Annotated in this window: 90 protein-coding genes and 5 pseudogenes (1 of these 95 only partly in view); 50 read left to right on the top strand and 45 right to left on the bottom strand. The window is 70.9% G+C overall.

Going from position 1 to position 100,568, the window contains the following annotated elements; genetic code table 11:
• The 3 genes and pseudogenes from ACZ6ZQ_RS24805 to ACZ6ZQ_RS24795 all read right to left on the bottom strand — a co-directional run.
• Positions 1–84, bottom strand: a pseudogene (locus ACZ6ZQ_RS24805) (electron transfer flavoprotein subunit beta); the annotation flags it as partial.
• A gap of 189 nt (positions 85–273) precedes the next feature.
• Positions 274–780: a flavin reductase family protein gene (locus tag ACZ6ZQ_RS24800; protein ID WP_469770692.1), complete on the bottom strand. Its 507-nt coding sequence runs from the start codon at positions 778–780 to the stop codon at positions 274–276.
• A gap of 209 nt (positions 781–989) precedes the next feature.
• On the bottom strand, positions 990–1,403 hold the full coding sequence (locus tag ACZ6ZQ_RS24795; protein ID WP_469770701.1) for a TlpA family protein disulfide reductase: 414 nt from the start codon (positions 1,401–1,403) through the stop codon (positions 990–992).
• Positions 1,404–1,686: 283 nt separating this feature from the next.
• Here ACZ6ZQ_RS24795 and ACZ6ZQ_RS24790 point away from each other — a divergent pair, with 283 nt between their 5' ends.
• Complete coding sequence (locus tag ACZ6ZQ_RS24790) at positions 1,687–2,409, top strand: lysophospholipid acyltransferase family protein (protein WP_469770691.1); 723 nt, start codon at positions 1,687–1,689, stop codon at positions 2,407–2,409.
• A 4-nt stretch (positions 2,410–2,413) separates the two neighbouring features.
• Here ACZ6ZQ_RS24790 and ACZ6ZQ_RS24785 read toward each other — a convergent pair whose 3' ends face one another.
• From ACZ6ZQ_RS24785 to ACZ6ZQ_RS24755, 7 genes are all read right to left on the bottom strand, one after another.
• On the bottom strand, positions 2,414–3,106 hold the full coding sequence (locus tag ACZ6ZQ_RS24785) for a B3/B4 domain-containing protein (protein WP_469770690.1): 693 nt from the start codon (positions 3,104–3,106) through the stop codon (positions 2,414–2,416).
• A 13-nt stretch (positions 3,107–3,119) separates the two neighbouring features.
• On the bottom strand, positions 3,120–3,698 hold the full coding sequence (locus tag ACZ6ZQ_RS24780) for a transglutaminase domain-containing protein (protein WP_469770689.1): 579 nt from the start codon (positions 3,696–3,698) through the stop codon (positions 3,120–3,122).
• 78 nt (positions 3,699–3,776) lie between these two features.
• Positions 3,777–4,838, bottom strand: a complete 1,062-nt coding sequence (locus ACZ6ZQ_RS24775; protein ID WP_469770700.1) for a threonine aldolase family protein — start codon at positions 4,836–4,838, stop codon at positions 3,777–3,779.
• A gap of 14 nt (positions 4,839–4,852) precedes the next feature.
• The gene (locus tag ACZ6ZQ_RS24770) at positions 4,853–5,608 is read right to left on the bottom strand and encodes an SDR family NAD(P)-dependent oxidoreductase (RefSeq protein ID WP_469770699.1); all 756 of its coding nucleotides are present in this window, start codon (positions 5,606–5,608) and stop codon (positions 4,853–4,855) included.
• A 26-nt stretch (positions 5,609–5,634) separates the two neighbouring features.
• Positions 5,635–7,020: a DUF6421 family protein gene (locus ACZ6ZQ_RS24765; RefSeq protein WP_469770688.1), complete on the bottom strand. Its 1,386-nt coding sequence runs from the start codon at positions 7,018–7,020 to the stop codon at positions 5,635–5,637.
• Positions 7,021–7,101: 81 nt separating this feature from the next.
• Positions 7,102–8,100, bottom strand: coding sequence for an alpha/beta hydrolase (locus ACZ6ZQ_RS24760; RefSeq protein WP_469770687.1), 999 nt, complete (start codon positions 8,098–8,100; stop codon positions 7,102–7,104).
• The gene (locus ACZ6ZQ_RS24755; RefSeq protein WP_469770686.1) at positions 8,097–9,227 is read right to left on the bottom strand and encodes an LLM class flavin-dependent oxidoreductase; all 1,131 of its coding nucleotides are present in this window, start codon (positions 9,225–9,227) and stop codon (positions 8,097–8,099) included. Before ACZ6ZQ_RS24755 ends, ACZ6ZQ_RS24760 begins: the two co-directional genes overlap by 4 nt.
• Before the next feature lie 55 nt (positions 9,228–9,282).
• Between ACZ6ZQ_RS24755 and ACZ6ZQ_RS24750 the strand changes: the two genes are divergently transcribed.
• Both ACZ6ZQ_RS24750 and ACZ6ZQ_RS24745 read left to right on the top strand, forming a co-directional pair.
• A complete protein-coding gene (locus tag ACZ6ZQ_RS24750) occupies positions 9,283–9,912 on the top strand; it encodes a PadR family transcriptional regulator (protein WP_469770685.1) in 630 nt (209 codons plus the stop codon).
• 274 nt (positions 9,913–10,186) lie between these two features.
• The gene (locus ACZ6ZQ_RS24745; protein WP_469770684.1) at positions 10,187–10,870 is read left to right on the top strand and encodes a glycerophosphodiester phosphodiesterase; all 684 of its coding nucleotides are present in this window, start codon (positions 10,187–10,189) and stop codon (positions 10,868–10,870) included.
• A gap of 75 nt (positions 10,871–10,945) precedes the next feature.
• Here the strand turns inward: ACZ6ZQ_RS24745 and ACZ6ZQ_RS24740 are convergent, their stop codons facing one another.
• Positions 10,946–11,497, bottom strand: coding sequence for a GNAT family N-acetyltransferase (locus tag ACZ6ZQ_RS24740; protein ID WP_469770683.1), 552 nt, complete (start codon positions 11,495–11,497; stop codon positions 10,946–10,948).
• A 90-nt stretch (positions 11,498–11,587) separates the two neighbouring features.
• Here ACZ6ZQ_RS24740 and ACZ6ZQ_RS24735 point away from each other — a divergent pair, with 90 nt between their 5' ends.
• From ACZ6ZQ_RS24735 to ACZ6ZQ_RS24705, 7 genes are all read left to right on the top strand, one after another.
• Positions 11,588–11,974, top strand: coding sequence for a VOC family protein (locus ACZ6ZQ_RS24735; protein WP_469770682.1), 387 nt, complete (start codon positions 11,588–11,590; stop codon positions 11,972–11,974).
• A 151-nt stretch (positions 11,975–12,125) separates the two neighbouring features.
• Positions 12,126–12,686: a DUF5134 domain-containing protein gene (locus tag ACZ6ZQ_RS24730; RefSeq protein WP_469770681.1), complete on the top strand. Its 561-nt coding sequence runs from the start codon at positions 12,126–12,128 to the stop codon at positions 12,684–12,686.
• Between the two features lie 86 nt (positions 12,687–12,772).
• Entirely contained in the window at positions 12,773–13,708 is a 936-nt protein-coding gene (locus ACZ6ZQ_RS24725; protein WP_469770680.1) for a M56 family metallopeptidase, read from the top strand.
• A 32-nt stretch (positions 13,709–13,740) separates the two neighbouring features.
• The gene (locus ACZ6ZQ_RS24720; protein ID WP_469770679.1) at positions 13,741–14,418 is read left to right on the top strand and encodes a phosphatase PAP2 family protein; all 678 of its coding nucleotides are present in this window, start codon (positions 13,741–13,743) and stop codon (positions 14,416–14,418) included.
• Between the two features lie 360 nt (positions 14,419–14,778).
• A complete protein-coding gene (locus ACZ6ZQ_RS24715) occupies positions 14,779–15,447 on the top strand; it encodes a hypothetical protein (RefSeq protein ID WP_469770678.1) in 669 nt (222 codons plus the stop codon).
• 430 nt (positions 15,448–15,877) lie between these two features.
• Positions 15,878–16,576: an HAD family hydrolase gene (locus tag ACZ6ZQ_RS24710; RefSeq protein WP_469770677.1), complete on the top strand. Its 699-nt coding sequence runs from the start codon at positions 15,878–15,880 to the stop codon at positions 16,574–16,576.
• A 227-nt stretch (positions 16,577–16,803) separates the two neighbouring features.
• Positions 16,804–17,505, top strand: a complete 702-nt coding sequence (locus ACZ6ZQ_RS24705; protein WP_469770676.1) for a TetR/AcrR family transcriptional regulator — start codon at positions 16,804–16,806, stop codon at positions 17,503–17,505.
• On the opposite strand, the pseudogene ACZ6ZQ_RS24700 reads toward ACZ6ZQ_RS24705, so the two are convergent.
• A pseudogene (locus ACZ6ZQ_RS24700) lies at positions 17,454–17,950 on the bottom strand (hypothetical protein); the annotation flags it as partial. The gene ACZ6ZQ_RS24705 and the pseudogene ACZ6ZQ_RS24700 sit on opposite strands and share 52 nt — an antisense overlap.
• Here ACZ6ZQ_RS24700 and ACZ6ZQ_RS24695 point away from each other — a divergent pair.
• Both ACZ6ZQ_RS24695 and ACZ6ZQ_RS24690 read left to right on the top strand, forming a co-directional pair.
• On the top strand, positions 17,912–18,523 hold the full coding sequence (locus ACZ6ZQ_RS24695; protein WP_469770675.1) for a DUF305 domain-containing protein: 612 nt from the start codon (positions 17,912–17,914) through the stop codon (positions 18,521–18,523). The pseudogene ACZ6ZQ_RS24700 and the gene ACZ6ZQ_RS24695 sit on opposite strands and share 39 nt — an antisense overlap.
• 61 nt (positions 18,524–18,584) lie before the next feature.
• A complete protein-coding gene (locus tag ACZ6ZQ_RS24690; RefSeq protein ID WP_469770674.1) occupies positions 18,585–19,961 on the top strand; it encodes an FAD-dependent oxidoreductase in 1,377 nt (458 codons plus the stop codon).
• A gap of 261 nt (positions 19,962–20,222) precedes the next feature.
• Here ACZ6ZQ_RS24690 and ACZ6ZQ_RS24685 read toward each other — a convergent pair whose 3' ends face one another.
• Positions 20,223–20,573 carry an ArsR/SmtB family transcription factor gene (locus ACZ6ZQ_RS24685; protein ID WP_469770673.1) on the bottom strand — a complete coding sequence of 117 codons (351 nt, stop codon included), beginning with the start codon at positions 20,571–20,573 and terminating at the stop codon, positions 20,223–20,225.
• A 171-nt stretch (positions 20,574–20,744) separates the two neighbouring features.
• Entirely contained in the window at positions 20,745–21,158 is a 414-nt protein-coding gene (locus ACZ6ZQ_RS24680; protein ID WP_453667787.1) for an organic hydroperoxide resistance protein, read from the bottom strand.
• 99 nt (positions 21,159–21,257) lie between these two features.
• Here ACZ6ZQ_RS24680 and ACZ6ZQ_RS24675 point away from each other — a divergent pair, with 99 nt between their 5' ends.
• The 4 genes from ACZ6ZQ_RS24675 to ACZ6ZQ_RS24660 all read left to right on the top strand — a co-directional run bounded on the left by ACZ6ZQ_RS24675 (position 21,258) and on the right by ACZ6ZQ_RS24660 (position 24,551).
• Positions 21,258–21,758, top strand: coding sequence for a MarR family winged helix-turn-helix transcriptional regulator (locus tag ACZ6ZQ_RS24675; RefSeq protein WP_469770672.1), 501 nt, complete (start codon positions 21,258–21,260; stop codon positions 21,756–21,758).
• A 125-nt stretch (positions 21,759–21,883) separates the two neighbouring features.
• Positions 21,884–22,963, top strand: coding sequence for an NADH:flavin oxidoreductase/NADH oxidase (locus ACZ6ZQ_RS24670; RefSeq protein WP_469770671.1), 1,080 nt, complete (start codon positions 21,884–21,886; stop codon positions 22,961–22,963).
• Positions 22,964–23,147: 184 nt separating this feature from the next.
• A complete protein-coding gene (locus ACZ6ZQ_RS24665; RefSeq protein ID WP_469770670.1) occupies positions 23,148–24,233 on the top strand; it encodes a WD40/YVTN/BNR-like repeat-containing protein in 1,086 nt (361 codons plus the stop codon).
• Positions 24,234–24,350: 117 nt separating this feature from the next.
• Positions 24,351–24,551, top strand: coding sequence for a hypothetical protein (locus ACZ6ZQ_RS24660; protein ID WP_469770669.1), 201 nt, complete (start codon positions 24,351–24,353; stop codon positions 24,549–24,551).
• A 199-nt stretch (positions 24,552–24,750) separates the two neighbouring features.
• Here the strand turns inward: ACZ6ZQ_RS24660 and ACZ6ZQ_RS24655 are convergent, their stop codons facing one another.
• Positions 24,751–24,981, bottom strand: a complete 231-nt coding sequence (locus ACZ6ZQ_RS24655) for a hypothetical protein (protein ID WP_469770668.1) — start codon at positions 24,979–24,981, stop codon at positions 24,751–24,753.
• Between the two features lie 888 nt (positions 24,982–25,869).
• On the opposite strand from ACZ6ZQ_RS24655, the gene ACZ6ZQ_RS24650 reads away from it, so the two are divergent.
• From ACZ6ZQ_RS24650 to ACZ6ZQ_RS24635, 4 genes are all read left to right on the top strand, one after another.
• Entirely contained in the window at positions 25,870–27,783 is a 1,914-nt protein-coding gene (locus ACZ6ZQ_RS24650) for a recombinase family protein (RefSeq protein WP_469770667.1), read from the top strand.
• A complete protein-coding gene (locus tag ACZ6ZQ_RS24645) occupies positions 27,765–28,442 on the top strand; it encodes a uracil-DNA glycosylase (protein ID WP_469770666.1) in 678 nt (225 codons plus the stop codon). The genes ACZ6ZQ_RS24650 and ACZ6ZQ_RS24645 overlap by 19 nt, the downstream gene beginning before the upstream one ends.
• Positions 28,427–29,560 carry an N-acetylglucosamine kinase gene (locus ACZ6ZQ_RS24640; RefSeq protein WP_469770698.1) on the top strand — a complete coding sequence of 378 codons (1,134 nt, stop codon included), beginning with the start codon at positions 28,427–28,429 and terminating at the stop codon, positions 29,558–29,560. Before ACZ6ZQ_RS24645 ends, ACZ6ZQ_RS24640 begins: the two co-directional genes overlap by 16 nt.
• Before the next feature lie 88 nt (positions 29,561–29,648).
• Positions 29,649–30,569, top strand: coding sequence for a sirohydrochlorin chelatase (locus tag ACZ6ZQ_RS24635; protein ID WP_469770665.1), 921 nt, complete (start codon positions 29,649–29,651; stop codon positions 30,567–30,569).
• A gap of 186 nt (positions 30,570–30,755) precedes the next feature.
• On the opposite strand, the gene ACZ6ZQ_RS24630 is transcribed toward ACZ6ZQ_RS24635, so the two are convergent.
• The 3 genes from ACZ6ZQ_RS24630 to ACZ6ZQ_RS24620 all read right to left on the bottom strand — a co-directional run bounded on the left by ACZ6ZQ_RS24630 (position 30,756) and on the right by ACZ6ZQ_RS24620 (position 34,931).
• A complete protein-coding gene (locus tag ACZ6ZQ_RS24630) occupies positions 30,756–31,808 on the bottom strand; it encodes a lactonase family protein (RefSeq protein WP_469770664.1) in 1,053 nt (350 codons plus the stop codon).
• Between the two features lie 58 nt (positions 31,809–31,866).
• Entirely contained in the window at positions 31,867–33,150 is a 1,284-nt protein-coding gene (locus ACZ6ZQ_RS24625; protein ID WP_469770663.1) for a nitric oxide synthase oxygenase, read from the bottom strand.
• Positions 33,151–33,425: 275 nt separating this feature from the next.
• The gene (locus tag ACZ6ZQ_RS24620) at positions 33,426–34,931 is read right to left on the bottom strand and encodes an FUSC family protein (RefSeq protein WP_469770697.1); all 1,506 of its coding nucleotides are present in this window, start codon (positions 34,929–34,931) and stop codon (positions 33,426–33,428) included.
• Between the two features lie 235 nt (positions 34,932–35,166).
• Between ACZ6ZQ_RS24620 and ACZ6ZQ_RS24615 the strand changes: the two genes are divergently transcribed.
• Together ACZ6ZQ_RS24615 and ACZ6ZQ_RS24610 are read left to right on the top strand one after the other, a co-directional pair.
• Complete coding sequence (locus ACZ6ZQ_RS24615; RefSeq protein ID WP_469770662.1) at positions 35,167–35,649, top strand: Lrp/AsnC family transcriptional regulator; 483 nt, start codon at positions 35,167–35,169, stop codon at positions 35,647–35,649.
• Between the two features lie 36 nt (positions 35,650–35,685).
• Positions 35,686–36,378 (top strand): HAD family hydrolase, encoded by a 693-nt coding sequence (locus tag ACZ6ZQ_RS24610; protein WP_469770661.1) that lies wholly within the window; start codon positions 35,686–35,688, stop codon positions 36,376–36,378.
• 731 nt (positions 36,379–37,109) lie between these two features.
• On the opposite strand, the gene ACZ6ZQ_RS24605 is transcribed toward ACZ6ZQ_RS24610, so the two are convergent.
• The 5 genes from ACZ6ZQ_RS24605 to ACZ6ZQ_RS24585 are packed head-to-tail and all read right to left on the bottom strand — an operon-like array spanning position 37,110 to position 42,381.
• Positions 37,110–38,273, bottom strand: coding sequence for an MFS transporter (locus ACZ6ZQ_RS24605; protein ID WP_469770660.1), 1,164 nt, complete (start codon positions 38,271–38,273; stop codon positions 37,110–37,112).
• Positions 38,274–38,277: 4 nt separating this feature from the next.
• The gene (locus ACZ6ZQ_RS24600) at positions 38,278–38,760 is read right to left on the bottom strand and encodes a GNAT family N-acetyltransferase (RefSeq protein WP_469770696.1); all 483 of its coding nucleotides are present in this window, start codon (positions 38,758–38,760) and stop codon (positions 38,278–38,280) included.
• 59 nt (positions 38,761–38,819) lie between these two features.
• Positions 38,820–39,998, bottom strand: coding sequence for a type III PLP-dependent enzyme domain-containing protein (locus ACZ6ZQ_RS24595; RefSeq protein WP_469770659.1), 1,179 nt, complete (start codon positions 39,996–39,998; stop codon positions 38,820–38,822).
• Between the two features lie 8 nt (positions 39,999–40,006).
• Entirely contained in the window at positions 40,007–41,326 is a 1,320-nt protein-coding gene (locus ACZ6ZQ_RS24590; protein WP_469770658.1) for a DUF6271 family protein, read from the bottom strand.
• Positions 41,308–42,381 carry a phytanoyl-CoA dioxygenase family protein gene (locus ACZ6ZQ_RS24585; protein WP_469770657.1) on the bottom strand — a complete coding sequence of 358 codons (1,074 nt, stop codon included), beginning with the start codon at positions 42,379–42,381 and terminating at the stop codon, positions 41,308–41,310. The genes ACZ6ZQ_RS24590 and ACZ6ZQ_RS24585 overlap by 19 nt, the downstream gene beginning before the upstream one ends.
• Before the next feature lie 282 nt (positions 42,382–42,663).
• Between ACZ6ZQ_RS24585 and ACZ6ZQ_RS24580 the strand changes: the two genes are divergently transcribed.
• On the top strand, positions 42,664–44,175 hold the full coding sequence (locus tag ACZ6ZQ_RS24580; RefSeq protein ID WP_469770656.1) for a glycoside hydrolase family 3 protein: 1,512 nt from the start codon (positions 42,664–42,666) through the stop codon (positions 44,173–44,175).
• Positions 44,176–44,596: 421 nt separating this feature from the next.
• On the opposite strand, the gene ACZ6ZQ_RS24575 is transcribed toward ACZ6ZQ_RS24580, so the two are convergent.
• From ACZ6ZQ_RS24575 to ACZ6ZQ_RS24560, 4 genes and pseudogenes are all read right to left on the bottom strand, one after another.
• Positions 44,597–45,673, bottom strand: a complete 1,077-nt coding sequence (locus ACZ6ZQ_RS24575; RefSeq protein ID WP_469770655.1) for a medium chain dehydrogenase/reductase family protein — start codon at positions 45,671–45,673, stop codon at positions 44,597–44,599.
• Between the two features lie 4 nt (positions 45,674–45,677).
• Positions 45,678–46,082, bottom strand: coding sequence for an enoyl-CoA hydratase/isomerase family protein (locus ACZ6ZQ_RS24570; protein WP_469770654.1), 405 nt, complete (start codon positions 46,080–46,082; stop codon positions 45,678–45,680).
• Positions 46,083–46,285: 203 nt separating this feature from the next.
• Complete coding sequence (locus tag ACZ6ZQ_RS24565) at positions 46,286–46,906, bottom strand: phosphotransferase family protein (protein ID WP_469770695.1); 621 nt, start codon at positions 46,904–46,906, stop codon at positions 46,286–46,288.
• A gap of 25 nt (positions 46,907–46,931) precedes the next feature.
• Positions 46,932–47,279: pseudogene (locus ACZ6ZQ_RS24560) on the bottom strand (phosphotransferase); the annotation flags it as partial.
• A 145-nt stretch (positions 47,280–47,424) separates the two neighbouring features.
• On the opposite strand from ACZ6ZQ_RS24560, the gene ACZ6ZQ_RS24555 reads away from it, so the two are divergent.
• Together ACZ6ZQ_RS24555 and ACZ6ZQ_RS24550 are read left to right on the top strand one after the other, a co-directional pair.
• On the top strand, positions 47,425–48,306 hold the full coding sequence (locus ACZ6ZQ_RS24555) for an alpha/beta fold hydrolase (RefSeq protein ID WP_469770653.1): 882 nt from the start codon (positions 47,425–47,427) through the stop codon (positions 48,304–48,306).
• A gap of 4 nt (positions 48,307–48,310) precedes the next feature.
• Positions 48,311–49,132 carry an SCO6745 family protein gene (locus ACZ6ZQ_RS24550; RefSeq protein ID WP_469770652.1) on the top strand — a complete coding sequence of 274 codons (822 nt, stop codon included), beginning with the start codon at positions 48,311–48,313 and terminating at the stop codon, positions 49,130–49,132.
• A gap of 187 nt (positions 49,133–49,319) precedes the next feature.
• Here ACZ6ZQ_RS24550 and ACZ6ZQ_RS24545 read toward each other — a convergent pair whose 3' ends face one another.
• Complete coding sequence (locus ACZ6ZQ_RS24545) at positions 49,320–49,742, bottom strand: secondary thiamine-phosphate synthase enzyme YjbQ (RefSeq protein ID WP_469770651.1); 423 nt, start codon at positions 49,740–49,742, stop codon at positions 49,320–49,322.
• A gap of 690 nt (positions 49,743–50,432) precedes the next feature.
• Between ACZ6ZQ_RS24545 and ACZ6ZQ_RS24540 the strand changes: the two genes are divergently transcribed.
• The 4 genes from ACZ6ZQ_RS24540 to ACZ6ZQ_RS24525 are packed head-to-tail and all read left to right on the top strand — an operon-like array spanning position 50,433 to position 55,896.
• Positions 50,433–51,635 carry an NAD(P)/FAD-dependent oxidoreductase gene (locus tag ACZ6ZQ_RS24540; RefSeq protein WP_469770650.1) on the top strand — a complete coding sequence of 401 codons (1,203 nt, stop codon included), beginning with the start codon at positions 50,433–50,435 and terminating at the stop codon, positions 51,633–51,635.
• Between the two features lie 27 nt (positions 51,636–51,662).
• A complete protein-coding gene (gene hglS / locus ACZ6ZQ_RS24535; RefSeq protein ID WP_469770649.1) occupies positions 51,663–53,000 on the top strand; it encodes a 2-oxoadipate dioxygenase/decarboxylase in 1,338 nt (445 codons plus the stop codon).
• A 26-nt stretch (positions 53,001–53,026) separates the two neighbouring features.
• Positions 53,027–54,559, top strand: coding sequence for an L-piperidine-6-carboxylate dehydrogenase (gene amaB, locus ACZ6ZQ_RS24530; RefSeq protein WP_469770648.1), 1,533 nt, complete (start codon positions 53,027–53,029; stop codon positions 54,557–54,559).
• 53 nt (positions 54,560–54,612) lie between these two features.
• Positions 54,613–55,896: an FAD-dependent oxidoreductase gene (locus tag ACZ6ZQ_RS24525; protein WP_469770647.1), complete on the top strand. Its 1,284-nt coding sequence runs from the start codon at positions 54,613–54,615 to the stop codon at positions 55,894–55,896.
• 41 nt (positions 55,897–55,937) lie between these two features.
• On the opposite strand, the gene mltG is transcribed toward ACZ6ZQ_RS24525, so the two are convergent.
• A complete protein-coding gene (mltG, locus tag ACZ6ZQ_RS24520) occupies positions 55,938–56,819 on the bottom strand; it encodes an endolytic transglycosylase MltG (RefSeq protein ID WP_469770646.1) in 882 nt (293 codons plus the stop codon).
• A 79-nt stretch (positions 56,820–56,898) separates the two neighbouring features.
• Positions 56,899–58,719, bottom strand: a complete 1,821-nt coding sequence (locus ACZ6ZQ_RS24515) for an ABC transporter ATP-binding protein (protein WP_469770645.1) — start codon at positions 58,717–58,719, stop codon at positions 56,899–56,901.
• Positions 58,720–58,902: 183 nt separating this feature from the next.
• On the opposite strand from ACZ6ZQ_RS24515, the gene ACZ6ZQ_RS24510 reads away from it, so the two are divergent.
• On the top strand, positions 58,903–59,358 hold the full coding sequence (locus ACZ6ZQ_RS24510; protein WP_469770644.1) for a MarR family winged helix-turn-helix transcriptional regulator: 456 nt from the start codon (positions 58,903–58,905) through the stop codon (positions 59,356–59,358).
• 73 nt (positions 59,359–59,431) lie between these two features.
• Positions 59,432–59,709, top strand: a pseudogene (locus ACZ6ZQ_RS24505) (transposase); the annotation flags it as partial.
• Here the strand turns inward: ACZ6ZQ_RS24505 and ACZ6ZQ_RS24500 are convergent.
• On the bottom strand, positions 59,656–61,926 hold the full coding sequence (locus ACZ6ZQ_RS24500) for an MMPL family transporter (protein WP_469770643.1): 2,271 nt from the start codon (positions 61,924–61,926) through the stop codon (positions 59,656–59,658). The pseudogene ACZ6ZQ_RS24505 and the gene ACZ6ZQ_RS24500 overlap by 54 nt on opposite strands.
• Positions 61,927–62,101: 175 nt before the next feature.
• Here ACZ6ZQ_RS24500 and ACZ6ZQ_RS24495 point away from each other — a divergent pair, with 175 nt between their 5' ends.
• Complete coding sequence (locus ACZ6ZQ_RS24495) at positions 62,102–63,274, top strand: sensor histidine kinase (RefSeq protein ID WP_469770642.1); 1,173 nt, start codon at positions 62,102–62,104, stop codon at positions 63,272–63,274.
• A complete protein-coding gene (locus ACZ6ZQ_RS24490) occupies positions 63,249–63,911 on the top strand; it encodes a response regulator (RefSeq protein ID WP_147977719.1) in 663 nt (220 codons plus the stop codon). The genes ACZ6ZQ_RS24495 and ACZ6ZQ_RS24490 overlap by 26 nt, the downstream gene beginning before the upstream one ends.
• 290 nt (positions 63,912–64,201) lie before the next feature.
• Here ACZ6ZQ_RS24490 and ACZ6ZQ_RS24485 read toward each other — a convergent pair whose 3' ends face one another.
• Complete coding sequence (locus ACZ6ZQ_RS24485) at positions 64,202–65,800, bottom strand: peptide-N4-asparagine amidase (protein WP_469770641.1); 1,599 nt, start codon at positions 65,798–65,800, stop codon at positions 64,202–64,204.
• A 157-nt stretch (positions 65,801–65,957) separates the two neighbouring features.
• Here ACZ6ZQ_RS24485 and ACZ6ZQ_RS24480 point away from each other — a divergent pair, with 157 nt between their 5' ends.
• A complete protein-coding gene (locus ACZ6ZQ_RS24480; RefSeq protein ID WP_469770640.1) occupies positions 65,958–67,790 on the top strand; it encodes an ABC transporter transmembrane domain-containing protein in 1,833 nt (610 codons plus the stop codon).
• Positions 67,787–69,568, top strand: coding sequence for an ABC transporter ATP-binding protein (locus ACZ6ZQ_RS24475; RefSeq protein ID WP_469770639.1), 1,782 nt, complete (start codon positions 67,787–67,789; stop codon positions 69,566–69,568). Before ACZ6ZQ_RS24480 ends, ACZ6ZQ_RS24475 begins: the two co-directional genes overlap by 4 nt.
• 377 nt (positions 69,569–69,945) lie before the next feature.
• Here ACZ6ZQ_RS24475 and ACZ6ZQ_RS24470 read toward each other — a convergent pair whose 3' ends face one another.
• Both ACZ6ZQ_RS24470 and ACZ6ZQ_RS24465 read right to left on the bottom strand, forming a co-directional pair.
• Complete coding sequence (locus ACZ6ZQ_RS24470; protein WP_469770638.1) at positions 69,946–70,593, bottom strand: TMEM175 family protein; 648 nt, start codon at positions 70,591–70,593, stop codon at positions 69,946–69,948.
• 162 nt (positions 70,594–70,755) lie between these two features.
• The gene (locus ACZ6ZQ_RS24465; protein ID WP_469770637.1) at positions 70,756–71,547 is read right to left on the bottom strand and encodes a metal-dependent hydrolase; all 792 of its coding nucleotides are present in this window, start codon (positions 71,545–71,547) and stop codon (positions 70,756–70,758) included.
• Between the two features lie 119 nt (positions 71,548–71,666).
• Between ACZ6ZQ_RS24465 and ACZ6ZQ_RS24460 the strand changes: the two genes are divergently transcribed.
• Together ACZ6ZQ_RS24460 and ACZ6ZQ_RS24455 are read left to right on the top strand one after the other, a co-directional pair.
• Positions 71,667–74,180, top strand: coding sequence for a DEAD/DEAH box helicase (locus tag ACZ6ZQ_RS24460; RefSeq protein WP_469770636.1), 2,514 nt, complete (start codon positions 71,667–71,669; stop codon positions 74,178–74,180).
• A gap of 51 nt (positions 74,181–74,231) precedes the next feature.
• Positions 74,232–75,104: an acyl-CoA thioesterase gene (locus ACZ6ZQ_RS24455; protein WP_469770635.1), complete on the top strand. Its 873-nt coding sequence runs from the start codon at positions 74,232–74,234 to the stop codon at positions 75,102–75,104.
• A gap of 17 nt (positions 75,105–75,121) precedes the next feature.
• Here the strand turns inward: ACZ6ZQ_RS24455 and ACZ6ZQ_RS24450 are convergent, their stop codons facing one another.
• Complete coding sequence (locus tag ACZ6ZQ_RS24450; protein WP_469770634.1) at positions 75,122–75,523, bottom strand: LppU/SCO3897 family protein; 402 nt, start codon at positions 75,521–75,523, stop codon at positions 75,122–75,124.
• 95 nt (positions 75,524–75,618) lie between these two features.
• On the opposite strand from ACZ6ZQ_RS24450, the gene ACZ6ZQ_RS24445 reads away from it, so the two are divergent.
• Positions 75,619–76,107 (top strand): glutathione peroxidase, encoded by a 489-nt coding sequence (locus ACZ6ZQ_RS24445; RefSeq protein ID WP_469770633.1) that lies wholly within the window; start codon positions 75,619–75,621, stop codon positions 76,105–76,107.
• A 122-nt stretch (positions 76,108–76,229) separates the two neighbouring features.
• On the opposite strand, the gene ACZ6ZQ_RS24440 is transcribed toward ACZ6ZQ_RS24445, so the two are convergent.
• On the bottom strand, positions 76,230–77,486 hold the full coding sequence (locus ACZ6ZQ_RS24440; protein ID WP_469770632.1) for an acyl-CoA dehydrogenase family protein: 1,257 nt from the start codon (positions 77,484–77,486) through the stop codon (positions 76,230–76,232).
• Positions 77,487–77,649: 163 nt separating this feature from the next.
• On the opposite strand from ACZ6ZQ_RS24440, the gene ACZ6ZQ_RS24435 reads away from it, so the two are divergent.
• Entirely contained in the window at positions 77,650–78,297 is a 648-nt protein-coding gene (locus ACZ6ZQ_RS24435; protein WP_469770631.1) for a TetR/AcrR family transcriptional regulator, read from the top strand.
• Positions 78,298–78,477: 180 nt separating this feature from the next.
• Here ACZ6ZQ_RS24435 and def read toward each other — a convergent pair whose 3' ends face one another.
• Positions 78,478–79,026 carry a peptide deformylase gene (def, locus tag ACZ6ZQ_RS24430; RefSeq protein WP_469770630.1) on the bottom strand — a complete coding sequence of 183 codons (549 nt, stop codon included), beginning with the start codon at positions 79,024–79,026 and terminating at the stop codon, positions 78,478–78,480.
• Between the two features lie 126 nt (positions 79,027–79,152).
• On the opposite strand from def, the gene ACZ6ZQ_RS24425 reads away from it, so the two are divergent.
• The 10 genes from ACZ6ZQ_RS24425 (at position 79,153) to ACZ6ZQ_RS24380 (ending at position 92,774) form a co-directional block, all read left to right on the top strand.
• A complete protein-coding gene (locus ACZ6ZQ_RS24425) occupies positions 79,153–80,400 on the top strand; it encodes a MurT ligase domain-containing protein (RefSeq protein WP_469770629.1) in 1,248 nt (415 codons plus the stop codon).
• Between the two features lie 17 nt (positions 80,401–80,417).
• Positions 80,418–81,146 carry a type 1 glutamine amidotransferase gene (locus tag ACZ6ZQ_RS24420; RefSeq protein WP_469770628.1) on the top strand — a complete coding sequence of 243 codons (729 nt, stop codon included), beginning with the start codon at positions 80,418–80,420 and terminating at the stop codon, positions 81,144–81,146.
• Between the two features lie 157 nt (positions 81,147–81,303).
• Positions 81,304–82,329, top strand: a complete 1,026-nt coding sequence (locus tag ACZ6ZQ_RS24415; protein ID WP_469770627.1) for a 6-phosphofructokinase — start codon at positions 81,304–81,306, stop codon at positions 82,327–82,329.
• Between the two features lie 107 nt (positions 82,330–82,436).
• The gene (locus ACZ6ZQ_RS24410) at positions 82,437–83,396 is read left to right on the top strand and encodes a cytochrome c oxidase assembly protein (protein ID WP_469770626.1); all 960 of its coding nucleotides are present in this window, start codon (positions 82,437–82,439) and stop codon (positions 83,394–83,396) included.
• A 118-nt stretch (positions 83,397–83,514) separates the two neighbouring features.
• Positions 83,515–83,673 carry a hypothetical protein gene (locus tag ACZ6ZQ_RS24405; RefSeq protein WP_469770625.1) on the top strand — a complete coding sequence of 53 codons (159 nt, stop codon included), beginning with the start codon at positions 83,515–83,517 and terminating at the stop codon, positions 83,671–83,673.
• Between the two features lie 111 nt (positions 83,674–83,784).
• A complete protein-coding gene (locus tag ACZ6ZQ_RS24400; protein WP_469770624.1) occupies positions 83,785–84,186 on the top strand; it encodes a CU044_2847 family protein in 402 nt (133 codons plus the stop codon).
• Between the two features lie 102 nt (positions 84,187–84,288).
• Complete coding sequence (locus tag ACZ6ZQ_RS24395; protein WP_469770623.1) at positions 84,289–86,157, top strand: VMAP-C domain-containing protein; 1,869 nt, start codon at positions 84,289–84,291, stop codon at positions 86,155–86,157.
• Positions 86,157–87,179 carry an AAA family ATPase gene (locus ACZ6ZQ_RS24390; RefSeq protein ID WP_469770622.1) on the top strand — a complete coding sequence of 341 codons (1,023 nt, stop codon included), beginning with the start codon at positions 86,157–86,159 and terminating at the stop codon, positions 87,177–87,179. Before ACZ6ZQ_RS24395 ends, ACZ6ZQ_RS24390 begins: the two co-directional genes overlap by 1 nt.
• On the top strand, positions 87,176–91,903 hold the full coding sequence (locus ACZ6ZQ_RS24385; protein WP_469770621.1) for an SAV_2336 N-terminal domain-related protein: 4,728 nt from the start codon (positions 87,176–87,178) through the stop codon (positions 91,901–91,903). The genes ACZ6ZQ_RS24390 and ACZ6ZQ_RS24385 overlap by 4 nt, the downstream gene beginning before the upstream one ends.
• Before the next feature lie 151 nt (positions 91,904–92,054).
• A complete protein-coding gene (locus ACZ6ZQ_RS24380) occupies positions 92,055–92,774 on the top strand; it encodes a lysophospholipid acyltransferase family protein (protein WP_469770620.1) in 720 nt (239 codons plus the stop codon).
• A gap of 70 nt (positions 92,775–92,844) precedes the next feature.
• Here the strand turns inward: ACZ6ZQ_RS24380 and ACZ6ZQ_RS24375 are convergent, their stop codons facing one another.
• The 8 genes and pseudogenes from ACZ6ZQ_RS24375 to ACZ6ZQ_RS24340 all read right to left on the bottom strand — a co-directional run bounded on the left by ACZ6ZQ_RS24375 (position 92,845) and on the right by ACZ6ZQ_RS24340 (position 100,265).
• Positions 92,845–94,422: an alpha/beta hydrolase gene (locus ACZ6ZQ_RS24375; RefSeq protein WP_469770619.1), complete on the bottom strand. Its 1,578-nt coding sequence runs from the start codon at positions 94,420–94,422 to the stop codon at positions 92,845–92,847.
• 157 nt (positions 94,423–94,579) lie between these two features.
• Positions 94,580–95,323 (bottom strand): urease accessory protein UreD, encoded by a 744-nt coding sequence (locus tag ACZ6ZQ_RS24370; protein WP_469770618.1) that lies wholly within the window; start codon positions 95,321–95,323, stop codon positions 94,580–94,582.
• Between the two features lie 7 nt (positions 95,324–95,330).
• Positions 95,331–96,011 (bottom strand): urease accessory protein UreG, encoded by a 681-nt coding sequence (ureG, locus tag ACZ6ZQ_RS24365; RefSeq protein WP_469770617.1) that lies wholly within the window; start codon positions 96,009–96,011, stop codon positions 95,331–95,333.
• Positions 96,012–96,031: 20 nt separating this feature from the next.
• The gene (locus tag ACZ6ZQ_RS24360; RefSeq protein WP_469770694.1) at positions 96,032–96,691 is read right to left on the bottom strand and encodes an urease accessory protein UreF; all 660 of its coding nucleotides are present in this window, start codon (positions 96,689–96,691) and stop codon (positions 96,032–96,034) included.
• 380 nt (positions 96,692–97,071) lie between these two features.
• A complete protein-coding gene (locus ACZ6ZQ_RS24355; protein WP_469770616.1) occupies positions 97,072–98,793 on the bottom strand; it encodes an urease subunit alpha in 1,722 nt (573 codons plus the stop codon).
• A 91-nt stretch (positions 98,794–98,884) separates the two neighbouring features.
• Positions 98,885–99,190 (bottom strand): annotated as a pseudogene (locus ACZ6ZQ_RS24350) (urease subunit beta); the annotation flags it as partial.
• Positions 99,191–99,205: 15 nt separating this feature from the next.
• The gene (locus ACZ6ZQ_RS24345; RefSeq protein ID WP_469770615.1) at positions 99,206–99,508 is read right to left on the bottom strand and encodes an urease subunit gamma; all 303 of its coding nucleotides are present in this window, start codon (positions 99,506–99,508) and stop codon (positions 99,206–99,208) included.
• A gap of 136 nt (positions 99,509–99,644) precedes the next feature.
• Positions 99,645–100,265 (bottom strand): TetR/AcrR family transcriptional regulator, encoded by a 621-nt coding sequence (locus ACZ6ZQ_RS24340; RefSeq protein ID WP_469770614.1) that lies wholly within the window; start codon positions 100,263–100,265, stop codon positions 99,645–99,647.
• A gap of 116 nt (positions 100,266–100,381) precedes the next feature.
• On the opposite strand from ACZ6ZQ_RS24340, the gene ACZ6ZQ_RS24335 reads away from it, so the two are divergent.
• On the top strand, positions 100,382–100,568 hold the start of the coding sequence (locus ACZ6ZQ_RS24335) for an ABC transporter permease (protein WP_469770613.1). Its footprint extends 815 nt past the window's final position; 187 of the gene's 1,002 nt are visible here — the first part of the coding sequence; it begins with the start codon at positions 100,382–100,384; its stop codon lies beyond the right edge, outside the window.

Raw genomic sequence — 100,568 nt, 5'->3', positions numbered from 1 at the left:
GTCGACCGTCAGGTCATCGGCGAAGTGCCGGTCGCCAGTGGCATCGGGCACATACTTCACACAGACAACGATCCTCAAGCTCACGCCGGCTCTCCTACTGCATCGTCATTTCTGAGCTGCCTTGTGCAGGCAGCATAGGCGCCTGAAGGCGGGGTTTCCGGTCGGGGCGACCGGCGCTCCGAACGAAATATTACTCGCCAGTACACCCAGTATGTTCCCAGTGAGCAAGCGCTTGGAACTGTGACGTTGACAACGCAGCGTAGTCGGGATCTCTCAGTCCCTCAGCCCGTTGAATCGGCCCTGGTGGTAGATGAGCGGGCGTCCGCCGCCCGCCGGGTCCCCGGCGACGGCCTCGGCCACGACGATGCGATGGTCCCCTGCCGGCACCCGGGCGACGACACGGCAGACCAGCCAGGCCAGCACTCCGTCCAGCACCGGAACTCCTTCCGGACCGCTACTCCATCGGGTGGGTGGGGCGAAGCGGTCGGCGCCGCTGCGCGCGAAGGTGGCGGCCAGCTCGCGCTGGTGCTCACCGAGTATGTGGACGCCGATGTGTCCGGCCTCGGCGACGACCGGCCAGCTGGACGAGGCGGTGCCGATGCCGAACGAGACCAACGGGGGTTCGGCGGCGACGGAGTTGAGCGAGGTGGCGGTGAAACCCACGGGGCGGTCACCGTGCGCGGTGATGACCGCGACTCCTGCCGCATGCTGCCGGAAGACGGAGCGCAGCAGGTCGGGAGAGGCGAGCTGGGGTGTGCCGAGGTCGGGCGAAGCCGTCATGGAGTTGTCCTTCTGCATGGGGCGCGAACGGGTCCGTGGCTGCTCAGACACCCGGACAGAGCGCGGTCGCGTTGCGGTCCGGATCCACATGGGGCCGGCCGAGGAGAAGGAATCGTCGTGGCACGCCGTCAGACTGACGATTGGTGGTACGAGCAGTCAAGTCGGTACGGGGATATGGGAGCTGTGTCACGGCACCGGCTCACCGCACCTCAGACCGCCGCGCCCAGGGCCGCGATCACATCGGCCTTGCGGGGCTGCCCGGACGCTTTGCGGACGATCCGCCCGCGCGCATCGAGCACCAGCACGGTGGGGGTGCGCAGAATGTCCAGTTCACGCACCAGCGACAGCTTCTCCTCCGCGTCGATCTCGACATGGGCGACCCCGTCGACCATGTCGGCGACCTCGGCGAGGGTCCTCCGGGTCGCCCGGCACGGCTGGCAGAAGGCGCTCGAGAACTGCACGAGGGTGGCCCTCTCCCCCAGCTCCGCACCCAGCTCCGCCGATCCGAGCCTGCGCTCCTCGTCCCGCCCGCGCACCGTCAGCCTCCCATTGGTCCGCCGGTGCAGCAGACCGGAGTCCCCCGCCGCCGCGAGGACCGCCGCGCACACCACAAGTCCGGCCATCTTCCCTTCAAGCATTCACAGGACCGCAAAGATTCCCGGCGCCTCTGTCCGCGCGTCCTGCGGGACGCCGGGCGGCATGGGGGCGGCGCGCGGCTGACGTCGTGAACACGCGGCGAGCGGGGAAGCGTGACACGACGTGACGAGAATCTCGCCGTGCGACGGCTCCAGGACTGGCTGTTACGCCACACATGGGGCACGATCTGCCCAATGCCGAAAACCTACGGCTGCGTAACTTCCACCGGGCGAACCCTCCCGGGACACTGAAGGAAGGGTCTCCCCCCAGATGGCAGAGCTCGTCTACCGGCCGGTCATCGGCGCCGCTCTCACGATGTTCAAGGCGCTGGACCTGAAGATCGACACCCAGGGCTCGGAGAACATCCCACGGTCCGGTGGTGCGGTGCTGGTGAGCAACCACATCAGCTACCTCGACTTCATCTTCTCCGGCCTGGCGGCGCTGCCGCAGAAGCGCCTGGTGCGCTTCATGGCGAAGGATTCGGTGTTCCGGCACCGGATCTCGGGCCCGCTGATGCGCGGTATGAAGCACATTCCGGTGGACCGCAACCAGGGCGAGGCCGCATACGCGCACGCGCTGGACTCGCTGCGCGCGGGTGAGATCATCGGGGTCTTCCCGGAGGCCACGATCTCCCAGTCGTTCACGCTGAAGAGCTTCAAGTCGGGCGCGGCGCGCCTGGCTCAGGAGGCCGGCGTGCCGCTCATCCCGATGGCACTGTGGGGCACGCAGCGACTGTGGACCAAGGGGCGTGCGCGGAACCTCAGGCGCAACCACATCCCGGTGACGATAAGGGTCGGCGAGCCGATGGAGGCGCCCACCGACCAGTACGCGGGAGCGATCACGCGGCGGCTGCGCGAGCGGGTGCAGGAGCTGCTGGAGGCGGCACAGCGTGCCTATCCCGTACGCCCCAAGGACGCGAGCGACACCTGGTGGGTGCCCGCGCACCTCGGGGGCACGGCTCCGACCGCGGCCCAGGTCCGCGAGGCCGGCTGAAGCGTCACTCCGGGGTGCGGACGGTGATCCGCGCCCCGGGGCTCAGCTTCTCCAGTGACTCGGCGAGCTCGGCGCCCGCGGCCTCGAGTGCGCCGCGCGTCATCGGCGCGAGGCTCTCCAGCAGGAAGAGCGCGTTGACGGACTTCTCGGTGAGCCGGGTGCGGACGCCCTGCCGCCAGTTCCAGCGGCGGCAGGTGACACCTTCCTCGTCGCGCCAGACGATCTCGCCCGGCTCCGGGTGCTCCACAGCCGGCTCGCCGCCGGCGACCGTGGCGAACGGCTCCTCACCCGTGGCCCGTACCAGGCGCATGTGCCCCTTGATGTGATCGGTGTCCTCACCGCCGACCGGGATCAGGTGCGCCACGCTGATCGCGTTGTACGCGTCCACGAGCAGGTTGATCCGGGGCAGCCCGGCCTCGGTCAGCGCGCGCTTGGCGAGCGCCTCGGCGGAGTTGCGGGTACGGGACGGCTTGGCGCCGAACGCGCTGTACGTCTCGCGCCAGGCGGCCATGTGCGGGTCCTCGTGCGGTGCGCGGCCGTCGAGCCGCTCCGCGAGCCGGCGCGCCGCCTCGTCGAGCAGCACCGAACTCGCGTCATTGCTGGGCCCGTTGACCAGGCCATGGGCCTCGACGGCGAGATGGGTGAAGCCGGGGACGAGGGTGCGTACCTCGTCGGACACGGTGAGCGCGAGGGACATCGGCATCCTTGATTCAGAGCGCGACGGGAAGGTTCTCCCAGAGGGAGGGCCGGTCCTGTGCCGATTGCAGGGCATGCAGAACCGCCGGATGAGGTACAGCGTACAGCACCGGATAGTCCATCTCATTGGACTTTGAATCGGGGGCGAAGGCCAGCCGCTCCCCACCCAGCGAGAACTGGGCGTCCACGCCGGCCTTGTTGCCCCTCGGATCCTGGCGGCGCCACACCTGCTCACCCGGCATCCGGACCGCGACCAGACCGTGCACCACTTCGAACTTCTGATAGCAGAGCGCGGTCGGGATCGACTCCGCGCGCAGCAGCGCGGCGAGCGCATGGGCCTTGGCGTAACAGATCCCGGTGCGCTGATCCAGAACGTCGGAGGCGCGCCAGGTGACGCGCAGATCGCCGGAGTCGTACGAGTGCGGAATGGCGTCACGGACGAACTCGAACGCGGCCTTGGCGTATGCATATACGCCGGGCGCATCGGCGCGCAGGCGTGCGGCCGTCTCCCGGACCAGTGGATGATCGTGGTCGATGACCTCGTCGGCCGCAAGATACGCGGACAGTTCGGGGACCTGCTGAATCAGCTCCATGACACCCGAGCATAGGAACGCGGTCGACCGAGAGTCAATGAACTTTCGGTCAACCGCATACCCATGCACGCCTGAGGGTTACCGCGCCATCTCTTCCTTCAGCGCCAGCACAAAGGCGTCCACGTCGTCCTCGGTGGTGTCGAAGGAGCACATCCAGCGGACATCACCGGCCGCCTCGTCCCAGAAGTAGAAGCGGAAACGCTCCTGCAGTCGCCTGCTCACGTCGTGCGGGAGGCGGGCGAACACCGCGTTCGCCTGGACCGGGTAGAGGATCTCCACCCCGTCGACCGCCCGGACACCTTCGGCGAGACGCTGGGCCATGGCATTGGAGTGCCGCGCGTTGCGCAGCCACAGGTCCTTGGCGAGCAGTGCCTCCAGCTGCACCGAGACGAAGCGCATCTTGGAGGCGAGCTGCATGGACAGCTTCCGCAGATGCTTCATGTGGCTGACCGCGTCCGGGTTGAGCACGACGACGGCCTCGCCGAAGAGCATCCCGTTCTTGGTGCCGCCGTACGAGAGGACGTCCACGCCGAGGGCATTGGTGAACGCGCGCATCGGCACGTCCAGCGATGCCGCGGCGTTGGCTATCCGGGCCCCGTCGAGGTGGACCTTCATGCCGTGCCCGTGCGCGTGGTCGACGATCGCGCGGATCTCGTCCACCGTGTAGACGGTCCCGAGCTCGGTGTTCTGGGTGATCGAGACGACCTGCGGCATGGCGCGGTGCTCGTCGTCCCAGCCGAACGCCTGCCGGTCGATCAGCTCGGGCGTGAGCTTGCCGTCCGGCGTCGGCACGGTCAGCAGCTTGAGGCCGCCCATCCGCTCCGGCGCGCCGCCCTCGTCCACGTTGATGTGCGCGGTCTCGGCGCAGATCACCGCGCCCCAGCGGTCGGTGAGGGCCTGGAGCGCGACGACGTTGGCTCCCGTGCCGTTGAAGACCGGGAAGGTCTCGGCGGAGGAGCCGAAGTGGCTGTGCATGACCCGCTGGAGATGGTCCGTGTACGCGTCCTCGCCGTAGGAGACCTGGTGGCCGCCGTTGGCCAGGGCGAGGGCGGCCATCACCTCCGGGTGCGCGCCCGCGTAGTTGTCGCTGGCGAAGCCCCGGACACCGGGATCGTGGTGCCGACGGGCATCCGTGGTCATGGTCTTCGACGGGATCACGGCTTGGGGGTCAGCCACAGACGCTGTCCATTCACTTCCGCGGCGGGCCGGTCCCAGACTCCGGCAATGGCCTCGGCCAGTTCCTTGACGTCCGTGAAGCCCGCGAACTTCGCATTGGGGCGCTCGGCGCGCATCGCGTCGTGCACCAGAGCCTTGATGATCAGGATGGCAGCCGCTGCTCGCGGGCCCTCCTCGCCGCCAGCCTTGCGGAAGGCATCGGCGAGCGCCAGGGTCCAGGCCTCGGCGGCCGCCTTCGAGGCGGCGTACGCGGCGTTGCCCTCGGTGGGCTTGGCCGCACCCGACTGACTGACGAGGACGAAACGGCCCTTGTCGCTGCGCTGCAACGCCTCCTGGAAGGCGAGGGAGGTGTGCTGGACCGTGCGGATCAGCAGCTTCTCCAGCAGATTCCAGTCCGCGAGGTCCGTCTCGGCGAAGGTCGCGCTACCGCGCCAGCCGCCGACGAGATGGACCAGACCGTCGATCCGGCCGAACTCCTTCTCGGTCTGGGTGGCCCAGTCGCGCGTGGCGTTGAGGTCGAGCAGATCGACCGTGTCGCCGGTGACGGTCGCGCCACCGTGCGCGTAACGGGCGTCGTCGACCGCCGCGGCGAGCCGCTCGGTGTCCGCGTCCGAGGCCACGACTATCGCCCCGGCCTCGGCCAGCCGCAGCAGGGTGGCACGGCCCGCGGGACCGGCCGCACCCGCCACCGCGATCACGGCCCCGTCCAGCACTCCGTTGCCGTTCGAGTTCATTTTGGTGGTCTCCTCCGTGCGAGAGCTCACGCGGCGGCTCCCGCGGTGATCCCCTTGGTGGAGGCGATCACATCTTTGAGCTTCTTCGAGAGCGCCTCATAGAACATGCTGAGCGGAAACTCGTCCGGAAGCACGTCGTCCACCAGCTTGCGCGGGGGCTGGGCGAGGTCGAGGGCGTCCGGGCCCTTCGCCCAGCGGGAGCCGGGGTGCGGGGCGAGGTAGGTGGAGACCAGGTCGTACGCCTTGAACCAGTGGACGAGCTTCGGGCGGTCGATGCCCTCCCGGTACAGCGTCTCGATCTCGGCGCAGAGCTCGTTGGTGACCCGCGGGGCCCGCTCCCAGTCGATCTTCAGCTTGTTGTCCGTCCAGCGCAGGACGTCGTGCTTGTGGAGGTACGCGAAGAGCAGCTGGCCGCCGAGGCCGTCGTAGTTGCGCACGCGGTCGCCGCTGACCGGGAAGCGGAACATCCGGTCGAACAGCACCGCGTACTGGACGTCGCGGCCGTGCTGGTTGCCCTCGGTCTCCAGCTTCACGGCCTCCTTGAAGGCAGTGAGGTCGCAGCGCAGCTCCTCCAGGCCGTACATCCAGAACGGCTGGCGCTGCTTGATCATGAACGGGTCGAACGGCAGGTCGCCGTGGCTGTGGGTGCGGTCGTGGATCATGTCCCAGAGGACGAAGGCCTGCTCGCAGCGCTTCTGGTCGTGGACCATCGCGGCGATGTCCTCGGGCAGTTCGACGCCGAGGATGTCCATGGCCGCGTCCGTGACGCGGCGGAAGCGGGCGGCCTCGCGGTCGCAGAAGATGCCGCCCCAGCTGAACCGCTCGGGCGCCTCGCGCACGGCTATGGTCTCGGGGAACAGCACGGCCGAGTTGGTGTCGTACCCGGCGGTGAAGTCCTCGAAGGTGATGCCGCAGAAGAGCGGGTTGTCGTAGCGGGTGGCCTCCAGCTCGGCGAGCCACTCCGGCCAGACCATGCGCAGCACGACCGCCTCGAGGTTGCGGTCGGGGTTGCCGTTCTGCGTGTACATCGGGAAGACGACCAGGTGCTGGAGACCGTCCCTGCGGTCCGCCGCGGGCTGGAAGGCGAGCAGCGAGTCCAGGAAGTCCGGCACCTCGAAGCCGCCGTCGGCCCACTTCTGCAGGTCGGCGACGACCGCGCGGTGGTACGCCTCGTCGTGCGGGAGCAGCGGGGAGAGCTCCTCGATGGCCGCGGTCAGGCGCTTGACCTCGAATTCGGCGGTGGCACGCGCCGGGGCGCCGTCGGCGTCGAAGTCGATCGAGCCGTCCTTGGACTGCCAGGGCCTGATTGCCTCGACGGCATCCTTGAGTGTCCGCCAAGCCGGGTGCTCGACCACCCGCGCGGCAGTAGCCGTAGCGCTGCCGGCAGCGTCCTGCACAAGAATTTCCGTCATGTCACTTCCTCCACGGGAGAACCTCGCGTCAGGACACCGTATCCATGCGTCGTTCTTCCATACAAGTGTGACCTTGGGAAATTATCCTGCCCGACCCCCGTGGTCACCGTAGATTTTACTGTCGGGCACAGACGTCGAGGCGATGGCTTCGGCCAGCCCGTGCAGAGCGCGCCGGGAGGCCCCGAGCACCGCGGTCAGCGCCAGAAAGCCGTGGAACATCTCCGGGAAGTGTCCTTCGGTGACCGCCACCCCCGCATCCCGGAGCCGTGCCGCGTACGCCCGCCCCTCGTCGCAGAGCGGATCGCAGCCGGCCGTGACGATGTGCGCGGGCGGCAGGCCCTCCAGGCGGGCGCGCAGCGGCGAGGCCAGTGGATCGGCGAGGTCGCCGTGCGGCCCCAGGTACTGCGCCCAGAACCACGCCATGTGCGCGGCGGTGAGGTAGTAGCCGTGTGCGTTCGTCCGGTACGACTCGGTGTCCATCGCCGCGTCGGTGGCCGGGTACACCAGCGCCTGGAGGGCGATGGCCGGCCCGCCGCGGTCCCGGGCGAGCAGGGCGCCCGCGGCGGCGAGGGTGCCGCCCGAGCTGTCGCCCGCGACAACGAGCGCCGCCGGGTCGCCGCCGAGCTCCCCGATGTGGTCCGCCGCCCAGACGAGGGCCGCGTACGCGTCCTCCAGCGGCACGGGGAAGCGTGCCTCGGGGGCGAGGCGCTGGTCGACGGAGACGACGACCGCCGAGGCGGCACGGCAGAGGGTGCGGCAGGTCCGTTCGTAGGTGTCCAGGCCGCACAGGGTGAAGCCGCCGCCGTGGAGAAAGACCACGGTCGGCCGGGGCCGCCCGCCGCTTCCCGGCTCGTAGATCCGTACCGCCAGGTCCACGTCCCCCGCCGGCCCCGGGATCGTACGGTCACGGACCCGGTCCACCGGCGGGAGCGGGCCCGGCCGGGCCGGGGCGGCGGCGAGGATCCGCCGGGCCTGGGCCGCGTCGGTGACCGCTCCCCCGACATCGGGGAAGACCGCGCTCATCGCGTCCACGTAGGGGCGGGCCTCGGGCGCGAGGCTGCCGGTCTCCCGGGCGGTCACCGGCTCCCCCTCCCCGCGAAGTGCGGGATGACCTTCTCGCCCCACTGCCGCAGCGTCTCCAGACAGGCCTCCTGCGGCACGGTCCCCATCTGGATCAGGCACATGATCTCGTCGGCGCCCGCGTCACGCAGCCGCTCCACATAGGCGATGGCGTCGTCGGCGGTGCCGTAGGCGTGATCGGCGTTGAAGGTGGCGGTGGCCGTCGGGCGCACGGGAATCCGGTGCTCGTGCAGCCGGGCGACGACCTGCTCCGCCGCGCTGCGCATCTGGGCCGCCTCGTCCGCTCCGTCGACGACCGCCTCGTCCGGTATGCCCGCGCCGCCGTACCAGTGGCCGATGGACTGGGCGAAGAACCGCTGGCCGCGGATGCCGATGCGCCGCGCCTCCGCCCGGTCGTCCAGGACGATCGTCGGACACAGCACCGAGAAGTGGTCGTTGACGACGGTGGAGACGAAGCGGGAGCCGTCGCGGGCGGCGACGGCCCTGTCGTACGCGGCACGCATCTCCGCAATGGCACCGGGCCCGGCGAAACCCATCACCAGGGCCCCGATACCGAGGTCGGCGGCCTGGGTCAGGGTCTCCGTGCGGCTGCAGGCGAGGAAGAGCGGCGGATGCGGGGCCTGGCGCGGACGGGGCAGGATCGGATGCGGATCGATCCTGAGCAGCTCGCCGTGGTACTCGAGTTCGTCCTGCTGCCATGCCTTGCCGATGATCCGCAGCGCCTCCTCCACCTCCTGCGCCGTACGGCCCTTGTCGACGCCGCACAACGAGGTCTCCTGATCGGTGCCGCCGCGTCCGGCACCCAGGTCGAGGCGCCCGCCGGAAAGCAGATCGAGCATCGCGGCGCGCTCGGCCACCCGGACGGGGTGGTTGAAGTTGAAGGGCATGCAGACGACGCCATGACCGATGCGGATGGTCGCGGTCCGCGCCGCCACCCAGGTGAGGAAGACCTCCGGGGCGCTCATGTGCGCGTACCACTTGAGTGAGTGGTGTTCGACGGCCCAGATGCGGTCGAAGCCCATCTCCTCCGCGAGGACCGCCTGTTCGACACAGTCACGGATGACCTGGTGCTCGCGCTCGACGGTCGGATCGGCGAGCTGAGCCTCGAAGATGACGGAGAACTGCACGGCGGTGCCTCCAAGGGGTTGCGTCCTGCGCCCTGCCGTTACTTCAATTCGCCATATGACTAATCGTCAGATACCTAAGAAGCAAGAGATACGACAGCACGGATCCGCAGCAGAACTCCCGGCAACGGCCTGGGCGGTGCTCGGGCTGCTCTCCTTCCCCGGTGAGCGCACCGGCTACGAGCTGAAGAAGTGGGCGGACTCCTCACTGCGCTTCTTCTACTGGTCACCCGCGATCAGCCAGATCTACGCGGAGCTGCGCCGGCTCGAGGGCCTCGGATACGTCACCTCGCGGCGCTCGGGCCCTGAGGAGCCCCGCGCCAAGAGGCGGTACGCGATCAGCGAAGCGGGCCGCACCGCGCTCGCGGCATGGGCCGGGGGCGACGGCGACGCCGGGCCGCCCGTCCTCAAGCACCCCCTGGTGCTGCGGGTCTGGCTGGGCCATCTGGCCGCGCCGGAGCGGCTGCGAGAGCTCGTCGAGGAGCACGTCCGGCGAACGCAGGCCGAGCTGAGCGAGGTACGGGATGCGCTCGGCCGCGCCGAGGGCGTTGCGGAGTGGGCCCATCCGCAGGTGGCCCTGCGCTGGAGCGAGCGGCAGCAGCTCGCCGAACTCGACCTCGCACAGGCGCTGCTGAGCGATCTGGACCGGCTGCGTCAAGACCGGGGTGACACGCCCACGCACGAGTGACCCGAGACGGCACGCCGTCGCCGGAACCTCCCGTTCCCACACGCTCGGCAGCTTGTGCACGACCGGTTACGCCGTCGACGAGGGCCATTAGGCTGCCGCAGTGCCGCGTGGGCATCAGCTCCGGGCGAGCGAACCGAAGGGGCGCGCGGCTGCCGAAAGGAAGAGCGCGCGGAGGTCCCGGGGAACGAGGGACCGAGCACGGTCGACCGTCGGCAGACGCTGAAGCGCCCCGGAGGCGAGCCGAGCCTCAAAAAGCGACGGAAGCGAGAAGATCTTGAGTTTCCTCACCATCGGTCATCGCGGGGTCATGGGTGTCGAACCGGAGAACACCCTCCGTTCCTTCGTCCAAGCCGAACGGGCGGGCATGGACGCCATCGAGCTGGACCTCCATCTGAGCAAGGACGGCTCGCTGGTCGTCATGCACGACGCCGAGGTGGACCGGACGACCGACGGCACCGGAGCGATCGCCGAGAAGACCCTCGCCGAGCTGCGGGAGCTCGATGCCGGTCAGGGCGAGCGCATCCCGGTCTTCGAGGAGGTCCTGGACGCCGTGAGCGCCCCGCTCCAGGCGGAGATCAAGGATGTCGCGGCGGCGCGGGCGCTCGCCGATGTGATGCTCAAGCGGGATCTGGTGGGCCGGGTCGAGGTGTCGTCGTTCCAGGACGAGGCGATCGCGGCGATCGCCTCGCTGGTGCCGGGGGTACGGACGGCGCTGGTCGCCAGCCGCTGGGACAGCGACGTCGTGGAGCGCGCACGGGCGGTGGGCGCCGCCACGCTCGCGCTGAACATCCGCAGACTGACCCTGGAGACCGTGGAGCACGCACACGGCGAGGGCCTCAAGGTCGTCGCCTGGGTCGTCAACACCCAGGATCATCTGCGGCTGGTGCGCGCCCTCGAACTCGACGGCGCGACCACGGACTTCCCCGAGATCCGGCGTACCGGCCGCTTCACGGCCTGACCCCGGGCCCAGGCCCTGTCCGGCCGGACGTGCCGGGCCTGCGAAGACCGCCCGGACAGGCCGCCCGGACAGGTCCTACTGCGGAAGCGGCTTCACCAGCAGCTCGAACTGCAGGTCGTCGCGCTGCGGAATACCGAAGCGCTCGTCGCCGTACGGGAACGGGGTCATCTTTCCCGTACGGCGGTAGCCGCGCCGCTCGTACCAGGCGATGAGCTCGTCGCGCACCGAGATGACGGTCATGTGCATCTCACCTACGCCCCATGCCTCGTGCGCGATGCGCTCGGCCTCGCCGATGATCTGCCGGCCGAGGCCGCCGCCCTGGAGTCCGGGGCGGACGGCGAACATGCCGAAGTACGCCGCATCGCCGCGGTGTTCGAGCTGGCAGCACGCGACGATCTCGCCGTCGCGCAGCACCACGAGGAGCCGGCTGCCGGACCCGGTGATGACCTGGCGGACGCCCTCCGGGTCGGTCCGCTGCCCGTCCAGGATGTCCGCCTCCGTGGTCCAGCCGGTCCGGCTGGAGTCCCCGCGGTAGGCCGACTCGATCAGCTCGACGAGCGCAGGCACATCGGCCTCGGTCGCGTCGCGGAAGGACAGGGCCTGGCCCTGAGGCGGGGCGGTCTCCATGGTGCGGGTCTCCGTTCTCCTCTGTACACGCCACAACGCGCGGTCCGCACGAGCCTAACCCGGGCGCCTCGGCGGTCTACCGTGATGACCATGATGCACGTGCTGAGCAGCCGCATCCTTCTGCGGCCGACCGACCCCGAGCGGTCCCGGCGGTTCTACGAGGACGTCCTCGGCCTCCAGATCTACCGCGAGTTCGGCACCGGGCCGGACCGCGGGACGGTCTACTTCCTGGGCGGCGGATTCCTGGAGCTCTCCGGACGTTCGGACACTCCACCCGCTCCCGGTCTCGCCCTGTGGCTCCAGGTGTCCGACGCGAAGGCGGCGTACGGGCACCTGGTGGCCCGGGGCGCGACGGTGGAGCGGCCACCGCAGCGGGAGCCCTGGGGGCTCGTCGAGATGTGGCTGACCGATCCGGACGGGGTCCGTATCGCGGTGGTCGAGGTGCCCGAGGACCATCCGCTGCGCCGCCGGCCCTGAGGCGAAGGGGCGCGACGTTCACCGAAGCGCCCACGCAGCGAAGCGGGCACCGCGGACCGCCCCGAGCGCCCTGTGTACACCTGTGCGCTCGTATGCGCCGCGACGGATGCGGGCATCACTCTCCCGACACCGATGAGCAGGGAGGTGCTCGGTGCACGGACCGGCGATGCCGGGCTGGCTGCTCGTGGCACTGTGCGCGGCGTCCGGCGCGTACTGCCTCCTGCGGATGCGCAGCTGTGCCGGTGAGCAGCGCAGGACGGCGGGCGGCGAGGCGGTGATGGGGTTCGGGATGGCCGCGATGGCCGTACCCGCCGCCGTTGTCCCGCCGCCGCCGTGGGCCTGGCTCGTGTACGCCGCGGTGTTCGGCGTGGCGGGGCTGCGTGCCCTGCGGAGTGTCCGGCCCTCGCCGGGCGGCGCGCATCATCTGCATCATCTGGTCGGTTCGCTGGCCATGGTGTACATGGCCGTGGCGATGTCTCCGGGCGCGGCCGGGGCGCACGGCGGACACGCGGGTCCGGGCGGAGTGCCGCTCCTGACGGGCGCGTTGCTCGTCTACTTCACGGTGTTCGTGCTGCGTGCGGGTACCCGGCTGGTGCCCGTGGCTATGCCCGCGGGCGGCGGGGCGGTGGCCTGGGGCGCACGGCCCGAGCTGGCACTGGCCTGCCGGGTGTCGATGGGCGTCGCCATGGTCGCCATGCTGCTCACCGTCTGAGACCCGGCGTGGTGAAGCGGTGGCGTACGTCACTTGCCTCGCGTGGCCATACCCGGGAGTAGCCCCGCGCTCATAGGCTGGCCGGCATGATGGTCTCCCTCGCGCTGCTCTCGCTCGGCGCACTGGCCGCCGTCGTGGCCCCGCGGCTGATGTCGCGGACCGACTGGCCGGAGCGCGAGCCTGTGGTGGCGTTGTGGGTGTGGCAGTGCGTGGTGGCGGCGGTGCTGCTGAGCTTCGCGCTTTCCATGATCTTCAGCGCGGCGGTGGCCTGGCAGGCGGTTCGGGGCCACGTGTTCGCGCCCGCACCGCACGCGGTGGTGGAGGCGTACGCGCTGGGCGCGGGCGGGCCGTGGTCGGCGGCGCTGGCCGTGGTGCTGGCGTGCGGCGGGCTGTGGACCGGCGCGATGCTCACCCAGGAGATCCACCGGGCGCACGTACGGCGCAGGCGGCGCCGGGCCGAACTCCTCGTGCGCTCCCCCCTGTTGCCGGGTGAGGACCCTGGCAGCGATCCGCTGGTCGTCCTGGAGGGTGAGCGCCCCGGCGCGTGGTGGCTGCCTGGCGCGGCGCCTCAGCTCGTCATCACCACCGCCGCACTGCGCCGCCTGAAGGGCCGTCAGCTCGATGCGGTGCTCGCCCATGAGCAGGGGCACGCACGGGCACGCCACGACTGGCTGCTGCACTGCTCGGCGGCGCTCGCCACCGGCTTTCCGCAGGTGCCGGTCTTCGCGGCGTTCCGCAACGAGATGCACCGGCTGGTGGAGCTGGCCGCGGACGACGTGGCCTCGCGCCGCTTCGGACGGCTGACCATCGCGCTCGCCCTGGTCGAACTCAACGAGCACCGGGGGGTCTTCGGGCCGTGCCCGGCTCCGGACGCGCAGCTGCCGCAGCGGGTGAACCGGCTGCTGACGCCGGTGCCCCGGCTCCCCGCCGGCCGCAGGCTGCGGCTGACCGCGGCGGCGGCGCTGGTCCCCGTCGTACCTCTGCTGGTGGCATTCGTGCCCGGTCTGCGCGCCCTGGGATAGCCCGCCGCGGCGAACGTCGGCAAGATCTCCCCATGGGTTCCCCCACTCCGGCTTCGCGGCCGCGCACTCCCGTACCCGCCCCCGCCCGCACCGCCGCGGTGACCGCCGTCCTCTCGGTGCTGCTGCTGGTGACGGTCGCCGTCGGCTGGGGACCACTGCTGTCGTTCGACCGTACGGTCGCCGCGGAACTGCACCGTTCCGCGCTGGCGGAGCCGGGGTTCACACGCGTCAACCGGGTGTTCAGCGACTGGGTGTGGGACCCGTGGACGATGCGTGCGCTGGGTGCCGCGGCAGTCGTGGTGCTGCTGTGGCGGGGCAGGTGGCTGCTCGCGCTGTGGGTGGCGGCGGCGGGCGCCCTGGGCTCGGCCCTGCAGCAGGGGCTGAAGTCCCTGGTGGGCCGGGAGCGACCGTACTGGCCCGACCCGGTGGACTCCGCTCAGTACGCCGCGTTCCCGTCCGGGCATGCGATGACGGCGGCGGTCACCTGCGGCCTGCTGCTGTGGCTGCTGGGGCGGGCCGGCGCGGGGGCGTGGGTCTGGCGGGCCGTAGCGGCGCTCGCCGCCGTGTCGGTGCTGGGTGTCGGCTTCACCCGGATCTATCTCGGTGTCCACTGGCTCACGGATGTCGTCGGCGGCTGGCTGCTCGGGATCTGTCTGGTGGCGCTCACCGTCGTGTCGTACGAGCGGGTGGCCTTGAACCGGGAGCGCTGAGCCGGAGAGGTTCGCCGCATGGCAGCGAGCGCTACGTCCGTTCCGGAGATCAAGGAGCACCTCGACATCCGGTGTCAGCGCCCGGCAGCAGGTCCAGCAAGCGCTGTGCCTGCTCAGGTGTCGTCCCTGCCTGCGACACCCGGACCAGCACCGACTGGCCCCATGCGCTCGGGACTGCTCGGGTGATCTTCCGCATCACCACCGACGAGTAATCGTGCGATCACGTAGCGTGAAGAACGGTTCTGTGACACGCAGGTGAATCAAGCGCACTTTGCCGAGTGCGCGCGCTTGCGGTGTGGTCACTCCAAGTTTCGTGAGGAAGGTTCTCTCGTGAGCCGTAGAACGATCCAAAGGTCCCGCGTGAAATCCGCCACGATGGTTTCGGCGGGCGCACTTGCCGTGATGCTCAATGTCGTCCCGAGCACGCAGGCCATCGCCGACGCGATCCACAGGTCCGGCACCGATCACAGCATGGGGCTGCCAGGCCCGAACGGCGCCACGAGTGCCGACCATGACAAGGACCGCGACAAGGACCGCGACAAGGTCCGTGGGCCACAGGGTCCCCAGGGTGAGCAGGGCGAGCAGGGCGAGCAGGGCGACCAAGGCGCGCAGGGCCCCCAGGGCGACCAAGGTGAGCAGGGTCCCCAGGGCGACCAAGGCGCGCAGGGCCCCCAGGGCAACCAAGGTGAGCAGGGTCCCCAGGGCGACCAAGGTTCACAGGGTGCTCAAGGTCCCCAGGGTGCACAGGGCGCCCAGGGCGCCCAGGGCGATGACGGTCTCTCGGGATTCCAGCGCGTTGGGGTGCAGGCCGTCATTGGGCCCCTCGGCGATCAAGTCGTGACCGCGACGTGCCCTCCAGGCAAGATGGCCACCGGCGGCGGTTGGGATAAGCCTGGCCCGGGAAGCGGCGAGGTTCACATTGACCGGCCTACGGCTGATGGCACTGGATGGGAAGTCCGGTTCACGAACGACGACCCTGAGGCCGGCATTCTTGTCCGGGTCTACGCATCGTGCTACGACGCCACGTGACTCGGCTCCCGGCTCACGGACCTCAACCACCACCCGGCGCGATCAAACGCCTACATGATCTGCCGCGACATGCAACAACCCCCCATGTAATGAGGTGGAGCGGTCCGTCGATACGCCACCCCCGCCGCCAAGCCGAGCGCTGGTCCTCCCGGGCCGTCACCGACTACTGGAACCACCGACCCTACGGCTGCCCCGACGCCCGCGCCGAAAGGCGCGGGCTTCGGCCTGTGCTTGGGCATAGTTGTGCCATTCCGTTTCGATGGGCCGCCCTTCCCTGCCGGGAGTCCATTTGGTGGGCTTGAACCTCCGCCGGCGTTGCGCTGATGCGGCAAGCGAGCACAACCGGCGTCGTCGTCCGGGAGAGCTCACCGCCGTCTCGTGCGAGCGCGCGGTCTTGAACCGGGGGCGCTGAGCCCGCGAGGATCGCCGTATGGGGATCAAAGGCGTGCTCTTCGACTTCTCGGGAACGCTCTTCCGGATCGAACCCGTCGCGTCCTGGCTGCGTGCCGCCCTGGAGGAGACGGGCGTCTCGGTCGGCCAGGAGGAGTTCGAGCGGTACGCGCGCGAGCTGGACGCGGCCGGGGCGCTGCCCGGCGGCTCGACCCCGCAGCGGATTCCCGGGGCGCTCGCCGAGCTGTGGTCCACCCGTGACGAGGACGCCGAGCGGCATCGTGATGCCTATGTCGGCCTCGCACGCCGGGTCGAGCTGCCGGATCCGCGGCTGTACGACGCGCTCTACGAGCGGCACAAGACACCGCTCGCGTGGCACCCGTACCCGGACGCGGCCGAGGTGCTCGGCGAGCTGCGGCGCCGCGGGGCGGGCGTCGCGGTGGTCAGCAACATCGGCTGGGATCCGCGGCCGGTCTTCCGGGCGCACGGGCTGGACCCGTTCGTGGAGGCGTACGTCCTGTCGTACCGGCACGGTGTCCAGAAACCGGACACACGACTGTTCCGGGCGGCGTGCGAGGCGCTGGGGCACGATCCGCAGGACGTGCTGATGGTGGGCGACGACCGGCACGCCGACGGTGGCGCGGCGCGGCTGGGCTGTTCCGTGCACTTCGTGGACCATCTGCCGGTCGACGAGCGGCCCGGGGGGCTGCGTCCGGTACTCGGAATGGTCGACCTGTGAATCCGGACCGTCCTATGAATCCGGACCATGGGGACGGACAATGGAGACCAGGGCGAGGAAACACGGACATCCGAAGCCGGACGAACGCACGACAGAGACGGCCGGGCCGGGCGATCCCCCGCGTCGCCCGGTCCGCCCGCACAACGCCGCTGACCAGGCATGCGAGTGCCTCTCAACGGTTCGCGCTGAGTATATTGGCCGAGAGCCAGTCAACGCAGGAGTCAAGCATGTCCCCGCGGAGCGCATCGGTCAATGAAGAGCTCCGTCGGCGTTCCCGGGAGCGCCTGCTGCAGGCGACCGTGGACCTCGTCGGGGAGCGCGGTTACGAGGCGACGACCCTGGCGGACATCGCCGACCGGGCGGGCTCGGCACGCGGCCTGGTCTCGTACTACTTCCCCGGCAAGCGGCAGCTCTTCCAGTCGGCCGTGCACCGGCTGATGCATCTGACGCTGAAGGAGGCACTGGACCGCGAGCCGCGCACGGACGACGGCCGCGAGCTGCTGGCCCGGGCGATCGACGCGATTCTCGGGCTCGCGGTGGACCGACCGGTGCTCATGCGCGCCCATATGGCGGGAATTCTGCAGGCCGAGGGGTTCGTGCAGTGCCCGGAGCAGCAGCGCCTGGCGTCCCTGCTGCGCGACACGGTGGAGCGGTACGGCTCGTCGGACGTGGACGCCGACTATCCGCTGCTGCGCGCACTGCTGATGGGCGCCGTCTTCGCGGTGGCGGTGCCGGGGGCGCCGATGCCACGGACCCGGCTGCGCGCGGAGCTGTTCCAGCGGTACGGGCTGGACTGGACGCTGGGCTTCCCGCCCGGCGAGGGGCCGCCGGGCGGGAAGGGTCACAACGGCTCGGACCAGCACCTCAGCGGAGCTGATCAGTCGTCGATTCCGTCGGACCGGTCGGACTGGTCGGACCAGTTGAAGTAGTCCGGCTGCGTCTGCACGTTCAGCTCGTGCATCCGGACCCGCTTCGCCGGGTCGGTACGGCGGTCGTCGAGCTTCAGGACGTCGAGACCCTTGGCGATGTCGTTCGAGAAGATGCAGCCGTTGTGCGCCGGTCGCCCCTGCCGACGATGTCGTAGATGCCGTCGGCTCCGCGGTTGGGTCCGATCACCGCGTTGCAGGTGGCGCCGCTGCCGCCGCCCAGCTCGTCGGTGAAGACGACCTTGTCGGCGTTCCGGCTGAACGTCGCCGAGTGCCAGAACGCGAAGTTGACGTTGTCCTGGACCTGGTCGATGACCTTCGGGTGCTCGGGGTCCTTGATGTCGAAGAGGATTCCGTCACCCATGCAGGCACCCGCGGCGAGGTCCTTGGAGGGCAGCACCGTGATGTCGTGGCCGCCGTACTCGCCCTCGGCGCCTGCGAGTCGGGGTCCGACGGCCCCGCGCGGGGCAAGAGTGCCGGCGGTCCTTCCGTCGTGGCCCCCGGCGGGCCGGGCGAGCCCGCGAAGACGCTGTCACCCGAAGAGGCCGCGAAGGCGGCGCCGGACGACAGCCCCAACTCGGCGGATGTCGAGTACGTCCGGATGATGATCGCCCATCACGGCCAGGCCCTGGAGATGACCGGCCTGGCGCCGGACCGGGCCGGCAGCGACCCGGTGAAGCGGCTCGCGGAACGGATCGCCGCCGCACAGCAGCCGGAGATCGGTGCCATGCAGGGGTGGCTGAAGGCGAACCCTGCCGCCACGACGAGGGCGCCTCACGGCACGCACGAGCACGCGTCGATGCCCGGGATGGCGACCACGGAGCAGCTGGCACAGCTGCGGGCGGCGAAGGGCAAGGCCTTCGACGAGCTGTTCCTGAAGCTGATGATCACCCACCACCAAGGGGCGGTGACGATGGCGGCGAATGCGCTCTCCGAGGGGAACAACGTTGCGGTGGAGGAGATGGCGAACGACGTGATCGCACAGCAGACGGCCGAGATCAGCCGTATGCGCGCGATGTGAGGCTCCCCGGGCGCCGCGCCGAGTGCAATGCTGGAGGCACCCTGCGGGAAGGAGCGCAACCGTGCTTCGAGTCGCCGTCGTCGGTTCTGGCCCGAGCGGGGTGTACACCGCCCAGGCCCTTGTCCAGCAGTCCCTGGTACCCGATGTCCATGTGGACGTGCTGGACCGGCTCCCGTGCCCCTACGGGCTCGTGCGGTACGGAGTCGCACCTGACCACGAGAAGATCAAGTCCCTGCAGAACAACCTCCGGTCGGTCCTGGAGGACGAGCGGATCGGCTTCATCGGCAATGTCGAGGTGGGCTCCCGGGGGCTGGCGCCCGCGCGGCTGCTGGAGCTGTACCACGCGGTCGTGTACTGCGTCGGGGCCGCGAAGGACCGCCGGCTCGGCGTGCCGGGCGAAGACCTCCCCGGGAGCTACTCGGCCACCGAGTTCGTGTCCTGGTACAGCGCGCACCCGGACGCGGCCGGAAGCGGCTTCGCCCTGGGCGCGCGGTCCGCGGTGGTCATCGGGGTCGGCAATGTGGCCGTCGACGTCACACGGATCCTCGCGCGCGGCGCGGCGGAGCTGCGTCCGACCGATGTGCCGCACGACGCGCTCGGCGCGCTGGCCGGCAGCCGGGTGCGCGAGGTGCACATGGTCGGGCGGCGCGGGCCCTCCCAGGCGAAGTTCACCACGAAGGAGCTGCGCGAACTGGGCGGACTGCCGGACGCCGGGGTGGAGGTGGAGCCGTCCGACCTCGCGCCGGACCCCGGATTCGCCGACCCGTCGGGCCTGCCCGCGGTGAACCGGCGCAACGTCGAAGTCGTACGGGGCTGGGCGGCTGCCGGTCGGGACGCGGCGCGCGAGCGGACACGCCGGATCAGGCTGCGGTTCTTCCTGCGTCCGGTGGAGCTGCTGGAGGCCGACGGGCGGGTGGCCGGGGTGCGCTTCGAGCACACCGTGCCGGACGGCGCGGGCGGCGTGCGCGGCACGGGGACGTACGAGGAGATCGACGCACAGCTGGTGCTGCGGGCCGTCGGCTATCGCGGAGTGCCCCTCGACGGGCTGCCGTTCGACGCGAACCGCGGGACGGTGCCGCACGCGGCGGGGCGGATACTGCGGGACGGGGCCCCGTCGCCCGGTGAGTACGTGGCCGGCTGGATCAAGCGCGGACCCACCGGGGTGATCGGTACGAACAGGCCCTGCGCCAAGGAGACGGTGAACTCGCTGCTCGCGGACGCCGCCGAGCTGTCGGCGCGCCCGCTCATGGGCGAACCCCTCGCCGCGCTGCGGGAGTCGGGCCACCATCCGGTCGAGTGGCCGGGCTGGCTGGCGATCGAGGCGGCCGAGACGGAGCTGGGCCGCTCGCTGGGGCGCCGCTCGGTGAAGATCCCCGACTGGCCGGGGCTGTTGCACGCGGCTCTCGGCGCCGACGCGCCGCAGCTGCCTGCGGCGTAGGACCTGTCGGGCAGTTCTCGAGGGCCAGGGCCGCGGCGAGGGGCACCTGGGGGCGGGAAGACAGGCCTCGGGGCTCGTCGGACGCATCGCGAGGCGGAGGAAGGACGCGCTGCGGTGGTGCCCGTCCCGAAGGGCTGCTGCGGTGAGGCCCGTCCCGAAGGGCTACGGGAGAGTCGGTGAGCGACGGCAACGCGGCAGGATGCGGTGCCGGGGCACGCGACCGGCAGGACCGGGAAGACGGGCCCCGGGCCCGGCCGGGCGTCAGCCGGTGCCGAGGCGGGCCGCCTCGTGGTCGGCAGCGGCGAGGACGCTGTCGAGGAGACCGGGGAACAGGGCGTCCAGGTCGTCGCGGCGCAGACCGTTCATCTTTGCCGTGCCCTGGTAGTTCTGCCGGATCACACCGCTCTCGCGCAGCACCCGGAAGTGGTGCGTGGTCGTCGATTTCGTGACGGGCAGATCGAAGTACGAACAGGACAGTTCGCTCGACGCGGTGGCGAGCTCGCGCACCACCCGCAGCCTCACCGGGTCCGAGAGCGCGTGCAGCACACCCTCCAGACGGATCTCGTCCGGCGTGGGGTGAGCGAGCGCGCGGGGGCTGGTCGCGGTGGTCACGGAGGCTCCACTTCATCCGGGGCCTCCATTGTACGAGAGGCTTCGTAGTTCCCAGTCGCCGTTCGGCTCAGCCGCCGGTCGATTCACATGCGTACGACGGCGTCGCGGTGCCCGGTCGGCCGGGCACCGCGACGCCGTCGTACGGGAGGCCTGCGCCCCGCCGTCGGCCGACTACTCGACGATCAGCTCGACCGGGATGTTGCCACGGGTCGCCTTGGAGTAGGGGCAGACCTGGTGGGCCTGCTTGACCAGCAGCTCACCGGTCTCGCCCTCGAGCGCCGCGGGCAGCTCGACGCGGAGCGTCACCGCGAGGCCGAAGCCACCGTCCTCGTCCTTGCCGATGCCGACCTCGGCGGTCACCGAGATCTCACCGGTGTCGACCTTCGCCTGGCGCCCGACCAGACCGAGCGCGCTCGAGAAGCACGCGGCGTATCCGGCCGCGAACAGCTGCTCCGGGTTGGTGCCGTCGCCGCTGCCGCCCAGGGCGGCAGGGGCTGCCAGCGGAAGGTCCAGGCGGCCGTCGGAGCTGACGGCACGACCCTCTCGGCCGTTCGCGGTGGCTACAGCGGTGTACAGCGCGTTCATCAGAACCATCCCTGTGTCGTTGGGTCGGACAGGAGCAACTACAGCACACAATTCAGTTGTGCACAACTCGATTGCCCAATGGATAGGTACCCTGGACCCATGAAGACCACACCGGACGCCCCGACGAGCGAGGAATTCCTCCGCCTCGACCACCAGATCTGCTTCTCGCTGCACGCGGCCTCACGGGCCTTCAACGGGCTCTACCGGACGGTCCTCAAGGATCTGGGGCTCACCTATCCCCAGTACCTGGTGATGCTGGTGCTCTGGGAGCACGGCGCCCTGCCCGTCAAGACGATCGGCACGCAGCTCCGCCTCGACTCCGGAACCCTCTCGCCCCTGCTCAAGCGACTGGAGGCACTCGGCTGCGTGGAGCGCCGGCGCAGCGCCGAGGACGAGCGCTCCGTCACCGTGCACCCGACGGACAAGGGCATCGCCCTCCGGGAGCAGGCCGCGCTCGTCCCGCGCAGGATCGCCGCAGCCACCGGGCTCACACTGGAGGAGATCGGCGACCTGCAGACCCGACTGACCTCGCTCACGGCCAAGCTGGACGGCGCCGACCTGGACCACGACCCGATGAGGAGCTGCGCCGACACGGACTGACGCCCCCTGGGATCGACACGCACACTCGCGGCTTCGTACGACAGGCATCGTAGTTTGACAGATGTCGTACTACGACGGGTATCGTACGAGTACCTACTTCGGCCCCGCCGTGAATGGAGACCGCCGTGAGCGCACTGTTCGAGCCGTACACCCTCCGGTCACTGACCGTCCCCAACCGCGTTTGGATGGCGCCGATGTGCCAGTACAGCGCGGAGGTGTTCGGACCGGACGCCGGTGTCCCGAACGACTGGCACTTCGCCCACTACGCCGCCCGCGCGGCCGGCGGCACCGGCCTGATCCTCGTCGAGGCCAGCGCGGTCTCCCCCGAGGGCCGCATCAGCACCCACGACCTGGGCATCTGGAACGACACCCAGGTCGCGGCCTTCCGCCGGATCACCCGTTTCCTCAAGGGCCAGGGCACCGTCCCGGGCATCCAGATCGCCCACGCCGGCCGCAAGGCCTCCACCGATCGGCCGTGGAAGGGCGGCGCGCCGGTGGGCCCCGACGCCCACGGCTGGCAGACGCTCGCACCGAGCCCGGTCGCCTTCGACGAAGGGCACCCGGTGCCCGACGAGCTGACCACCACTCAGATCGGCGAGATCGTGGGACAGTTCGCGGACGCCGCGCGGCGCGCACGGGAGGCGGGATTCGAGATCGTCGAGGTGCACGGCGCACACGGGTACCTGATCGGCGAGTTCCTCTCCCCGCACAGCAATCACCGCACCGACGAGTACGGCGGCTCGTTCGAGAACCGCACCCGCTTCGCGCTGGAAGTCGTCGACGCCGTACGGGCGGTGTGGCCCGCGGAGCTGCCGCTCTTCTTCCGCATCTCGGCGACCGACTGGCTCGAGGAGAACGGCTGGACGGCCGACGACACGGTGCGCTTCGCCGCCCTGCTCAAGGAACACGGCGTCGATCTCCTCGACGTCTCCTCCGGCGGCAACGCCGCGCGGGCGCGGATCCCCGTCGGCCCCGGCTACCAGGTGCCCTTCGCCGCCCGCGTCAAGGCCGAGACGGGTCTGCCGGTGGCGGCCGTCGGCCTGATCACCGAGCCCGAGCAAGCCGAGAAGATCCTCTCCAACGGCGAGGCCGACGCGGTACTCCTCGGCCGCGAACTGCTGCGCAACCCGTCGTGGGCACGTCAGGCCGCACGCGAGCTCGGCGGCGCGATCCGGATCCCGGACCAGTACCACCGCTCCGTCTGAGGACAGCAGGTCCACCGGCCGCCGGACCGCGAAGAGCTGCCCGGCGGCCGATGAGTTCCGGCCACCCGTCCGGTCTGCCTTGTCGGGCTGTTCTCCCGTCCCCCGACCCTGCCCACGGGCCGGTGTCGGTGGTCGGGTGCAGACTGGCCCGTATCCGTGACAAGGCGTCCTGGAGGTGTCGGCGATGACCGATGTTCTGCTGGCTGTAGGCACACGTAAAGGGCTCTTCATCGGTCGCAGGCGCGGCGGCCGGTGGGACTTCGACGGCCCGAGCTTCAACGCGCAGGCGGTGTATTCGATCGGGATCGACAAACGCCGCGACACGCCACGGCTGCTCGTCGGCGGCGACAGCTCCCACTGGGGTCCGTCCGTGTTCCACTCCGACGACCTGGGGGCGACCTGGACCGAGCCGGCGAAGCCCGCGGTCAAGTTCCCGAAGGACACCGGGGCGTCCCTGGAGCGGGTCTGGCAGCTGCACCCTGCGGGTCCCGCCGCCCCGGACGTGGTGTACGCGGGGACGGAGCCGGCCGCGCTGTTCCGCTCCGAGGACGCCGGGGAGACCTTCGAGCTGGTGCGGCCCCTGTGGGAGCACCCCACCCGGTCGCAGTGGGTGCCCGGCGGCGGCGGTGAGGCCGTGCACACCGTGGTCACCGACCGCCGGGACGCGGACGCCGTGACGGTCGCCGTGTCCACCGCCGGAGTGTTCCGCAGCCGCGACGGCGGCGCCAGCTGGAATCCCTCCAACCAGGGCGTGTCGGCGGTCTTCCTGCCCGATCCGCACCCCGAGTTCGGCCAGTGCGTCCACAAGATCGCGCAGGACGCGGGCGATCTGGACCGGCTGTACCTCCAGAACCACTGGGGGGTGTACCGGAGCGACGACGCGGGCGCCAAGTGGACCGACATCGGCGAGGGCCTGCCGTCCGACTTCGGCTTCGCCGTCGCCGCGCATCCGCACCGCGCGGATGTGGCCTACGTCTTCCCCATCAACGCCGACGCGGACCGCGTCCCGGCCGGACGCCGCTGCCGCGTCTACCGTACGAGCGATGCGGGCGCGAGCTGGGAGCCTCTCTCGGCCGGACTTCCCGAGGGCGACCACTACGGCACGGTGCTGCGCGACGCGATGTGCACCGACGACGCCGACCCGGCGGGGGTGTACTTCGGCAACAGGAACGGTGAGGTGTACGCGAGCGCGGACGACGGGGACAGCTGGCAGCAGCTCGCCTCCCATCTGCCGGATGTCCTGTGCGTCCGGGCGACGACCCTCGGCTGAGGGCCGGTTGACAGTGGATTGATCGCACCACTCTTCAGATGAGGCTGGCTGCCTGACCAGCACATATACCAACCAGAGCCACCGCCATCCGCGGTGGCTCTTCTCATTGGAGGGCCCATGGCCGACGACGAGGCGCCCTGGAAGGCGACCTCGCGGGACACCGTGGATGTCTGGGTGTCCGTCAACCAACCCGTCAGGGACGGCGCCTTCAGCGCGCCGCTGGAGCACATCGACGCTGCGTATGGCCGCGGCCTGATGGCCGGGCGTAGCCAGGCCGGACACAAGACCCGGCGCAAGCTCCAGGAGAACAGCGAATGAACATCCCCTTGCCATGCGCGCGCATGATCTGCGCGTACTCTTCCTCGGTCTGGCATGCCGCGATAGCGGCGGCCAGTTCCTTGTCCGAGCCCTGAGGCGGGGCGACGCCCTGCGTGCCCGCCTCCTGCATGCGCTGGAGCGCATCCTGACCTTCAGCCGGAACGGTGGAGGCCGGAGGCCCTGTTGGGGTCGGCTCGCCCTACTCCTGCCCGTCGGCAGGGAGCTTGTCCAGCGCGGCACCGTAGGTGCTCAGCCATTCGTCCAGCTTCTCGGGCGCGCCCTTGCACAGCTCCGCTGCATTGGGGGCGTAGCCCTTGGCCTTGAACACGTCCGCTACCTGGTTCTTGACCTGGTCCGCCTTCAGGCACTCGTTCTCCGCCTTCAGCTCCTGTACCTGTCCCGAGAGCTTCGCCAGTCCTTCGCGGACCACTTGGGCTCCTGCTGCTGGCTCTCCATCTCGCCCAGGTCCGACTGATCGTCGGTGGGGTCGTAACCAAAGCTGTACTCGCTCACTGTCACTCCCGTTCGCTTCGCGGCCAGCTACTCCTCGGGGAGAGGATTCGCGCTCCGCTACCGGCCTTGGCCTAGTGGGACGGGGCCGGTCGGTCCGTCGGGCGGGAATGTACGCCTGCTAGCAGAAAAGCGCTATCACTGCTAGCGCTGGGCAGCAGAATGCCCCCGACCGGAGCCGGGGGCGAGTTAGCGGAACCTGGCCCCTGCGGGTCCTTTGCTCCGTGTACACATCAGTGCGCATGCGGACACCGTCAGGTTACGTCTGCCTGTACCCCGCTGCGAGCCCCTGCGCAGAACTGCCGCGGCCTCCGGCGAACACGGCCTGCTCCTGACTCTTGAGCCGCTTGCCCTGGGACGAGAACGGCGTCCGTTGCGGGTACGACGCTGTGAAGCTCGGTTACTGCTCTGTGCACTGGGGCCGGTAGTGGCCAGCCTCCTTGCCGACCCGGCCCAGGCTCCGGGGCTCAAGCCCCGGGGCCGGCGCAGGAACACGCTCTCCTCCAAGGAGAAGAAGCCAGCGCCTGGCTGCGCGAACACTTCGCCGGCCAGGGTGACGCCGAGGTCCGGATCAGCTGGGACGTCAACGAGACGCCCGATCAGGACGCATATGCCCAGCTGCTCAACATCCCCTTTGCGCCACGGGCTGACAGACCGGCAGCTTAGGATGCCCGCTGTACGGGTGACCCCGGCAGCGCGGGCACGCTCCGGGGTCCGGCCAGTCGCGAAGGGACTAGGCATGACCAACACTCTCACGGCCGCCATCGGCGCCGCGAGAAGGGCCACACGACCCGCCATCCTGCGAGCAGTGGACTACCTGCGGGTGTCCACCGAAGAGCAGGCCAAGGGCTACGGCATCGCCTACACAGGCAAGAAGACCGCGAAGTACATCGCGGCCAAGGGCTGGCAGCACGTCGACACCTACGCCGACGAAGGTGTGAGCGGCAGCCTGGAAGCCCACCAGCGCGACAGCCTCAAGCGCCTCATGGAGGCCGCACACCAGACACCTCGCCCCTTCGACATGGTCGTGGTCAACGAAGGCCGCGCCATCGGCCGCACGAGCAAAGCGTTCTGGCGCTGGGTGTGGGACTTGGAAGAGATCGGCGTTTACGTAGCCGTGGTCAAGAACGACTACGACAACTCCACGTCCGCCGGCCGCAGCCACATGCGCAAGGACGCGGATTACGCCGAAGAAGAGCGTGAGTTGATCCGCGAGCGTACGCAGGGCGGCATCCAGCAGAAGGCCGAGGACGGTGGCCACTTCGGCGGTATCGCGCCGTACGGATGGCGCATCGAGGACAAGGGCCAGCGGGGCCTGAGCCGCCTCGTCATCGACGAGACAGCCGCCGCCACGCTGCGCGTGGCGTGGTCACTCATCGTGCAGGAGGGGCTGAACGCCCGGGAGGCGGCAAGCCAGCTCAACACGCTCGGACACCCAGCCCCCCGCGGGGGCATGTGGTCCGCCAACAGCCTGCGCCACATCCTGAAGGGCTCACCCATCCAGGACGGCGTGCGGGTGTACCGCAACCCGAAGAGCACGACTGCAACCCGCGGCACGAAGCTGGATGACGAAGGCAGGCCCGTCTACGGGGAGACGGTCACCGTCGAACTGGACCGCATCTTCAGTGAGGGTGAGATCGTCCGTCTCAACGCGGGCATGGCCCGCACCGGACGGAAGTCGTTCTCCAAGAGCGGCGTTCACCCGCTGAGCAAGCGGATCTTCAACGGGTGCGGCAAGCACTACACCGGTGTCAGCCGGACCGCCACCACGGGCCGGGCGTACCGGTGCTCGGGGAAGATCGAACTGTACCCCGGGCAGCCCAAGTGCGACTGCTCGCAGGTCAACGCCGATGCGATCGAGGGGCGAGTCTGGACCGAGGTCTGCAAGCTCCTGGAGAACCCCGAACGCCTCCAGGCCATGGCCGGTGATTGGGTCGGCATGGCTGAGCAAAGCGGTGTGAACCACCAAGAGCGTGTGGCCGACCTGGAGCAGCAGATTGCCGGGCAGGATGCTGCCATTACGGCGGCTGTCATCACCGCAGCCAGGGAACCCGATGCCGCCGCGGCTATCGGCGCAGCAGTCAAGACCCTCAAGGACGAGCGCGCCAAGCTCGCAGACCTCCTTGAGGAGGCCAAGGCGTGGCGCCAGGACTCCCTAGCCGCCGGCCAGCGGGCTCGGGACCTTCAGGCCTTGGCCGAAATGGCCAGGGAGCGGCTGCACGACATGGACCCATGGCAGCAGGCGGAGGTGCTGGCCCTGCTGGACGTGCGGGTGACCCTTCTCGGCGAGATCCCGACCAAGGTGCGGGACGATGATCGGGTGGCCAAGTGGTTCCGCGCTCACGGGCGCCTCGTTCCTGAGATGAGCGACGCCGCATGGGGGCTTGTGGAACCCGTCTTCATGCACCGCTCCGGGCGGCCGAGTACGAAGCACAGGCGCCTCCTGGAGGCGATGCTGCACAAGGCCCGCACGGGCTGCACATGGCGGGATCTGCCGGAGGAGTACGGCCCCTTCGGGACGGTCGCCAGCGCCTTCCTGCGCTGGCACAGGACCGGCCTGTGGGACCAGGCCATGGAGGCTCTTGCCGGGTGCCCTGGCACCGAACTGCCGTCCCCCGTCCTCCTTCCATCGATCCAGGTGGAAGGGCGCCTTGACCCGCGCTTGCTGGTTCGCACACACACAGCACCTAAGGAAGACGCCTCGTGGCAGCACGACCCTTGAAAGAGATCGTAGAGCCGGGCTGGGCGGATGCCCTCGCGCCGGTGGCCGAACGCATCACCGCGATGGGCGACTTCCTCCGCGCGGAGATCGCCGCGGGGCGCACCTATCTGCCGGCGGGAGCGCATGTACTGCGCGCCTTCCAGCAACCGTTCGACGAGGTGCGCGTCCTGATCGTCGGCCAGGATCCGTATCCGACCCCCGGGCACGCCGTGGGGCTGAGCTTCTCGGTGGCGCCCGAGGTGCGGCCGTTGCCGGGCAGCCTGGAGAACATCTTCCGGGAGATGCACACGGACCTGGGGATGCCCAGACCCTCCAACGGTGACCTGACACCGTGGACCCGGCAGGGGGTGCTTCTGCTCAACAGGGCGCTGACGACGGCTCCCCGTAAGCCTGCCGCGCACCGTGGAAAGGGCTGGGAGGAAGTGACCGAGCAGGCCATCCGGGCCCTGGTCGCCCGCGGCAAGCCGATGGTGTCGGTGCTGTGGGGGCGTGACGCGCGCAATCTGCGGCCGCTGCTCGGCGAGCTGCCCGCGATCGAGTCCGCCCATCCCTCGCCCATGTCGGCGGACCGTGGCTTCTTCGGCTCGCGCCCGTTCAGCAGGGCGAACGACCTGCTGGCCCGCCAGGGGGCGCAGCCGGTCGACTGGCGGCTCCCGTGACCGTCGGCGGGGCGCCGGGCGGGTGGGTGCTCGGCGTCGACTCCGGCGGCTCCGGCCTGCGGGCGGCCCTGGCGCCGGCCGGAGCGCCGGCCGTCGCCACGGCGACCGCCTCGCGGGAGCCCGTGCGCACCGGACCCGGCGGCATCGACGCCGCGCATCTGCTGGAGCAGCTGCTGCCGATGGCGCGAAGGCTGCTCGAGCGGGCCGGCGTGACCGGCACCCCTCCGTCGGCCGTCGCCGCCCCGGCGCCGCCTCTCGACGGCGGTTCTCCCCCTGCCTCGGGCGCCCGCGGCACGGGCGGGGAACCGGGTCCGTCCGGGCTCGTCGCCGTCGCGGTCGGGGCCGCCGGCATGGTGACGCTCGGGGACGAGCTGCGTGCCGTGCTGCCCGGCGCGCTGGAGGCGGCCCTCGGGGTGCGCAGCGTGGCGCTCGCCGCCGATGCCGTGACCGCGTACGCGGGCGCGCTCGGCCAGCGCCCCGGGGTGGTCGTCGCGGCCGGCACGGGCATGATCGCGCTGGGTACGGATCTGACGAGCTGGCGGCGTGCGGACGGCTGGGGTCATCTGCTCGGCGACTGCGGCGGCGGGGCCTGGATCGGCCGCGCGGGCCTGGAAGCGGCGATGCGCGCCCATGACGGGCGCACGGGCGGTTCGGCCGCGCTGCTGGCCCGGCTCGAAGCGGTGTTCGGCCCGGCGGAGGAGCTGCCGGGACTGCTCTACCCCCGCTCCGACCGGCCGGCGCTGCTGGCCTCCTTCGCCCCGGAGGTCTCCCGCTGCGCGGCGGACGATCCGGTCGCCGGAAGCATCCTCGCCGAAGCCGCGGACCACATCGCGGCGGCGGCCGCGGCCGTCTGCCCGCCACCGTCGGCCGGAGAATGCGAAGTCGCCCTGACCGGTGGCCTGTTCGCGATCGGCGACCCCCTCGTCGTACCACTGCGGGACGCCCTCGCGCGGCAACTTCCGCATGCCCGGCCGGTGTCCCCGGCCGGTGATCCGCTCGCCGGATCGCTGACACTCGCCGCCGCCCTCGCGACCGGCTCGCTGACGCTCCCGACGGATCCGCGCATGCTCCGTCTGACGGCTCCACCCTCGGATCAGACCGGGACAGGCAGCAGTTAACGAACTCATCGGATAAATGCGGACAGACAGCGCTCGACCGCCCCCTCCCCGAACAGCGACGACGACAAAACCAGTAGCATGCGGCGCCATGAGCTCCCCCACTGGGCCCGCATCCGGCCTGCCTGTACGAATGCCGCGACCCCGCCAGCCCGGGCGGCACCGCCGCCCGGAGCCCGTGGCGGCCCCCGAGGGCGCGCCCGCGCTCGTTCTCGCTGTGCCCGGCACCCCGACGTCTGCGATACGCGGCCTTGCCGAGGAAGTCGTCAGCATCGCCCGTTCCGAGCTGCCCGGCCTCGAGGCCGCGATCGGCTACGTCGACGGTGACGACGCCGAGTACCCCACGCTGGGGAGCGTGCTCGCACAGGCTGCCGCGCTGCGCACCGAACGGTACGAGCTGGCCAAGTCCGCGGGCCGTGAGGTCGCGGAGCCCGTGGGCCCCGCCTCCGTCGTGGTTCCGCTGCTGGCCGGCCCGGACGCCGCCCTGACCCGGCGGATCCGTCAGGCCGTCATGGACAGCCGCACGACCGCTGAGCTGACCGATGTCCTCGGCCCGCACCCGCTGCTCGCCGAGGCCCTGCACGTACGGCTGTCGGAGGCCGGTCTGGCGCGCGCCGACCGCGCCCGGCTGTTCACCGTCGCCACGGCCGCCGACGGCATCGTGCTGGCCACGGTCGGTGGCGACGAGGCCGTCCAAGCCGCGGGGATCACCGGGATGCTGCTGGCCGCGCGGCTCGCCGTGCCGGTGATGGCCGCCGCGCTGGACCAGGAGGGCGCGATCGCCGCGACCGCCGAGGAACTGCGCGCTTCCGGATCCGGACAGCTCGCGCTGGCTCCGTACCTGGTCGGCCCCGAACTGCCGGAGGGCCTGCTGGAGGCCGCCGCAGCGGAGGCGCGCTGCGCCGCGGCCGAGCCGCTGGGCGCGTACCCGGCGATCGGGAAGCTGGTGCTCGCCAAGTACACGACCGCGCTCGGCATCACGCCGCAGCCGCAGGGCGCTCAGTCCCACTGACCGGCTCCGCGGTCGCGTCCGCACAGACGGAAAGGGCCTGCGCCGAGAGGCGCGGGCCCTTTCGTGCGTGCTGAGCTCGTGCGCGCGCTGAACTCGTACGTTCTGAGCTTGTTCATGCTGAACTCATACGTTCTGAGCTCGTGCGTTCCGAGTTCGTGGGCGCCGCGCGCGACGAGGCGTGCGCGATCAGGCGAAGACGACGCAGGATGCCGCCGGGGCCTCGATCGAGCCCGCCCTGCGCGGCACCCCGGTCTTCTCGTCGATGTCGAACCAGGTGACGTCCCCGGAGCGCTCGTTGGCAGCGTACAGACGCGTTCCCGTGGGGTCGAGGGCGAGGTCGCGTGGCCAGTGGCCGCCGCAGGGCACGGTGGTGACCAGCCCGGCGCTCGCACCGCTCGCCTCCAGCGCGAGCACCGCGAGGGAGTCATGACCTCGGTTGGCGACCCACAGGAACCGGCCGTCGTGGGCCACGGCCACCGCCGAGGCGAAGCTCGGATCCTCGAACCCGCCGGGCAGCACCGCGGTCTCGCCGAGCGGCTCGAGCGTGCCCGTGTCCGGGTACCAGCGGCAGACGGTCAGCGTCGGCTCCAGTTCGCCCAGGACATACGCATGGCCTCCGGCGGGGTGGAAGGCGAGCTGGCGCGGTCCTGTGCCGGGCCGCAGCGCGGTCTCACCACGCAGGGTCAGCTCCCTTGCGCCGGCATCGAGTTCACAGACGCGCACCGAGTCGGTGCCGAGGTCGACGCTGAGGATCCAGCGCCCGGTGGGATCGGGGAGCACCTGGTGGGCGTGGGGGCCGCGCTGCCGCTCCGGGTGCGGGCCCCGGCCCTCGTGCCGCAGGACACCGGTGGCGGCCCCCGGCTCCCCGCCGGGGCCGACGGGGAGCGTGCTGACGCTGCCCGAGGTGTAGTTGGCGGTGAGCAGATGGCCTGCGGCGAGGGCGAGATGGGTGGGTCCCGACCCGCACACCGGCACGGGCGCGCCGATGAGCCGGGGCGACCCCTCACCCGCGATGTCGAACGCCGCGACGGCCCCCTCCGCGGTCTCGGAGACCGCGTAGAGGACCGGACCGCTCTCCGCGACGCCGAGCGCGAGATACGACGGATCGGCGACGGCGTCCGTCACGGCGATCTCCGTCAGGGCCCCGGTGTCACCGTCCACGGCGGCCGTGATGATCCCGCGCCCGCCCGCCGACGTGAACGACCCGATGAATGCCCGTCCGGCGCTCGTACCGCTCACTGCGCTCCTCCTCTGCCGTCGACCTGTTCGCTGCCCGGCCGACGGTAGCAGGCGCGGTCTAGACCAACCCCGTGTCCTCACCACGGGCCCGCGCCAGCGCCTCCGGATGGTGCACGAAGGCCGGCTTCGACTCCGCGGTGTCGTACGTACGGTGGAAGACCGGTGTGGCGGAGCCGGAGATCGGCGGCACGATCCAGGACCAGTCGGCGCCCACCCGGCGTCCCTTGCTCTCCTCCTGGTCGAGATGGGCGAGGAAGCGGCGCGACTCGGTGTGGTGGTCGGTGACGGTCACTCCGGCACGGTCGAAGGAGTGCAGAACGGCCCGGTTGAGTTCGACGAGCGCCCGGTCCTTCCAGAGGGTGCGGTCGGTGGAGGTGTCCAGGCCGAGCCGATCGGCGACGACCGGCAGCAGGTCGTAGCGGTCGGTGTCGGCGAGATTGCGGGCGCCTATCTCGGTGCCCATGTACCAGCCGTTGAAGGGGGCCGCCGGATAGCAGATCCCGCCTATCTCCAGGCACATGTTGGCGATGGCGGGTACGGCGTGCCAGCGCAGGCCGAGCGCGGCGTGCCAGTCGTCCTCGGGGTGGCGCACGGCGACTTCGAGCACAGCGTCGTCGGGCAGCGTGAACCAGCGGGGTTTGTCGTCGCTGCCCTGGATCACCAGCGGCAACAGGTCGAAGTGCGTGCCCGGGCCCCCGGGCCAGCCCAGACGCGCGGCGTACGACGTGAGTCCGATGTTGCGCGGATCGCCGGTGCATCCGCCGCGCCCGTCGGCGTAACCCGCGTACCGCACCAGCTGTTCGTTCCAGATGCGGGGGCCGGGGCGGCCCGGGGCGTCGGGGGCGAAGACCGTGATGACGGGTCTGATCCGCCCGCCGTTGGTCGCTTCGCGCAGATGGGCGGCGGCCTCGACGGCGATGGTGTCGGCGTCGCGGATGTCGCGGCGGTCCCGGACGCGCAGCGAACGCCAGTAGAGCCTGCCGATGCAGCGGTTGCTGTTGCGCCAGGCGACGCGTGCCCCGTGGGCGAGTTCGGCGGCGGTGTGCCGGTACGTACCCGTCGCGTCGATCTCGGCGTGCACGGCGGCTATCCGGGGGCCCGGATCGCCCGCCCCGGCCCCCTCCCGGTGGTACAGCCGCAGGAACTCCTCGGCTTCCAGCCGCAGTCGGGCCGTGTCGCCCGGCGCGGAGCGGAGCGGGGGGTGACCCGGCGGTTCGTGGTGGCCCACCGGGCATTGCGCGGGCGGATCAGGCAGCTCCGCCCGGGCCTGCTGATCGCCGGCAGGCTCGGCACGTGACGGACGGTTCTTGCGTGCGGCGGTTCTTCGACGGTACTTCCGCATGGTGCGCACCCCGGGCGGTGGAGGGGACGGTGGATGCCGAGCGGACTACCCCAAACGGGGACTGATCCACCCTGTAAGTGCCAAGTGCACGTGCCTGGTTGACCGTGACACGACCCACCGTGCCACATCCGTCACACTACGGTCAGTCGCATGCAGGGTGCCTCGCCGGGTTGCTGTACGAGCGGGCGCGGGTCGCTGTACGAGCCGGCCCGGATTGCCGTACAAGCAGGCCCGGATTGCCGTACAAGCAGGCTCGTACGTGCCGACGAGCGTTCTCAGGCGGAGACCAGCGGGGCGCGCGGGGACGTCCGCAGCGGAGTGGCGAGGTCCGAGAGCGCCCTCTCGAGCCCGTTCAGATGAGTGAGCGCGGCCTCGGCGCCCGGATGATGCTTCGGATCCGGCACGGCGGCGTCCGATTGCGCCTGGGCCGGCTCGGCGTCCGGCGACTCCAGCGCGTGCACGGCGGCCTCGACGCGCCAGCAGGCGGCGGCGAGGCGCGCGTCGTGCGAGGCGTACGGGTCGGCGGCGACGGCGGCCAGTCCGCGCACCTCACGGGCGCAGTCGTCGAGCAGCACGAGCACCTGCCGGGCTCGTGCCTTGCGGGCGCGCAGCGGGCTCAGCGGGTGGACGAGCGGCGCGAGCGACATCCGTACCCGGGCGAGGAGCAGTTCCAGCTCGGCGGCGTGCGGCGCCGGGTCGGCGCCGGCGTCCCCGGCCAGGCGGCGCATCGCGACCGTGGTGCACTCGTGCACGCAGCGCACGGCGCGGCGGATCCAGGCGTTGGTCGCGGTGTGAGTGGTGACGGGGAGGACGAGCGCGACGCCGAGCACGGCGCCGAGGGCCCCCACCGCGGTCTCCTCGAAGCGGAGCAGCAGCAGCCCGGGGTGGAGTACGCCGAGCAGTCCGTACAGCAGTCCTGCCATGACGGTGACGAAGAACATCATCCAGCTGTAGGAGAGTGCGGCGGTGTAGAAGATGCCGAAGACGCAGACGGCGACGAGCGCCGCGGTGGGCCCGGGCGCACCGCCGAGCGGGATCGCGACGAGCAGTCCTGCCGCGATGCCCGTGACGGTGCCGACCACCCGCCGGAAGCCGCGGACGAGGGTCTCGCCGCGCGAGGCGGTGTTCACAAAGATCCACCAGGCGGTGCCGACGGCCCAGTACCAGCGTTCCTGGGACAGCAGCTGGCCGACGGCGAGCGCGACACCGCAGGCCAGGGTGGTCTGGAAGGCCTGTCGTGTGGTGAGGCGGGCCAGCCCCCTGCCGGGCAGCGGGGTGGGCGCGGCGGGCGGCGGTGTACGGCGCTCGACGCACCACACCCCGAAGCGGACTCCCGAGCACGTGGCGAGGGCGAGCGCCACCGCGCCGTACAGCTCCGGCAGCTGCGCGGGGACCGCATGCAGGAACTGGGTGGTGAAGAACATCATGAACGCGAAGATCCCCAGCGCGTGTCCGCGCGGGCCCCAGCGCCGCGCGTACACCCCGAGGAAGACCACGGCGAGCCAGGACGCGTCGCGCAGCAGCGGTACGCCGTGCAGCGTCGTCGCGAGCGCGAGGGTGGGGAAGCCGACGGCCGGCAGCAGGGCCGTGGTGACGGCCTGCCGTCGGACGGTCGGGTCAGCGACGGTGAAGAGCGCCAGGAGCGCGGCGAGGCCTCCCGTGATGGAGGCGGTGAGGGAGAGTCCGGCCAGCTCGGCCGCGGCGACCGCCACACCGACGCCGAGCACGGCCCGCGCGGAGATCCGCAGCCGCACCCGCCCGGGGTCGGGAGCCACGAACATCCTCATCACGCACTTCTTCACGACGGTCGTCCCGCCCCCTCGCTCACACACCTCTGCAGACATGGCAAAGGCGCCGCGGGTCCGGTCCGGCTCCGTTGCCGTCCGGCGCTGCGCAGCGCCCTCTCTGAGCACAGGAAAGCATCCGGGCGGACAGTGGCTCAACCGGCCGACCGGTGAGTGGGCCATTGGTATCGTGGAGAGTCCGTTTCATGGGCCGGGAGGAGGCCAACGGACCATGGCCGTGGACGAGCTCGACACCCGAATCCTGCGGCTGCTGATCGAGCAGCCGCGCACGAGCGTGCGGGAGTACGCGCGCATCCTGGGCATCGCGCGCGGCACGCTGCAGGCCAGGATCGACCGGCTCGAGCGGGACGGTGTGATCACCGGTACCGGACCCGTGCTCTCCCCGGCGGCCCTCGGCCACCCGGTGCTGGCGTTTGTCCACATCGAGGTCACGCAGGGTCGTCTGGACGAGGTGGGCGACGCCTTGGCGGCGGTGCCGGAGATCATCGAGGCGTTCTCGATCACCGGCGGCGGGGATCTGCTGACCCGGGTGGTGGCCCGTGACAACGGTCATCTGGAGGACGTGATCCAGCGCCTGATCAACCTGCCGGGCGTGGTCCGTACGCGCACGGAGATGGCGCTGCGCGAGCGTGTGCCGTACCGGCTGCTGCCGCTCGTGGAGTCGGTCGGCAGAGCCACACGCACGGCGCGCTGACGGCCTTCCCCGCGGCCGGTTGGCATGCTGGGGTGCATGAGCACTGCGCGGACTGCCGTCATTTTCGATCTCGACGGGACGCTCGTCGACAGCGAGCCCAACTACTACGAGGCAGGGCGCCGGGTCCTGGCCGGGTACGGCGTCTCCGACTTCAGCTGGGAGCACCACACGCGTTTCATCGGGATCGGCACCCGCGAGACGCTGGAGCGCCTGCGCGAGGAGTACGGGCTCGACGCGCCGATCGAGGATCTGCTGGCCGGCAAGAACCGGAACTACCTGGAGCTGGCCCGCGCCAAGACCGAGGTGTACCCGCAGATGCGGACGTTCGTGGAGCTGTTGCACGCCGTGGGCGTACCGATGGCGGTGGCCTCCGGCTCCTCGCGCGCGGCCATCGAGGCGGTGCTGGCGGGTACCGGTCTCGACGCGTTCATCGACACCCTCGTCTCCGCCGAGGAGGTCGCCCACGGCAAGCCGAGGCCCGATGTCTTCCTGGAGGCGGCGCGCCGGCTCTGCGCGAATCCCGCCGACTGTGTCGTGCTGGAGGACGCGCCGCCCGGGGCGGCAGCGGCGCACGCGGCCGGGATGCGCTGCATCGCCATCCCCTATGTCCCCGAGAGCGCGACCGACGAGGCGTTCCGCACGGCGGGGCTGATCTTCCCCGGCGGGCAGCCGGAGTTCACGGCGCAGGCCGCGTACGACTGGATCGAGCGGTCGGCTCCGTCCTACTGAGTCCGCGCTCGTCAGGAGGGCTCACCGGCGAGCTCCCCCCTCAGCGGGCCGGGAACTCACCGGCCACGGAGAACGGTTCGCGCACCCGTGCCCGGGTTCAGCCGGAACAGCTGGCTCAGCCGGAACAGCCGGAACAGCCGGCTCAGTCGGATCAGCCCAGGAAGCTGAGCCGAACCTGGCGGTTCGGATTGTCCTTGTTGGTGTCCGCCAACCTCCGCTAGGACAACCCCACACTACTGGCGGCGGGCGGTAGCCCATCCTGAAACCGTACGGCCAAAGCTGTGGCCTCGTGCGCCACCGCGACGATCCGCTCCCGCATGAGCTCCGTGTGTGTTTCGTCGATCCGGTCGGCGTCCGTGCGCCCGCTCGCGCAGAAGTCGACGTAGCCGACGACCGGTCGGTCTCGACGGCACGCCCGTCGAGACCGGCCGCGTAGAGCTCGTGGATCTCGGCGGTGTTGTGGTGGATCGAGTACGCGTCCACGTTGCCGTGATCGAACGCCATGTGCATGCTCGCGCAGTCGTCCCGGACGACAGCGGCGAAGAGGAAGTTCGGCCACGTGAGCGCGTGGGCGGCGACGTCGAAGCGGTCCTGCAGGCACCGGGTCGGCGTCACCGTGTCTGCGAACTCCCCGACGTCCTCGCGGTGCAGGACGACGGCGTCGGCGTCCGGCGTGGACCGCCGCATCTCGTCCCCGGTCCACCTCAACCCGCTGCGCGGCAAGGCATGGCTCAGCCGCTCACCGGCGTCCACCGGATCTGTGTACTGCACAGGGAGACCACGACCGCCGCTGCCGCGACCACTGCCAGGCCCCACACCAGGCTGCTCGCGTTCGCCACGAAACCGATGAGGGGTGGCCCGGCCAGCAGACCCGTCGTGCCCATCGCGGCGACCAGTGCCAGCGCCTGCGAGCCCTGTTTCGCCGCGGCCACATAGACGCAAGGGGTCACGGCCGCGCAGCCGAGTCCGACGCAGGCGAACCCGATCAGGGCCGCCGCCACTCCCCCGCTCACCAGGGCGAAGGTCAACCCGGCGGCGGCCAGTGCACTGCCGAGCAGGACGACCCGCCCGTCGCCCCAGCGGCTGCGCCAGCCGTCGGCGAAGAGCCGGGCCACCACCATCATGCCGGACACCACGGCGATGCCCATCGGCGCCAACTCCGCCGAGGCCTCGGCGACTTCCCTCATGTAGAGGGCGGACCAGTCGTTCATGGCCCCCTCGGTCACCGTGCCGAACACCATGGCACAGCACATCCAGAGCGTCATCCGAGACGGAAGGCTCCATCCGGTGCGGCTCTTGCTCTGCCTCTCCTCCGCGGGAGCCTCGTCTTCAAGCAGACCGGGGTGCGCCAGAGCGACCAGCAGGACGAGGACCACGGCAGCCACGCCGAAATGTGCCGTGACGGAGGAGGTCACCGCGGTCATACCGGAGGCGAGCAGCGCCGCGAGCAGGGAGCCGGCGCTGAACGTCGCGTGCAGCCGCGCCATGGCGTTGCGTTCGTGCCGGGTCTCCAGTGCCGTTCCCTGTGCGTTCATGGCCACGTTCAGACACCCCACACACACCCCGTCGGCCACCATGACCAACAGGGCGACCGGATAGTCCGGCGCCGCGGCGAGTGCCAGGAGCAGCAGGGTCAGACCGAGCGCCGACAGCAGCGCCAGCCGTGCGGAGCCCAGCCGCTGCACGAGCACCGGCACCAGGGGAAACGACGCCACCGCGCCGATGCCGGCCGCCATCAGCAGCACCCCCACCTCGGCCGCGGTCAGCGTGAGGTCCGCCTTGATGGCGGGGATGCGCGAGGCCCAGGTGGCGTACTGGAAGCCGAGGGAACAGAACAGTGCGGCGATGGCCAACTGGCCGCGGTGAAAAAGATCACGGACACGCAACACGCACATCAACTCACTTCGTCGAATCGGCCATCGCCTTGGACATGTAGACGGCGTTCGCGCCGTAACCGCCCGGGGAGATCCCCGGGTACGCGCTGAACCCGCGCGCCGACCAGAAAGGCTCGCTGCGGCCGACGGCGACCAGCGAGATCCGCTCGAACCCGCGCGAACCGGCGGTCAGGATCAGGTGGTTCAGGAGCCGCTGCCCCAGCCCCCTGCCGCGCAGGCGCTCCGCGACAACGATGTCGTGCAGGTGCAGATTGCGCGGAGTGCGCGAGGGCATCGTCGGCTCCCCCTTCCGCGAGAGCACCGCCGGCTCCTCCGCCCGTTCGAGGCTCGGGTATCTGAAGGGCGGACACGGCAGTGCCAGCAGGTACCCGGCCGGCCGGGCGCCGACGTCCAGGACGAAACTGGTGTCCGGTGAAGCGTCCGCCCTGGACCGCAGGGCCGCGCGCCCCTCCGAGAGGCCGAGTTCCGCGTAGGTCCGGGATTCCATCGCCGTGATGGCGTCCCAGTCGGCGTCGTTGATGTGGCGTATGTGTACGCCGTCGCCGCTCACGGGCGTCCTCCGCCCGTGCAGGTGTACGGCAGCGGGGCGAAGCCGTTGAAGCCCTGGGTCATGTAACTGATCGCGTAGGCGCCGCTTGCGAGCACCCAGACGGGATCGCCGGATGCCAGATTCCGGGGGACGTGCACGAGGCCGTGTCCCTGGGTGTAGGCGTCGTCGCTGTCGCAGGTGGGACCCGCGACCACGGCGGGGACGTACTCGGCATCAGGGTGAGTGGGGAAGACGAGCGGGTACTGCAGCGCGTCCATCTCGTAGAGGCCGTTGAACTTGCCGCAGCTCAGGTAGAGCCAGTACTGGCGCTCGCCGTCGGGGCGACGTCGCTCGGCCAGCCGGGCAACGTGGGCCCGGATGGCGCCGTGGTCGGCGACGAGGTGGCGCCCCGGCTCCATGACGAACTCGAGATGCTCGCCGTGGACTTTCCTGAGACGGCGCATTCCCTCGCGGATGACGGCGAGGATCTTGTCCAGCGGAGGCTCCAGTGGTGTGCCGTACCGGTCGAGGTAGCCGAGGGCCGGCAGACCGCCGCCGAGGTTGACGTGGTCCAGCACTGTTCCGCGCCGGCCCAGGGCGGTCAGGACGTCCGCCAGGCACTCGACGGCGCTGTGCCAGGCGTCCGCCGTCATCTGCTGGGAGCCGACGTGCACGGACAGACCGGAGGGTGTCAGGCCCTTGTCAGGCGCCGACTGAAGGATGCGCACCGCGTCCGCGGGTGTGCAGCCGAACTTGCCGCTGAGGCCCCACAGCGCCCCTTCACCGCTGGTCGCCAGCCTGCAGAAGACGCGGGCTCCCGGGGCGTGGGCCGCGATGGCCGCCAGGTCCTCGACGCTGTCGGTCGCGAAGTCCCTGACGCCGAGGCGGTGGGCGTCGGCGATGTCCCGGTCCGACTTGACGGTGTTGCCGTAGTGCATGTTGCCGACCGGCACGCCCGCGCGCAGCGCCTGCTCCAGTTCGCGGGGGCTTGCCCCGTCGACTCCGGCGCCCTTCCTGGCCAGACAGGCGAGCACCTCGTCCACCGGGCAGGCCTTCATGGCGAATCGGACGCGGACGCCGGGCAGTTCACGCCGCAGTGTGTCGTAGTGGTCTTCGATTCCGGTCAGATCGAAGACGATCCGGTCCTCGGTCGCGCCCGCCAGGGCGGCGAGCAGTGGTGCGGACTCGTGCGCCATGGCCGCTCTCACCGTTGCTGCCCGGGCGTCGGGGCTACGGAGGTGAGTGCGGCCGCCCGCACCAGCGGCTCCCATGCCTCCACCAGCAGAGCGAAGTCCTCGATGTCGCTGCGGGCCTCGTCGAGGAGGCGTGCGCGGCGCTGCCGGAGAAGGTCGGCGAACTCCGCGTATCTGCCGCCCAGTTTGCGGTACGCGGCGTCGAGGACGTCCAGTCGGTGGACGTTCTCACTCCGGTCGAGCCCTGCGCTCTCCCTGGCCAGCAGGGCTACGGCCGACGCACGCACCTGTCCCCGTTCGTCGAGCAACGACGGGCCGATCCGGGCCATTTGGTCGTAGACGAAGTTGAAGTAGAGCATCGACAGCAGGAACTTGACGAAGCGCAGCTGGTACGCCATGAACCCGGAGTCGGTGCGGCGTTCGCCGGTGTAGAAGTTGACGATGTTCCGGTTGTGCAGGACGCCCGGCAGTGCGGCGTCGTGGACCAGGTGGATCAGGAAGTAGTCGCTGCCGATCGTGTCGGTCGCGGGCGGCAGGGGCACGTGTTCGTGCACGTCGTGGAAGGCGATGTTGCACATGTCCACGCGCATGGGATCGACCACGGTCAGCGTGGAATGGTCCGCGGTGAAGGCGTCCGTGCCCGCGCCCCGGAAGGACTCGTCGACGAGTTGCCTCTTCTGCTCGCCGGACCAGTGGACGGGCGCCCACAGACCGACCATGTCGTGGTAGACGTCGGGGTCGATGCGGAGTATCTCGCCGATGTCCACGGACAGTTCGCCGACGAAGGAGCTGCCGACCATCGCGACCTTTCGGTCCATGTGCTCCGCGGCCAGTGCGATCTCGGTGACGTGGCGTGCGGCGTCGGCCGCCTGCCGGCCGAGCGACATCAGCTCGTGATGGACGGGGAAGGCGGTCCGGCCGTTCACGACCTGGTACCGGCTGTCGGAGTCCCTGCGGTGGACGGACTCGCAGCCGAGCGCGGCGGCGACGAGGAAGGCGCGGTTGGTGCAGGCGCCGTAGGACACGCCGGCCGGGAGCATCAGATCCAGCAGGAGGTCGGGCTTCACCGCCCCGGCCCGGTCGATCACCCGCCGCAGGAAGTCCCGCTGCCGCGCCTCGTCGAGATGGTGTGCGACGATCCGCGGATCGCCGGGTATGCGGCGCACGGCCTCGGCGTGCGCCGTGTACGCAGGCACGGCGCAGGAGTCCAGGATCAGGAGGTGCACTTCGGTGTCGAAGTGCTCGGCGGCGTAAGCCGCTTCCTCGGCCACGGCCGCGATGGTCGCCGTGCAGGGCCGGTTGGTCGGCAGGGTCAGACAAATTCGGCGCATGTCTCTTCTCCGGCCGGCTCTTCCACCTCGTCGAGGTCTGCTCCGCTCCAGGACGTGAGGCCCAGCAGCCTGGCGCCGAGTTCGTCGAGAGTGGCCCTCCCGTACCTCAGGGACTCGTGTCGTGTGGCGTCGCCGAGCAGCGTCGCGTTCCAGTCCGGCGTGCCGAGCGTGCGCCATGACTCGGCCCGGGAGCGTCGCATGGTCCGGTGGGACTCCAGCGCCGGCATCATCGACAGGTACTGGACCGCGCGCACTTCGCCGTCGGAGGTGTTCGGTGCCACGCCGTGCGCGAGCAGGCCGTTGAAGATCAGCAGGTCACCGGCCTCGAGTTCCGGTCGCACCACGGGGAACTCCGCGCGGTCGATCCTGGGCCGGATCGGGTCGCGGTCCTCCGGCTGGAGCGCCTTCCACCGGTCGAACTGCCTGAACAGCTCTGGGCAGCACTGGAAGCCGCCGAGTTCCGGCCCGGTGTCGTTCAGGGCGATGATCCCCTGGACCCGCTGCGGCAGTACGCCGAGGGTGGTGTCGACGTCCCAGTGGAGTTCGATGTCGAAGCCCTGCTCCGTGCGCGGGATCAGGGCCCGGTCACGGTTCTTGATGTTGGGCGGGTTCAGGTTGAGCCGGTCGAGCGTCACCCACAGTTCTTCGCAGTCCCAGACGTCGACGAACGCGTCGTAGACCCGCTGCGTCTGGCGGCTGTCCCAGATGAGCTGGTGGTGATAGGCCTCGACGAAGCCGTAGATGTGCAGTTCCCGGTCCAGGTCGGAGCGGTACTCGCGGTCCTCGTACCAGGTCTCCGGCCGCTCGGGGTCGAGTCCCTGGAACTCCCAGGCGAAGTCGAGCAGTTGCCGGGCCAGAGCGGTGGGGATCGCCTGCTTCACCACGACGTAGCCGTAGGTCTGCCATGAGGCGAAGTCCTCCTCGGAGAGGACTCGCAGCGGGCGGGTCTTCTTCAGGTCCCGCAGGGGTGTCTGGGCGAGATAGGTCTCGCCGTCCGAGCTGAAGTAGGGGATGTTCGAAGCGGCTCGATGGAGATAACGGTCAGTCGTGGGCATACGGTGCTCCACACCTCGATCTCAAGTACCGGCGACCCCAACGGGCCACCAACTGCACGGAGTGAGGGGCGCCGGCCTTCCCGGCAGGGTCACTGCACCACTGGTCACACCAGCCCCTCTTCGAACTCGCGCATCACTAAGTTGGACTAGACCAACTCGACCTGTCAAACATCGCAGTTGAGGGCGCGTTTTCGCCAAGTCGACGTGTTTCGGACCCACTTGACAGGAGCGGCTAGCCTGAGCGGGAACGCATTGGTCTGTACCAACGAAAGGGCGCATGCGATGGTCTCCAGCAAGCACAGCGAGGAGTTGCGGCGGCTGGCGCGCTGCGTCCTGCAGCCGGGGTTCGTGGGCACCGAGGCGCCCGACTGGGTGCTGCGCGAGATCGCCGACGGGCTGGCATCGGTGGTGCTCTTCTCCCGCAACATCGTCACGCCCGAACAGGTCGCCCGGCTGACCGGCCGACTACGCGCGGAGAACCCCGAGTTGATCATCGCGATCGACGAAGAGGCCGGGGACGTCACCCGGATCGAGTCCGCGACCGGCTCCACCCGGCCGGGCAACTTCGCCCTCGGAACGGTCGACGACACCGAGCTGACCGACGCCGTCGCCGCAGACCTGGGCCGCCAGCTGCACGCCGCCGGGGTGAGCCTCGACTACGCGCCCAGCGCGGACGTCAACTCCAACCCGGACAACCCGATCATCGGGGTCAGGTCCTTCGGCGTCGACGCCGAGGTGGTGTCGCGGCACACCGGCGCCTGGGTCCGGGGCCTCCAGTCGGGCGGTGTCGCGGCCTGCGCCAAGCACTTCCCCGGCCACGGCGACGTGGCCGTCGACTCCCACCACGGCCTGCCCGTCTACGGCGCCGGCCGCGCGCAGATCGCCGCCGAGGCCCTGCCACCGTTCCGCGCCGCCCTCGACGCGGGCGTCCGTGCGGTGATGAGCGGCCACCTGCTGGTCCCCGCCTACGACCCCGATCTGCCCGCCACCCTGAGCCGACGCGTCCTGGACGAACTCCTGCGTCAGGAGCTCGGTTTCGACGGCATCATCGTCACCGACGCCATCGAGATGGGCGCCGTGGCGGACCTCTACGGGATCGGCGGGGCCACGGTCAGAGCCGTCGCCGCCGGTGCCGACGCCGTCTGCGTCGGTGGCGAGAACGCGGAGGCGGCCACCGCCCGGCAGCTCGTGGACGCCCTCGCGGACGCCGTCGTATCGGGGGATCTTCCTGAGGAACGGCTCGAGGAAGCGGGCCACCGGATCCGGGAGTTCGCAGCCTGGTCGACCGGCTTGCGCCCGGCCCATGCCGCCGACTGGGACACCGGCGGCATCGGCTTTGCGGCCGCCCGTCGGGCCATCCGCCTGCACGGAGCCGTACAGCACCTCCTGCCCCTGGTCAACGCACCGCACGTCGTGGAGCTCGTGCCCACCACCAACCTGGCCATCGGCAAGGAGACCCCATGGGGCGTGGCCACCCCGCTGTGCGAACGGCTGCCCGGAACAACCTCTGCCCGGGTGCGCCGCGAGGAGCTGCGGTCACCGACCACCGCCCTGGAGACGCACGCACTGGCGCCCGCCGCGGGGCGGCCTCTGGTCGTGGTCGTCCGCGACGCCTCCCGGCACGCGTGGATGGCGCGGGCCCTCGCCGACCTCGTCGCGGCACGTCCCGACGCGATCGTCGTGGAGATGGGCCTGCCGGGCGCCACTGTCCCCGGAGCGGCTCAGATCTTCACACACGGCGCCACCGCCGCGTCCGGGGTGGCCGTCGCGGAGGTACTGGCGGGTGCCCATTAGCGCAGCTGAAGGGGCAACTTCCATAGTCATAGGGACATTGACGGCCACACTCAGCTCTTCCCTGCGTACCGAGAGCGCTCTCGCAGCCATCCCTCCACGCAGGGAAGCTGACCGTGTCGAACGCCGAGGATGGCAGGGGAGAGGGGGTGGAGTCCATGCGGCTCTCTCAGCAATCCCCGGCGCAGCGCCGGGGCCGTACTCGGACTCGTGCGACGGGGCCCCGAGATCCCTGACCGCACACCTCATTGAATAACACGGGGGGTCGCTTCGCCCACACCAGCGCATCGCCCGGTGAACGCGGACAGTGAGCAAACGCCGCTGGGGCGAGCTTGGCCTTGGCGCCTGCGCCAAGGGCCACCAGGCGCTCGTGACCGCGGCCGCGTCGCGTTGGGAAAGTCTCCTCCTCGGTCGCGGTCTCGGCTCATGGCACGAGCACGAGCTTTCCCTTCGACGCCGCGCGCTCGAGCATCTCGTGCGCACGACGGGCGTCGGAGAGCGGCAGGCGCTCGGCCACGACAGGGTGGATCTTGCTCTCACGGAGCAGTTCCAGCAGCGCGCGGAAGTCCTCCCGGAACCAGACCGGGTCGCGGGGACCTCCGCCAACGGGAAGCGCCCGGTGGCGTCCGGCTACGGGAAGCACTTGGCGGTGATGGTCGTGCAGTCTCTGGATCCGGTAGGCGAGCGTCTGCCTGCGGGGCGAGAGCAGGCTCCAGAGCCACACAGTCCCGGTCGAGGCGTACCACTCCGCCCACGCTCGCCAGTTCTTGTGCCCGTGCTCGAGCGTGGCGTAGTGGCCGTACACAACAAGACGTCCGCCGGGCCGCAGCGCGCGGAAGGAGCGCAGCGACACTGCGCCGCCGAGTCCGTCGAGCACGACGTCCACGCCTTTCCCAGGGAGCTCGCGCACCCGCGCCAGGAAGTCCTCGTTGCGGTAGTCGATCGCCACTGCGCCGAGCTGTTCGACCACGGCGCGGTCGCGGGCTGATGCGGTCCCGTAGAGGCGCAGCCCGGCCTGCGTTCCGAGCTCGAGGATCGCAGTGCCCACCCTGCCGGCCGCGCCGTGCACAAGCAGCGTCTCGCCGCGCTTCACCTTCGCCACGCGGTGCAGCAGTTGGTAGGCGGTCATGTAGGTGAAGACGAGGTTCAGAACCTCCGCCGGGTCAAGGTCCCCGGGCACCTCCACCGCCTCCGCCTCCGGCACGCAGACTCGCTCCGCGTCGGCACCCCACACCGTCAGCGCACCGATGCGGTCCCCCTCTCGCAGCCTCGAACAGCCCGGGCCGAGCTCCTCGACGACGCCGACGAGTTCGTAGCCGGGCGTGAACGGCGGCTTCGGTACGCCGAGATATGTGCCGGCGCGCAGCTGGGCATCGGTGAACGACACGCCTGCGGCCAGCACCCTGACGCACACCTCGCCCCGCCCCGGGCGAGGATCGTCGTCCTCCACGACCCTCAAGACCTCGGGCCCACCGAAATGGTCAACGACGACGCGCCTCATGCTTTCAGCCTAAGTGGGCCGCGCCGTCATCGCATACGCTCACAGGTTCGTCGGGCCAGCAGTGGAACGGCGCTCTCCGCAGGCGAAAATGCTCATGCAGCGCTGATGGGTCGCCGCGTCGACGCGGCGTAAAGGCGCGAGACCACCAGCCACCGTTCCGCTTCCTCCACCGCGGCGCGCCGCCCGCTGGGCGGCGGCGAGCGCATTCGATCGCAAGCGCTTTGAGATCGGCGCCCGCGTAGAAGCCTCGGCCCCGACCGTTGATCACCACCGCCCAGATCTCGCGATCGGCACTGCACTCGTCGAGCAGGGGCTCGAGCGCGGTGGCAAGCGCGGCGTTCACCGCATTCATCGCCTCCGGCCGGTTCAACGTGATGATGCCGATGTGTTCGCGTCGCTGGAACAGCACCGCCTAGGTCCTGTCCGGGCGATCTTCGAGGAACAGGCCGCGGCGTCAGATGCGGTACATCGCAAGGCGGAGGATCGCCCTCGTACTGGACGTACTTGGGCGACTCCGACAACGCAGCGAGGTGCCGGAGCTGGCGTCGCGGGCCCGACAAGATCGCCCGGACAGGACCTAGCTCTGGGCGGACGCCCCATCACCACACCTCCTCAGATGCCGGCCTCGCCGCCGATCCGGCAGGCCTTGTCCACGAGCGCATCGATATGTTCCACGGTGGGCGTTCCTGTCGTGCTCTTGTTCTTCGGTTCATCGATCGCTCGCCTCATCACGCCCTCACCGATCACGGCCACCTTCCACAGGCCCAGCACATGCCAGGAAGCCAGTGCCGCCGGGTCCCTGCCTGTTTCCGTCAGGTACACGTGAGCGAGCTCGTCACGGTTCGGGAAGCCGTCGAGGACGGAGGCGGCGAAATCACCACCGGTCTCCTCCTCCCCCGGTTCCGGCCAGTACGCCAGGAGGCTTCCCGTGTCCGCCAACGGATCCCCCAGTGTCGACAACTCCCAGTCGAGCACCGCGGTCACTTCCCCGCTGTCGTAGGAGGTGATGACGTTGCGCAGATGGAAGTCACCGTGTACGAGCGTCAGTTCGCGCTGCTCCGGGACAGCCGCGACGAGGCGTCGTGTGAGGTTCTCGAGGGCGGGCAGCTCGCGGGTCCTGGACTTCTCCCACTGGCCGGACCACCGCTTGAGCTGACGCTGCGCGTCCGGCTTGTGGCCGGCCAGACCGGTCAGCCCCGCCGCCTCGAGATCGACCGCGTGGATCTTCGCCAGCGTCCGTGGACGTCCCGATCGCCCGGCGGCGCTCGGGCGTCAGCGACTGGGCGATCGGCATCGTGTCGACGACCTGGCCGTCCACGAACTCCATGAGCAGCAGCGGGACGTCGGTCACGGCGGGAACAGCAGTCAGCCCGAGCACCCGCGGGGTCGGAACGGCGGTGCCCTCCAGCGCAGCCAGAATGCCCGCCTCGCGAGCCACGTCGTGCGCCGACGCCAACAGTCGACCCAGCGGTGGGCGCTGCAACACCCATCTGCGACCGTCCTGGTCCTGTACGAGATAGGTCATATTCGACTGACCGAGCCCGATCCGGTCGAAGGCCAACGGCCCGGCGAAGTCGACGCCGAGGGTCCCGAACCAGCGGCTCACCGCCCCGGCGTCGATCCGACGATGCTCGCACTAGACACCGACGGCGGCTCACGCGGATGCCGTTGCCGAAAGGGCGCGTTCTCGACCTTGACAATCCCCTCCCCCAGCCTAGGCTGACCAACCAGTCGGTATGAAGGGGCGGATCGTGACCGAGCTGAGCATCTCCACTGCCGCGGGCGTGTTCGACGCGACCATGGCGGGTCCGCCCGAGGGCCGCCCGGTGCTGCTGCTCCACGGCTTTCCGCAGACGCGGCTGGTGTGGCAACGACAGATCGCGGCATTGGCCGCGCACGGCTACCGAGTGGTCGCACCCGACCAGCGTGGCTACTCTCCCGGGGCACGCCCCGAGCGGCCCGCGGACTACCGCATGAACGTCCTGGTCGACGATGTGGTCGCGATCACGGAAGAACTGGGCTGGGGGCCGTTCGACCTGGTCGGCCATGACTGGGGAGGCGCGGTGGCGTGGTGGACCGCCGATGCCCACCCCGATCGCGTACGTACCCTGACAGTTGTCTCGACCCCGCACCCCGGCGCTCTGGCCACCACCCTGCGCACCGATACGGACCAGCGCGAACGATCGCAGTACATGATCGCCTGGCGTGAAGCGCCCGCGACCGAAGAGCGCATGCTCGCAGGCGACGCCGCGGCGCTTCGCGCCACTTACGCCGGAAAGGTCCCGCAGGCCAGTGCTGAGGCCTACGTGCGGCACCTGTCCCGGCCGGGTGCTCTCACCGCGGCGCTGAACTGGTACCGGGCCCGCCGCCCCGACGGCGCGATCGGCGTCATCGAGGTGCCCACGCTGTACGTCTGGAGCACGCAGGACAGCGCGTTCGGCCCGGCGGCCGCGCGGGAGACCGGGCAGTGGGTCAACGGACCGTACCGGTTCGAGACCCTCCAGGGCGTCAGCCACTGGGTCCCCGAGGAGTCGCCCGAGACGCTGAGCCGCCTGCTGCTCGAACATCTGCGAACGCACGGCGAGCCCGGAACCACGGCCGACAGCCCCTCTGTCGACTCGCAGAAGAGGTGACCCCATGAAGACAGCGCGAGCAGCCTGGCGCCGGCTCGAGCCCGTACACGGCATGATCTACTTCGTCCCCGAAGCAAGGCGACGGTACGCGGACCTCGGACTGAGCAGACGCGCCGGGTACTTCGCCTCCCGGAGCGCCGCCTTCGGCCAGGCATCCGCTGAGCTGGTCATCTCGACCTTCTACAACTTCAACCCCGGTCTCGTACGGAAAGCGGTCGACGGGGTCTGGGACTCGGCAACGCCGCAGCAGGTTCTGGACGCACGGCACGCCGCCGCGAGCGAGGCCCTGCGACGTGCCGGCGTACACGAGCTCCCCGCTCTGGACGAGATCCTGATGCTGACCCGCAGGGCCGCCGACGCCGCCTGCGAGCACGCGCAGGGCCGCCCGCTGTTCGCCGCGCATGCCGCGCTGCCCTGGCCTGAGGAACCGGTACTGCAGCTGTGGCATGCCCAGACGCTGCTCCGGGAGTTCCGTGGCGACGGCCATGTCGCGTGCTTGCTGAGTGAGGGCGTGGGGGGCTTGGAGGCCCTGGTACTGCACGCTGCCACCGGTGACGTTCCCGTCGACTTCCTCAAGGGAAGCCGCGCATGGCCCGAGGAGAAGTGGGCCGAGACCGAGGAGCACCTGCGCACGCGAGGTCTCCTCGACGGCGACTCCCTGAGCCCGGAAGGCATACGTCTGCGCCGGCACATCGAGGACCGCACCGACCGCCTGGCCCTTCCCGCCTATGCCGCCCTGGCTGACGCCGACTGCGAACGTCTCGCCGAACTCGCGAGCACCTTCGGCCGCACCGTCGTCGAAGCCGGCCTCCTCAAACTCGGCTGAGCTGCGACCTTCATCGGCGCCGGTTCAGCTCATCCGACGACGCCGATCAGTCCCTTTGACCAGGGTCGGAGCGGGTGTGGCAGACGACCCGGGCTGGACGCCGGTTCTGCCCCTCAAGGCCCAGTCCGGCTCGTCCATCCCATCCAGAACGAGGATGCGGCCGGGCGCTCCGAGGCTCGCTGGCGCACTACCCGAGGAAGCTGAGCCGCACCTGACGATCCGGATTGTCCTTGTTCGTGTCCACCAGACAGACGGACTGCCAGGTGCCGAGCTGCAGCCTGCCACCGACGACGGGCAGCGTGGCGTGCGGCGGTACGAGTGCCGGCAGGACGTGGTCGCGGCCGTGGCCCGGGCTGCCGTGCCGGTGCTGATAGCGGTCGTCGGCGGGGAGCAGGACATGCAGTGCGGACAGCAGATCGTGGTCGCTGCCGGCACCGGTCTCGATCAGGGCGATCCCGGCAGTCGCGTGCGGCACAAAGACATTGAGCAGGCCGTCGCGGCCCGTGGCGGCCTCGTCGAGGAACTTCTCGCACTCGCGGGTCAGATCGGTCACGGCTTCGACCGTGCCGGTGGCCACATTCAGGACTCGGGTGATGAAGGCTTCGGGCATGCCTTCATCCTCTCGCTCACCTTGCAAGATCGCGCGGCCGTCCCGTGAGACACCGTTGACCCGTCACTGAACCGGTCGCTCGGTTCTGCGCCATGTTGCGCACAGCCTTGCTCACCGCGCGCGGTCGCCTCGACCTGCTGCGGGTGGCCTCCGCCGCGTGGTGCCGCGGCTGTTGACGCCTTCTCAGTCCCAGCGCGTGGAAGCGTGCCCGATGCGCCTCCCATCCGCAGGTCCGGAGCAGACCTGCCGTAGCCCTCGCGACGCCGCAGCCACCGCCGCACGTTCGTGCCGGAGGCACCGATCCGCGGGCCGGCCGAGGAGCGCGGCCGGAGCGTCCGCTGCGGTGTCCGGCTGCACACGATCTCCCGCGACTCGGCGCGCGAGGCGTGGGCGACGGCCGACCGGCTGCCGGCGATCTGGGCACGGAGACCGTGGCCGCGGCACACCAGGCGCTCGGCCGAAGCGGTTCAGCCGACCGGCAGCGGATGCCGGCCCACTGCTGCGCGGCCCGGCAGCGAACGGCCGCCCGGCCTCGGCCGCCGGGCGGCACCCCCTGCTGGTGGCGGGCGGTGGCCCCTGCTGGTGGCGGGTGGTAGCCCCGGGCGCCCGCCACGGGCGGGTAGGCCCGAAGGGGCCTACCGGGGCCCTGTCCCATGGACGCGAGGAGCCCACCGCGGCCACCATGGCCTCATGGCTCACGACACTGCTCGTACGCCCCCGTCCCCGCTCCCCTCCCCGCCGCTGCCCCCCAGCGCCGACCTCGTGATCATCGGTGGCGGGGTCATCGGAGCGAGCATCGCCTTCCATCTCGCCGAGGCCGGAGTCCGCGACGTGCTCGTCCTGGAGCGCGACACACCCGCATCCGGCTCGTCCGGCAAGCCGATCGGCGGCGTGCGTGCCCAGTTCTCCGATCCGCTCAACATCCGTCTCGGGCAGCGCAGTCTGCGGGCCTGGCGGGAGTTCACCGAACGGCCCGGCGCCGACGTGGGTCTTCAGAGCGTCGGATATCTCTTCCTGCTGGGCCGCGACGAGGAAGCCGCTGCGTTCCGCGAGGCCGCGGCCGTCCAGCGGGAGCTGGGCGTCCGGAGCCGCGTCATCAGTCCCGGCGAGGCCCATGAGCTCTGCCCGTACATCGATCCGTCCGGGATCGTGGCCGCCGCCTACTCCCCCGACGACGGCTACGCCCTGCCCAAGGCCGCTGTCCTCGGCTATCTCCGGGCGGCCCGCGCCCTCGGCGCGACCGTACGCACGCACTGCACCGTCACCGGCATCGAGCGCGACGGCGACACACTGCGTGCCGTGCGCACCACGTCCGGCACGGTCCGCACCGGGACGGTGATCTGCGCGGCCGGCGCCTGGTCGGCCGCGGTCGGGGACATGGCCGGGGTGCGGCTGCCGGTCACCCCACTCCGCCGCCAGATCGCCCTCACCGGCCCGCTCAACCCACATCCGCCCCGCATCCCCTTCACGCTCGACTTCGACTCGACGCTGTACTTCCACAACGACGACGCGGGCGGCCTGGTCCTCGGCCTGTCCGACACTCGCCAAGCACCCGGCTTCGGGCGGGAGTTCACCGAGGATTGGCTGGAGCCGTTCCGCGAGGCCGCCGCGCGCCGCGCCCCCGCGCTCGCGGAGCTGAAGCCGGCGGGCGGCTGGGCAGGGCTGTACGAGATGACCCCGGACCGCAACGCGCTCATCGGCGAGGCACCCGGAGTCTCCCGGTTCCTGTACGCCACGGGCTTCTCGGGGCACGGCTTCCTGCAGGCGCCCGCGGTCGGCGAGATCGTGCGCGATCTGTGGCTGGGCCGGGAGCCGTTCCTCGACCTGGGTCCGCTGGCGGCGACCCGCTTCGAGGGAGCCCGTGCCGCCCGCCCCGAGGCTCACATCATCTGACCGCCCCGACCGGCTCAGGAGGTCCGCATGGTTTCCACCGTCCCCACCTGGCGGCTGCGCGCCGCGTTCGCCCGACGGCTCTCCGCGATGTACGGGGCCGAGGTCCCCGCCTACACCACCCTGGTCGAGGTGGCCGGACAGGTGAACGACACGGTGATGCGGGCGACCGGCAAGAGCGCTGGGCGGCTCGGCAGCATCGAGCGGGTCACGGCGGAGCGCCACGGGGCCATTCGCGTCGGCACCCCGCGCGAACTCCGGCAGGCGGCGCAGATCTTCGCCGCTCTCGGCATGGAGCCGGTCGGGTTCTACGATCTGCGGGACGCCGCGGCCAGCGCCGTACCGGTGGTGTCGACGGCGTTCCGGCCGGTCCTGCCCGCGGAACTGGACCGCAACCCGTTCCGGGTGTTCACGTCGATGCTGACCCCGGCGGACCGGCGTTTCTTCGACGCGGATCTGGAGAAGCGCCTGGAGGCGCTCCTCGGGCGCCGGGCGCTCTTCCCTCCCGAACTGCTGGAGCTGGCGGAGTGCGCCGAGCGGGAGGAAGGCCTCCCCGAGGACCGGGCCGAACGGTTCCTGTCGCTCGCGGTCGCCGCGTTCGAGCTTTCCCCGGAGCCCGTGGACCGGGCCTGGTACACGGAGCTGGAGAAGGTGTCCGCGGTCGCCGCCGACGTCGGCGGGGTGACCAGCACCCACATCAACCACCTCACTCCGCGGGTGCTGGACATCGACGATCTCTACCGGCGGATGGAGGACCGGGGGATCACGATGATCGACCGGATCCAGGGGCCGCCGCGCTGGGACGGCCCGGACGTGCTGCTGCGTCAGACGTCGTTCCGGGCGCTGGCGGAGCCCCGTACCTTCCGGGAGGCCGACGGCACCACCACCACGGGCTCGCTGCGCGTGCGGTTCGGCGAGGTCGAGGCCCGGGGCATCGCGCTCAGCCGCGAGGGCCGCGCGTTGTACGACCGGCTCGTCGACGGCCCGGTCGAGGAGTGGGCCGCGCACTTCCCGCACACCGAGCGCCAACTGGCCGTGGACGGGCTGGGGTTCTTCACGTACGAGGCCGTGCGCGACCGGCCGCGCGACGGCCGGCGCCCACCGGACGATCTCGCCGGCCTGCTCGACGGAGGCTGGGTGACGGCTCGCCCCATCGTCTACGAGGACTTCCTGCCGCGTTCGGCGGCCGGCATCTTCCAGTCGAATCTCACCGACCCGGGCGCCCGTGACACGGCTCAGGAGGGAACCCATTACGACCAGCAGTGGATGTCCGAGGCGATCGGACGCGCCGTGCACGACCCCTTCGACCTGTACGCCGCCCAGCAGGACGACTCGCTGGGCCGCGCCCGCGGCGCCTTGAAGCCATGAGCAGAACGAACCGAGGAGAGCGACGCATGTCCACCACCGCACTGCCCGACACGGACGCGCTGCGGACGCGGGCCGCGCAAGCCCTGCGCCGCTGTGGCGTCGCGCAGCCGACCACAGGCCAGCGAGTCGTCGCCCGTACGCCGCTTACGGGCGGGACGCTCTTCACGCTGCCCGCCACCACGGCCGAGGGGGCCGGCGCGGCGATCGATGCGGCGCACAGCGCGTTCCTGGAATGGCGCACGGTCCCGGCGCCGCGCCGGGGCGCGCTGGTCAAGCGGCTCGGTGAGCTGCTCACCGAGCACAAGGAGGATCTGGCGGAGCTTGTCACGATCGAGGCCGGGAAGATCCACTCCGAGGCGCTCGGCGAAGTACAGGAAATGATCGACATCTGTGAGTTCGCGGTCGGTCTCTCGCGGCAGCTGTACGGCCGCACGATGGCGTCCGAGCGGCCCGGCCACCGCCTGTCCGAGAGCTGGCATCCGCTGGGCGTGGTCGGGGTGATCTCCGCCTTCAACTTCCCTGTGGCGGTGTGGTCGTGGAACACGGCGATCGCTCTGGTCTGCGGTGACACCGTGGTCTGGAAGCCCTCGGAGCTGACCCCGCTCACGGCACTGGCCTGCGACGCGCTGCTCCGCCGGGCTGCTTCCGACGCCGGGGCGCCGGAGGGCGTCCATCACCTGCTGCTGGGTGACCGGAAGTGCGGTGAGTGGCTGGTCGACGACGCTCGGGTGGCGCTCGTCAGCGCCACCGGGTCGGTCCGGATGGGCCGGGAGGTGGCACCGCGGGTGGCCGCGCGCTTCGGCCGCTGCCTGCTGGAGCTGGGCGGGAACAACGCGGCCGTGGTCACCCCGTCCGCCGACCTCGATCTGGCGGTACGCGGCATCGTCTTCTCGGCCGCCGGGACCGCCGGACAGCGGTGCACCAGCCTGCGCCGGCTCATCGTCCACGAGGACATCGCCGACGAGCTCATGGAGAAGATCGTCCACGCGTACGGCCAGCTGCCGATCGGTGACCCTTTCGACGCCGGCACGCTGGTGGGTCCGCTGATCTCGACAGCGGCGTACGACGCGATGGCCAAAGCACTGGAGGCGGCGCAGTCGGACGGTGGAAAGGTGCTGACGGGCGGCGACCGGCGGCTCGACGAGGCGGCGCCGGAGGCCGCCTATGTCCGTCCCGCGGTGGTGCGGATGCCGACGCAGACGGCGATCGTGAGGTCGGAGACCTTCGCGCCGATCCTGTACGTCATGACCTTCCGGACGCTGGACGAGGCGATCGAGCTGCACAACGGCGTCCCGCAGGGGCTGTCCTCGTCGATTTTCACGCAGAGCCAGCGAGAGGCGGAGCGGTTCCTGGCCGCGGACGGTTCCGACTGCGGGATCGCCAATGTGAACATCGGCACCTCGGGCGCCGAGATCGGCGGCGCGTTCGGCGGCGAGAAGGAGACGGGCGGCGGACGGGAGTCGGGCTCGGACGCGTGGCGTGCGTACATGCGCCGGGCGACGAACACGGTGAACTACTCGGACGATCTGCCGCTCGCGCAGGGCGTCAACTTCCTCTGAGCAGGATCGATCGCTGCGGGAAGATCCACGACACCCCGAGGGTTAGTAGAAGCGTGAACAACTTCGGGGTGCGAGACGTGGACGTGGTCGTGATCGGCGCCGGGCAGGCAGGGCTGTCCGGCGCCTACCATCTGCGGCGTGCGGGGCTGCGCCCGGACGTCGACTTCGTGGTCCTCGATCACGCCCCACGACCCGGCGGTGCCTGGCAGTTCCGCTGGCCGTCGCTGACGTACGGCAAGGTCCACGGCATGCACGCACTGCCCGGCATGGAGCTGACCGGGGCCGACGACAGCCGTCCGTCCTCCGAGGTCATCGGCGAGTACTTCACGTCGTACGAGGACACCTTCGGCCTGCGTGTCCACCGACCGGTCCATGTGCGCGCGGTGCGCGAGGGCGAGGGCGAGGGCGGCCGGCTGCTGGTCGAGACGTCGGAGGGTACGGGGGGTACGAGGGGCACAGGGGGTACGGGGCGTGTGTACGCCACACGCGCGCTGATCAACGCCACCGGCACCTGGGACCGGCCGTTCTGGCCCCGCTACCCGGGACAGGAGACGTTCCTCGGGCGCCAGCTGCACACGGCGGACTATCCGGGGCCGGGGGCGTTCACGGGCCGGCGGGTGATCGTGGTGGGCGGCGGGGCCTCGGGGACCCAGCATCTGATGGAGATCGCGGAGGTGGCGGCGGAGACCACGTGGGTGACGCGCAGGCCGCCGGTCTTCCGCGAGGGCCCTTTCGGCGAGGTGCAGGGCCGTGAGGCCGTGGCCATGGTGGAGGAGCGCGTACGGCGCGGCCTGCCACCGCTGAGCGTGGTGTCGGTGACCGGCCTGCCGCTCAACGACGCGATACGCCGCGCCCGCGCGGAAGGCGTACTGGACCGGCTGCCGATGTTCGACCGGATCACGCCGACCGGGGTGGCCTGGGACGACGGCCGCACGGTCGACGCGGACGTCATCCTCTGGGCCACGGGCTTCCGGGCCGCGATCGACCACCTGGCGCCGCTGAAACTGCGCGAGCCGGGCGGCGGTGTCGCCGTGGAGGGCACGCGAGCGGTCCGGGACGAGCGCATCCACCTGGTCGGCTACGGCCCGTCGGCCTCGACGATCGGCGCCAACCGGGCGGGCCGGGCCGCGGTCCGCGAGATCAGGCGTCTCCTGGACCGCACCCGGCCGCCGTCTCCCGGGGCCGAGCAGCGGCCCGGTGGGCCCGAGCAGCGGCTTCGTGCGGCCGTCCCGGAGCCGGCCGGCGAACCGGACACGACCGGCCTGCCTGCGCAGGCAGGTCCGCCGGCGCAGCCAGGTCCGCGGACCGGTACGGCCCTGGTGAGCGAGCCGGTCTGAGCCGTCGCCCGGGGTGCCGGGGTGCCGGGGCTCGTGCCCGGTCAGCCCGACGCGGACGCGGACGCCGCCGCGGCCTTGCGGTTCGCGTTGAATTCCGCGACGTTCTTGCGCTGTTCCTCGTAGTCGGCGGTGAAGCGTGTATCGCCGGGTGCGACGGTGACGAAGTACAGCCAGTCCCCCGGCGTCGGGCTGACCGCCGCCTTCATGGCGGCCTCGCCCGGGTTCCCGATAGGGGTGGGCGGCAGGCCCTTGCGCCGATAGGTGTTGAACGGGCTGTCGATCCGCGTGTCCTGGCGGCTGGTTTCCAGGGTGGAGCGATTCAGCGCGAAGTTGAGGGTCGAGTCCATCTGCAGCGGCATGTCCTGCGCGAGACGGTTGTGGACGACGCGGGCCACCTTCCCCATGTCCGCGAGGGTGTCCGCCTCGGCCTGCACGATGCTGGCCACGGTCACGGCCTGATAGGGCGTCATGCGGTTGCGCTGTGCCCCGGTGCTGACGGGCGATGTGCCGAAGCGATGGCCCGCCGTGTTGACCATGAAGCTGAGCAGGCTCGCCGGGGTCGTCTTCGCATCGACCGGATAGGTGGCCGGGAAGAGATAGCCCTCCGGGTTGCCCCGGGCGTCGGCGGGCAGCCTCAGTCGTGCGCCGGCGGCGACCGCCGCCTTCCGGGTAGTGCCGGCAGGGACGCCGAGCGCCTTGTCGACCGCGGCGTAGACCTGCGAGGACCGCCAGCCCTCCGGGATGACCAAGGTCTTCGGACGCGTCGCCTGCTTGGGGGGCCGGGGCTCCTTCTGGAGCAGCGGAAGCAGTACGGCCGCGGCCGCTGCCGCCAGGCCGACCACACCCACGACCAGTACCAGTCGGCCACGACGCGTCAGGCGTGGCCTGCGCCTGCGTCCGGCCTTCGGGAACTCGTTCTTCATATGGGCACGCTAACCCGGAGCCGCCGCGCACACCGGAATGCGCGCCGCCGCTCCCCGCCGGGGGAGCGACGGATGCGGCTCAGGACGTAACCGGTGCCAGCTCGTCGTCCCTTCGCACCAGGGCCGCATACCGGCCGTCCTGGTCGAGCAGTTCCTCGTGCGAACCGCGCTCGGCTATGCGGCCCCTGTCGAGGACGACGATCTGGTCCGCGTCCCGCACGGTGGAGAGCCGGTGGGCGATCGTGATGGTGGTGCGGCCCGCCGACAGGGCATCGATCGCCTGTTGCACCGCGTACTCCGTACGGGTGTCGAGGGCGCTGGTCGCCTCGTCCAGAATGAGCACCGGCGGATCGCGCAGGATCGTGCGGGCGATGGCGAGGCGCTGTTTCTCGCCGCCCGAGAAGCGGTATCCACGCTCGCCGACCAGGGTGTCGTAGCCATCGGGCAGGGACGCGATGTGGTCGTGGATCTGCGCTGCACGCGCCGCCGCCTCGATCTCCGCCTCGGTGGCGTCGGGCTTGGCGAAGCGCAGGTTCTCGGCGACGGAGGCGTGGAAGAGGTACGTCTCCTGGGAGACGACGCCCACGGCCCGGGAGAGAGTGTCGAAGTCGAGGTCGCGGACGTCGACCCCGTCGAGGGTGACCCGCCCGTCGGTGACGTCGTAGAGCCGGGGGACGAGATAGCTGAGCGTGGACTTGCCGGATCCGGTGGGCCCGACGACGGCCAGGCTGTTTCCGGCCGGCACGGTGACGTCGATGCCGTCGAGCGTCCGCCCGCTCCTCTCGTCGTAGCTGAAGCCGACGCCCTCGAAGCGCACTTCGCCGCTGATCTTCTCCAGCCGCACCGGCTTCTCCGGTTCGGTGATGTCCACCGGCAGGTCCAGGTACTCGAAGATCCGCTGGAAGAGGGCGAGCGAGGTCTGTATCTGCACACCGGTGGAGAGCAGGCTGACGGCCGGGCGGAAGAGGCCTTGCTGGAGCGAGACGAAGGCGACGAGCGTACCGATCGAGATCGTGGCCCCGCCGGTCTGCAGGGTGAGTCCCGCGGCCCAGTAGAGGAGCGCGGGCATGGCGGCCATGACGATACCGATCGTGGCCATCCGCCACCGCCCGGCCATGCTGGAGCGGACCTCCAGATCGACCAGGCGCTCGGACTCGTCGGCGAAGGACCGGGTGAGCGAGTCGGCGCGGCCCATCGTGCGGCCGAGGAGAATGCCACTGACCGACAGCGATTCGGTGACCGTCGCGGCCATGGCGGCCATCTGCTTCTGCCGCTGCGTCGTGATCGTCTTGCGCTCCCTGCCGACTCTGCGGCTGATCCAGACGAAGATAGGCAGCAGGAGCAGGGACACGGCGGTGAGCCGCCAGTCCAGCGCGAGCATCGCGACGATCGTGGCGACGACGGCTGTCAGATTGGATACCAGGGACGTCGCGGTGGAGGTCACGGTCGCCTGCATGCCGCCGATGTCGTTGGCGATGCGCGACTGGACCTCGCCGGTGCGGGTCCTGGTGAAGAAGGCGAGCGGCATCCGCTGCAGCTGCGCGTAGACGCCGGTCCGCAGATCGTGCATGACACGCTGGCCGACGGTGGTCGAGACCAGGGTCTGCAGCACGCCGAAGACGCTCGTCATCACGGCGGTGAGGATCATGCCGAGGGCCAGCAGGGACAGCAGGCCCGTGCGGCCCTGCGGGATCGCGGTGTCGAGGATCTCGCGGAGCAGGAACGGCGAGGCTACGGAGACGAGCGACGAGGCGCCGACGAGCAGCCCGACGAGGGCGTGCCGGCCCCGGTACGGGCGGAACAGCCGGAGGATGCGCCGCACCTGTGCGGGCTGCTCCGGTCGCGAGGGATCGAGCGGGCGATCGGGGGGTGTCCAGGACGGACCGTCATGAGGGCGCATGGGCTCCTTCTGTATCTGCTTCTGTGTCTGTGTCTGCTTCTGCGTCTGCTTCTCTGATTCGATCTTCTGACCGACTTGCTCACCGATCCTGCTACTGCGGACGCGGGACGGCGAACCGGTTTGAGGATCCTAGCTCACTGTTACCTATACTCACAATGAGCCTGGTCCTGATATTGTTCCCCCATGACCACCCCCACCCCCGCCCCCGACGCGGACGGCCTGCTGGCCGAGCAGCTGCTGCGGCTCACCCGCCGGCTCCACCGCATCCAGAAGCGGCATCTGGAGCCGGTCGGCATCACGCCCGCGCAGTCCCGGCTGCTGCGCGTCGTCGCGCACTTCGACGGGGCCCCGCGGATGGCCGATCTCGCCGCCCGGCTGGAGGTCGTGCCACGTGCCGTCACCACCCTGGTCGACGGACTCGAGGCGGGCGGCCGGGTCCGGCGCGTACCGGATCCGACCAACCGCCGGGTGGTGCGCATCGAGCTGACCGAGAGCGGCCGCGCCACCCTCGGGGAGCTGCGCAGCGCGCGCCGGGCCGCCGCGGAGGACATCCTGGCTCCACTGACCGGCGACCAGCGCGAGGTGCTCGGAGGGCTGCTGTCAGCTCTGGTCGACGGAGGGCCCGAGGCACGCTGCTAGGGCGCGTATCGAGTCGTGATCAATTTACGGGATGTGCCTTCGTGGCACGGTCCGGTCCGATAGACGGTCTTACGTGACGCGAGTGCAACCGACCGATCCGGATTGGGAGTTCATCGAGCCGTACCTGCCGATCGGCGAGTACGGCCCGTACCCCGAGCGACTGCGGCAGCAGTTCGAGGGCGTGATCTGGCGGTTCAAGACGGGCGGGCAGTGGCGGGAGATGCCGACGGAGTTCGGCGCCTGGTCGACCGTCCACAACCGCTTCCGCAGTGGCGTGACGGGCGGGCAGGAGTTGAGTCAACGGTCAACCAGCCGTGGACGCGGGGCCTCACCCGTGGATTCCGCGTCGGTGTCGTCGGTGCCGACCGGGCCGCGGGGAAGCATCCGGTCCAGCCACTTCGGCAGCCACCAGTTGGTCCGGCCGAGGAGTGTCATGGTCGCCGGTACCAGCACCATGCGTACGACCGTGGCGTCGATGAAGATCGCGGTGGCCAGGCCGAGCCCGAACATTTTGGTGGAGGGGTCCTCGGCGACGGCGAAGGACAGGAAGACCGCCACCATGATGAGGGCGGCCGAGGTGATGATCCGGGCGGTGCCCGAGACGCCCTCAACGATCGCCGTGCCGTTGTCGCCGGTGCGCAGGTACTCCTCGCGTACGCGGGAGAGGAGGAACACCTCGTAGTCCATCGACAGGCCGAACAGGATGGCGAAGAGGAACATCGGGATGAACGACACGATCGGAACCGTCGCTTCCAGCCCGATGAGTGCGCCTCCCCAGCCCCACTGGAAGACCGCGACCATGATGCCGTAGGCCGCGCCGATGCTCAGCAGATTCAGCAGTACCGCCTTGAGCGGTACGAGTATCGAGCGGAAGACCAGCATCAGCAGCAGGAACGACATCGCCAGCACGGCGGCGACGAACACCGGCAGGCGTTGGCTGGTGCGTTGGCCCACATCGGACAGGCTCGCGGCGGCGCCGCCGACGTGGGCCCTGGCCGGGCCGTGCCCGATCGCCGTGGGCAGCACGTCGGTGCGCAGCCGGGCGATGGTGTCGGCCGTGGCCTTGTCCTGAGGGCTGGTGGCCGGGAACACCACGAGGGTCGCGATGCCGGTGGCCCGATCGATGTGCGTCGGCGCGACGGATGCGATGCCCGGATCCGCCGCGACCGCCCCGACGAGTCGGTCCAGCACTCCCGGATCACCGGCGGGGTCCGCGGCGATGACGAGGGGACCGTTGGTGCCCGGGCCGAACCCCTCGGCGACGAGGTCGTAGGCCCGGCGCTCGGTACGGCTGTGGGGCAGTGAGCCGTCGTCGGGCAGACCGACGCGCAGGCCGAGCACGGGCAGCGTCGCGGTCAGCAGCAGCCCCGCCGCGCCGATCGCGTACAGCACCGGGTGCCGGCTGACGTGCCCGATCCAGCGCCGCCAACCGGCGGCGGGAGCGGCGCCCGCCACCCTGTCCCGCCGCCGTGCGAGTCGGCCCGGCTTCCCGGTCTGCAGAGCCCGGCCGATCCGGCCGGCCCGGGCCAGGCGTGGGCCGGCGGCGCCGAGGAAGGCCGGCAGAAGCGTCACCGACGCGACCACCATGGTCAGAACGACGATCGAGACGGCGAGCCCGCCCACCGTCATGAACGGCACGTTCGCGACCGCCAGGCCGAGGATCGATACGACGACGACGCCGCCGGCGAAGACCACGGGCCTCCCCGCCGTGGCCACGGCTCGCCCCGCCGCCTCGTGGGGATCGAGCCCGCGCGCGAGGTACTCCCGGTGCCTGGCGAGCACGAACAGCGCGTAGTCGATGCCCACTCCGAGCCCGACCATGCTGCCCAGGACGGGGGCGAAGGTCGGGACGTCCGTCACCCCCGCCAGTACCGTCATCGTGGCAACTCCGATGGTCAGCCCGAAGACCGCCATGCCGATCGGCAGCGCGGCGGCGACGAGCGAACCGAACGCCAGGAACAGGATCGCGGCCGCGGCGAGGAGGCCGATCAGCTCGCTTGCGCCGCCGTCGGGGTCGGAGAAGACGTAGAAGAGGTTCCCGCCCATCTCGATGCGCAGCGGCAGCTCGGCGCGCAGCCGGTCGCCGAGATCGACGAGGGCGTCGAGGTCTTCGGCCGACAGCCGGCTCTGGTCGGGGTACTGCACCCGGACGACCGCGATCCGCCCGTCGGCCGAAACGAGGCCGCCGCGCACGGCGGTGTCCCCGCCCGCGTCGAGCGCCCCCGCCGGGTCGCTCGTGCCGAGCACGTGCGGCAGCCGCTTCACCTCGGTCTGCAGCCGCGTGAGAGCGGTGCGCGCGCTGCCGTGGTCGAAGAACGTCGCGCCGCCGTCGAGGGGGGTGACGACCACTTGGGCGGTCATCCCCTCCTGGCCGGTGCCGGCCCGCTCGATCAGTTCCGCGGCCCGTCGGGAGTCCAGTCCCGGAGCGGTCATCGAGTCCGCGGTCCGCCCGCCGAAGGCGACGGCGGCGAGGACGGCGAGCGTGGCGGCGATCAGCCATGCCGCGATCACCCGCCAGGGATGGCGGGCGGCGCTTGCGCCCAGGCGCAACAGGGCTTTCGAGAGCATCGGGTCCTCCAACCACCTCGTCGGCCGTCCTTGTACGGCCGCCGATGCCGAGGCTCGTCGCCACGGCGCTCCGCGGCATCGGCCCGCGGGCCGCGGATCCGTCGGCCCCGGGGCGGAGTGACGACCCGTCCTTTCGGCCGATGCGCGGCACGCCGCGGTCCCTAGGCTGAGAACCGTGCTCCGAGACGACCTGCGAACCCTGTGGACCGAACCCCGGCCGCCCGACGCGCCCGCCCGGGTGTGGCGGGACTGGGCGCTGCTCGCCGCGGGCCTCGCCGGTGTGGCGCTGGAGGCCACCCTGCGCGAGAACGTCGTGTGGCGGCCGGTGGCGGTGGTGTTCGCCGTATGGCTGTGCCTGCTGCCCCTGTGGCGCCGGACCCGCCCGCTGGCGATGGTGACGCTGGCGTTCGGCTCGGTGACCCTGCTTCCGGTGGCCTCGCTCGTCGCCGCACCGCGCGAGCCCGTCGGCCTGTACACCGGCGCGGTCGTGCTCGTGCTGGTGTACGCGCTGCCCCGGTGGGGATCGGGACGCGAGATCGTGCTGGGCGGCGCGGTGATCCTCGCGGTCGGCGCGCTGTGTGTCGTCACGGACGAGACCCCGGTCGTCGAAAAGGTCGTGGGCCTCGTCTTCCTGCTGCTGCCCGGCGTGGTCGGGGCTGCCGTGCGGTTCCGGGTGACCGCTCGCGAGCGGCAGTTGGAGCAGGTGCGCTCCCGCGAGCGCGAGCAGCTCGCCCGGGAACTGCACGACACGGTGGCCCACCACGTGTCGGCCATGGTGATCATCGCCCAGGCGGGCCGGGTGCTCGCGGGCACCGACCCGTCCGCCGCCGTCGAGGCGCTGGCGGGGGTCGAGGAGGAAGGAGCGCGCACGCTGGAGGAAATGCGCGCCATGGTCGCCGCGCTGCGCGACCGCGGGGTCGGCGCCGAGCTGGCGCCCCCTGCCGGAGTCGCGGATCTGGAGCGCCTGGTGCGCACCCCGGGTGGTCGCCTCAGGGTCGACCTGGGGCTCGACGGCGAACTGGACGCGCTGCCCCCGGCCGTGGACGCGGCCGTCTACCGGATCGTGCAGGAGTCGGTGACCAACGCGCTGCGCCATGCGGTCGACGCGACCGAGCTCGTCGTTCGGGTCGCCGCGGAACGGCACACGGTACGGGTGAGCGTGCGCGACAACGGCCGGCGCACCGGCCGGGGTCGCGACGGATACGGACTTACCGGACTGCGCGAGCGCGCGACCCTGCTCGGCGGCACACTACGAGCCGGCCCGGGTACCGACCGGGGCTGGCATGTCGACGCCGAACTGCCGAGAGCGAGGAGCGAGAGCGGTGTCCATTCGCGTCCTCGTCGCTGACGACCAGACGATCATCCGCACCGGGTTGCGGATCATGCTGAACGCCCAGCCCGGCATCGAGGTGGTCGGCGAGGCCGCCGACGGGCGGGAAGCGGTACGTCTGGCCCGCGAACTACGCCCCGACGTCTGCCTGTTCGACATCCGCATGCCCGTACTCGACGGGCTCGAGGCCACCCGGCTGGTCGCCGGCCCGGGCGTCGCCGACCCGCTGGCCGTGGTCGTCATCACCACGTTCGACCTCGACGAGTACGTCTACGGCTCACTGCGTGCCGGCGCCCGCGGATTCCTCCTCAAGGACACGGGACCGGACCTTCTGGCGCAGGCCGTACGGTCGGCGTCCGACGGTGAGGCGCTCATCGCGCCCAGCGTCACCGTCCGTCTGCTCCAGGCGTTCGCGGACCTGCCCGCCGGCCGGCCCGCGGCCCAGCCGGTCTCCCCCGTCACCGCCCGCGAGGAGCAGGTGCTCCTCGCCGTCGCTCGCGGGCTGACCAACACCGAGATCGCCGATGCACTGCACATCAGCCTCAGCACGGTGAAGACGCATCTGGCCAGCCTGATGGCCAAACTCGGCGCCCGCAACCGGGTCGAGATCGCGATGTGGGCCTACGAAACGCGCCGTATCCTCCCCGGAACCTGAGCCGGGTGCCGGGCCATGTCCCATGAGTCCCCGCCCGGACATCAGTGCACCGGTCGGCACGTCGGCTCCACGTGCCTCACCCGCCCCAGAGCGTGACGTACCAGGAGGCCGGAACTGGGACGGTGAGACACCCGATACGACAAGACTCCCGACAGCTACCTCGCCAGTCTCCACCTGCACGCCTCGATGATCTGGATCAAAGACCTCACCAGGACCACCCGATGATCACGACTCGATACGCGCCCTAGGTCCTGTCTTCAAAGTCCCGTCTGCCCGGCGACGCCTGCCCCTCAGCAGCGCCGGCGGTCCTGCGTCACCATCCCCTGGACGGTCCGCAGGCTGCGGTCGTAGCAACCGCCCGGCGCGGCCGGGCCGTACAGCCGGTAGCGTTCCGCCGTCGTGCCGACCGCATGCCGCTGATCGCGCGGAACATTCGCCGTGTACGTCGCGTCGCCCTCGTACGCGTCGTCGAGCCGCGACCACGCGATACGTGTCCCGCCGCGCAGCACCACCGTGTCGCCCCGGTCCCCGAGCGTGAGCACGGTCCGCAGCCGGTCGCCCGCGCCGAGGGTCGTCTCCCCGTCCATCGTGTACGTCCGGTCGGTACGGGTCGTGGTCCTGCCCGAGGTCACGGTCTCGTGGTCCGTCCAGGTGGCCCGGAGCGCGTCCGGGTTCTCGGCCTCGCCCCAGCGGTGCACGGAGTTGTGGGCGAGCGACCGGGTGACGGTGGTGGTGATCCGCCCGTGCGAGGTGTCCAGATGTCCGGCGACGGTCAGCCGGTGGCCGGCCTCGGTGTCCAGCCGGTTCGGCGAACCGGGTGTGTACACGGAGGAGTTGGCGAGTGCGCCCTCCTCGTGACGGGTCAGGGCGCCGGTGACGACACTGCGGCCCTCGTCCTGCCAGATCAGCACATTGGTGGGCGTGCTCCAGCCGGTCTGCCCGGCGGGCACCCCGGCGACGGACACCTCGACACGGTGCGTGCGGCCGTCGTTGAGCCGGGCGGCGAACGGCGTCAGGTCGTACTGGACGGGCTTGATGTCGAAGGCGCGCGGCCCCGGAATCACGTACCAGAGAAAGGGATTGGACCAGCCTCCGGTCCATACGGCCGGGAACGGCGCCGCGACGCCGGCGAGTTGTCCGTCGACCCTGATCTGCACCTCGCGGTACGGGCCCTCGTCCGCCTCGCAGGAGTACGGTGCCGGGTCCGGAACGGTCATGTACCAGTACTCCTCGCAACCGCCGCCCGAGCCGGTGGCGTACACCTCGGCAACGATCCGCTCGGAGTTGCGCGGCGTGGTGATGCTCGTGCCGTCGAGCGGGAGCACCCGGTCGGGGACAGCCGCGGGCCGGGTGCGGCCCTCCGCCGTGTAGAAGGTGAGGGTCACCTTGACGTCGATGACTCCGGTGTAGGTGTCGTTGACGACGTTGCCGATGAACATCTCGACCGGCTGTGCCCGGCGCAGGGTGTCGCTGTAGCGGGTGACGTCCTTTTCGACGGACCAGGTGATGCCGTCGGGCGAGGGCTGCGGAGTGGAGGTACGGAAGACCTCGACGCCGCCGACCGTGAGATGGCCGAGCCGGTCGTACTGACGGCCCTTGACGCTGCCGTCGAGCCGCAGCACCACCTTGCTCCAGGTGCCGCCACAGCCCTTGGGCGGTGTGTAGCCACCTTTGTACGGCGTGAAGTCGCGGAACTGCGCCTCGGCGAGGGTGATCTCGCAGGACGTGGTGGACGGCCGGGTGACGGGTGGCGCAGCGGTGACCGGGTCGTGCCAGTCGCTGCCGAACTCGGCCGGTGGGGTGTCCGCGGCGGCAGGGTTGGCGCCGAGCAGCGATCCGGCCGCCAGCACCACCCCCGCGATCATGGACATGATCTGTCGTCGTCTCATGCGTCGGGAGTGAAGCGTGAGGGTTGCGCGGGCGCCAGGGGCGGCGGCGGATCATGGCCTGTTCTGGGCCGTGCGACGCGAAAATCGTTTGCCGCGATCGACTGCGGAGAGCGAACCTTGCACGTCTGAGGTGCTCTTCCGAACGATCTGGGATGTCATGCAGATTCGCGATCTTCCGTATCCCGATCCCGGAGTACCGGACGCCCGGTCCGGACTCAGGTTCCTGATCTGGCTCGGGCGCAAGCAGCTCGGCGGCCAGCTCAAGTCACTCGCCTGGGGCATGCTGCACTTCGTCTCCGTCATGGTCCTTCCGTACGGCGTAGGACTCGCCGTCCAGGCGGTCGTCGAGCGCTCGGGCACCGGACTCGCCCTCGCGGGCGGTTTGATCGCCCTCGCCGCGGTCGGCATCGCGGGCGGTGACACGATGCTCCACCGCACGGCGGTCACCAACTGGATCACCGCCGCGGCCCGGGTGCAGCAGCTGCTGGCGCGCAGGACCGCCGCGCTGGGCTCCGCGCTCACCCGACGGGTCGCCGCCGGTGAGGTCGTCGCGGTCTCCACCGGCGATGTCGAGAAGATCGGCTGGTTCGTGGAAGCCGTCTCGCGGTTCCTCGCGGCGGCCCTCACCATCGTCGTCGTCTGTGTGGCACTCCTGGTCTACCAGCCGGCGCTCGGCGTGCTGGTCGCGATCGGCGTCCCGGTCCTGGCGCTCGGGGTCCTGCCGCTGCTGCCCCGGGCCACCCGGCTCGCCGACGCCCAGCGGGAGAAGGCGGGCAAGGCCACCGAGCTGGCCTCCGACACCGTCGCGGGCCTGCGGGTGCTGCGCGGCATCGGCGGCGAGGAGCTGTTCCTCACCCGCTACCGGCGCGCCTCGCAGGAGGTGCGCAGGGCCGCCGTCCGCAGCGCCCGGATGTGGTCGCTGATCACGGCGCTACAGGTGCTGCTGCCGGGTCTGCTGCTCATCGCCGTGGTCTGGTACGGCATCGGGCTCGTCCGCGACGGCCGGATCGAGGTCGGTGAACTGGTCACCGTGTACAGCGCGGTGATGCTCCTGACCTATCCCCTGCGGCATTTCGAGGAGATCGCGATGGCGTACTCCTTCTCCCGTCCGTCGGCGCGGCGCGCGGCGCGCGTGCTGTCGCTGGAGCGCGCGACGGGCGGGACCGTGGGCACTTCCGACGCGGTGCCCACGGGTGAGCTGTACGACCCGGCCACCGGGCTGCTGGCCCCGGCCGGGGCGCTGACCGCCGTCGTGTGCGGCGACCCGGACGCGGCGGGACGGCTCGCCGAACGGCTCGGCGGCCACCCAGCGGAGCCGGAGGGGCTGCCGTCCGTGCTGCTCGGCGGGGTGGCGCTGGAGGAGCTGCCGCTGGACGCCGCGCGGGCCGCGGTGCTGGTCCAGGACAAGGACCCGGTGCTGCTGTCGGGGAGCCTCAGGGAGCTGCTCGACGTGCCCGCCTCAGGTGCGGTACCGGCGGAGGCGGCGCTGGCCGCGGCCGAGTGCGGCGATGTGCTCGACGCGCTGGCGCAGGCCTCCCTGGACGGGGACCCGATGGGCGCGACCGTCACCGAGCGCGGCCGCTCGCTCTCCGGTGGGCAGCGGCAGCGGCTGGCCCTGGCCCGGTCGCTGGTCGCGGACCCGGAAGTGCTGGTGCTCGACGAGCCGACGTCGGCCGTCGACTCGCACACGGAGGCACGGATCGCCGACGGTGTGCGGGCGTTGCGCACAGGACGGACGACCGTCGTGTTCACGTCCTCGCCCTTGCTGCTCGACCGCGCGGACCGGGTCGTCCTGGTCCACGAGGGCACGGTCGCGGCGGTCGGGGTGCACCGCGAGCTGCTGCACGAGGAGCCGCGCTACCGGGCGGTGGTGACCCGCGAGACGGAGGCGGAGCAGCTCGCCCTGAGCCAGGGGCTCGGCGAAGCCGAGCTCGAAACCATCGAATCCATCGAAACCATCGAGTCCATCGACATCGAGGAGACGGCATGATCGGCGTGGTGCCGCCGGAATACGACCCGGCGGCCCCCCGGACGGCGACCACCCTGCCAGTGGGCACGCCGGAGACCGTACGGTCCTACGTGCGCGAGCTGCTGCGGCGGCACCGCCGCGCGTTCGTGCTGCTCATCGTCGTCAACACGGTGGCCGTCGTGGCCTCGATGGCCGGGCCGTGGCTGCTCGGCTCGCTGGTGGAGCGGGCGGCGGACGGCGCGCGCGAGCTCCATCTGGAGCGCACCGCCGCCCTGTTCGCGGTGGCGCTCGTCGTCCAGGCCGTGTTCGTACGGCTGGTGCGGCTCCGCGGGGCGATGCTCGGCGAGCGGATGCTGGCGGATCTGCGCGAGGACTTCCTCGTACGGTCGGTGGGGCTGCCGCCCGGCGTGCTGGAACGGGCCGGTACGGGCGATCTGCTGTCCCGGATCACCACGGACATCGACCGGCTGGCGAACGCGATGCGCGAGGCGGTGCCGCAGCTGACGATCGGGGTGTTCTGGATCGTGCTGCTGCTCGGCGGCCTCACCGTGACCGCGCCGCCGCTGGCGCCGGCCGTGCTGGTGGCGGTGCCGGTGCTGGTGATCGGCTGCCGCTGGTACTTCAAGCGGGCGCCGTCGGCGTACCGTTCGGAGGCCGCAGGGTACGCGGCCGTGGCCGCGGTGCTCGCCGAGACCGTCGACGCGGGGCGGACCGTGGAGGCGCACCGGCTCGGGGCGGCGCGGGTGGCGCTGTCGGACCGGCGCATCAAGGAGTGGACCGCCTGGGAGCGTTACACCCTGTGGCTGCGGTCCGTGCTCTTCCCCGTCATCAACGTCACCCACGCGACCGTGCTCGGTTCGGTGCTGATGATCGGCGGGGTCTTCGTGCTGCAGGGCTGGATCAGCATCGGGCAGCTCACCACGGGCGCGCTGATCGCGCAGATGATGGTCGACCCGGTGAACCTGATTCTGCGCTGGTACGACGAGCTCCAGGTGGCGCAGGTGTCGCTGGCCCGGCTGGTGGGCGTCCGGGAGATCGAGCCGGACGCGGGTGACGGGAAGGTGCGGCCGGAGGGTCGCGCGGTCCGCGCGGACGAGGTGCACTTCGGGTACCGCGAGGGTGTCGACGTGCTGCACCGCGTCTCCATGGACGTGCCGCCCGGCACCAGGCTGGCGCTGGTCGGCCCGTCCGGCGCGGGCAAGTCGACGCTGGGCCGGCTGCTCGCGGGAATCTACGCCCCGCGCACCGGCCGGATCACGCTCGGTGCCGCCGAGCTGTCCCGGATGCCGGCGGAGCGGGTGCGGGAGCATGTGGCGCTGGTCAACCAGGAGCACCATGTCTTCGTGGGCTCCCTGCGCGACAATCTGCTCCTCGCCCGGGCGGGGGCGGAGGACGCGGAGCTGTGGGCGGCACTGGGTGCGGTGGACGCCGACAGCTGGGCGCGGGCCCTGGACGACGGTCTGGACACCGAGGTCGGCTCGGGCGGGCTCGGCCTGACCCCGGCCCAGGCCCAGCAGATCGCCCTGGCCCGCCTGGTGCTGGCGGACCCGCACACCCTGGTCCTGGACGAGGCGACCTCGCTGCTCGATCCGCGCGCGGCCCGCCACCTGGAACGCTCGCTGGCTCGCGTCCTCGACGGCCGTACGGTCGTCGCGATCGCCCACCGGCTGCACACGGCGCACGACGCGGACGTGATCGCGGTCGTCGAGAACGGACGGATCAGCGAACTGGGCAGCCACGGCGAGCTGGTGGCGGCGGACGGGGCGTACGCGGCGCTCTGGCGCTCCTGGCACGGCTAGGCCCTGTCCGGGCGATCTTGTCGGGGCCGCGACGCTCCCCCAGAGCTTCGCCTGGGTGGGGGTGCCCCCGGCGGAGCCAGGGGGAGTACCCCCAGCTGCGGCACCTCGCTGCGTTGTCGGAGTCGCCCAAGTACATCCAGTACGAGGGCGATCTCCCCCAGCTACCGCTGGGAGGTGCCCCCCACCGCCTTGCGATGCGTCCCCTCGGCCCTCCGGGCCTGGGGAGACCCCATGCATCTGACGCCGCGGCCTGGTCCTCGAAGATCGCCCGGACAGGACCTAGTGCCGCGACCGGCAAAGCTTGCCGGGAGGGGCACTGGTTTCTCCGCCGACGGGATGCGGCGCGGGACGGGGTGGGACGGGGTGGGGAACAGGCGTCAGGCCGATGGCGGGTCGGTGCCGGGCCGGCGGGAGATCCAGGCGCGGAGGGGAATGGCGGCCAGCCAGCAGAGCTGGGCGACTTGCGGTGAGACGAGGGTGAGGGGGACCGAGGCGGCGAAGACGGCCACCATCACCAGGCCCTCCAGGACGCCCATACGCAGGCTCTCACGCGGAACACCCGGTTCGACCAGGTCCGGCCGGAAGAGGAGCCGCAGCGCCATGGCGGTGATCAGGGCCGAGGCGAGGGCGATCGTTCCCGCGTAGACCCCCGTCCCCAGAGCGGTGTCGGCGTACTCACTGATCAGCCGGGTCGGGAACGGCAGCCCCGCGATCACGGCCAGCAACGCCAGATACAGATAGACCAGCCAGGAGTCGAGCCGGACGACCCGGAAGAACAGGGCGTGCTGGCCCAGCCACAGCACCCCGATGACGACGAAGCTCAGCAGGAACGCGCCCACGTCGGCGAGGGTCTTGTGGAGCGCGCCGCCGAGATCCGCGGCGGCCAGACCATCGGGCACATTGATGTCGAGGGCGAGCAGGGTGATCGCGATGGCGAAGACCGCGTCCCCGAAGGCGAGCAGCCGCTCCCGCCCGATGACCGTACCGGCGTCCTCGGCTCCCCGCTCACGTCCCGCTGCGCTCACGGCCGGGACGCTACCCGGCGGCGCCGGAGCGGGCATCCGGCGCTGCGCCGAACGCCGGACACCCGACACCCGACACCCGACACCCGACACCCGAGAGCTGACACCGGACGGCGGCCGGAAGCACCGGGCGACCGGCCCGATGCACCGGGCGACCGGCCGGTCTCAGATCACGTTCAGCGCCGCCGCGCCTCCGACGCCTCCCAGCAGCATGAACACCGGCATCAGCACCTTCAGCTCCACCCAGCTCCCGGCCCGGAAGCGCATGCCCTTCGGCGGGCCCACCGGGTACCACCGCTTGTTGCCGACCGGGATCGGCCAGAGGATCGGGCAGCCCGACACGGTCAGCGCGTCCCCGATGTCATGGACCAGGGCTCCGAGGACGACCGGCAGGCCGAGCCAGAGGTACTCCTGGCCGGGGCCGGTGAAGAGCCAGTCCGCACCGCTGCCCGGTTTGTCCAGAACGCCGGCCAGGATCCACGCGCTGGTCGCGCCGAGCAGCCACACCAGCACATCGCTGGAGACCCTGGCCGCCCGCCACAGCAGCCCTTCCACGGCCAGCACCAGATGAACGAAGAGGATCGCGAGGACGGCCCAGCGCCCCCCGGTCATCGCCAGTACCGACGTGCCCGCACCTATGAGTACGGCCCACAGCCAGGTGTGCGTGAGCGTGCGGTGACCGCCCGTCCTGCGCTTGTCGCCCGGTTTCTTCGTCGCTTTGTAGACCGCGTACGAGAGCTTGTCGACCACCTCGCACAGGCCGCGTGAGACCGGCCCGAAGGCCCGCGAGATCGTCGCCGCCTTGTGGTCGAGGTCGGGCGCGAGCGCCGCACCCGCGCAGATCAGCGCGCCGACGACGAGAACGGGCCACGGCATCGGATGGTCCGCCGCGGCCGCCGCCGCTCCCACCCCCAGCCAGGCTGCCGCCCCGGACAGGGAGTGTGCCGGTCCCATCATGCTGTTCCCGCCCCATTTGTGTTGTCGTTGTGCTCAGTTGACGGGACAGGGTACCGGTCACGATCTTCGTCCCGGCGGCCGGTTCCCGCATCGGGACCGAAGCCAGGCAAGATGGGGGCGTGACCCTTATCGATCAGCTGCCGCCGGATGCCGACCCCGATGCCCTCTTCGAAGCCTTCTCGTCATGGGCCGAGGACCGGGGCATCTCGCTCTACCCGGCCCAGGAGGAGGCGCTGATTGAGGTGGTCTCCGGGGCCAATGTGATCCTCTCCACCCCCACGGGCTCGGGAAAGAGCCTGGTCGCGGCGGGTGCGCACTTCGCGGCGCTGGCCCGGGACGAGGTCACCTTCTACACCGCGCCGATCAAGGCGCTGGTCTCGGAGAAGTTCTTCGACCTCTGCAAGCTCTTCGGCACCGAGAACGTCGGCATGCTCACCGGCGACGCGTCGGTGAACGCGGACGCGCCGGTCATCTGCTGCACCGCCGAGGTGCTGGCGTCGATCGCGCTGCGTGACGGCAAGGACGCGGACATCGGCCAGGTCGTGATGGACGAGTTCCACTTCTACGCCGAGGGCGACCGCGGCTGGGCCTGGCAGATCCCGCTCCTCGAACTTCCCCAGGCGCAGTTCGTGCTGATGTCGGCGACGCTCGGCGACGTCTCGATGTTCGAGAAGGACCTGACCCGGCGCACGGGCCGGGACACCGCCGTGGTGCGCTCGGCGACCCGTCCGGTGCCGCTCTCGTACGAGTACCGGACGACCCCGATCACCGAGACGCTGACCGAGCTCCTGGAGACCAGGCAGGCGCCCGTCTACATCGTGCACTTCACGCAGGCCCAGGCGGTCGAGCGGGCGCAGTCGCTGATGAGCATCAACATGTGCACGCGCGAGGAGAAGGACCAGATCGCCGAACTGATCGGCAACTTCCGGTTCACCACCAAGTTCGGGCGCAATCTGTCCCGCTACGTACGCCACGGCATCGGCGTCCACCACGCCGGCATGCTGCCCAAGTACCGGCGCCTCGTCGAGAAGCTCGCCCAGGCCGGTCTGCTGAAGGTCATCTGCGGTACGGACACGCTCGGCGTCGGCGTCAACGTCCCCATCCGTACGGTGCTGTTCACCGCGCTCACCAAGTACGACGGCAACCGTGTCCGTACGCTCCGCTCCCGCGAGTTCCACCAGATCGCGGGCCGCGCCGGCCGGGCCGGCTTCGACACCGCCGGATTCGTCGTCGCCCAGGCGCCCGAGCACGTCATCGAGAACGAGAAGGCGCTCGCCAAGGCGGGCGACGACCCGAAGAAGAAGCGAAAGGTGGTCCGCAAGAAGGCACCCGAGGGCTTCGTCGCGTGGTCCCAGAACTCCTTCGAGAAGCTCATCGCCTCCGACCCCGAGCCGCTGACCTCCCGCTTCAAGGTCTCCCACGCCATGCTGCTCTCGGTGATCGCCCGCCCGGGCAATGCCTTCGACGCCATGCGCAAGCTGCTGGAGGACAACCACGAGCCGCGCAAGCAGCAGCTCAGGCACATCCGCCGGGCGATCGCGATCTACCGCTCGCTGCTCGACGGCGGCATCGTGGAGCGCCTCGACACTCCGGACGCCCAGGGCCGGATCGTCCGGCTCACCGTCGACTTCCAGCAGGACTTCGCACTGAACCAGGCGCTGTCCACCTTCGCGCTCGCGGCCTTCGATCTGCTGGACCCCGAATCGCCGTCGTACGCCCTCGACATGGTCTCCGTCGTCGAGTCGACCCTGGACGATCCGCGCCAGATCCTCGCCGCCCAGCAGAACAAGGCGCGCGGCGAAGCGGTCGGCGCGATGAAGGCGGACGGCGTCGAGTACGAGGAGCGGATGGAGCGGCTCCAGGACATCTCCTACCCGAAGCCGCTCGAAGAGCTGCTGTGGCAGGCGTACAACGTCTACCGGAAGTCGCACCCGTGGGTCGGCGATCACCCCGTCTCGCCGAAGTCCGTCATCCGTGACATGTACGAACGGGCGCTGTCCTTCACGGAGTTCACGTCCTACTACGAGCTGGCGCGCACCGAGGGCATCGTGCTGCGCTATCTCGCGAGCGCGTACAAGGCCCTCGACCACACCATCCCGGACGATCTGAAGACCGAGGACCTGGAGGATCTGATCGCCTGGCTCGGCGAGATGGTCCGACAGGTGGACTCCAGCCTGCTGGACGAGTGGGAGCAGCTGGCGAACCCCGAGGTGGAGACGGCCGAGGAGGCCCAGGAGAAGGCCGACCAGGTCAAGCCGGTCACCGCGAACCCCCGGGCTTTCCGGGTGCTGGTGCGGAACGCGATGTTCCGGCGGGTGGAGCTGGCGGCGCTCGACCAGGTCGCCGAGCTGGGCGAGCTGGACGCCGAGTCCGGCTGGGACGAAGACGCCTGGGGCGAGGCGATGGACGCGTACTGGGACGAGTACGACGACCTGGGCACCGGGCCGGACGCCCGCGGGCCGAAGCTGCTGTCCATCGAGGAGGACCCCGCGCACGGCCTGTGGCGGGTCCGGCAGACGTTCGCCGACCCCAACGGCGATCACGACTGGGGCATCAGCGCGGAGGTCGATCTGGCGGCTTCCGACGAAGAGGGCCGGGCCGTGGTCCGGGTCACGTCCGTCGGCCAGCTATAAGTTGGCCGTTCTCACTACCTGGAGTTCCGCTCACGTGACGAGGACCCTGACATGACCAACCCCGCCGAGCGTCTGGTCGATCTGCTCGATCTGGAGCAGATCGAGGTGAACATCTTCCGCGGACTCAGCCCCAACGAGTCCTTGCAGCGCGTCTTCGGCGGGCAGGTCGCCGGACAGGCCCTCGTCGCGGCGGGCAGGACCACCGACGGCCAACGCCCGGTCCACTCGCTGCACGCCTACTTCCTGCGTCCGGGCATTCCCGGTGTGCCGATCGTCTACCAGGTGGAACGGGTCAGGGACGGCCGATCGTTCACCACCCGCCGGGTCACCGCAGTGCAGCAGGGCCGCACGATCTTCAACCTGACGGCGTCCTTCCACCAGCCGGAGGAGGCCGGCTTCGAGCACCAGCTGCCGCCGCGGCTTGACTTCCCGGACCCGGAGACGCTGCCGAGCGTCAGCGACGAGGTCCGTGAGCATCTGGGTGCGCTGCCGGAGGCACTGGAGCGGATGGCCCGCCGCCAGCCCTTCGACATCCGCTACGTGGACCGGCTCCGCTGGACCAAGGAGGAGATCACGGACGCGGACCCGCGCAGCGCGGTGTGGATGCGCGCGGTCGGCCCGCTCGGCGACGATCCACTGGTGCACACGTGCGCGCTGACGTACGCGTCCGACATGACACTGCTGGACGCGGTCCGCATCCCGGTGGAGCCGCTGTGGGGGCCGCGCGGCTTCGACATGGCGTCCCTGGACCACGCGATGTGGTTCCACCGGCCGTTCAGGGCGGACGAATGGTTTCTGTACGACCAGGAGTCCCCGGTCGCCACAGGCGGCCGGGGACTGGCGCGCGGCCGGATCTACGACCGGCAGGGCCGGTTGCTCGTCTCGGTCGTGCAGGAGGGGCTGTTCCGCAGGCTGGGCGACTGACCGTCGCCCGGCGCGCGTTACTTCTTCACGGGGTCCAGGCAGAGGACGAACTTCTCGGCGTCCCACTCCTGCGCGAGCGCGGCCTCGCCGACGGTGCAGGAGTTGACGTCGAAGGTGTTCTCGATGACCTTGACGACCTTGTAGTTGGCGTCCTTGTCGTCGCACTTCTTGGTCTCGACGTCAGGGTTGTTCTCGGCGCCGGTGACCTGGACGCAGTCGCCGACCTCGGCGCGCACCGGGGAGTTGAAGACGTAGCCGATGCCAAGCTTCACCACCACCGCGACGACGATGAGGACAACGACGCTGAGAAACTTCTTGAGCTTGCTCTTCTTGGCAGGCTCGGGCGCGGGGACAGGCACGGGCTGACCCTGCGGGAACTGCGGGTCCTGCGGGGCGGCGGGGGGCGTCGGAGCGCTCATCGGCGGTCTTCTCTCGGGGTCGCATGCTGATCGAACGCGCGCACGCTACACGAAGAATAAGAAGCACATAAACACGAGGTATGAAGGAGTCCAAGATGTCCCTGTATGGCATCCCATTGCGCACCCTGAGCGGCGCCGAGGCGTCACTCGCCGACCATCGCGGCAAGGCCGTGCTCGTGGTGAACGTGGCTTCCCGCTGCGGCCTGACGCCGCAGTACGAGGGTCTGGAGCGACTGCAGAAGAGCTACGGCGACCGGGGCTTCACCGTGCTCGGCGTGCCCTGCAACCAGTTCGCCGGACAGGAGCCGGGCAGCGCCGACGAGATCGCCTCGTTCTGCTCGGCGACCTACGGGGTGACCTTCCCACTGCTGGAGAAGGCGGACGTGAACGGCGACCACCGGCATCCGCTCTATACCGAGTTGACCCGGTTTGCCGATGCGGAAGGGGAGGCCGGAGACATCCAGTGGAACTTCGAGAAGTTCCTGATCTCGCCGGACGGTGAGGTGGTGGCCCGGTTCCGGCCGCGCGTCGAGCCGGAGGCCGCGGAGATCGTCACGGCCATCGAGGCCCAGCTGCCGGCCTGATCCGTCGCACGGACGCCGGAGGGCGCCGCCCGGTCGCGGGCGACGCCCTCAGGTGCGTCGTAGGTCCTGTCCGAACGACAGGCCGACGCGACAGGGCAAAGCTTGCCGGGAGGGGTACTAGGTCAGCGGATCGGCATGCCCGACAGCGTGCGGGCGATCACCAGGCGCTGGATCTCGCTCGTGCCCTCGAAGATCGTGTAGATCGCGGCGTCGCGGTGCATGCGCTCCACGGGATACTCGCGGGTGAAGCCGTTGCCGCCGAGGATCTGGACCGCCTGCGCGGTGACCTTCTTGGCCACCTCACTGGCGAAGAGCTTGGACATCGAGCCCTCGGCCGAGGTGAAGGGCTTGCCGGCCACCGCCATCCAGGAGGCGCGCCACACCAGCAGCCGGGCCGCGTCGATCTGGGTGCGCATGTCGGCGAGCTGGAAGGCGACGCCCTGGTTGTCGATGATCGGGCGGCCGAACTGCTCGCGGCTCCGGGCGTACTCGAGCGCGTAGTCGTACGCGGCGCGGGCGGTGCCGACCGCCATGGCGCCGACGGCCGGGCGGGAGGCCTCGAAGGTGGCCATCGCGGCGTTCTTGACCCTCCCCCAGCCTTCGGCCGGGGGGACCCCCACGCCGCCGCCGGCCCTCGCTCGCTCGCGGGCGCGGGCGAGGCGCTCGTCGAGCTTCTCCTTGCCGCCGAGCAGGCAGGAGCCGGGGACGCGGACGTTCTCCAGGACCACCTCGGCGGTGTGCGAGGCGCGGATGCCGTGCTTCTTGAACTTCTGCCCCTGGGAGAGGCCGAGGGTGTTCGGCGGCACGATGAAGGATGCGTGGCCCTTCGTGCCCAGCTCCGGGTCGACCACGGCGACGACGACGTGGACGTTGGCGATACCGCCGTTCGTCGCCCACGTCTTCGTACCGTTGAGGACCCACTCGTCCTTGGCCTCGTCGTAGACGGCGCGGGTGCGCATCGCACCGACGTCGGAGCCGGCGTCGGGCTCGGAGGAGCAGAAGGCGGCCACCTTGACGTCGTCGACGTCGCCGTACATCTGCGGGATCCAGGTGCCGATCTGCTCCTCGGTGCCGTTGGCGAGGACACCGACGGCGGCGAGGCCGGTGCCGACGATCGAGAGGGCGATGCCCGCGTCACCCCAGAAGAGCTCCTCCATGGCCATCGGGATGCCGAGGCCGGTGGGGTCGAAGAACTGCTGGGCGTAGAAGTCGAGGGAGTAGATGCCCACCTTGGCGGCTTCCTGGATGACCGGCCAGGGTGTCTCCTCACGCTCGTCCCATTCGGCGGCGGCCGGGCGGATCACGTCCCTGGCGAAGCCGTGGAGCCAGTCACGGACCTGCTTCTGGTCGTCGTTGAGATCGAGCGCGAACTCGGTCATGTCCCCTCCTGATGTGCACCCACCCGCACGTTACTAGCGGTAACCGCAGTCTGTTACCAGCGGGTAGAGGCTGTCAACCGGCACCCTCGCGATCGGCGGCGGGTCCCTGCGGAGTGTTACGTTTCGCATGCCTCACGGATTTCGCACGGGCGGGGAGAACGCTATGGAGACCACGACTCAGCAGACCGACCAGCAGCGGTCGGCCGACCAGCGGCGGCGGGAGCTGCTCGAAGCCGCGGACCGCGTGGTGCTCCGGGACGGACCGAAAGCCTCCATGAACGCCATCGCCGCCGAGGCCGGGATCACCAAGCCGATCCTCTACCGGCACTTCGGCGACAAGAGCGGGCTCTACCGGGCACTCGCCAAGCGCCACACCGACGGCCTGCTGGCCGCACTGCGCACGGCGATCGACGCGAGCTCCGACCGGCGGGAGCGGGTCGAGCACACCCTCGACACGTATCTCGCCGCGATCGAGGCCCGCCCGCAGGTCTACCGTTTCCTGATGCACCCCGCCGAGGACTCCCACCAGTCCGAGCAGGGCTTCGACGTCGGCCTGCACTCCGCGCCGCTGCTGCGCAGGCTCGGCGAAGAGCTCGCGAAGGTCATCGCCGAGCGGGTCGAGCTCGGGCCCGGCGGCGACGATCTGGCCCGGATCTGGGGCCACGGCATCGTCGGCATGATGCACGGGGCGGGTGACTGGTGGCTGGGCGAACGCCCGTGCTCGCGGCAGCAGTTGGTGAGCAGCCTCGCGGATCTGCTGTGGGGCCGCCTGGCCGCGGCGGCCGACCTCGAGGGCGGCCCGGGGTTCTGACGCCGGGGCTCCGCCCCGGACCCGCTCACTTGGGCGCCCGGCACCGTTCCGTGAACCGGCGCGCCCGTCCTCAACCGCCGGACGGGCTCGGAAAGAGGCCCGTCCGGGGCCCCGGGCGAAGCTCCGGGGGAGATCGAGAGACGGCTCAGGGCCGCACGGGGTCCCGGGGCTCACACCTGGTTACGCGGACCGGCGCGACCACGGCGCACGGCGCACCGCCCGCAGGGCCCGGGCCCGGCGCCAGCCCGTGACCCGGTCCAGGTACACCCCGCCCTCCAGGTGGTCGCACTCGTGCTGGAGGCACCGGGCGAAGAAGCCCGTCCCGTCCACGCGCACCGGCTCACCGGTCATCGTCACGCCTTCGACCACCGCGTGGTCGCAGCGCGGCGTACCCGCCTCGATGCCGGGCAGCGACAGACAGCCCTCCGGACCGCGCACCGTGATCCCGTCCACGCCGACGAGCCGCGGGTTGACCACGTGCCCGAGGTGACGGACGTCCTCGTCGTCGGGGCAGTCGTACACGAAGACCCGCAGCGGTACCCCGACCTGGTTCGCCGCGAGGCCGACGCCCTGGGCCGCGTACATGGTCGCGTACATGTCCTCGATGAGCTTCGCGAGGGACGGACCGAAGTCCGTGACGGGCTCGCAGGGCGCGTGCAGCACCGGATCTCCGAGCAGCCTCATGGCTCGTACGAGTCCGGAACTGCCGGGGATCGGACGGTTTCGCATGGCGGTAAGGGTACGTTCCGACAGCCGCCGCGATGACCTCCAGGTTTCCTCCTGGAGCCGCGGTTCGGGCCGCTGGCCGGATCTCGATAGGCTGAGCCCCGACCGACGCAAGGAGGATCAAGGACGATGGCAGGACACCCTGGCAATCCAGAGCCGCTGTCGCCGCGGGCCAAGCTGGCCGTGACGGCAGGCAAGGCCGCAGCGGCGGTGTCGCGCGCCGCCGGACGCGGCAGCGGATCGGTGATCGGCGGCCGGGTGGCGCTCAAACTCGACCCGGATCTGCTGAGTCGGCTGGCTCAGCATCTCGACGTCATTCTGGTGTCGGCGACGAACGGCAAGACCACCACCACGCGGCTCATCGCCGAGGCACTGCGCGCCAGCGGCCCGGTCGTCTCGAACGCGCTGGGCGCGAACATGCCGGCGGGCATCACCTCGGCCCTGGCCGGTGGTTCCGACGCCAAGTTCGGCGTGATAGAGGTCGATGAGAAGTATCTGGCCGGTGTCGCCCGCGACACCACGCCCAAGGCCATCGCGCTGCTCAACCTCTCCCGCGACCAGCTGGACCGCGCCGCCGAGACCCGGATGCTCGCCGAGAAGTGGCGCGAGGGCCTGTCCGGTACGAAGGCCGTCGTCATCGCCAACGCCGACGACCCGCTGATCGTCTGGGCCGCGTCCTCATCCCCCAATGTGGTGTGGGTGGCCGCCGGTCAGGAGTGGAAGGACGACGCCTGGTCCTGCCCCGCCTGCGGCGGTGTGATGCAGCGCCCCGGCGACGACTGGTTCTGCGGTGAGTGCGGCTTCCGCCGGCCCGCCGTGAGCTGGGCGCTCCACGGGGACCACGTCCTCGACCCGCACGGTTCGGCGTGGCCGATCCACCTCCAGCTGCCCGGCCGCGCCAACAAGGCGAACGCCGCGACCTCCGCCGCGGTCGCCGCGGTCTTCGGCGTACCGCCGCAGGTCGCCCTGGAACGCATGTACCAGGTGCAGGCGGTCGCCGGACGCTACGACGTGGTGTCCTTCCTCGGCCGCGACCTGCGGCTGCTGCTGGCGAAGAACCCTGCCGGCTGGCTGGAGACGTTCTCGCTGATCGACCCGCCGCCGACGCCGGTGATCCTCTCCGTCAACGCCCGTGGCGCGGACGGCACCGACACGTCCTGGCTGTGGGACGTCGACTACACGCGGCTGGCCGGCCACCCGATCTTCGTGATCGGCGACCGCAGGCTCGACCTGGCCGTGCGGCTCGAGGTCGCGGGCCTGGACTTCCGGGTCTGCGAGTCGGTCGACGAGGCCGTGCAGCTCGCCCCGCCCGGACGGATCGAGCTCATCGCCAACTACACCGCCTTCCAGGACGTACGCCGCCGCGTCGGCAACTGATCGCAGAGGAATCGAGCATGAGCGACAGCAGTCTGCGCCTGGTCTGGGTCTACCCGGACCTGCTCAGCACGTACGGAGACCAGGGCAACGCGCTGGTCGTGGAGCGCCGGGCGCGCCAGCGCGGACTCGGCGTGACCCGCGTCGACGTCCGCAGCGACCAGCCGGTGCCGACCTCCGGCGACATCTATCTCATCGGCGGCGGTGAGGACCGTCCGCAGCGGCTCGCGGCCGAGCGGCTGCGCCGTGACGGCGGCCTCAGCCGGGCCGCGTCGAACGGCGCGATCATCTTCTCGGTGTGCGCCGGGTACCAGATCCTCGGCCATGAGTTCATCAACGACCTGGGTGACCGCGAGCCGGGCCTCGGCCTGCTCGACGTCGTCTCCACCCGCGGCGAGGGCGAGCGGTGCGTCGGCGACGTACTGGCCGACATCGACCCGCGGCTCGGTCTGCCGCAGCTGACCGGCTTCGAGAACCACCAGGGCATCACCCATCTCGGCCCGGCAGCCCGCCCGTTCGCCCGCACCGTGCTCGGCAAGGGCAACGGCACGGGTGACGGCACCGAGGGCGCATACAACGACACCGTCTTCGGCACCTACATGCACGGTCCGGTGATGGCCCGCAATCCGCAGATCGCGGATCTGCTGCTGAAGCTGGCCCTCGACGTGAACGCGCTGCCGCCGACCGACGACCGGTGGTACGAGGCGCTGCGCGCCGAGCGCATCGCGGCCGCGACGCAGCCCGCCTGACGGGCCGTACACCCGGTCCCGGGGTCGTACGAATCCACGGTGTCCACTGTGCGGACATCCGGTTCGGTTCCCGCCGCCCGGCGCCGGTAGGGTGGTGGGGATCGAGCCGGACGACGTGGTCCGGGAGTCGGCCCACGTTGCAAAGGTATTCGGGCTCATGCGCATTGGTGTCCTCACTTCCGGCGGCGACTGCCCCGGTCTGAACGCGGTCATCCGCTCCGTCGTGCACCGGGCCGTCGTCGACCACGGCGACGAGGTCATCGGGTTCCACGACGGCTGGAAGGGCCTGCTGGAGTGCGACTACCGCAAGCTCGACCTGGACGCGGTGGGCGGCATCCTCGCCCGCGGCGGCACGATCCTCGGCTCCTCCCGGGTGCAGCCCGCGCATCTGCGTGACGGCGTCGAGCGCGCCAAGGGGCACGTCGCCGAGCTGGGTCTGGACGTGATCATCCCGATCGGCGGCGAGGGCACGCTGAAGGCCGCCCACCTCCTCTCCGAGGCGGGTCTGCCGATCGTCGGCGTGCCGAAGACCATCGACAACGACATCGCGTCGACCGATGTGACCTTCGGTTTCGACACCGCCGTCGGAGTCGCGACGGAGGCGCTCGACCGGCTGAAGACCACCGCCGAGTCGCACCAGCGGGTGCTGATCGTCGAGGTCATGGGCCGGCACACCGGCTGGATCGCCCTCCACTCCGGCATGGCGGCCGGTGCGCACGCCATCGTCGTTCCCGAGCGCCCCTTCGACATCGACGAGTTGACCAGGCGGGTCGGAGAGCGCTTCGAGGCGGGCAAGCGGTTCGCGATCGTCGTGGTAGCCGAGGGTGCCAAGCCGCGCGAGGGGTCCATGGACTTCGACGAGGGCGGCAAGGACGTCTACGGCCACGAGCGCTTCGCCGGTGTCGCGCGGCAGCTCTCCGTCGAGCTGGAGGAGCGCCTCGGCAAGGAGGCCCGGCCGGTGATCCTCGGCCACGTGCAGCGTGGCGGTACGCCGACCGCGTACGACCGGGTGCTGGCGACCCGGTTCGGCTGGCACGCGGTGGAGGCGGCGCACCGCGGAGAGTTCGGCATGATGACGGCGCTGCGCGGCACGGACATCACGATGGTCCCACTGGCGCAGGCCGTGGAGACGCTGAAGACGGTCCCGGCGGAGCGGTACGCCGAGGCCGAGTGCGTCCTCTGATGCGGTTGCCCGGCTGACGAACCGCCCCCGGCCGCAGACGCGGCCGGGGGCGGTTCTAGTCTTGTCCGGACAACAAGCGCGAATCAGGACGCTCCAGGAGTACACAGATGGATCACAGCGGGCACGGCGAGCACGGTATGCCGATGGATCTGGCGCCGTTCACGCTGGGGCGGGGCCTGGAGCTCTCCGCGGACCCGTTCTTCCTGGTCGGCTGTCTCGCGGCGCTCGGGCTCTACGGGTGGGGCGTGGTCCGGCTGCGGCGGCGCGGCGACGGGTGGCCGGTGGGCCGGACGGTCTTCTTCGCGATCGGTGTACTGACCATCGCCCTGGTGATGTGCACCAGGCTGAACGACTACGGCATGGTCATGTTCAGCGTGCACATGGTGCAGCACATGGTCATCAGCATGCTCTCTCCGATCCTGCTGCTGCTCGGCGCGCCGGTGACGCTGGCGCTGCGCGCGCTTCCGCCGGCCGGTCGCGGCCGCAAGGGCCCGCGCGAGCTGCTGCTCGCGCTGCTGCACAGCCGCTATATGAAGATCATCACCCACCCTGCGTTCACGATCCCGATGTTCATCGCGAGCCTTTATGCGCTGTACTTCACGCCGCTCTTCGACTTCCTGATGGAGTCCAAGGCCGGGCACATCGGGATGATGGTGCACTTCCTCGCCGTGGGCCTGATCTTCTTCTGGCCGATCATGGGTGTGGACCCGGGTCCGCACCGCCCCGGCTATGTGATGCGGATGCTGGAGCTCTTCTCGGGCATGCCGTTCCACGCGTTCTTCGGCATCGCGCTGATGATGGCGTCCGAGCCGATGGTGAAGGCGTACGCGGATCCCCCGACGTCACTCGGGATCAGCGCGCTCTCCGACCAGAACGCGGCGGGCGGTATCGCCTGGGCGTTCAGCGAGATCCCGTCCGTCCTGGTCCTGATCGCTCTGGTGTTCCAGTGGTACCGCTCGGAACAGCGCCAGGCCGTCCGCAAGGACCGCGCCGCGGACCGGGACGGCGACAAGGAGCTGGAGGCGTACAACGCGTACCTCGCCTCGCTCCAGGCCCGCGGGCGGTAGGGCCTGTCCGGGGCCCCCGGCGCGCGGGAGTAGCGCGCTCCCGTAGTCAGGGGTCACGATGGCTCCACGGCCCCTGGCCATGGTCCCCCGCCGCGGCCCGGCCGGGAGGAGGGTGCGCATGTCCGGTTCCACGAAGACGATGGGTGTGCTCACTGTCGCGAGCCTGGTGGTCGTGACGGCATACACGGTGGCACTCGGCAGCAACGGCTGGCTGTGGTTCGGCTGGATCGTGCTAGGTCTGGTGACCGTCGGGATGGCGGCGTCCAAGCCCACGTGAGTGTGGGATCCACGCGCGCAAGGGCCCGGGAGTTCGGCTGGATCGGCCCCGGGGCCGGCCACTCGGCCTCTACCATGTGACCTGTTACGTGGCAGCAGTTGAGGGGGATCCATGTCGCAGCTCGTGCAACTGGAGATGCCGGACGGTCAGGTCATCTGGGCCACGGTCGACGAGCACGACGGCCCGAGCGACTCCGGCATCGGCGACCGGATCGTCGAGAAGCTGCACGGCTTCCAGGATTCCCTTCAGGTCGTCGCCTCCAATGTGCGCAGCGCCGTGGCCACGGCCCGTCCGGACGAGGTCAGCGTCGAGTTCGGACTCGAACTGGCCGTCGGCCAGGACGGCGTCATGGCGGCACTGGTGGGCGGTGGCGGCAAGGCGGCCTTCAAGGTGACGCTGAGCTGGAGCGGTCAGGGGCTGCCCGCATCGTCTCCCGCTCCTCCCGCGCCGCTGGTGCCGCCGCAGCCGGCGCAGGCCCCGCAGGTGCCCCAGGCTCCCCCGGCGCAGGGCTGAGTCCGGCACGCCTCCCGACCACTCCGAGCCGTCATGAGTCGGCCCACGCCGCTGTCGCGGCTCCAGGAGCACCTCGGAAACTGTCGCGTCCGCGTCAATGGAGTGACGCAGGGGACGGGCTTCTTCGTCGCACCCGGCCATGTGGTGACCTGCGCCCATGTGGCCGGGGCGGAGCCCGGGACACGGGTTCCGGTCGTCTGGTGCGGCACGGAGTACGAGGGGATCGTGCTGACGGCGTCCGCCGCGGCCAAGGGGCGGGAGCTGTGGCCGTACCCCGATCTGGCCGTCCTCGAGCTGACCGGAGCGCCTGAGAACCATCCCTGCGTCTGGCTGGACAGCAATCCTCCCCAGCAGGGCACGGCACTGACGGCGGTCGGTTTCTCGGATGTGTACGAAGCCGGTGTACCGGCCGAGCGCTCGGCGGCTCTCACCCGCGGGGGCTTCACCACGCTGCAGAACGGCCGGATGCTGGAGCTGGTGAACGGTGAGGTCAACAAGGGCCTCTCCGGCGGACCGGTGCTGAGCCATGGATCCGGCGGGGTGTTCGCGATCGTCAAGGCGACGCGGAAGAAGGACACCGTCATGGGCGGGCTCGGCACCTCGGTCAGCGCGCTGCGGCTGCTGGACGCCGAGGTCTACCGGACCGTCATACGCGCACACGACGCCTTCCACGCCCGCGACCACCGCTGGTCGCGGCTCTCGGACCGTTTGAGCGGGTCCGAGGGGCAGTGCGAGGACGACGAGACTCTGCTCGGCCACGGCGAGAACCGGCGTCTGCTGGCGATTCTGGGGGAACTGCCGCCCACGACGGCCGGTGCCCACAAGTCCGCGTTCGAGATTGCCGCCGCCGAAGGCTCCACCCCACCCGACCGGTACCCGCTGGTGGACCACCGGGATGTCTTCACGGAGCTGGCCGCCCAGATGCCGCCGGAACCCGGCCGGCTCCCCTACGAACTCGCCTTCGCCGCGGATCTCGCGCGGCAGGCCGCGGCAGAGGGCCCGGAGTGCCGGGACACGGCGCAGGGGCTGCGGGACGAGGTGCTGATCACGGCGGGCCGGCTGAGGCTGGGCGAGGCGGCCCGGCGACGGCTGACCGACGGGCCTGCCTCGGATGCGCGACCGTCGATCATCGGCAGGATCCGCCATTCGCTGCGTGACCGGCGGCTCTACCACGTCATGATGTGGCGCTACCGCTCGGCGAAGGACATCGTGCCGGTGGGTCCGGAGTCCGGTGCGCTGCCGCTGAACCAGGCGATCGAGCATCTGGCGGGGCTGCTGCCGGAGCAGATCGAGATCATGGGCGGCCTCGCCCGGCCGGGCCTGGTCGAGCTGATACTCCCGAAGGAGGCCCTCGACGAGGGCTTTCCCGATCTGTCGCTCTGGCCGCAGTTCCCCTTCTACTCGCTCGGCGGCAAGCAGCATGTGGTGCTGCGGCCGCTGGAGCGGCACGAGGCCCCGTCGCTGCACGCCGCCTGGGCCGAGCGGTGGGAGCAGCTGGACGGCAAGGCGGTGGGCGAGACGCTGATCTGTGTGTGCGGGCGCGGCGATCAGCATCAGAGAGCTCTGGCTGCCTCGTTCGACAGCGACCCGACGCTGGCCGCGCTCGCGCTCGCCGGCTCGCCGCGGTCCGCGCCGGTCTCGGACGCGTACCAGGTGGCCGTCGCGTCCGGCGTGCCGATGATGATGTGGCGGCGGGGCAGCGGGCCCTGCGAGCGCCGTGACGGCGGCGCGTGCGGAGTTCCGGGCCGGCAGGCCTGCCCCGGCGGGGCGTTCTACTCCGACGTGTGCGCGGAGCTGGCCGGTGCGCAGCGCGACGAACTGCCCGAGAAGGTACGGCGGTTGCGCATGGAGGCGCAGAAGCCGAGAACGAGCGAGGACCATCTCGGCGAGCACCTCGTACTGCTGTGGGACGACCCACGGCGACAGATCCCCCGACCGCCTTTGGCCCCGGCCGAGGAAGGACGCCCCTGATGAGCGAGTGGCGGATTTACCAGGGCATGAGCGAGCCGCACGACGGCATCGACCGGCTGCCCGCCCCGCCCCCCTGGCGGGACTTCGCGCACGACGGTGACGTCACCCCCTTCGACCGGGACGCCGAGGCCGACGGTGGCCGGCGGCTGCCGCACGCAGACTCCTACCGGGCCGACGAGCACACGATCGAAGCCGTCAACACTGCCCTCTATCTGCGCCGGCCCCTGCTGGTGACCGGCGACCCCGGTGTCGGCAAGTCGACACTGGCGCACGCGGTCGCGCGCGAGCTGAAGCTCGGCGCGGTGCTGCGCTGGCCGGTCAACAGCAAGACGGTCCTGCGGGACGGGCTGTACCGGTACGACTCGCTGGGCCGCCTGGAGGAGGCCGGAGTCGCCCGGGAGCGCGGCAACGACACGGAGTCCACGGCCGGCGCGGACCTCGGGCGGTACGTACGGCTCGGGCCGCTCGGCACGGCACTCGCGCCGTACGCACTGCCCCGGGTCCTGCTCATCGACGAGATCGACAAGAGCGACATCGACCTGCCGAACGATCTCCTCGATGTCTTCGAGGAGGGCGCATTCGAAATCCCGGAACTGTCGCGGGTCGCCGACAAGCAGCCCGAGGCCAGGGTCCGTCCGGCCGACGACGGCAAGCCGGTCACCGTCGTGCACGGCACCGTGCGCTGCCGCACGTTCCCCTTCGTCATTCTGACCAGCAACGGCGAGCGCGAGTTTCCCCCCGCCTTCCTCCGGCGCTGTGTACGGCTCCATCTCCCGGCCGTCGACGACGACGAACGGCTGCGCGCCATCGTGCGGGCGCATCTCCCCACAGCCGTGGACGACGCCGACGAGGTCATCGGCCGGTTCCTGCGCCATGCCGCTTCGGGCGAGCTGGCCACCGACCAGCTCCTCAACGCCGTCTACCTGGTGAGCAGTACGACACGCGACGGCGCGCCGGACCTCGACCGGCTCACGGACCTGGTGTTCCAGCATCTCAATGTGACGGTCCCGGCGGAGTCATGATCGAGCGGCTCGGGTCGCTGCTTGCCGCCCTGGACCCGGCGGGACCGCCGCCGACACCGCGCGAGATCGCGGAACTCCTCTGGCTGGCCAGGGAGTTGCCCGGCGGCATCGAACGGGCCGCAGCGGTGGATCCCCGGCCACAGCCGCGCCCGGCGCCGCCGTCCGCCGGGGACGGGCCGGATCAGGACGAGCCGGCGACCGCCGACGGCGAACGGGCCGCGTCGGAGCCGACGCGGCTGTACCTCCCCCCGTCCGACGAGCCGCCGGCCGGAACGGAGGCGGCGGTCGAGCGGGCCGTCCCCGTCCGTATCGCGGGCCCGGCGACACTGCCGCGCCGCCGCGAACTGGCACGCACCCTGCGCCCGCTCAAACGACGCGTCCCGTCCACGGTCCGCACGGTCCTCGACGAGGACGCCACGGCGGGCCGGATCGCCGACCATCACCACTGGATGCCGGTTCTCGTCCCGGACGCGGACCGCTGGCTCGATGTCTCGGTCGTCCTGGACTCGTACGGCGGGAGTGCCACCTTCTGGGAGCCGCTCGCCCGCGAACTGCGCACCCTGCTCCAGCAGCTCGGCGCCTTCCGCGACGTACGCCTGCACCACCTGCTCGCCCGTGACGACGGCACTCCCGGCCTCGGACCGGGTCCCGGCACGCCGTCGGCGCTGCTCCGCTCGACGGGCTCGGCCGTCGACCCGACCGGCCGCACGGTCACCCTCGTCCTCACGGACGGAGTCGCACCGGCCTGGCGGACCGGAACCCTGCTCGGGCCGCTGCGGGTGTGGGCGCAGAGCGGTCCGACCGCGATCCTGCAGACGATTCCCGAACATGCGTGGGAGCGGACGGCGCTTTCGCCGGAGCCGGGACGCTTCCGCAGCACCGAGGCGGGCGGGCCGAACTCCCGTCTCATGTACAGCGGTTACCGGCTCGGGCCACCGGTTCCGGAGCGGGGCACCGTGGCCGTACCGGTGCTGGGGATCTCCCCGGAGTGGCTGGGGCCCTGGGCGCAGGCGGTCGCGGGACCGGCGGCGTTCGACGCGGCGGCGGTGCTGCTGCCAGGGCCGGCCGCCGCAGCTGCGCCCTCCGTCCCCGAGGGTTATGGACGGAGCGTCGGATTCGAGGACTTCCGTGCCCAGGCTCAGCCGGACGTCTTCCGGCTCGCCGCGTATCTGGCGGCCGCACCGCTGAATCTCGCGGTGATGCGGACGGTGCAGTCCGCGATGCTGCCGCACAGCCCGCCGTCCGACCTGGCGGAGATCGTCTTCAGCGGACTGCTGCGGCGAGTGCCCGGCGGCGGTCCCACCCAGGACGCGCTCGACCGCGCCTACGAGTTCGTTCCGGGCGTACGGGAGCGCCTGCTGAGCACGATCCGCCGGGACGAGGCCGACGAGGTGATCGCCGCGGTCTCCGCGTACGTGGACCGCCACGCACCGACGATCGGCGCACGCTTCACCGCCGCCGTGACGGACCCCGACGGCCCGCTCACCCTCCCGGTGGGCGCGCGCCACTGGGCGGAGGTGCACAACCTGGTGCGCCGGCGGCAGGGCAGGCGGGTGGTGTGGCCGACGCCGCGGGAACGTCCGGAGCCGGAAGCCGCGCCGGAGCCGGTGGCCGAGGTGGTGGAGCCGACCGAGGAGGTGTCCGATGAGGTGTCCGCGCAGCGTTCTCCGGATACGGAACCGGAGGGCCGGCGCTTCCTCATCACCATCGGTGTCTCCCGCTACGAGGACCCGTCACTGCCCGATCTTCTCAGCGTGCAACGTGAGGTCGAGCGGGTGCGCGCGTTGTTCGGGGCGATGGGCTATACGCATGCGCTGCCGGAGCTCTCCCTCGACCCCAGGGCCGTCGACGTGGCGCGTGGCCTCCACGGATGGCTCGCGGGCAACTCCCTCGGACCGGCGGACGTGGTTGTCGTCCACTTCGCCGGCTTCGCCGCAGAAGTGGAGGGACGGACATGTCTTCTGACATCGGACAGCGCACCCGACATCCCGGCATCCGTCCTGCCGTTCGAGAGCGGCTTCGAGGGTCTGCTGCGCGGGCAGGGCGACCTTCTGTTCCTCCTCGACACCTGTCTGCGAGAAGGCGATGTCATCACGGATCGCTTCCGGAGTTTCCTCCCGTACGAAGGGCGAGGCCGGCTGTCGGTGGTCGGTATGACAGGCGGTTACGAATCAGCTGGGGGACGGCCGTTCACCCAGGCGCTCCATCAGGTACTCACCGACCCACGGGCCGGCAGCGGCACGCCCTTCGTCAGGCTGCGCCATGTGATCCAGCAGGTCAACGCGCGCCTCGAAACGACCCGCACTTCCTGGAACGGGCCGCTGTGGTGGACTCTTCCGGACGACGACGGCAAGGACAGGTTCTTCCCCAACCCCGACTATGTGGCCGGTCCGCGGGCGGATCTCGAACTGCGCGCGGACGCAGACTCGTTCACCGGTCGTACGGCGGCCCTGTCCGCCTTGTCGTCGTGGCTGCGCGAACCGTCGCACGACGGCCGGATCCGGGTGGTCACCGGCGCACCCGGATCCGGGAAGTCCGTCCTCCTCGGCCGGATGGTCGCGCTCGCCGACCCCGGCTGCCCCGCCCGGCTGGACGCTCCCGCCGACACCGTCCCTCCTCCCGACCTGCGGCTGGTGGCGCTGCTCGCGAGGTCCGCCACGCTCGAAGACCTCCGGCGCGAGGTCGCTGTGCGTCGGGACACAGGCACACCGCTGACGCTCGTCGTCGACGGACTCGACGAGGCGGCAGGAGGTGAACGCGAAGGGGTACGCATCATCCGGGAGCTGCTCCTGCCGCTCGCGTCGGAGCCCGGCGTCCGTCTCATCGCGGGTACCCGGCCCGAGCTCGTCGCGTCCTTCGGCTCCGCGGACGTCATCGATCTCGACAGCGACGCGTTCCATCTCCTCGATGTCGCCGAGTTCGTCCACGACATGCTCCTCGCCGAGCCCGAATCGGGTGGCCGTTCACGGTTTCACGGCACAGCGGACGACGCCCGTGCGTGGAGCGAGGCCATCGCCGAGCGCTCGGGGCAGTCGCTGTTCCTGGCTCGGCAGTTCGCCCTCGGAGTCATGGACAGGTATCGGGCCGGCACACCCGTGGAGGAGTTCTGGTCGTCGGAGGTCGCGCTCGCGCTCGACGCCTATGTCGCCCGGTTCGCGGACCGTGATTCGAGGGTCCGGCGGCTGCTGCATGCACTGGCCTACGCCGAGGGCGACGGGTTCCCGTCGACGCACGTCTGGGCCGCGGTGGCCACAGCCGTGTCGGGTGGCCTGCTGAGCCTGCCGGAGGACGTCGGGTGGTTCCTCGAGCGCTCCGACGGCCTGGTCCGCGTCTCCCGGCGGGACGGACGACGGTTCCACCGTCTCCGCCATCCCTCCCTGGCCGCACACCTGCGTGCCGGTGACGACGAGCCCAGGGTCCAGGACGCCATCACCTACGCCGTGCTCTCGCTGGTCCGCGACGCGGCGCAGGCCCCTCACGGCCAGGAACGGGACTGGACCCATGCACCTTCGTACACGGTCGAGCATCTCGCCACACATGCCGCCGCATCCGCCGGCGGGGTCGACGCGGTGCTGGACGACCCCGGCTTCGTCGTCGCGGCCGCGCCGGCGCAGCTCGTGCCCGCGCTCGATTCGGCAGTGTCGCCGCTCGGCCGCGCCACGGCGGAGACCTACCGGACCGCGATCGAGAGCCCTCGCTTCGCGGACCCGTCGGTGCGCCGGGACCTGCTCGCGCTCACCGCGCTGGTGCTCGACCACCACACGCTCGCCGAGCGATTCGCACGAGGAGCCCGCTGGCGACCCCATACGTGCATCCGGGACTTCCCCGTCGCATCCGTGTGCGCGGCGGTCTCCGGTGATGCCGGTCCGCTCGTCGTCGCCGTCGGTTCCGACGGCGCTGTGCTGGTGTTCGACCCGGTCAGGGGCGAGCGGCAGCACACGTTGCCGAGCGCCTCTCCGGTGCGGGCCGTGGCATCCCAGACGCTCGGTGGCCGCCTGTTGGTCGTGACGGGTTCCGAGAGCGGCGCGGTGCAGCTGTGGGATGTGCGGGCGCGGAAGCTGCGCACCAACCTCACCCGTCGTGCGGGGCACGTCCAGGCCATCGCCTGCACCACCATCGACGACGGGCCCCACGTCCTCACCGCCAACACCAGTGGGGCAGTGCACGTGTGGGATCTCGTCAAGTTGAGGCTGCGTCACCAGTTCAGCCGGTTCACCCAACTCGCGGACACCGGAACGGCGCATGCCCTCGCGTGCACCGTCATCGACGGGCGACCGCATGCCGTTCTGAGCGACGGGCAGCACACACAGGTCTGGGATCTCACCGATCAGACGCAGCGCGCCACCTTCTCTCACTCCCCCGACGTGACCGCCCTCGCCTGCACCGCCGTCGCCGGCGTCCCGTACGCCGTCGTCGGATCCACGAGCGGCACCATTCAGGTCCTGAATCTCGTCGCAGGGACGCAACACAACCCCGTCCTGGGTCACTTCGGCCCGGTCGTCGCCGTCACCGCCGGACCGGTCGACGGCCGGCCCCATTCCGTCTCCGCCGGCGCCGACGGCACCCTGTGTCTCTGGGATCTGACCCGCATGTCCCCGGAACCGGACGTCATCAGCCTCCCCGCACCGGCCACCTCGCTCGCCCTGACCGGGCCTTACCTCAGCGCCGTCATGGACGGGAAACTGGTCGTCATCGACCTGCGCCCGGCCGCCGGCCGGCCGTGAGGTCACCATCGGCGCTTGAGCCGGGCGAGCCGGTCGGAGGCCGTTACACGCGGCGCTGCTGCACTTAAACTGACCGTTCCTGCGGACGCCTGCGACCAGCCGCAACGCAGCCCCTGAGCGCCGCCGATCCGGCGCAGTGAGGAGCTCCTCTGTGTTCTATTACGTGCTCAAATACGTCATTCTGGGGCCGCTGCTGCGGTTGCTGTTCCGGCCCAGGATCGAGGGACTCGAGCACATTCCCGCGGACGGCGCGGCGATCGTGGCGGGCAATCACCTGTCGTTCTCCGACCACTTCCTGATGCCCGCCATCATCAAGCGGCGGATCACCTTTCTCGCCAAGGCCGAGTACTTCACGGGCCCCGGGCTCAAGGGCCGGCTGACCGCCGCGTTCTTCCGCAGCGCGGGGCAGATCCCGGTGGACCGGTCGGGCAAGGACGCCGGGCAGGCCGCGATCCGCGAGGGGCTCGGGGTGCTGAGGAAGGGCGAGTTGCTGGGGATCTACCCCGAGGGCACGCGCTCGCACGACGGACGGCTGTACAAGGGCAAGGTCGGGGTCGCGGTGATGGCACTCACCGCCGGGGTGCCGGTGGTGCCGTGTGCGATGGTCGGGACGTTCGAGATCCAGCCGCCGGGGCAGGTCGTACCGAAGATCAAGCGGGTGACGATCCGCTTCGGGGAGCCGCTGGACTTCTCGCGCTATGCGGGGATGGAGAACGAGAAGGCGGTGCTGCGCGCGGTGACCGACGAGATCATGTACGAGATCCTCGCGCTGTCGGGGCAGGAGTATGTGGACGAGTACGCCGCGAAGGTGAAGGCGGCTCAGACGGAGCAGCAGCAGTCCAGGAAGTTCCCACGGCTGCGGCGGCGCTGACCGGTCGTCGGAGAAGGGGGCGGCCCGGTCCGGGCCGCCCCCTTCTGCGCTGCTGTCGCCGGCGGACGGGTCAGGGCGTCGGCGTGGCGTGCGGTGCGCACGCCGTGTCGCGGCTGTCGAGGGTGCCGCTCACCAGATACGCCTCGACCTTGCCGTTGATGCAGGGACTGACCAGGCCGGTGATGCCGTGCGAGCCGGCGTTCTTCTCGGTGACCAGGCGCGAGCCCTTCAACCGCTTGTGGAGTTCACGAGCGCCCTGGTAGGGGGTGGCCGCGTCGCGCTCGGCCTGCACCAGAAGCACCGGCGGCAGACCCTTGCCCGTGCGGATCTCCAGCGGCTGCTGACGCTTGGCCGGCCAGGTGGCGCACGGCAGGTTCAGCCAGGCGTTCGACCAGGTGAAGAAGGGGTACGTCGCGTGCAGGCGGGAGTTGTCACGGTCCCAGGTCTCCCAGTCGGTCGGCCAGGGAGCGTCCGCGCACTCGACCGCCGTGTAGACGGCGGTGCCGTTCTCGGCGGCGGCGTTGCCCGCGGTGTCCTCCGGATGCGGGCCCGCGGCATCGACGAGCGGCTTCGGGTCACCGGCCAGGTACGTGCTCCAGGCCCGGGCGACGGGCGCCCACTGGCTGTCGTAGTACGGGGCGCCCTGGAAGTAGTTCACCAGCTCCGCCGGGCCGACGACCCCGCCGATCGGGCTCTTCTTGGCGGTGTCGCGCAGCGTCTGCCACTGCCGGCGGACCTTCTCCTCGGTGTCGCCGATGTGGAAGGAAGCGTCGTTGGCGGCGACCCATTTCATCCAGTCAGTCAGCCGGCGTTCGAAAGCCATGTCCTGGCTGAGGTTGACGTTGTACCAGATCATGTCGGTACGCGGGTTCACGACGCTGTCCATGACCATGCGGCGGACATGGGACGGGAAGAGAGTCGCGTAGACCGCGCCCAGGTAGGTGCCGTAGGAGACACCGAGGAAGTTGAGCTGCCTCTCGCCGAGCGCGGCCCTGATGACGTCCAGGTCGCGAGCGGTGTTGAGAGTGGTCATGTGCGGCAGGAGGTCGCCGCTGCGCTCGGCGCAGCCCTGCGCGTACTCGGCGGCGAGCTTGCGCTGGGCGCGCTTGTCGGCCCCGGAGTCGGGGACCGGGTCGGGTTTGGGCCCCTTGATGAACTCCTGCGGGTCGGCGCAGGAGATGGCCGCCGAGTGGCCGACGCCGCGCGGGTCGAAGCCCACGAAGTCGTAGGCCTTGGCGGTCCTTGCCCAGATGGGGCTGTTGGTGACGGTTCGGCGCGGGAAGCGCAGTCCTGAACTGCCGGGCCCGCCGGGGTTGTAGAGGAGCGCGCCCTGGCGCTCCTCCTGGGTGCCGGTGTTGCCGATGCGGTCGACGGCGATGCGTATCTGCCTGCCGTTCGGGCGCGTGTAGTCGAGCGGGACGCTCACCCAGCCGCACTGGATGGGCTTCTCCAGGCCCCAGTCGGCCGGGCAGTCGGCCCAGGCGATGCCCTGGTGCGCCGCGCGCTCGGCGGCCACCTTCACTCCGTACGCCTCGACGCTCTGCTCGGGCCTGCCGTCGGCGGTCGCTGTCGGTGCGGCGATCGCGCCGGTCATGAGCGTGCCCGCGATCAGAGTGCCGACGGAGCCGAGCGCCGCTGTGCGTTTCACGTGGTGCCTCCCCCTGGTGATGCGCCGCTCCCCACGGCAGCGCGGTCATGGTCTGTTACGGGGGATCCTTACGTCTGTGCGACGCAGGGCGATAGACCGAACTGGTCTTTCTTTGCCGAAGCGATAGCCGGTGCGTGGTGTCACCGGGAGGACGGTGTCAGTCGTCGAGTGCCTCACGCCGGGCCGCGTCGAGCAGGCGGCGAAGCCGCAGTGCGTCCGGGGCGATCGCGGTGACCAGCACGGCCGGGCCGGCGAGCGGGGTGAGGACGCAGGTGTCGCCGAACTGCCGCGGCTTGGCGGGCTTCTCCTCGAAGTCCGGGTCCACCAGCAGGAGTTGACCGACCGCGCGGTGTCCGGCGAGCACCGCTCCCCCGTCCCAGCCATCGGGTGCGCCGGGTCCGTAGGCGAGTTCCTGGTCCAGGAGGGGGCGGCCCGCGCGGCGGACGGTGAGGCGAGTGGTGAGGGTGCCGGTCTCCTCGCCGTGCCGGCCGAGGATCTGTTCCTCGCGCAGCACCAGCCGTGCCGTGGCCGCGAGTTCGACGCGTGTGTGCATACGCAAGTTGCTGCCGCGGGCGGAGATGAGCTGCTCGGGGAGCCAGCGCAGCTCCGCGTCCTCCCGCACGCTCAGGACGATGTCGTACGTGGCCTCTTCCGGGGTGCGGCCGGGCAGGGCGACGGTCGCCGCGGCGGAGTCCACGTGCAGCCGGGCGCCGTCATGGACGTCCGCCTCGACGGCCAGCCGGTCCCCGCCGAGCGGCGCGCTCATCGCGCCGACGACGGTGACGCGGGTGTACGGTCCGGCGGCGCGCGTGCGGCGCAGCGCGAGCGGCCCGGCGCTCTCCAGTACGGGAAGTCCACCGTCGCGGGTGGCGACGATACGGGCGGTGGCTCGGACGCTCATGCGGCGGTCACGCGGCGGCCCAGGCGGTGAGCTGCGCGCGCACCCAGTCGGCGACGGGCCGGACGCCGTCCTCGCCGGTCAGCGAGGTGAAGGCGACGGGGAGTTCACCGCGCTGCTCCTTGGCGTCGCGCGCCATGCGCTGCAGGTCGGAGCCGACGTACGGGGCGAGGTCGGTCTTGTTGACGACGAGGAGGTCGGCGGTGGTGACGCCGGGGCCGCCCTTGCGGGGGATGTCGTCGCCGCCCGCCACGTCGATGACGAAGATCTGTGCGTCCACGAGGCCCCTGGAGAAGGTGGCGGTGAGATTGTCACCGCCGGATTCGACGAGGATCAGATCGAGCGGTCCGACCGATTCCTCCAGGTCTTCGACGGCTTCGAGATTGGCGGAGATGTCGTCGCGGATCGCCGTGTGCGGGCAGGCTCCGGTCTCGACGGCCTGGATGCGCTCGGGCGGAAGCACCGCGTTGCGCAGCAGGAACTCGGCGTCCTCGCGGGTGTAGATGTCGTTGGTGACGACAGCGATGGACAGCTGGTCGCGCAGGGCGCGGCAGAGGGCGGCGACGGTCGCGGTCTTGCCGGAGCCGACGGGGCCGCCGAGGCCGATGCGCAGGGCACGCCGGGTGCCGTCGGGGCGGTTGGCGTCGGCGCTGACGGCCTTGGCGGTGTCGTGGCTGTGGTCGAGGTGCATGGTGCGGCTCCTTCTGGGTCCTACGAGGCGAAAAGGCGTACGGGCCAGGCCGCGTGCAGCTCGGCGGTGATGTCGAGCAGCGGGGCGGAGGCGGCGGGCAGGGCGTCGACGCCCAGTTCGGCCGCCTGCCGGGCCGCGGCCGCGGCGCGCTCGGCGACCCGGTCCATGGCGGGGGCGAGGCGGGCGAGGACGGCGGTGGCCTCGAAGGGGTCCAGGCTCAGCAGGCGTACCGCGGCGGTGGCCGGCCCGCTGACGGTCTCGTACGCGGCGCAGTGCGCGGCGTCCTCGGGTCCGAGGCCGGCGGCGCGCGCCGCGAGCCCGAGCACGACGGGCTGGTGGGCGCCCTTGGGCAATGCCCGGGCGAGCGCATCGAGTTCGGCTGACGGCCAGGTGGCGCGGGCGGCGCGCATCAGCTGCCGGCCGAGTTTGCGGGCCGTGGTGCGCAGGGCGGGTGACGGGGTGCGGGCGTCGGCGGCCGCGTCGAGTTCGAGCGGGTCGAGGCCGAGCGCCGCCGCGGCGGCGAGCGCGGCGGCCGTCAGCCCGGCGGTGTGCAGCCGCCCGCGGCAGAAGCCCGCCAGTCCTGCGGCGTCCCGGATCCGCCCCGCCTTGACGGCCGCCTCGGCCCCACCGGAGTGGGCATGCCCCCCGGCAGGAAATCGCCCATCGGCGAGTACGAGCAACGCGGCCCGCGACGATGCGCCGACCGGTCGCCCGGCGTCCTCCGGCGCCCCTGCCCGTCTCGATTCCGCCGATGCGGGCACGGGGCAGGCCGCGGGCGGCGGCACCACCGGGCGGTCCTGGGCCCCGGCCACCGAGAACGGCCCTGCCTGCCCGGCCCCGGCTCCCCCCGGCCGCCCGGCAGGCACACCCGCCCGACGGAGCCCGTCACCGGCCACCACCGCCGAACCGGACCCGGCACCGACGTGGCCCCGCTGATCTGGGCCGGGGACCGTGCCGCTGTCCGCCGCGGCGGGTGTCGGGGATGAGGCAGCACCGGCCGCGGTGCGACCGGAGCCGCCGGCCGGGCCGTCCACCGGCGCGTGTGTGAAGTCGTTCATCGTCAGAACAGGAAGTACCGCTGCGCCATGGGCAGTTCCTGCGCGGGAGCCGGTTCGACCGCGTCGCCGTCGATCGTCACCATGAACGTGTCGGCGTCGACCTCGACCCGCGGCAGCGCGTCGTTCTCCCGCATGTCCGCCTTGGTGACGCGCCTCGTGCTGCGGATGGGGACGAAGCGCTTGCCCAGGCCCAGGCGTTCGGGCAGCCCGTCCTCGATCGCCGCTTCCGAGACGAAGTTGAACGAGCCCGCCGCCGGGGCCTTCCCGAGCGCGCCGAACATCCGTCGGGGCAGCACGGGCTGTGGTGTGGGGATGGAGGCGTTGGCGTCGCCCATCTGCGCGTACGCGATCTGGCCGCCCTTGATGACGAGCTGCGGTTTGACGCCGAAGAACGCCGGCTCCCACAGCACCAGATCGGCGAGCTTGCCCGGCTCCACCGAGCCGATCTCGTGGTCGAGGCCCTGGGCGACGGCCGGGTTGATCGTGTATTTGGCGACATAGCGACGTGCCCGCAGATTGTCCGCGCGGCCGTCGCCCGGCAGGGCTCCGCGACGCCGCTTCATGACGTGCGCCGTCTGCCATGTCCGCATGATCACCTCGCCGACGCGTCCCATGGCCTGGGAGTCCGAGGAGATGATGGAGATGGCACCGATGTCGTGCAGGACGTCCTCGGCCGCGATCGTGGACGGCCTGATCCGGGACTCGGCGAAGGCCAGGTCCTCGGGCACGGCCGGGTTGAGGTGGTGGCAGACCATCAGCATGTCGAGGTGTTCCTCGATGGTGTTGACGGTGTGCGGCCGGGTCGGATTCGTGGAGCTGGGCAGGACGTACGGCTCCGATACCACGGTGATGATGTCCGGTGCGTGCCCGCCGCCCGCACCCTCGGTGTGGTACGCGTGGATGGTGCGGCCGGCGATCGCGGCGAGCGTGTCCGCGACGAACCCGGCCTCGTTGAGCGTGTCCGTGTGGATGGCGAGCTGCGCGCCGGTCTCCTCGCACACGCCCAGGCAGGCGTCGATGACGGCAGGCGTCGCACCCCAGTCCTCGTGGATCTTGAATCCGAGCGCCCCGCCGCGCAGCTGGGAGTACATCCCTTCCCGGGACATCGTGTTGCCCTTGCCGAGCAGCCCGATGTTGACGGGGAACGACTCCAGCGCCTCGAACATCCGGGCAAGATGCCAGGGACCGGGGGTGATCGTGGTCGCCTTGGTGCCCTCGGCCGGGCCGGTGCCGCCGCCGACGAGCGTGGTGATGCCCGACGCCAGCGCCTGGTCGACGATGGTCGGCGCGATGAAGTGGACGTGGGCATCGATGGCGCCCGCGGTGATGATTCTGCCGTTGCCCGCGATGACTTCGGTCTCGGGGCCGATGACCAGGTCCGGGTGGACACCGTCCATCGTGTCGGGGTTGCCGGCCTTGCCGATACCGGTGATCCGGCCGTCGCGGATGCCGATGTCGGCCTTGACGATGCCCCAGTGGTCGATGATCACCGCGCCGGTGATCACCGTGTCCGGGGCGCCCTCGGCACGGGTCGTACGGGACTGGCCCATCGACTCGCGGATCACCTTACCGCCGCCGAACACGGCCTCGTCGCCCGCGAGTCCGGGCCCGCCCGAGCGGTCCTCCTCGATCTCGACGAGCAGATCGGTGTCGGCGAGCCGGATCCGGTCCCCGGTGGTGGGTCCGAAGAGGTCGGCGTAGACGGCACGTGTCAACTCAGACACCGGTGCCTCCCCTCGCTTCTCCGCCCACTCGGCGCAGAGGTGCGGTTTTCGCTGCCGTCTGCTGCCCGGCGGCCTCGCGTGCGTCGCTCACTTCGAGAGCACCTCCGGTCTCCCCCCGCAGGCCCGCGACGATGCGAAGCCCTCCGAGAGGTACGAGTTCGACGTCGACCGGGATGCCGGGCTCGAAGCGCACGGCGGTGCCGGCCGCGATGTTCAGCCGTCGGCCGCGGGCCGCGGCGCGATCGAAGTCGAGTCCGGGGTTGGCCTCGGCGAAGTGGTAGTGGGAGCCGACCTGGACGGGCCGGTCGGCGGCGTTGAGCACGGTCAGACGTGTGACGTCGCGGCCCTCGTTCAGCTTGACGGGCCCGTCCGCGTACAGGATCTCGCCGGGAATCATCGGTGGCGCTCCCCTTCAGACGATCGGATCGTGGACGGTGACGAGCTTGGTGCCGTCCGGGAACGTCGCCTCGACCTGGACGTCGTGGATCATTTCGGGGATGCCTGCCATGACGTCGTCGCGGGTGAGCACTTTCCGCCCGGAGGCCATGAGTTCGGCGACGGTGTGCCCGTCGCGTGCCCCCTCCAGGATGTGCGTGGTGATGAGGGCGACCGCCTCGGGGTGGTTGAGCTTCACACCGCGGGCTCGGCGCCTCTCCGCGACATCGGCGGCGACATGGATGAGCAGCCGTTCCTGCTCATGCGGGGTCAGTTGCACGCTTCCACCTCACAGTCGTCCTGCCCGGACCGGACCGGGCGCAGCGGGACAGTAGCCGGTGCCAACACTCTGTTGACGAGCCACGGGCGTCCCGCTGCCAAGGTTTGAACGTTAGGGCGGAAGTTTTTCCGGCGCGTTAACTGACCTTTGGTAGTTGCATGGACATCAGTGCACGCAGTCCGTCCTGCAGCACCTCGACGCTGACATCCCCGAAGAGCGCCTGCTGGGCGATGAACCCCTGGGCCGTGGCGATGAGCGTGCGCGCGACATGGTCGGCCGGCACATCGGCGTGCAGGATCCCGTTGTCCCGGTAGGCGTCGACGAGCTTCGCCCAGGCCTGGCGCATGCCGTCGTAGCCGTCGTTCAGGATCGCGGCGAGACGCTCGTTGCGCAGGGTCTCGGTCCAGACCTGCACGATGAGACGGCCGAAGGCCTGCCGGTCGCCGCCGGGCACCCGTCCCTCCAGGAACATCCCGAGGACCCGCCCGAGCAGGATGTCCGGGGTGGGCGGCGGGGTCGTACGGGCCGCCTCTTCGAAGGCCGCCCGGATTCCGGCGAACGCCTCCTCGGCGATGGCGGAGATCAGCTCGTCCTTGCCCCGGAAGTAGCGGTAGACGGCGCCGGCCGAGAGGCCCACCTCGCCGAGGATGTCCTGCATCGACGTGGCGTGGAAGCCATTGCGGGCGAAGCAGCGGGCGGCGCCGTCGAGGATCTGGCGGCGCCGGGCGTCGAGGTGTTCCTGGGATACGCGAGCCATGCGGCAAATGTAAAACGAACATTCATTCTTGACAACTGGACACCTCGCCGAGACAGTGAGGCTCGACAAAAACGAACGATCCTTCTCTTTGGATCGACCCGAATCGAGGGGACACCATGCCCACTGCACCGGCCGCACCCGCCCGCCGCGTGATCGCGGTGATGATCCTGGTCCCGGTCGTCGTCACCCTGGCGCTCTGGGCGTTCGCCTGGCCCGCCGCCCGCATCGCACCGCGCGACCTGCCGGTCGGCGTGGCCGGCCCGGCCACCGCGACGGCACAGCTGGAGCAGCGCTTCGCGCAGC

It is taken from the genome of Streptomyces sp. NPDC053673, from assembly GCF_055585225.1.
The sequence above is the reverse complement of the archived record's forward strand: the minus strand, read 5'-3'. Positions and strand labels throughout refer to the sequence as shown.

Excerpts from the sequence above, each read along its gene's own strand:
- ureG (WP_469770617.1), bottom strand. The coding sequence starts at position 96,011 with ATGCACCTCGACCACAGCCACGACACCGCCAAGGCCGTCAGCGCCGAC.
- ACZ6ZQ_RS24585 (WP_469770657.1), bottom strand. The coding sequence starts at position 42,381 with ATGCCCACGACTGACCGTTATCTCCATCGAGCCGCTTCGAACATCCCC.
- ACZ6ZQ_RS24400 (WP_469770624.1), top strand. The coding sequence starts at position 83,785 with ATGTCGCAGCTCGTGCAACTGGAGATGCCGGACGGTCAGGTCATCTGG.
- ACZ6ZQ_RS24775 (WP_469770700.1), bottom strand. The coding sequence starts at position 4,838 with ATGACCACGGATGCCCGTCGGCACCACGATCCCGGTGTCCGGGGCTTC.
- ACZ6ZQ_RS24575 (WP_469770655.1), bottom strand. The coding sequence starts at position 45,673 with ATGAGGCGCGTCGTCGTTGACCATTTCGGTGGGCCCGAGGTCTTGAGG.
- ACZ6ZQ_RS24785 (WP_469770690.1), bottom strand. The coding sequence starts at position 3,106 with ATGTCCCTCGCGCTCACCGTGTCCGACGAGGTACGCACCCTCGTCCCC.
- ACZ6ZQ_RS24410 (WP_469770626.1), top strand. The coding sequence starts at position 82,437 with ATGGATCACAGCGGGCACGGCGAGCACGGTATGCCGATGGATCTGGCG.
- ACZ6ZQ_RS24550 (WP_469770652.1), top strand. The coding sequence starts at position 48,311 with ATGAAGACAGCGCGAGCAGCCTGGCGCCGGCTCGAGCCCGTACACGGC.
- ACZ6ZQ_RS24680 (WP_453667787.1), bottom strand. The coding sequence starts at position 21,158 with ATGAACGCGCTGTACACCGCTGTAGCCACCGCGAACGGCCGAGAGGGT.
- amaB (WP_469770648.1), top strand. The coding sequence starts at position 53,027 with ATGTCCACCACCGCACTGCCCGACACGGACGCGCTGCGGACGCGGGCC.
- ACZ6ZQ_RS24510 (WP_469770644.1), top strand. The coding sequence starts at position 58,903 with ATGACCACCCCCACCCCCGCCCCCGACGCGGACGGCCTGCTGGCCGAG.
- ACZ6ZQ_RS24615 (WP_469770662.1), top strand. The coding sequence starts at position 35,167 with ATGGCCGTGGACGAGCTCGACACCCGAATCCTGCGGCTGCTGATCGAG.
- ACZ6ZQ_RS24735 (WP_469770682.1), top strand. The coding sequence starts at position 11,588 with ATGATGCACGTGCTGAGCAGCCGCATCCTTCTGCGGCCGACCGACCCC.
- ACZ6ZQ_RS24665 (WP_469770670.1), top strand. The coding sequence starts at position 23,148 with ATGACCGATGTTCTGCTGGCTGTAGGCACACGTAAAGGGCTCTTCATC.
- ACZ6ZQ_RS24545 (WP_469770651.1), bottom strand. The coding sequence starts at position 49,742 with ATGCCCGAAGCCTTCATCACCCGAGTCCTGAATGTGGCCACCGGCACG.
- ACZ6ZQ_RS24465 (WP_469770637.1), bottom strand. The coding sequence starts at position 71,547 with ATGATGGGACCGGCACACTCCCTGTCCGGGGCGGCAGCCTGGCTGGGG.
- ACZ6ZQ_RS24800 (WP_469770692.1), bottom strand. The coding sequence starts at position 780 with ATGACGGCTTCGCCCGACCTCGGCACACCCCAGCTCGCCTCTCCCGAC.
- ACZ6ZQ_RS24610 (WP_469770661.1), top strand. The coding sequence starts at position 35,686 with ATGAGCACTGCGCGGACTGCCGTCATTTTCGATCTCGACGGGACGCTC.
- def (WP_469770630.1), bottom strand. The coding sequence starts at position 79,026 with ATGCGAAACCGTCCGATCCCCGGCAGTTCCGGACTCGTACGAGCCATG.
- ACZ6ZQ_RS24450 (WP_469770634.1), bottom strand. The coding sequence starts at position 75,523 with ATGAGCGCTCCGACGCCCCCCGCCGCCCCGCAGGACCCGCAGTTCCCG.
- ACZ6ZQ_RS24475 (WP_469770639.1), top strand. The coding sequence starts at position 67,787 with ATGATCGGCGTGGTGCCGCCGGAATACGACCCGGCGGCCCCCCGGACG.
- ACZ6ZQ_RS24720 (WP_469770679.1), top strand. The coding sequence starts at position 13,741 with ATGGGTTCCCCCACTCCGGCTTCGCGGCCGCGCACTCCCGTACCCGCC.
- ACZ6ZQ_RS24765 (WP_469770688.1), bottom strand. The coding sequence starts at position 7,020 with ATGACGGAAATTCTTGTGCAGGACGCTGCCGGCAGCGCTACGGCTACT.
- ACZ6ZQ_RS24600 (WP_469770696.1), bottom strand. The coding sequence starts at position 38,760 with ATGGAATCCCGGACCTACGCGGAACTCGGCCTCTCGGAGGGGCGCGCG.
- ACZ6ZQ_RS24340 (WP_469770614.1), bottom strand. The coding sequence starts at position 100,265 with ATGGCTCGCGTATCCCAGGAACACCTCGACGCCCGGCGCCGCCAGATC.
- ACZ6ZQ_RS24705 (WP_469770676.1), top strand. The coding sequence starts at position 16,804 with ATGTCCCCGCGGAGCGCATCGGTCAATGAAGAGCTCCGTCGGCGTTCC.
- ACZ6ZQ_RS24790 (WP_469770691.1), top strand. The coding sequence starts at position 1,687 with ATGGCAGAGCTCGTCTACCGGCCGGTCATCGGCGCCGCTCTCACGATG.
- ACZ6ZQ_RS24540 (WP_469770650.1), top strand. The coding sequence starts at position 50,433 with ATGGCTCACGACACTGCTCGTACGCCCCCGTCCCCGCTCCCCTCCCCG.
- ACZ6ZQ_RS24590 (WP_469770658.1), bottom strand. The coding sequence starts at position 41,326 with ATGCGCCGAATTTGTCTGACCCTGCCGACCAACCGGCCCTGCACGGCG.
- ACZ6ZQ_RS24635 (WP_469770665.1), top strand. The coding sequence starts at position 29,649 with ATGAGCTCCCCCACTGGGCCCGCATCCGGCCTGCCTGTACGAATGCCG.
- ACZ6ZQ_RS24710 (WP_469770677.1), top strand. The coding sequence starts at position 15,878 with ATGGGGATCAAAGGCGTGCTCTTCGACTTCTCGGGAACGCTCTTCCGG.
- ACZ6ZQ_RS24675 (WP_469770672.1), top strand. The coding sequence starts at position 21,258 with ATGAAGACCACACCGGACGCCCCGACGAGCGAGGAATTCCTCCGCCTC.
- ACZ6ZQ_RS24390 (WP_469770622.1), top strand. The coding sequence starts at position 86,157 with ATGAGCGAGTGGCGGATTTACCAGGGCATGAGCGAGCCGCACGACGGC.
- ACZ6ZQ_RS24500 (WP_469770643.1), bottom strand. The coding sequence starts at position 61,926 with ATGCTCTCGAAAGCCCTGTTGCGCCTGGGCGCAAGCGCCGCCCGCCAT.
- ACZ6ZQ_RS24780 (WP_469770689.1), bottom strand. The coding sequence starts at position 3,698 with ATGGAGCTGATTCAGCAGGTCCCCGAACTGTCCGCGTATCTTGCGGCC.
- ACZ6ZQ_RS24385 (WP_469770621.1), top strand. The coding sequence starts at position 87,176 with ATGATCGAGCGGCTCGGGTCGCTGCTTGCCGCCCTGGACCCGGCGGGA.
- ACZ6ZQ_RS24415 (WP_469770627.1), top strand. The coding sequence starts at position 81,304 with ATGCGCATTGGTGTCCTCACTTCCGGCGGCGACTGCCCCGGTCTGAAC.
- ACZ6ZQ_RS24405 (WP_469770625.1), top strand. The coding sequence starts at position 83,515 with ATGTCCGGTTCCACGAAGACGATGGGTGTGCTCACTGTCGCGAGCCTG.
- ACZ6ZQ_RS24595 (WP_469770659.1), bottom strand. The coding sequence starts at position 39,998 with ATGGCGCACGAGTCCGCACCACTGCTCGCCGCCCTGGCGGGCGCGACC.
- ACZ6ZQ_RS24625 (WP_469770663.1), bottom strand. The coding sequence starts at position 33,150 with ATGCGGAAGTACCGTCGAAGAACCGCCGCACGCAAGAACCGTCCGTCA.
- ACZ6ZQ_RS24750 (WP_469770685.1), top strand. The coding sequence starts at position 9,283 with ATGACTAATCGTCAGATACCTAAGAAGCAAGAGATACGACAGCACGGA.
- ACZ6ZQ_RS24420 (WP_469770628.1), top strand. The coding sequence starts at position 80,418 with ATGAGCGACAGCAGTCTGCGCCTGGTCTGGGTCTACCCGGACCTGCTC.
- ACZ6ZQ_RS24740 (WP_469770683.1), bottom strand. The coding sequence starts at position 11,497 with ATGGAGACCGCCCCGCCTCAGGGCCAGGCCCTGTCCTTCCGCGACGCG.
- ACZ6ZQ_RS24480 (WP_469770640.1), top strand. The coding sequence starts at position 65,958 with ATGCAGATTCGCGATCTTCCGTATCCCGATCCCGGAGTACCGGACGCC.
- ACZ6ZQ_RS24660 (WP_469770669.1), top strand. The coding sequence starts at position 24,351 with ATGGCCGACGACGAGGCGCCCTGGAAGGCGACCTCGCGGGACACCGTG.
- ACZ6ZQ_RS24455 (WP_469770635.1), top strand. The coding sequence starts at position 74,232 with ATGACCAACCCCGCCGAGCGTCTGGTCGATCTGCTCGATCTGGAGCAG.
- ACZ6ZQ_RS24620 (WP_469770697.1), bottom strand. The coding sequence starts at position 34,931 with ATGTTCGTGGCTCCCGACCCCGGGCGGGTGCGGCTGCGGATCTCCGCG.
- ACZ6ZQ_RS24770 (WP_469770699.1), bottom strand. The coding sequence starts at position 5,608 with ATGAACTCGAACGGCAACGGAGTGCTGGACGGGGCCGTGATCGCGGTG.
- ACZ6ZQ_RS24440 (WP_469770632.1), bottom strand. The coding sequence starts at position 77,486 with ATGACCGAGTTCGCGCTCGATCTCAACGACGACCAGAAGCAGGTCCGT.
- ACZ6ZQ_RS24515 (WP_469770645.1), bottom strand. The coding sequence starts at position 58,719 with ATGCGCCCTCATGACGGTCCGTCCTGGACACCCCCCGATCGCCCGCTC.
- ACZ6ZQ_RS24370 (WP_469770618.1), bottom strand. The coding sequence starts at position 95,323 with ATGAGCGTCCGAGCCACCGCCCGTATCGTCGCCACCCGCGACGGTGGA.
- mltG (WP_469770646.1), bottom strand. The coding sequence starts at position 56,819 with ATGAAGAACGAGTTCCCGAAGGCCGGACGCAGGCGCAGGCCACGCCTG.
- ACZ6ZQ_RS24485 (WP_469770641.1), bottom strand. The coding sequence starts at position 65,800 with ATGAGACGACGACAGATCATGTCCATGATCGCGGGGGTGGTGCTGGCG.
- ACZ6ZQ_RS24795 (WP_469770701.1), bottom strand. The coding sequence starts at position 1,403 with ATGGCCGGACTTGTGGTGTGCGCGGCGGTCCTCGCGGCGGCGGGGGAC.
- ACZ6ZQ_RS24725 (WP_469770680.1), top strand. The coding sequence starts at position 12,773 with ATGATGGTCTCCCTCGCGCTGCTCTCGCTCGGCGCACTGGCCGCCGTC.
- hglS (WP_469770649.1), top strand. The coding sequence starts at position 51,663 with ATGGTTTCCACCGTCCCCACCTGGCGGCTGCGCGCCGCGTTCGCCCGA.
- ACZ6ZQ_RS24580 (WP_469770656.1), top strand. The coding sequence starts at position 42,664 with ATGGTCTCCAGCAAGCACAGCGAGGAGTTGCGGCGGCTGGCGCGCTGC.
- ACZ6ZQ_RS24445 (WP_469770633.1), top strand. The coding sequence starts at position 75,619 with ATGTCCCTGTATGGCATCCCATTGCGCACCCTGAGCGGCGCCGAGGCG.
- ACZ6ZQ_RS24605 (WP_469770660.1), bottom strand. The coding sequence starts at position 38,273 with ATGTGCGTGTTGCGTGTCCGTGATCTTTTTCACCGCGGCCAGTTGGCC.
- ACZ6ZQ_RS24425 (WP_469770629.1), top strand. The coding sequence starts at position 79,153 with ATGGCAGGACACCCTGGCAATCCAGAGCCGCTGTCGCCGCGGGCCAAG.
- ACZ6ZQ_RS24435 (WP_469770631.1), top strand. The coding sequence starts at position 77,650 with ATGGAGACCACGACTCAGCAGACCGACCAGCAGCGGTCGGCCGACCAG.